The 115,343-nt window shown below is 62.6% G+C and carries 101 protein-coding genes, 1 tRNA gene and 1 riboswitch (1 of these 103 running past the window's edge); of the genes, 45 read left to right on the top strand and 57 right to left on the bottom strand.

The window, feature by feature from the left end:
• The 3 genes from topA to tldD all read right to left on the bottom strand — a co-directional run.
• A protein-coding gene (gene topA / locus DDE20_RS08095; RefSeq protein WP_116557984.1) for a type I DNA topoisomerase crosses the window boundary here: on the bottom strand, nt 1–1,797 show its 5' portion. 1,017 nt of this gene lie to the left of the window's left edge; only the first 1,797 of its 2,814 coding nucleotides appear in the window; the start codon lies at nt 1,795–1,797; its stop codon lies off the left edge, out of view.
• A gap of 190 nt (nt 1,798–1,987) precedes the next feature.
• On the bottom strand, nt 1,988–3,139 hold the full coding sequence (gene dprA / locus DDE20_RS08090; protein WP_116557983.1) for a DNA-processing protein DprA: 1,152 nt from the start codon (nt 3,137–3,139) through the stop codon (nt 1,988–1,990).
• A 190-nt stretch (nt 3,140–3,329) separates the two neighbouring features.
• Nucleotides 3,330–4,772 (bottom strand): metalloprotease TldD, encoded by a 1,443-nt coding sequence (gene tldD / locus DDE20_RS08085; protein WP_116557982.1) that lies wholly within the window; start codon nt 4,770–4,772, stop codon nt 3,330–3,332.
• 213 nt (nt 4,773–4,985) lie between these two features.
• Between tldD and coxB the strand changes: the two genes are divergently transcribed.
• The 10 genes from coxB (at nt 4,986) to DDE20_RS08035 (ending at nt 14,108) form a co-directional block, all read left to right on the top strand.
• Complete coding sequence (gene coxB / locus DDE20_RS08080; RefSeq protein WP_165814460.1) at nt 4,986–5,861, top strand: cytochrome c oxidase subunit II; 876 nt, start codon at nt 4,986–4,988, stop codon at nt 5,859–5,861.
• Nucleotides 5,862–5,925: 64 nt separating this feature from the next.
• Nucleotides 5,926–6,885 (top strand): heme o synthase, encoded by a 960-nt coding sequence (gene cyoE, locus DDE20_RS08075; RefSeq protein WP_116557981.1) that lies wholly within the window; start codon nt 5,926–5,928, stop codon nt 6,883–6,885.
• A gap of 1 nt (nt 6,886) precedes the next feature.
• Nucleotides 6,887–7,096: a hypothetical protein gene (locus DDE20_RS08070; protein WP_116557980.1), complete on the top strand. Its 210-nt coding sequence runs from the start codon at nt 6,887–6,889 to the stop codon at nt 7,094–7,096.
• Nucleotides 7,093–7,668: a cytochrome c oxidase assembly protein gene (locus DDE20_RS08065; protein WP_116557979.1), complete on the top strand. Its 576-nt coding sequence runs from the start codon at nt 7,093–7,095 to the stop codon at nt 7,666–7,668. Before DDE20_RS08070 ends, DDE20_RS08065 begins: the two co-directional genes overlap by 4 nt.
• 78 nt (nt 7,669–7,746) lie before the next feature.
• Nucleotides 7,747–8,550 (top strand): cytochrome c oxidase subunit 3, encoded by an 804-nt coding sequence (locus DDE20_RS08060; protein ID WP_116557978.1) that lies wholly within the window; start codon nt 7,747–7,749, stop codon nt 8,548–8,550.
• Nucleotides 8,551–8,724: 174 nt separating this feature from the next.
• Nucleotides 8,725–9,405, top strand: coding sequence for an SURF1 family protein (locus DDE20_RS08055; RefSeq protein ID WP_116557977.1), 681 nt, complete (start codon nt 8,725–8,727; stop codon nt 9,403–9,405).
• Nucleotides 9,406–9,415: 10 nt separating this feature from the next.
• The gene (gene thrC, locus DDE20_RS08050) at nt 9,416–10,804 is read left to right on the top strand and encodes a threonine synthase (RefSeq protein WP_116557976.1); all 1,389 of its coding nucleotides are present in this window, start codon (nt 9,416–9,418) and stop codon (nt 10,802–10,804) included.
• The gene (locus DDE20_RS08045) at nt 10,804–12,063 is read left to right on the top strand and encodes a M16 family metallopeptidase (protein ID WP_116557975.1); all 1,260 of its coding nucleotides are present in this window, start codon (nt 10,804–10,806) and stop codon (nt 12,061–12,063) included. The genes thrC and DDE20_RS08045 overlap by 1 nt, the downstream gene beginning before the upstream one ends.
• Nucleotides 12,063–12,656 (top strand): GNAT family N-acetyltransferase, encoded by a 594-nt coding sequence (locus tag DDE20_RS08040; RefSeq protein WP_116557974.1) that lies wholly within the window; start codon nt 12,063–12,065, stop codon nt 12,654–12,656. The genes DDE20_RS08045 and DDE20_RS08040 overlap by 1 nt, the downstream gene beginning before the upstream one ends.
• A gap of 36 nt (nt 12,657–12,692) precedes the next feature.
• Nucleotides 12,693–14,108 carry an FAD-binding oxidoreductase gene (locus DDE20_RS08035; protein ID WP_116557973.1) on the top strand — a complete coding sequence of 472 codons (1,416 nt, stop codon included), beginning with the start codon at nt 12,693–12,695 and terminating at the stop codon, nt 14,106–14,108.
• Between the two features lie 125 nt (nt 14,109–14,233).
• On the opposite strand, the gene DDE20_RS08030 is transcribed toward DDE20_RS08035, so the two are convergent.
• Nucleotides 14,234–14,842 (bottom strand): flavin reductase family protein, encoded by a 609-nt coding sequence (locus DDE20_RS08030; RefSeq protein WP_116557972.1) that lies wholly within the window; start codon nt 14,840–14,842, stop codon nt 14,234–14,236.
• 75 nt (nt 14,843–14,917) lie between these two features.
• Between DDE20_RS08030 and DDE20_RS08025 the strand changes: the two genes are divergently transcribed.
• On the top strand, nt 14,918–15,406 hold the full coding sequence (locus DDE20_RS08025) for a GNAT family N-acetyltransferase (protein WP_116557971.1): 489 nt from the start codon (nt 14,918–14,920) through the stop codon (nt 15,404–15,406).
• Here DDE20_RS08025 and ptsP read toward each other — a convergent pair.
• The 4 genes from ptsP to DDE20_RS08005 all read right to left on the bottom strand — a co-directional run bounded on the left by ptsP (nt 15,367) and on the right by DDE20_RS08005 (nt 20,293).
• Entirely contained in the window at nt 15,367–17,673 is a 2,307-nt protein-coding gene (gene ptsP, locus DDE20_RS08020) for a phosphoenolpyruvate--protein phosphotransferase (RefSeq protein WP_116557970.1), read from the bottom strand. The two genes, DDE20_RS08025 and ptsP, sit on opposite strands and share 40 nt — an antisense overlap.
• A 174-nt stretch (nt 17,674–17,847) precedes the next feature.
• Nucleotides 17,848–19,119 (bottom strand): aspartate kinase, encoded by a 1,272-nt coding sequence (locus tag DDE20_RS08015; RefSeq protein ID WP_116557969.1) that lies wholly within the window; start codon nt 19,117–19,119, stop codon nt 17,848–17,850.
• Between the two features lie 164 nt (nt 19,120–19,283).
• Entirely contained in the window at nt 19,284–19,757 is a 474-nt protein-coding gene (locus DDE20_RS08010; RefSeq protein WP_116557968.1) for a DUF1178 family protein, read from the bottom strand.
• Between the two features lie 62 nt (nt 19,758–19,819).
• Complete coding sequence (locus tag DDE20_RS08005; RefSeq protein ID WP_116557967.1) at nt 19,820–20,293, bottom strand: Lrp/AsnC family transcriptional regulator; 474 nt, start codon at nt 20,291–20,293, stop codon at nt 19,820–19,822.
• A gap of 114 nt (nt 20,294–20,407) precedes the next feature.
• Here DDE20_RS08005 and putA point away from each other — a divergent pair, with 114 nt between their 5' ends.
• Both putA and DDE20_RS07995 read left to right on the top strand, forming a co-directional pair.
• Nucleotides 20,408–23,833 (top strand): bifunctional proline dehydrogenase/L-glutamate gamma-semialdehyde dehydrogenase PutA, encoded by a 3,426-nt coding sequence (gene putA, locus DDE20_RS08000; RefSeq protein ID WP_116557966.1) that lies wholly within the window; start codon nt 20,408–20,410, stop codon nt 23,831–23,833.
• Nucleotides 23,834–23,864: 31 nt separating this feature from the next.
• Nucleotides 23,865–24,641, top strand: a complete 777-nt coding sequence (locus DDE20_RS07995) for a rhomboid family intramembrane serine protease (RefSeq protein ID WP_116557965.1) — start codon at nt 23,865–23,867, stop codon at nt 24,639–24,641.
• Nucleotides 24,642–24,659: 18 nt separating this feature from the next.
• Here DDE20_RS07995 and DDE20_RS07990 read toward each other — a convergent pair whose 3' ends face one another.
• Nucleotides 24,660–25,292, bottom strand: a complete 633-nt coding sequence (locus DDE20_RS07990; protein WP_116557964.1) for an NrsF family protein — start codon at nt 25,290–25,292, stop codon at nt 24,660–24,662.
• Entirely contained in the window at nt 25,289–25,837 is a 549-nt protein-coding gene (locus DDE20_RS07985) for a sigma-70 family RNA polymerase sigma factor (protein WP_240607918.1), read from the bottom strand. The genes DDE20_RS07990 and DDE20_RS07985 overlap by 4 nt, the downstream gene beginning before the upstream one ends.
• Before the next feature lie 169 nt (nt 25,838–26,006).
• Here DDE20_RS07985 and DDE20_RS07980 point away from each other — a divergent pair, with 169 nt between their 5' ends.
• From DDE20_RS07980 to DDE20_RS07965, 4 genes are all read left to right on the top strand, one after another.
• The gene (locus tag DDE20_RS07980; RefSeq protein WP_116557963.1) at nt 26,007–26,312 is read left to right on the top strand and encodes a BufA1 family periplasmic bufferin-type metallophore; all 306 of its coding nucleotides are present in this window, start codon (nt 26,007–26,009) and stop codon (nt 26,310–26,312) included.
• 86 nt (nt 26,313–26,398) lie between these two features.
• Nucleotides 26,399–27,256, top strand: coding sequence for an MNIO family bufferin maturase (bufB, locus tag DDE20_RS07975; protein ID WP_205961640.1), 858 nt, complete (start codon nt 26,399–26,401; stop codon nt 27,254–27,256).
• Complete coding sequence (locus DDE20_RS07970) at nt 27,240–27,983, top strand: HvfC/BufC N-terminal domain-containing protein (protein WP_116557962.1); 744 nt, start codon at nt 27,240–27,242, stop codon at nt 27,981–27,983. The genes bufB and DDE20_RS07970 overlap by 17 nt, the downstream gene beginning before the upstream one ends.
• On the top strand, nt 27,980–28,447 hold the full coding sequence (locus tag DDE20_RS07965; RefSeq protein ID WP_116557961.1) for a DoxX family protein: 468 nt from the start codon (nt 27,980–27,982) through the stop codon (nt 28,445–28,447). Before DDE20_RS07970 ends, DDE20_RS07965 begins: the two co-directional genes overlap by 4 nt.
• 74 nt (nt 28,448–28,521) lie before the next feature.
• On the opposite strand, the gene DDE20_RS07960 is transcribed toward DDE20_RS07965, so the two are convergent.
• Nucleotides 28,522–29,676, bottom strand: coding sequence for a M20 aminoacylase family protein (locus DDE20_RS07960; protein WP_116557960.1), 1,155 nt, complete (start codon nt 29,674–29,676; stop codon nt 28,522–28,524).
• Nucleotides 29,677–29,973: 297 nt separating this feature from the next.
• Between DDE20_RS07960 and DDE20_RS07955 the strand changes: the two genes are divergently transcribed.
• Both DDE20_RS07955 and DDE20_RS19335 read left to right on the top strand, forming a co-directional pair.
• Entirely contained in the window at nt 29,974–30,879 is a 906-nt protein-coding gene (locus DDE20_RS07955; RefSeq protein ID WP_116558341.1) for a LysR family transcriptional regulator, read from the top strand.
• 200 nt (nt 30,880–31,079) lie between these two features.
• Nucleotides 31,080–32,975, top strand: coding sequence for a Hint domain-containing protein (locus DDE20_RS19335; protein ID WP_116557959.1), 1,896 nt, complete (start codon nt 31,080–31,082; stop codon nt 32,973–32,975).
• A gap of 184 nt (nt 32,976–33,159) precedes the next feature.
• On the opposite strand, the gene DDE20_RS07945 is transcribed toward DDE20_RS19335, so the two are convergent.
• The 4 genes from DDE20_RS07945 to DDE20_RS07930 form a co-directional block, all read right to left on the bottom strand.
• Entirely contained in the window at nt 33,160–34,335 is a 1,176-nt protein-coding gene (locus DDE20_RS07945) for a cytochrome P450 (RefSeq protein WP_116557958.1), read from the bottom strand.
• An 81-nt stretch (nt 34,336–34,416) separates the two neighbouring features.
• Nucleotides 34,417–36,702 carry a TRAP transporter permease gene (locus DDE20_RS07940; protein WP_116557957.1) on the bottom strand — a complete coding sequence of 762 codons (2,286 nt, stop codon included), beginning with the start codon at nt 36,700–36,702 and terminating at the stop codon, nt 34,417–34,419.
• Between the two features lie 121 nt (nt 36,703–36,823).
• The gene (locus DDE20_RS07935; RefSeq protein ID WP_116557956.1) at nt 36,824–37,516 is read right to left on the bottom strand and encodes a nitroreductase family protein; all 693 of its coding nucleotides are present in this window, start codon (nt 37,514–37,516) and stop codon (nt 36,824–36,826) included.
• A gap of 51 nt (nt 37,517–37,567) precedes the next feature.
• Complete coding sequence (locus DDE20_RS07930; RefSeq protein WP_116557955.1) at nt 37,568–38,563, bottom strand: TAXI family TRAP transporter solute-binding subunit; 996 nt, start codon at nt 38,561–38,563, stop codon at nt 37,568–37,570.
• Between the two features lie 249 nt (nt 38,564–38,812).
• On the opposite strand from DDE20_RS07930, the gene dinB reads away from it, so the two are divergent.
• On the top strand, nt 38,813–39,940 hold the full coding sequence (dinB, locus tag DDE20_RS07925) for a DNA polymerase IV (RefSeq protein WP_240607916.1): 1,128 nt from the start codon (nt 38,813–38,815) through the stop codon (nt 39,938–39,940).
• Here dinB and DDE20_RS07920 read toward each other — a convergent pair.
• Nucleotides 39,878–40,588 carry a sugar transferase gene (locus DDE20_RS07920; RefSeq protein ID WP_338066510.1) on the bottom strand — a complete coding sequence of 237 codons (711 nt, stop codon included), beginning with the start codon at nt 40,586–40,588 and terminating at the stop codon, nt 39,878–39,880. The genes dinB and DDE20_RS07920 overlap by 63 nt on opposite strands.
• A gap of 206 nt (nt 40,589–40,794) precedes the next feature.
• On the opposite strand from DDE20_RS07920, the gene paaG reads away from it, so the two are divergent.
• The 4 genes from paaG to DDE20_RS07900 all read left to right on the top strand — a co-directional run bounded on the left by paaG (nt 40,795) and on the right by DDE20_RS07900 (nt 44,025).
• Complete coding sequence (gene paaG, locus DDE20_RS07915; protein ID WP_116557952.1) at nt 40,795–41,589, top strand: 2-(1,2-epoxy-1,2-dihydrophenyl)acetyl-CoA isomerase PaaG; 795 nt, start codon at nt 40,795–40,797, stop codon at nt 41,587–41,589.
• Nucleotides 41,586–42,023: a hydroxyphenylacetyl-CoA thioesterase PaaI gene (gene paaI, locus DDE20_RS07910; RefSeq protein WP_116557951.1), complete on the top strand. Its 438-nt coding sequence runs from the start codon at nt 41,586–41,588 to the stop codon at nt 42,021–42,023. Before paaG ends, paaI begins: the two co-directional genes overlap by 4 nt.
• A gap of 3 nt (nt 42,024–42,026) precedes the next feature.
• The gene (gene paaK / locus DDE20_RS07905; protein ID WP_116557950.1) at nt 42,027–43,337 is read left to right on the top strand and encodes a phenylacetate--CoA ligase PaaK; all 1,311 of its coding nucleotides are present in this window, start codon (nt 42,027–42,029) and stop codon (nt 43,335–43,337) included.
• A gap of 88 nt (nt 43,338–43,425) precedes the next feature.
• Nucleotides 43,426–44,025: a TetR-type transcription factor C-terminal domain-containing protein gene (locus tag DDE20_RS07900; protein WP_116557949.1), complete on the top strand. Its 600-nt coding sequence runs from the start codon at nt 43,426–43,428 to the stop codon at nt 44,023–44,025.
• 141 nt (nt 44,026–44,166) lie between these two features.
• On the opposite strand, the gene hisA is transcribed toward DDE20_RS07900, so the two are convergent.
• Nucleotides 44,167–44,889: a 1-(5-phosphoribosyl)-5-[(5-phosphoribosylamino)methylideneamino]imidazole-4-carboxamide isomerase gene (gene hisA, locus DDE20_RS07895; RefSeq protein ID WP_116557948.1), complete on the bottom strand. Its 723-nt coding sequence runs from the start codon at nt 44,887–44,889 to the stop codon at nt 44,167–44,169.
• Nucleotides 44,890–45,019: 130 nt separating this feature from the next.
• Between hisA and DDE20_RS18990 the strand changes: the two genes are divergently transcribed.
• From DDE20_RS18990 to DDE20_RS07880, 3 genes are read left to right on the top strand one after another with little or no spacing between them, the layout of a single operon-like run.
• A complete protein-coding gene (locus DDE20_RS18990) occupies nt 45,020–45,178 on the top strand; it encodes a hypothetical protein (RefSeq protein ID WP_165814458.1) in 159 nt (52 codons plus the stop codon).
• Between the two features lie 2 nt (nt 45,179–45,180).
• Entirely contained in the window at nt 45,181–45,498 is a 318-nt protein-coding gene (locus DDE20_RS07885; protein ID WP_116558340.1) for an arsenate reductase family protein, read from the top strand.
• Nucleotides 45,495–46,031, top strand: a complete 537-nt coding sequence (locus DDE20_RS07880; RefSeq protein ID WP_116557946.1) for an AAA family ATPase — start codon at nt 45,495–45,497, stop codon at nt 46,029–46,031. Before DDE20_RS07885 ends, DDE20_RS07880 begins: the two co-directional genes overlap by 4 nt.
• 69 nt (nt 46,032–46,100) lie before the next feature.
• Here DDE20_RS07880 and DDE20_RS07875 read toward each other — a convergent pair whose 3' ends face one another.
• Nucleotides 46,101–46,307 (bottom strand): cold-shock protein, encoded by a 207-nt coding sequence (locus DDE20_RS07875; RefSeq protein WP_116557945.1) that lies wholly within the window; start codon nt 46,305–46,307, stop codon nt 46,101–46,103.
• A gap of 317 nt (nt 46,308–46,624) precedes the next feature.
• On the opposite strand from DDE20_RS07875, the gene DDE20_RS07870 reads away from it, so the two are divergent.
• The gene (locus DDE20_RS07870; protein WP_116557944.1) at nt 46,625–48,001 is read left to right on the top strand and encodes a DEAD/DEAH box helicase; all 1,377 of its coding nucleotides are present in this window, start codon (nt 46,625–46,627) and stop codon (nt 47,999–48,001) included.
• Nucleotides 48,002–48,153: 152 nt separating this feature from the next.
• Here the strand turns inward: DDE20_RS07870 and DDE20_RS07865 are convergent, their stop codons facing one another.
• The 5 genes from DDE20_RS07865 to gcvT form a co-directional block, all read right to left on the bottom strand.
• A complete protein-coding gene (locus DDE20_RS07865) occupies nt 48,154–51,048 on the bottom strand; it encodes a valine--tRNA ligase (protein WP_116557943.1) in 2,895 nt (964 codons plus the stop codon).
• A 236-nt stretch (nt 51,049–51,284) separates the two neighbouring features.
• Nucleotides 51,285–54,113: an aminomethyl-transferring glycine dehydrogenase gene (gene gcvP / locus DDE20_RS07860; RefSeq protein WP_116557942.1), complete on the bottom strand. Its 2,829-nt coding sequence runs from the start codon at nt 54,111–54,113 to the stop codon at nt 51,285–51,287.
• Between the two features lie 37 nt (nt 54,114–54,150).
• Entirely contained in the window at nt 54,151–54,528 is a 378-nt protein-coding gene (locus DDE20_RS07855; protein WP_116557941.1) for a VOC family protein, read from the bottom strand.
• A 1-nt stretch (nt 54,529) separates the two neighbouring features.
• Nucleotides 54,530–54,889, bottom strand: coding sequence for a glycine cleavage system protein GcvH (gene gcvH / locus DDE20_RS07850; protein ID WP_116557940.1), 360 nt, complete (start codon nt 54,887–54,889; stop codon nt 54,530–54,532).
• Between the two features lie 10 nt (nt 54,890–54,899).
• The gene (gene gcvT / locus DDE20_RS07845) at nt 54,900–56,006 is read right to left on the bottom strand and encodes a glycine cleavage system aminomethyltransferase GcvT (RefSeq protein ID WP_116557939.1); all 1,107 of its coding nucleotides are present in this window, start codon (nt 56,004–56,006) and stop codon (nt 54,900–54,902) included.
• Between the two features lie 144 nt (nt 56,007–56,150).
• A riboswitch (glycine riboswitch) is annotated at nt 56,151–56,252 on the bottom strand.
• Between the two features lie 127 nt (nt 56,253–56,379).
• On the opposite strand from gcvT, the gene DDE20_RS07840 reads away from it, so the two are divergent.
• The gene (locus DDE20_RS07840; RefSeq protein ID WP_116557938.1) at nt 56,380–56,952 is read left to right on the top strand and encodes a gamma-glutamylcyclotransferase family protein; all 573 of its coding nucleotides are present in this window, start codon (nt 56,380–56,382) and stop codon (nt 56,950–56,952) included.
• Nucleotides 56,953–56,973: 21 nt separating this feature from the next.
• Complete coding sequence (locus DDE20_RS07835; RefSeq protein WP_116557937.1) at nt 56,974–57,768, top strand: endonuclease/exonuclease/phosphatase family protein; 795 nt, start codon at nt 56,974–56,976, stop codon at nt 57,766–57,768.
• Between the two features lie 585 nt (nt 57,769–58,353).
• Here DDE20_RS07835 and DDE20_RS07830 read toward each other — a convergent pair.
• From DDE20_RS07830 to DDE20_RS07775, 12 genes are all read right to left on the bottom strand, one after another.
• On the bottom strand, nt 58,354–59,790 hold the full coding sequence (locus DDE20_RS07830) for a Do family serine endopeptidase (RefSeq protein WP_116557936.1): 1,437 nt from the start codon (nt 59,788–59,790) through the stop codon (nt 58,354–58,356).
• Between the two features lie 203 nt (nt 59,791–59,993).
• Nucleotides 59,994–61,073 (bottom strand): HoxN/HupN/NixA family nickel/cobalt transporter, encoded by a 1,080-nt coding sequence (locus tag DDE20_RS07825; protein ID WP_116557935.1) that lies wholly within the window; start codon nt 61,071–61,073, stop codon nt 59,994–59,996.
• A gap of 25 nt (nt 61,074–61,098) precedes the next feature.
• Nucleotides 61,099–61,863 (bottom strand): urease accessory protein UreG, encoded by a 765-nt coding sequence (gene ureG, locus DDE20_RS07820; protein WP_116557934.1) that lies wholly within the window; start codon nt 61,861–61,863, stop codon nt 61,099–61,101.
• An 18-nt stretch (nt 61,864–61,881) separates the two neighbouring features.
• Entirely contained in the window at nt 61,882–62,727 is an 846-nt protein-coding gene (locus DDE20_RS07815) for an urease accessory protein UreD (protein WP_165814457.1), read from the bottom strand.
• Entirely contained in the window at nt 62,705–63,352 is a 648-nt protein-coding gene (locus DDE20_RS07810) for an urease accessory protein UreF (RefSeq protein WP_240607912.1), read from the bottom strand. Before DDE20_RS07810 ends, DDE20_RS07815 begins: the two co-directional genes overlap by 23 nt.
• A gap of 36 nt (nt 63,353–63,388) precedes the next feature.
• Nucleotides 63,389–65,098, bottom strand: coding sequence for an urease subunit alpha (locus tag DDE20_RS07805; protein ID WP_116557931.1), 1,710 nt, complete (start codon nt 65,096–65,098; stop codon nt 63,389–63,391).
• On the bottom strand, nt 65,085–65,405 hold the full coding sequence (locus DDE20_RS19125; protein WP_205961647.1) for an urease subunit beta: 321 nt from the start codon (nt 65,403–65,405) through the stop codon (nt 65,085–65,087). The genes DDE20_RS07805 and DDE20_RS19125 overlap by 14 nt, the downstream gene beginning before the upstream one ends.
• Before the next feature lie 245 nt (nt 65,406–65,650).
• Nucleotides 65,651–65,941, bottom strand: a complete 291-nt coding sequence (locus DDE20_RS07795; RefSeq protein ID WP_417587106.1) for an urease subunit gamma — start codon at nt 65,939–65,941, stop codon at nt 65,651–65,653.
• Nucleotides 65,942–66,463: 522 nt separating this feature from the next.
• Nucleotides 66,464–66,844: a carboxymuconolactone decarboxylase family protein gene (locus DDE20_RS07790; RefSeq protein ID WP_116557928.1), complete on the bottom strand. Its 381-nt coding sequence runs from the start codon at nt 66,842–66,844 to the stop codon at nt 66,464–66,466.
• A gap of 4 nt (nt 66,845–66,848) precedes the next feature.
• The gene (locus DDE20_RS07785) at nt 66,849–68,294 is read right to left on the bottom strand and encodes an aldehyde dehydrogenase family protein (RefSeq protein ID WP_116557927.1); all 1,446 of its coding nucleotides are present in this window, start codon (nt 68,292–68,294) and stop codon (nt 66,849–66,851) included.
• Between the two features lie 152 nt (nt 68,295–68,446).
• Nucleotides 68,447–69,526, bottom strand: a complete 1,080-nt coding sequence (locus DDE20_RS07780; RefSeq protein WP_116557926.1) for an aromatic ring-hydroxylating oxygenase subunit alpha — start codon at nt 69,524–69,526, stop codon at nt 68,447–68,449.
• Nucleotides 69,523–70,410: a MurR/RpiR family transcriptional regulator gene (locus DDE20_RS07775; protein ID WP_116557925.1), complete on the bottom strand. Its 888-nt coding sequence runs from the start codon at nt 70,408–70,410 to the stop codon at nt 69,523–69,525. The genes DDE20_RS07780 and DDE20_RS07775 overlap by 4 nt, the downstream gene beginning before the upstream one ends.
• A gap of 69 nt (nt 70,411–70,479) precedes the next feature.
• Between DDE20_RS07775 and DDE20_RS07770 the strand changes: the two genes are divergently transcribed.
• The 3 genes from DDE20_RS07770 to DDE20_RS07760 all read left to right on the top strand — a co-directional run bounded on the left by DDE20_RS07770 (nt 70,480) and on the right by DDE20_RS07760 (nt 75,523).
• Nucleotides 70,480–72,912 (top strand): FAD-dependent oxidoreductase, encoded by a 2,433-nt coding sequence (locus DDE20_RS07770; RefSeq protein ID WP_116557924.1) that lies wholly within the window; start codon nt 70,480–70,482, stop codon nt 72,910–72,912.
• Between the two features lie 226 nt (nt 72,913–73,138).
• The gene (locus tag DDE20_RS07765) at nt 73,139–74,242 is read left to right on the top strand and encodes a mandelate racemase/muconate lactonizing enzyme family protein (protein WP_116557923.1); all 1,104 of its coding nucleotides are present in this window, start codon (nt 73,139–73,141) and stop codon (nt 74,240–74,242) included.
• Nucleotides 74,243–74,245: 3 nt separating this feature from the next.
• Nucleotides 74,246–75,523 (top strand): aspartate aminotransferase family protein, encoded by a 1,278-nt coding sequence (locus DDE20_RS07760; RefSeq protein WP_116557922.1) that lies wholly within the window; start codon nt 74,246–74,248, stop codon nt 75,521–75,523.
• Nucleotides 75,524–75,561: 38 nt separating this feature from the next.
• Here the strand turns inward: DDE20_RS07760 and DDE20_RS07755 are convergent, their stop codons facing one another.
• Together DDE20_RS07755 and DDE20_RS07750 are read right to left on the bottom strand one after the other, a co-directional pair.
• Complete coding sequence (locus tag DDE20_RS07755; protein ID WP_116557921.1) at nt 75,562–76,653, bottom strand: aminomethyl transferase family protein; 1,092 nt, start codon at nt 76,651–76,653, stop codon at nt 75,562–75,564.
• Nucleotides 76,654–76,664: 11 nt separating this feature from the next.
• On the bottom strand, nt 76,665–78,215 hold the full coding sequence (locus DDE20_RS07750; protein ID WP_116557920.1) for a trimethylamine methyltransferase family protein: 1,551 nt from the start codon (nt 78,213–78,215) through the stop codon (nt 76,665–76,667).
• 106 nt (nt 78,216–78,321) lie between these two features.
• On the opposite strand from DDE20_RS07750, the gene DDE20_RS07745 reads away from it, so the two are divergent.
• Together DDE20_RS07745 and DDE20_RS07740 are read left to right on the top strand one after the other, a co-directional pair.
• Nucleotides 78,322–79,194, top strand: a complete 873-nt coding sequence (locus DDE20_RS07745; protein ID WP_116557919.1) for a LysR substrate-binding domain-containing protein — start codon at nt 78,322–78,324, stop codon at nt 79,192–79,194.
• Nucleotides 79,195–79,324: 130 nt separating this feature from the next.
• Nucleotides 79,325–79,414 (top strand) — tRNA-Ser (locus DDE20_RS07740).
• Nucleotides 79,415–79,643: 229 nt separating this feature from the next.
• On the opposite strand, the gene DDE20_RS07735 is transcribed toward DDE20_RS07740, so the two are convergent.
• From DDE20_RS07735 to DDE20_RS07710, 6 genes are all read right to left on the bottom strand, one after another.
• Nucleotides 79,644–81,044 (bottom strand): MmgE/PrpD family protein, encoded by a 1,401-nt coding sequence (locus tag DDE20_RS07735; RefSeq protein WP_116557918.1) that lies wholly within the window; start codon nt 81,042–81,044, stop codon nt 79,644–79,646.
• Between the two features lie 58 nt (nt 81,045–81,102).
• Entirely contained in the window at nt 81,103–82,467 is a 1,365-nt protein-coding gene (gene purB, locus DDE20_RS07730) for an adenylosuccinate lyase (RefSeq protein WP_116557917.1), read from the bottom strand.
• A 72-nt stretch (nt 82,468–82,539) separates the two neighbouring features.
• Nucleotides 82,540–83,694, bottom strand: a complete 1,155-nt coding sequence (gene metC / locus DDE20_RS07725; protein ID WP_116557916.1) for a cystathionine beta-lyase — start codon at nt 83,692–83,694, stop codon at nt 82,540–82,542.
• 37 nt (nt 83,695–83,731) lie between these two features.
• Nucleotides 83,732–85,261 carry a tripartite tricarboxylate transporter permease gene (locus tag DDE20_RS07720; protein ID WP_116557915.1) on the bottom strand — a complete coding sequence of 510 codons (1,530 nt, stop codon included), beginning with the start codon at nt 85,259–85,261 and terminating at the stop codon, nt 83,732–83,734.
• Between the two features lie 9 nt (nt 85,262–85,270).
• A complete protein-coding gene (locus tag DDE20_RS07715; protein ID WP_116557914.1) occupies nt 85,271–85,735 on the bottom strand; it encodes a tripartite tricarboxylate transporter TctB family protein in 465 nt (154 codons plus the stop codon).
• Nucleotides 85,736–85,804: 69 nt separating this feature from the next.
• Nucleotides 85,805–86,755: a Bug family tripartite tricarboxylate transporter substrate binding protein gene (locus tag DDE20_RS07710; protein ID WP_116557913.1), complete on the bottom strand. Its 951-nt coding sequence runs from the start codon at nt 86,753–86,755 to the stop codon at nt 85,805–85,807.
• 114 nt (nt 86,756–86,869) lie between these two features.
• Between DDE20_RS07710 and DDE20_RS07705 the strand changes: the two genes are divergently transcribed.
• Together DDE20_RS07705 and DDE20_RS07700 are read left to right on the top strand one after the other, a co-directional pair.
• Nucleotides 86,870–87,724, top strand: a complete 855-nt coding sequence (locus tag DDE20_RS07705) for a LysR family transcriptional regulator (RefSeq protein ID WP_240607907.1) — start codon at nt 86,870–86,872, stop codon at nt 87,722–87,724.
• A 213-nt stretch (nt 87,725–87,937) separates the two neighbouring features.
• Nucleotides 87,938–89,767, top strand: a complete 1,830-nt coding sequence (locus DDE20_RS07700) for a sensor histidine kinase (RefSeq protein WP_165814455.1) — start codon at nt 87,938–87,940, stop codon at nt 89,765–89,767.
• A 34-nt stretch (nt 89,768–89,801) separates the two neighbouring features.
• On the opposite strand, the gene DDE20_RS07695 is transcribed toward DDE20_RS07700, so the two are convergent.
• Both DDE20_RS07695 and DDE20_RS07690 read right to left on the bottom strand, forming a co-directional pair.
• On the bottom strand, nt 89,802–90,758 hold the full coding sequence (locus tag DDE20_RS07695; protein WP_133240328.1) for a response regulator: 957 nt from the start codon (nt 90,756–90,758) through the stop codon (nt 89,802–89,804).
• Between the two features lie 450 nt (nt 90,759–91,208).
• Entirely contained in the window at nt 91,209–92,444 is a 1,236-nt protein-coding gene (locus DDE20_RS07690) for a response regulator (RefSeq protein ID WP_116557910.1), read from the bottom strand.
• A gap of 308 nt (nt 92,445–92,752) precedes the next feature.
• Here DDE20_RS07690 and DDE20_RS07685 point away from each other — a divergent pair, with 308 nt between their 5' ends.
• Nucleotides 92,753–94,591: a sensor histidine kinase gene (locus tag DDE20_RS07685; protein WP_116557909.1), complete on the top strand. Its 1,839-nt coding sequence runs from the start codon at nt 92,753–92,755 to the stop codon at nt 94,589–94,591.
• Between the two features lie 122 nt (nt 94,592–94,713).
• Here DDE20_RS07685 and DDE20_RS07680 read toward each other — a convergent pair whose 3' ends face one another.
• Together DDE20_RS07680 and DDE20_RS07675 are read right to left on the bottom strand one after the other, a co-directional pair.
• Entirely contained in the window at nt 94,714–95,133 is a 420-nt protein-coding gene (locus DDE20_RS07680) for a cytochrome C-552 (protein WP_116557908.1), read from the bottom strand.
• 58 nt (nt 95,134–95,191) lie between these two features.
• Nucleotides 95,192–96,451 (bottom strand): sulfite oxidase, encoded by a 1,260-nt coding sequence (locus DDE20_RS07675; protein WP_116557907.1) that lies wholly within the window; start codon nt 96,449–96,451, stop codon nt 95,192–95,194.
• A 378-nt stretch (nt 96,452–96,829) separates the two neighbouring features.
• Between DDE20_RS07675 and DDE20_RS07670 the strand changes: the two genes are divergently transcribed.
• Together DDE20_RS07670 and DDE20_RS07665 are read left to right on the top strand one after the other, a co-directional pair.
• On the top strand, nt 96,830–98,788 hold the full coding sequence (locus DDE20_RS07670; protein ID WP_116557906.1) for a polysaccharide biosynthesis protein: 1,959 nt from the start codon (nt 96,830–96,832) through the stop codon (nt 98,786–98,788).
• 71 nt (nt 98,789–98,859) lie between these two features.
• Entirely contained in the window at nt 98,860–99,312 is a 453-nt protein-coding gene (locus DDE20_RS07665; protein WP_133240327.1) for a tellurite resistance TerB family protein, read from the top strand.
• Here DDE20_RS07665 and DDE20_RS07660 read toward each other — a convergent pair whose 3' ends face one another.
• The 7 genes from DDE20_RS07660 to DDE20_RS07630 form a co-directional block, all read right to left on the bottom strand.
• Nucleotides 99,313–99,666, bottom strand: a complete 354-nt coding sequence (locus tag DDE20_RS07660; protein WP_116557904.1) for a YigZ family protein — start codon at nt 99,664–99,666, stop codon at nt 99,313–99,315.
• 16 nt (nt 99,667–99,682) lie between these two features.
• Nucleotides 99,683–101,989, bottom strand: a complete 2,307-nt coding sequence (locus DDE20_RS07655) for a cytochrome P450/oxidoreductase (RefSeq protein WP_116557903.1) — start codon at nt 101,987–101,989, stop codon at nt 99,683–99,685.
• Nucleotides 101,990–102,104: 115 nt separating this feature from the next.
• Nucleotides 102,105–103,010 carry a UTP--glucose-1-phosphate uridylyltransferase GalU gene (galU, locus tag DDE20_RS07650; RefSeq protein WP_116557902.1) on the bottom strand — a complete coding sequence of 302 codons (906 nt, stop codon included), beginning with the start codon at nt 103,008–103,010 and terminating at the stop codon, nt 102,105–102,107.
• 127 nt (nt 103,011–103,137) lie between these two features.
• A complete protein-coding gene (locus DDE20_RS07645; protein ID WP_116557901.1) occupies nt 103,138–104,082 on the bottom strand; it encodes a Gfo/Idh/MocA family oxidoreductase in 945 nt (314 codons plus the stop codon).
• 10 nt (nt 104,083–104,092) lie between these two features.
• Complete coding sequence (locus DDE20_RS07640; protein WP_116557900.1) at nt 104,093–104,947, bottom strand: class III extradiol dioxygenase subunit beta; 855 nt, start codon at nt 104,945–104,947, stop codon at nt 104,093–104,095.
• Nucleotides 104,947–105,339 carry a protocatechuate 4,5-dioxygenase subunit alpha gene (gene ligA / locus DDE20_RS07635; protein WP_205961638.1) on the bottom strand — a complete coding sequence of 131 codons (393 nt, stop codon included), beginning with the start codon at nt 105,337–105,339 and terminating at the stop codon, nt 104,947–104,949. The genes DDE20_RS07640 and ligA overlap by 1 nt, the downstream gene beginning before the upstream one ends.
• Before the next feature lie 121 nt (nt 105,340–105,460).
• Entirely contained in the window at nt 105,461–106,717 is a 1,257-nt protein-coding gene (locus DDE20_RS07630) for a LysR family transcriptional regulator (protein ID WP_116557898.1), read from the bottom strand.
• A gap of 126 nt (nt 106,718–106,843) precedes the next feature.
• Between DDE20_RS07630 and DDE20_RS07625 the strand changes: the two genes are divergently transcribed.
• Entirely contained in the window at nt 106,844–107,743 is a 900-nt protein-coding gene (locus tag DDE20_RS07625; protein WP_240607905.1) for an amidohydrolase family protein, read from the top strand.
• 41 nt (nt 107,744–107,784) lie between these two features.
• The gene (gene pobA / locus DDE20_RS07620) at nt 107,785–108,957 is read left to right on the top strand and encodes a 4-hydroxybenzoate 3-monooxygenase (protein WP_116557897.1); all 1,173 of its coding nucleotides are present in this window, start codon (nt 107,785–107,787) and stop codon (nt 108,955–108,957) included.
• 20 nt (nt 108,958–108,977) lie between these two features.
• Here pobA and DDE20_RS07615 read toward each other — a convergent pair whose 3' ends face one another.
• Nucleotides 108,978–109,733 carry a sulfite exporter TauE/SafE family protein gene (locus DDE20_RS07615; RefSeq protein WP_240607903.1) on the bottom strand — a complete coding sequence of 252 codons (756 nt, stop codon included), beginning with the start codon at nt 109,731–109,733 and terminating at the stop codon, nt 108,978–108,980.
• Between the two features lie 197 nt (nt 109,734–109,930).
• Between DDE20_RS07615 and DDE20_RS07610 the strand changes: the two genes are divergently transcribed.
• Nucleotides 109,931–110,866, top strand: coding sequence for an AEC family transporter (locus DDE20_RS07610; protein ID WP_116557896.1), 936 nt, complete (start codon nt 109,931–109,933; stop codon nt 110,864–110,866).
• 9 nt (nt 110,867–110,875) lie between these two features.
• On the opposite strand, the gene DDE20_RS07605 is transcribed toward DDE20_RS07610, so the two are convergent.
• Complete coding sequence (locus DDE20_RS07605) at nt 110,876–112,126, bottom strand: M24 family metallopeptidase (protein ID WP_116557895.1); 1,251 nt, start codon at nt 112,124–112,126, stop codon at nt 110,876–110,878.
• The gene (locus DDE20_RS07600) at nt 112,123–112,911 is read right to left on the bottom strand and encodes a HalD/BesD family halogenase (RefSeq protein WP_116557894.1); all 789 of its coding nucleotides are present in this window, start codon (nt 112,909–112,911) and stop codon (nt 112,123–112,125) included. The genes DDE20_RS07605 and DDE20_RS07600 overlap by 4 nt, the downstream gene beginning before the upstream one ends.
• 299 nt (nt 112,912–113,210) lie before the next feature.
• On the opposite strand from DDE20_RS07600, the gene msrP reads away from it, so the two are divergent.
• Both msrP and msrQ read left to right on the top strand, forming a co-directional pair.
• Entirely contained in the window at nt 113,211–114,116 is a 906-nt protein-coding gene (gene msrP / locus DDE20_RS07595) for a protein-methionine-sulfoxide reductase catalytic subunit MsrP (protein ID WP_116557893.1), read from the top strand.
• A complete protein-coding gene (gene msrQ, locus DDE20_RS07590; protein ID WP_116557892.1) occupies nt 114,116–114,742 on the top strand; it encodes a protein-methionine-sulfoxide reductase heme-binding subunit MsrQ in 627 nt (208 codons plus the stop codon). Before msrP ends, msrQ begins: the two co-directional genes overlap by 1 nt.
• Nucleotides 114,743–115,343: the final 601 nt, after the last annotated feature.

Here is a 115,343-nt window from a genome sequence, read left to right as displayed (position 1 = left end):
GGTTTCCTCGATCGCCGCGGAGAAATCGCGCCAGAAACGGGCCAGAACGTCCTTATAGTCACGCGCGCCCGCCGAAATATCGTCAAGCTGCGTTTCCATATCGGCGGTGAAATCATATTGCAGATAGCGGCCGAAATAATTGACCAAGAAGATCGTGACCAGACGGCCCTTATCCTCGGGGATCAGGCGGTTTTTGTCTTTGCGCACATAGCCGCGATCCTGAATCGTGGTGACGATCGAGGCATAGGTCGAGGGGCGGCCAATGCCCAGTTCTTCCATCCGTTTGACCATCGTCGCCTCGGTGTAGCGCGGCGGCGGCTGGGTGAAATGCTGCTGGCCCAAGATCGCGCCATCCAGCGACAAGAGCGCTCCGGCGGCGCGTTGCAGCGCATCGCTGGTGCTCTCCACCACGCTATCGGCAGCCTCGGGCGCGGCTTTGGCAAAATCGGCGGCGAGACTGTCCTTGGCTTTGGCCAGCGCGTCGCCCTGCGCAAGCTGCGGCAGGCGGCCATCGTCTTCGCTGTCGTCGTCGCGGCCTTCTTCATAGACTTTGAGGAAGCCGTCAAACAGCATCACCTGACCATTGGCGCGCAGGCCAACTTGGCCGTCCTTGCTGCCGATCTCGGCCACTGTGCGTTCCATCCGCGCGGCTTCCATCTGGCAGGCAATCGTGCGCTTCCAGATCAGGTCATAGAGACGGCGCTGGTCGCTATCGGTCAGGCGCAGCTTTTCGGTATCCGCCGACATATCGGTCGGGCGAATACATTCGTGGGCTTCCTGTGCATTTTTGGCTTTGTTCTTATAGATCCGCGGCGAGGCGGGCACATAGTCCTTGCCGAAACGCGTCTCGATCTCGGCGCGGGCGGCCTGCACTGCTTCGGGCGCCATGTCGATGCCGTCGGTCCGCATATAGGTGATATGGCCGGCCTCATAGAGCCGCTGCGCCGCCGACATTGCCTGTTTCGCACCCATGCCGAATTTGCGGCTGGCCTCTTGCTGCAGGGTCGAGGTCATGAAGGGCGCGGTCGGGTTGCGGCTGGCGGGTTTGGCCTCGACCGATTGCACGAAGAGATCGCGCGACGAGACCGCCTGCACCGCGAGTTCGGCGGATTCGGCGGTGGGCAGGTCGAATTTCTCAAGCCGCTTGCCGCCCATAGTGGTCAGTCGCGCGTTGAACTGTGCGCCGCGCGGGGTGGTGAGACCGGCGGCGACGCTCCAGTATTCCTGCGCGCGGAAGGCCTCGATCTCCATCTCGCGCTCGACGATCAGCCGCAGCACAACGGATTGCACACGGCCCGCCGATTTTGCGCCGGGCAGTTTGCGCCAGAGCACCGGCGAGAGGTTGAAGCCCACAAGATAGTCCAGAGCGCGGCGGGCGAGATAGGCGCGCACCAGTTCCATATCGACGTCGCGCGGGTTGGCCATCGCCTCGGTAACGGCGGTTTTGGTGATTGCGTTGAACACCACGCGTTTGACCGGCGTGTCCTTTTTGATCGCTTTCGACTTCAGCAGGGCCTCGGTCAGATGCCATGAAATCGCCTCGCCCTCGCGGTCGGGGTCAGTCGCGAGGATCAGGTCGTTGTCGGCTTTGAGCGCATCGGTGATCGCGCGCAGATGCTTTTTGCTATCTGTCGCGACCTCCCATTTCATCTCGAAATCATTTTCGGTATCGACCGATCCATCCTTGGGCGGAAGGTCACGGACATGCCCGAAAGAGGCCAGAACCGTGTAGTTGTCGCCAAGATATTTGTTGATTGTTTTGGCCTTAGCCGGGGACTCGACGACTACTACTGCCATTTAAACCTCTGAATTTACACACCCTTTGGCACAAAAGCGCGCGACTTTGGGGGATTGTTGCGCGGCATAGATGGGGGCGAAGGGGGGGTGTTGTCAATCTGGAGGCTGTGCAGAAAGGCGTCAGCATTGGTCAAAAGCGGCTTTTGGGGTGCGGCAAAAGCGGCAGTTCGGCCGGTGATCAGGCGCGTGATCAGGCGCGCGACAAAAGCCCGCCGGGTTGGCGCAGGACGCGGCCATCGAGTTCGAGGAACAACAGCGCGGCGGCGACGGTGGCGCCGGGCTGGCCGAGGTCGCGCAGCAGTTGGTCCTCGGCGACCGGCGCGGGGCCGAGGCTGTCGAGGATCATCCGGTGCAGGGAGAGCGTGTCGAGAGGTTTCGCCGGTGGCCGCTGGGGGGCGTGTTGCGGGGTGTCGGACAGGTCGGCGGATGGCTGGGTGCGGGGGGCGACACTGTTTTCCAGCGCTTCGATCACATCCGCCACATCGCGCACCAGCACCGCGCCGCCGCGGATCAACTGGTTGCAACCCGCTGCGCGCGCGTCGAGCGGATGGCCGGGCACCGCCAGCACCTCGCGGCCCTGATCGAGCGCATCGCGGGCGGTGATCAGACTGCCCGATCCCTCGGCGGCCTCGATCACGATGACCGCGCGGGCGAGCCCCGAGATCAGCCGGTTGCGGCGGGGGAAATGGCGGGCCTGTGCCTGCAGCCCTATCGGTTGCTCGGAAATGCGCAGCCCCTGATCGGCGATGGCGGCGGCGAGGGGGGCGTTTTCCTGCGGATAGATCATATCGACGCCGCCCGCCATCACCGCCACGGTGCCGGATTTCAGCGAGGCGCCATGCGCGGCCGCGTCAATCCCGCGGGCGAGGCCGGACACGGTGGTGAAACCGTGAAACCCCAGCCCCTCGGCGAGTTTGCGCGCGGTGCGCAGCCCGAGGCTGGAGGCATTGCGCGCGCCGACCAAGGCCACGGCAGGCTGCTCGAGCAGGCGCAACTGGCCCATCACCCAGAGCACCGGCGGCGGATCACTGAGCGCGGCCAGTGCGGCGGGGTAATCGGGATCACCGAGACAGAGCAGATGCGCGCCTTTGGAGCGGCCGAGGGAGAGTTCGCGTTCGGCGGCCTTATGGGTGCAGGGGGTGTAATCGCTGAGCCCCGAGGCGCGCGCGATGCCGGGCAGGGCCTCGAACGCGGCGGCGGCAGAGCCATGTTCGGTGAACAACCGGAAAAACGTCGCCGGACCAACGCGGCGAGAGCGAATGAGACGGAGCCACAGCAGCCGGTCTTCTTCCGTGGTGGGTGGGGTGAAGGGTCTGGGAGAAGAAAGTTTATTCCCGTCCATGTGCGCCTCGCCTCATTCAAATTTGAGCCTGAGGCAGATAGGTTAACAGAATGTAAACAAAAGATGTTCAACCTGAGGTAATTGATGTTCAATTGAGGGTTGAGTGCGAAAAAAACCGATAAAATGCGGCCAATCTGCCGGTAAGGTGCGTGGAATCACGCACCCTACGCCCGCCGCAGGGGAATCACCCTTAGGAGACGCCGCCAATCGTCAGCCCGCCGATCAGCAGGCTGGGCTGGCCCACCCCGACCGGCACCCATTGTCCGGCCTTGCCGCAATTGCCGATACCCGGGTCCATCGCCATGTCATTGCCGATGCCGCGCACATTGTTCAGCGCGCTGGGCCCGTCACCGATCAGCGTCGCACCCTTCACCGGCTCGCCGATCTTGCCGTCGCGCACACGGTAGGCCTCGGTGCAGGAGAAGACAAATTTACCCGAGGTGATATCCACCTGCCCGCCGCCGAAACCGACCGCCCAGATGCCGTCTTTCATGCTGCGCACCAGATCGCCCGGCTCGCCATGGCCACCAAGCATATAGGTGTTGGTCATCCGTGGCATCGGCGCATGGGCATAGCTTTCGCGGCGCCCGTTGCCGGTGGGTTTGACCCCCATCAGCCGCGCGTTTTGGCGGTCCTGCATATAACCGACCAGAATGCCGTCCTCGATCAGCACATTGCGGTTCGACGCGGTGCCCTCATCGTCCACCGTCAGCGAGCCGCGCCGGTCGGGGATCGTGCCGTCATCAAGCACGGTGACACCGGGGGCGGCCACGCGCTCGCCCATCAGACCGGCAAAGGCCGAGGTCTTCTTGCGGTTGAAATCGCCCTCGAGCCCGTGGCCCACCGCCTCATGCAGCAAGATACCGGGCCAGCCGGGGCCAAGCACCACATCGAGCGATCCGGCGGGGGCGGGGGCGGCATCGAGATTGACGCAGGCGACGCGCAGCGCTTCCTTGGCGATCGGTTGCCAATGGTCGGGCTCCATCAGGCCCGAGAGGCCAATCCGCCCGCCGCCGCCGTAATGGCCCGATTCGCGGCGGCCCTCACGCTCGACAATCACCGCGATGGAGATCCGCGCCATCGGGCGGATGTCATGGGTCACCCCGCCCTCGGGGCGCAGGATCGCGACTTCTTGCAGCGAGGCGGCCAAAGAGGCGGTGACCTGCACCACCCGCGGATCAAGGCTGCGCAGATAGTCGTCGATCTGGCGCAGGGTCTCGATCTTGGCGGGGAAACTGGCGTCCGAGATCGGATCGGCATCGGTGTAAAGCTGGCGATTGGTGCCAGCGGGCGCATCGGCCAATGTGCCGCCGCCTGCGCCCACCGCCAGCCGCGCGGTGGCGGCGGCACGTTTCAGCGCGGCTTCGGTGATCTGGGTCGAATGGGCGTAGCCCGCGACATCACCGCGCACCGCGCGCAGCCCGAAACCCTCGGCGGCGTCATAGCCCGCCGAGCGGATACGCCCGTCATCCAGCACCAGTGATTCGGAGCGCCGCCGCTCGAGAAACAGCTCGCCGTCATCGGCACCGGCGACGGCCTCGCGCAGTGTGGCAAGCGCCTGATCCCGGTCGATCATCGTTTCAAACGGATTAAAAATGTCGGTCGCGACCTGCGACTTTACGGCTGCTGGCATGAAAAATCCTTTCGCTTCAGGGGCACGCGTCTATGACTTAGGTCAAAACGTGGCGATCTGAAGCATGGGTTTGGCTTGTTCTGCCGAAGCTAATATGATTTTAGAAGAGAGGGAAACCGCCGATTTGTGTTTGCGCCTCCTGATGCAGGTCGCTTGGACGGTAATTTCGGCGGAAAGAATGACGGGCGAAGCGCCGCGTAAGAACGGGAACACATGATGCATCTTTTCAAGGACCACACACGTTTTGCTGCCGGTTTCGGTGGTGCGATGCTGTCGATTGTGGCGGCGGGTCAGGCGCTGGCACAGGATCTGCCGTTTCTGGGCGAGCCCCATAACGGCGGGCTGAATTTCCAGACACCGGCGACCTCGATCATGGCCGAGACCCAGTGGATCGACAATTTCGTGCTCTATATCATCGGCGCGATCACGCTGCTGGTCTGCGTGCTGCTGGCCTGGGTGATCATTTTCCACAACCGCCGCGCCAATCCGGTGCCCGCGCGCTTCTCGCATAACGCGCCGATCGAGATCGCCTGGACCATTCTGCCGATCTTCATTCTGATCGCCATCGGCTCGTTCACCGTGCCGGCGCTGTTCCGCTCGCAGGTCATGCCCGAGGCGGATGTGACGATCAAAGTCACCGGCTACCAGTGGTATTGGGGCTATGAATATGTCGACCATAACGTCGAATTCGCCAGCTACATGCTCGAGCGCGACGAATTGGCCGAGTTCGGCTATGAAGACCGCCATTACCTTCTGGCGACGGATTCGCAGGTTGTGGTTCCGGTTGGCCAGAATGTGGTGATGCAGGTGACTGGTGCGGATGTGATCCACTCGTGGACGATCCCCGCATTCGGCGTCAAGCAGGACGCGGTGCCGGGCCGTCTGGCGCAGCTGTGGTTCAATGTTGACGAGCCGGGCATCTATTTCGGCCAGTGTTCGGAGCTTTGCGGGCAGGCCCACTCGTTCATGCCGATTGTGGTCCGCGCAGTGCCGCAAGAGGACTATATCGCATGGCTGGAAGAGCAGGGCGCCGAGAATATGGCGGCATATACCGGCGAGGCTGCCATCGAGCTGGCGGCGAACGACTAAGACAGAATGACTGGCCGCGCCTCCGGCAAGATGGGGGCGCGGTCATTGAGTCCCAGAGGGTAAAATGAGCGACATTCAAGCCGACATTGCAGGGCAGACGACGACCGGCGAGGCCGGATTCGGCGATTATGTCCAGCTGCTCAAGCCGCGGGTGATGTCGCTGGTGGTGTTCACCGGATTGGTCGGCCTGTTGGTCGCGCCGGTGTCGCTGCATCCGATCGAAGCGCTGGCGGCGGTGATCTTTATCGCGCTGGGCGCCGGCGGATCAGGCGCGCTCAATATGTGGTGGGACGCCGATATCGACCGGGTGATGAGCCGCACGCAAAAGCGTCCGATCCCCGCGGGCAAAGTCACCGAGGGTGAGGCGCTGGCGATTGGCGTGGCGCTGTCGGGGATCTCGGTGGTGATGCTGGGGCTGGCGACGAACTGGCTGGCGGCGGGGCTTCTGGCCTTCACGATCTTTTTCTACGCCGTGGTCTATTCGATGTGGCTCAAGCGTTCGACGCCGCAGAATATCGTCATCGGTGGCGCCTCGGGGGCGTTTCCGCCGATGGTCGGCTGGGCCGCAGCCATGGGCAGCGTCAGCATCGAGGCGGCGCTGATGTTCATGGTGATCTTCATGTGGACGCCGCCGCATTTCTGGGCGCTGGCACTGTTCATGAAGGGCGATTACCACGATGCGCAGGTGCCGATGCTGACCGTGACCCACGGGCGCCGCACCACCCGCACGCATATTCTGGTCTATACCGTGGCCTTGGTGCCCTTTGCGCTGGCCGCTGCTTTCACCTCGATTGGCGGGCCGATCTATCTGGCGGTGGCACTGGTCCTGAACCTGTTGTTCCTGATCGGCGCATGGCGCATCTGGCGCCGCGCGGAACCTGCTGCCGAGGCCGATAAATACCACGTCGAGCGGCGCTTTTTCCGGCTGTCGCTGATCTATCTGTTCGGCCATTTCGCGGCCTTCCTGATCGAGGCCACCGCGCCCGCAGGGGCCTTGGCGGCCGCCATTGGTTGGGGGTTTTGAGATGGCAATCCATCAGGATCACGAGTTGCACACCCGTCGCTGGAGCCGCAATCTGGGCGTTGGCCTGACGCTGGCCGCCTTTATCGCGCTGGTCTTCGGGCTGACGGTGGTCAAAGTGCAGAACGGTTCGCTCATGCAGGGCGCCGATCACACCTACCGCAGCGAGATTGATCCCGCGAACCAAATGCCGGTGGCGGAGCCAGAGCAATGATCAACAGGTGGCGCAACCTGAGCGGCACGACCCGCACCGCCGTCGGCGCGGTGGCGGTGGTGCTGTTCATGGCCGGGATGGGCTGGGCGGCGGTGCCGCTTTACGATCTGTTCTGCCGCGTCACCGGCTATGGCGGCACCACGCAGACCGCTGGCGCGGGCTCGGAGGAGATCCTTGAGCAGACCGTGCGCGTCCGTTTCGACGCCTCGATCGAGCGCGGCTTTGCCTGGGAGTTCAAACCCGTCGAGCGGACCATGGAGTTGCGCATCGGCGAGACCGGTATCGCGTTCTACGAGGCCTATAATCCGACCGATGAAGTGATCGCCGGCACCGCCAGCTACAATGTCGCGCCCTATTCGGCGGGCAGTTATTTCATCAAGATCGACTGTTTTTGCTTCACCTACCAGGTGTTGCAGCCGGGCGAGCGGGTGTTGATGCCGGTGACCTTCTATGTCGACCCCGAGGTGGTGGACGACGTCGAAGCGGCCAGCATGCACACGATCACCCTGTCCTATACCTTCCATCCGACCGATTTGCCGGAACAACAGGCGGCGATGGTCGAGACAAACTAAACGGCTTCCGGTAGAACGGGGGCAAAGCTAGAAAGCCGCAACAGCGGTTCGAAACGGGAAAACCTGAGGGAACACACCATGGCGCACGAAAAGAACCATGATTACCACATCCTGCCACCATCGGTCTGGCCATTCGTCGGCGGGGTTTCGGCCTTCGTGATGATGGTCGGCGCGATCATGTGGATGCACGAATCCGGTCCGTGGATCTTCTTTATGGGTCTGATCGGCGTGTTCTACGTGATGTATGCCTGGTGGTCCGATGTGGTGGTCGAAAGCCATTCAGGCGATCACACGCCGGTGGTCTCGATCGGGCTGCGCTATGGCTATATCCTGTTCATCGTCTCCGAGGTGATGTTCTTCTCGGCGTGGTTCTGGAGCTTCTTCAAACACGCGCTCTATCCGATGGGACCGATGAGCCCGATCATCGACGGCGTGTTCCCGCCCGCCGGTGTCGAGACCTTCAACCCCTGGCACCTGCCGTTGATCAACACGCTGATCCTGCTGCTCTCGGGCTGTGCTGCGACCTGGGCGCATCACGCGCTGGTGCACAATGAAAGCCGCAAGGACGTGCAGCACGGGCTGATCCTCGCGGTGATCCTTGGCGGGCTGTTCACCCTGCTGCAGGCCTATGAATACAGCCATGCGGGCTTTGGCTTTGCCGGCAATATCTATGGCGCGAACTTCTTCATGCTGACCGGTTTCCACGGCTTCCACGTCTTGGTCGGCACGATCTTCCTGTTCATCTGCTATATGCGCGCCCGCTCCGGGCATTTCACCGCCGAGCGTCACGTCGGCGTCGAAGCGGCGGTCTGGTATTGGCACTTTGTGGATGTGGTCTGGCTGTTTGTGTTCGCCGCGATCTACGTCTGGGGCCAAGGCTAACCCACGGGATCACCGCAGATCTATGAGATCAGGCGCGGGGGGCATTTGGCCCCCCGTTGCAGTTTTGAGACCCGCAGCCCTGCGTGACAGGGCGCGTCTTGCCATGGCGTTGCCGGAGGCATATCTGGGCCGGGACCACCATAGAACCGGCGCCACAGGATTGGACCTTGCCTTATGCTAAAGCGGATGATCGGGCCGGTGCTATTCGGGATCATCGGGGTGGCGATCCTGCTTTCCTTGGGGAATTGGCAGGTCGCGCGGCTGGAATGGAAAGCCGCCATCATCGCCAATATCGAAGCCCGCATTCATGCCGACCCCGTGGCGGTGCCCGAGGCGCCTGACCGCGAGGCCGACCGCTATCTGCCGGTCGAGGCTGCGGGGCGCTATACCGGCGAAGCGGTGCATGTGCTCTCGAGCCAGCGCGAGCGCGGCACCGGCAGCCGTGTGATCGCGGTGCTCGAGACCGAGACGGGGCGGCGCCTGCTGGTCGATCGCGGGTTCATCTCGGATGCGGCGCGTCTGCAAGAGGAATTGGCGGCGCCGCAGGCCGAGGTTACTGGCAACCTGCTTTGGCCGCTGGATTCCGACAGTTTCACCCCCGCGCCCGATCTGGACCGTGATCTGTGGTTCTCGCGCGATGCCGATCCGATTGCGGAGTATCTGGATACCGAGGCGATTATGATCATCGCGCGGGAGGATGCGCCGCGGGTGCAGGGGCTCGTGCCGGTGCCGATCACCACCGCCGGGATCAAAAACGATCATTTCGGCTATGCCGTCACGTGGTTTTCGCTGGCCTTTGTCTGGGCGGTGATGACAGTCATTCTTGTTTGGCGTATCAGGCAACAGACGGCCTGAGGATATCCCTATGAAATACATCTCCACCCGTGGCGCGGCCCCTGAATTGAGCTTTGAACAGGCGATGCTGACCGGGCTAGCCCGCGACGGCGGCCTGTATCTGCCCGAGAGCGTGCCCAGCCTGAGCCATGCGCAGATTGCCGCGATGGCAGGGCAAAGCTATGAAGAGATCGCCTTTACGGTGATGAAGCCGTTTATCGGCGACACTTTCACCGATGCCGAGTTCAAGACCCTGATCGCGCAGGCTTACGCCGGTTTCGGGCATGATGCGCGCGCGCCGCTCAAACAACTGGCGCCCAATCATTTCCTGCTGGAATTGTTCCACGGCCCGACCCTGGCGTTCAAAGACTTTGCCATGCAGTTGATCGGGCAGTTGTTCCAAGCCTCCTTGGGACGCTCGGGCGAGCGGGTGACGATTGTCGGTGCGACCTCGGGCGACACCGGTTCAGCGGCGATCGAGGCGTTTCGGGGCCTGAGCAATGTCGATGTCTTCATCCTGTTTCCGCATGGCCGTGTGTCCGAGGTGCAGCGCCGCCAGATGACCACCGCGGCGGACGCCAATGTGCATGCGCTGGCGGTGGACGGGGATTTTGACACCTGTCAGGGCCTCTTGAAGGATATGTTCAACGATTTCGAGTTCCGCGACCGGGTGCGGTTGGCGGGAGTGAATTCGATCAACTGGGCGCGGGTGTTGGCGCAGGTGGTCTATTATTTCTCCTCGGCGGTCAGCCTTGGTGCGCCACACCGCAAGGTCAGCTTCACCGTGCCGACCGGCAATTTCGGCGATATCTTCGCGGGCTATATCGCGCGGCAGATGGGCTTGCCGATTGAAAAGCTGGTGATCGCCACCAACCAGAACGACATTCTGCACCGCTGCTTGACCACCGGCGTCTATCAGACCGACAAGGTGCATCCCTCGATCAGCCCGTCGATGGATATTCAGGTCTCGTCGAATTTCGAGCGCGCGCTGTTTGATGCCTATGGGCGCGAGGGCGCGGCGGTGGCGCAGGTGATGGATGAGTTGAAATCCACCGGGGCCTTTACCGTCAGCCAAGGCGCTTTGCAGGCGCTGCGTGAAGTGTTTACTTCCGGTCGCGTGTCCGAGGCGGAAACCTCGGCGAGCATCAAGACCACGCTGGCGCAATCCGCCGAGCTATTGTGCCCGCATTCCGCTGTTGGCACCGCTGTCGCCGTCGATCACCTTGGCGCGACGCCGATGATCACGCTGGCCACCGCGCATCCGGCAAAATTCCCCGATGCCGTCGAGGCTGCCACCGGCATACGTCCGGCGCTGCCGCCACGGATGGCAGATCTATTTGAGCGCGAAGAGCGCGTCACCCGCATGACCGGCGACCTTGCCGCCTTGCAAGCGCTGATCCTAGAGCGAACGGGGGCCTGATGCAGCAGATCACAACTCTGGACAACGGGTTTCGTATTGTCACCGAGCCGATGCCGGGGCTGGCCTCGGCGGCGGTCGGCGTCTGGGTCACCGCCGGTGCGCGCCATGAGCGCAGCGAGCAAAACGGCATCGCGCATTTCCTCGAACATATGGCATTCAAAGGCACCGCCAAACGCACGTCTTTGCAAATTGCCGAGGAAATCGAGGATGTTGGCGGCTATATCAACGCCTATACCAGCCGCGAGATGACTGCTTATTACGCCCGAGTTCTCGAGGCCGATGTGCCGCTGGCGATGGATGTGATCGCCGATATCGTGCTCAATCCGGCGTTTGATGCGCGCGAGATCGAGGTTGAGCGGCATGTGATCCTGCAAGAGATCGGGCAGGCGCTCGATACCCCCGACGATGTGATTTTCGACTGGCTGCAAGAGGCCTCCTATCCCGATCAGGCACTGGGGCGGCCGATCCTTGGCCCTGCCGAGCGGATCGCCAATTACGGTGCCGAGGATCTGCGCGGTTTTGTGGCGGGGCACTACGGGCCGGGGCAGATGATCCTGGCGGCCTCGGGCGCGGTGCATCACGACCGGATCGTGCGGTTGGCCGAGGCGCTGTTCGGCGATCTGCCTGCGGTCGAGATGCCGCTGGCGGAACCCGCGCGCTTTGCCTGCAATGAGCGGCGCGAGATTAAGACCCTCGAGCAGGCGCATTTCGCGCTGTCACTGGAGGGGCCGGGCTACCGCGACGCCGATCTGTTCACTGCGCAGATTTATTCTTCTGTGATGGGTGGCGGCATGTCTTCGCGGCTGTTCCAGAAGCTGCGCGAAGAGCGCGGGCTGTGTTACACGACCTTTGCGCAGGCCGGCGCTCATGAGGACACCGGCGCGCTGACCATCTATGCCGGCACCGGCGGGCGCGATCTGGCTGATCTGGCGATGCTGACGATTGATGAGTTGCGCCGCTCGACGCAAGATATGTCCGAGGCCGAAGTCGCCCGCGCCCGCACCCAAATGAAGGCGGGGCTGTTGATGGGGCTGGAAAGCCCCTCGAGCCGCGCCGAGCGTCTGGCGCGGCTGCTGGCGGTTTGGGGCAGGGTGCCAAGCCTGTCGGAGACCATCGAGAAGATCGACGCGGTTGATCTGGATGCGATCCGTGCATTTGCCGAGAAAACCGCCGCTTCGGGCCGGTTGAGCATGGCGCTTTATGGGCCGGTGGCGGATGCGCCGCCCTTGGAGGCGTTGCGCGAGAGGCTTGTCGCCTGATGCTGGGCCTTGTCCGCGCGCGGCGGCGGTTCCGGCTGGAAACCGAGCGTATGGTGTTGCGGCTGCCCGAACATGGCGATTACCGGCAATGGGCCTCATTGCGTGAGGCCAGCGCCGGGTTCCTGACCAAATGGGAACCGACCTGGTCGCCCGATCACCTGACCCGCCGCAGCTTTAGCGCGCGTGTGCAATGGGCAGCGCGGCTGCAGGCGCAGGGCACCGGATTGCCGGTGTTTCTGACCCGGCGCAGCGACGGGTTGCTGCTGGGCGCGATCACGCTGGAGAATATCCGCGGCGGTCCGGCGCAGGTCGGCACCATCGGCTATTGGATCGGCCAGCCCTTTGCGCGGCAGGGCTATATGCGCGAGGCGATCCATGGCTTGGTGAGCTATGCCTTCACCACGCTGGACCTGAGCCGCATTGAGGCCGCTTGCCTGCCCGAGAATGTCGCCTCGCGCAGCGTGCTGGAGAAATCCGGTTTCAAATACGAGGGTATCGCGCAGAGCTATTTGCAGATCAACGGGCGCTGGCGCAATCATGTGCTTTACGCCAATCTGCGCAGCGACCGGCGGGGGCGGACGAATGTCGGTTAATCGGCGGTTAGGCTTAACGTAAAGGAGCGGCGCGGCATGGCGTTGAACCCCGCAGGCCCGGAATTTCTGGCGCATCTGGCCGAGCAATTGCCCGATGCGGCACTGCGTGCGCCCGAGGAGCGTGACCTGAGTGAGCCGCGCGGGCGCTACTTTGGGCAGGCAGCGGCGGTGGCCTGTCCGCGCACGCCTGAAGAGGTGGCGGTGATCCTGCGCGCGGCACAGGCGGCACAGGTGGGCGTGGTGCCTTATGGCGGCGGCACTGGATTGGTTGGCGGGCAGGTGATGACTGAGGGGCCGCTGCCACTGTTGATTTCGTCCGAGCGGATGACCGGCCTGCGCGCGGTGGAGCCTGCGGGCAATGTGATGATCGCCGAAGCGGGCTGTATTCTGGCCGATGTGCAGGCCGCCGCTGAAGGCGTCGGGCGGTTGTTTCCGGTCTCGCTGGGCTCTGAGGGTTCGGCGCGGATCGGTGGGCTGTTGGCGACCAATGCAGGCGGCACCGGTGTGCTGCGCTGGGGCAATATGCGCGAGCAGGTGCTGGGGCTGGAGGTGGTGCTGGCCGACGGGCGGGTGATCCATGGGCTCAAGCGGCTGCGCAAGGACAATCTCGGCTATGACCTGCGGCATCTGTTTGTCGGGTCGGAGGGCACGCTGGGCTTTATCAGTGCCGCCAGCCTGCGCATGGTCAGCCGTCCGGCACGCTCGGGCGCGGCGATGCTGGTGGTGCCCTCGCCCGCCGCCGCGCTTGAGTTGCTGGCACTGGCGCAGGCACGGCTGGGCGAAGGCGTCTCGGGGTTCGAGTTGATCGGCGGCATGGGGCTGCGGTTTCTGGCCGAAAAATTGCCGGATGTGCGCCAACCCTTCGACGTGCCGCCCGAATGGGTGGTCTTGGTCGATCTGGGCTTGCCGGCGGGATTGAGCCCCGAAGGTGAATTAGAGACGCTGTTTGAAGAGGCCGCCGAGGCCGGTCTGGCGCTCGACGGGGTGATCGCGCAGAACGAAGCGCAACGGGCGCAATTCTGGGCGCTGCGCGAAGCGATACCGGAAGCCAACCGGCTGATTGGCTCGGTCTCGAGCCATGATGTGTCGCTGCCGCTGGAGGCCCTGCCCGCCTTCATCGAAGCGGCACTGGCGGCGGTGGCGCGGTTGGGCGGGTTTCGGGTCAATTGCTTTGGCCATCTGGGCGACGGCAACCTGCATTTCAACGTTTTCGCGCCCGAGGGCGAAACGCGGGCCGCCTATGACGGACAACGCCGACAGGTGATGGATACGGTGCACGAAGAGGTGGCCAAGCTCGGTGGCTCGGTCAGCGCCGAACACGGGGTCGGGCGGCTTAAAACTGCGGATCTGGAGCGCTACGGTGATCCGGTCTCGCTGGCGGTGATGCGCGGGCTGAAGGGGTTGCTCGATCCCGTGGGCATTCTGAACCCCGGTGCGGTGTTGCAGACATAGGCGCGCGCGCGGCGCTCCCGCCCGCCATCCCGCTTGCGCGCGCGCCAGCGCTTAATCGGCTGGCGGCGGCGTGTGGCGGTGCGGTGGAATGAGTATTTTAGGCAAGATGAAACCGGGACTTACGGTTAGGTTTGACCGGGGCGATTGAGGGTGAAGGGCTCGGTGACATAGGCGTAGTCGTGATAGCCCAAACGCCCGAGTGGGGTGAAGGTTTCATAGGCGAAACGGCCGTCGATCAGGCAGGCGTCATCGATATAGATGCCGGTGACCTCGCCGATCACCATGGAATTGTCACGGCCCAGAAGCGGCACAATCTGGGTCACGCGGCATTCCAGCGCCGCCGGTGCCGCGGCCACCCGCGAACAGGGGATCGAGGTGCATTCGGCGCGTTCAAGCCCGGCATGGGTGAATTCATCCACCTCACGCGGGAGTGGTTCGGCGCTGGCATTCATCGCGTCGATCAGCGCGCGAGAGACAATATTGATGCAGAATACGCCGGTCTCGCGGATGATCGAGACGCTGTCCTTGCCGCCCTCGCGGTCGGATTTCGCGCCGGTATTGGTGAACATCACCTGCGGCGGCGTATAGGCGACGGCGTTGAAAAAGGAATAGGGTGCGAGGTTCTCACGGCCCTCGCTGTCGCGGGTCGAGACCCAGGCGATCGGGCGCGGGGTGATCAGCGCGTTGAACGGATTATGCGGCAGCCCGTGGCCATCTGCAGGGCGGTAGAACATTAGCTCTCCTATGGTTTGATCTTGGATTTATCGCATGCTAGGGGCGAGTCCAGCGATTTATGGCCGGAGGCGCAGGTGGATCTGGCGCAAGAACAAGCTGACGACCACTGGGAGGTCGAGGCGCTTTACGATTTGTGCTTTGCGCCCGGGCGCACCGCGCTCTCGTCCTACCGGCTGCGCGAGGCGGTGGCACCGGTGGCGGGGCTCTGTCTGGTGATGCGCGACCGCAGTGGCGCGGTGGTCGGTGCGATCCGGCAATGGCCGGTGCTGGTCGGCGGCGACCCTTGCCTGTTGCTCGGGCCGGTGGCGGTGCATCCGACGCGGCAAGGCGAAGGGCTGGCGCAGATGTTGATCCGCGAATCGGTGGATGCGGCGCGGGCCTTGGGCTGGGAGCGCGTGTTGCTGGTGGGCGATGCCTCTTATTACCAGCGGTTCGGTTTTACCCGGCTGGATCATGTGGTGATGCCGCCGCCGACCAACCCCGAGCGGGTCTTGGGCTATGCGCTGCAACCCGGTGCTTGGGATCAGGTGTCGGGCGAGGTCACGCCGTTCAATGCGGGCTGAAACTGCGAGCGGTCCAGAGGCGGCAGGCTGCGCACATAGGAGACCAGCTGCGGGCGCACGGAATCGAGCCCCTGCTGCTTGGCGTCTTCGATAATCTGCGCCACTTCGGAGAGATCGGCGCGCAGAATCAGCTCTTTGACCGGCCCGATGGTGGCGGGGCGGATCGAGAGCGCGCGCATCCCCGCACCGGCAAGCGCCAGCGCGTCAATCGGACGCCCCGCATCCTCACCGCAGAAGGACAGGCGGGTGCCGGCCTCGGCGCAGCGTTCGATGATCTTTTGAATGAAGGTCAAAAAGCTGACCGAAAGCCCGTCATAGCGCCGCCGCACCAGCTCGTTCTCGCGGTCGGCGGCAAAGAAGAACTGCTTGAGGTCATTGCCGCCGATGGAGATGAAATCCGCCAGTTGAAAGAAGGCATCCGGCGCATAGACGAGGCTCGGGGTTTCCAGCATCGCGCCGACTTCCAGCGATTTCGGCAGCGGATGGCCGAGCCGCGCCTCGCGCTCGATCTCGCGCAGGAGGATATCGCGGGCGCTGATGAATTCGCCCATCTCGGCAATCAGCGGGAACATCACCGTCAGTGGCCCGCCATTGGCGGCGCGGATCAGCGCTTGCAATTGCATCCGCATCACGCCGGGCTTGTCGAGCCCGACGCGGATCGCCCGCCAGCCCATCGCCGGGTTCGGCTCTTCGGGGCGGTTCATATAGGGCATGACCTTATCCGAGCCGATATCGAGCGTGCGGAATGCCACCCGGCGGTCGCCAGCGGCATCGAGCACGCGGGCGTAGAGTGCGGCCAGTTCCGAGCGCCGAGGCATTGAGTTGCGCAAGAGGAACTGCAATTCGGTGCGGAACAGGCCGACGCCCTCGGCACCCGAGCCTTCGAGCGAGGGGAGATCGGCCATAATGCCGGCGTTCATATGCAGCGCCACCTGTGCGCCGCAGCGGGCAATCGCCGGTTTGTCGCGCAGCGCCGCATAGCGTTCGGCGGCGCGGGTCTGCATGATGATCTTGTCGCGAAACGCCGCCGCGACGCTGTCATCGGGGCGCAGATGCACCACGCCCTCGTCGCCGTCGACGATGATCGTGTCGCCGTTCAGCGCCTCGATGGTGATGCGGTCGCAATGCACCACCAGTGGGATCGCCAGCGCCCGCGCGACAATCGCCGCATGCGAGCCGACCGAGCCTTCTTCGAGCACCACGCCCTTGAGGCGGTTGCCGTATTCCAGAAGTTCTCCGGGGCCGATATTGCGCGCCACAAGAATTGGCCGGTCGGGCATCATCGCACCGGTGTCGCGGCCCTGTCCGGTCAGGATGCGCAGCAGGCGGTTGGCCAGATCGTCGAGATCATAGAGCCGTTCGCGCAGATAGGGATCGGGCACCTGTTGCAAGCGTGCGCGGGTCATCGACTGGTCTTTTTCGACCGCGGCCTCGGCGGAGAGGCCGCTTTCAATGCCTTGCTCCATCCGCCGCAGCCAGCCGCGCGAATTGGCAAACATTTGGTAAGCCTCGAGAATTTCGCGGTGCTCTTTGTCGGCATCGGCGGCCATACGCAGCAGGTCGCCGACCGAGCCGCGCAATTCGGTCACCGCCTCGCGCAGCCGCTCAAGCTCGGCGTCGGGATCGTCATTGACGAAATTGGTGATCACCACCCGCGGCTCATGCAGCCAGACATTGCCCTCGGCGGTGCCCTCTTGCCCCGAGCCGCCGCGCAGCATCACCGGATGCTCGTGCGGGCCGGAAATCGCGCTGCCATTGCCGTTGAACGCGCCCAGTTCGGTCATCTCGGCGAGCACCATCGCGACCACATCCAGCGCATAGATTTCATCGTCGGAATAGGCGCGGGCATTGCGAGATTGCACCACCAAGACGCCGAGTTTCTCGCCCAGACGCTGCACCGGCACGCCCAGAAAGCTGGAGAAACACTCTTCGCCGGTCTCGGCCATAAAGCGGAAACCGGGTTCGGAGGGGGCGTCGGCGGTATTGACCACCTGACCGCTGCGCGCGACGCGGCCAACCAGACCCTCGCCCAGCCGCAGGCGGGTGTTGTGCACGGCTTCGGGGTTCAACCCTTGGGTGGCGCATAACTCCAGCGTCTCGCTGTCGCGAAACAGGTATATCGAGCAGACCTCGGCATGCATCGATTCGGCGATCAAAGTGGTGATCTGGTCGAGCCGTTCCTGACCCTGCCCATGCTCGGCCAAAGTGTCCCGCAACCGGCGCAGGAGTTTGCGGCTTTCGCTTTCGCTGTCGCTACGATCTGGCATCAGGGCGTGCGTCCTCACGTGCTATCAAGGCAGGGCGGGCCAACAGTAAACCAACTCAGCTTATAAGGGAAACGGCAAGGCGGCCATATATCGGCGCTAGGCACGCAAGGGGCCGCAGTGCTTTTGGCGCGGGCAGCGCGCAAGAGCACTGCCCGTTTGCGCGCCAGCCCGTGTTTAAACGTCGTCGGCGGGGGCGCCCAGATCGAATTCATCATGCAGGGTTTGTACCGCGAGTTCGATATATTTGCGGTCGATCAGCACCGAGATCTTGATCTCGGAGGTCGAGATCACCTTGATGTTGACGCCCTCGGCGGCCAGCGCACGGAACATCTTGGCGGCAACGCCGGTGTGGCTGCGCATGCCGATGCCGACCACCGAAACCTTCGAGACATCCGCATCAACGATCAGGTTTTCATAGTTGATCGAGCCAGCGGCCTTGGCGTTCTCCATCGCTTTGCGGGCGCGGTTGATCTGGTCGATCGGGCAGGAAAAGGTCATATCGGTGACCGCGCCCGGATGGACCTCGTCATAGTCTTTTTCGCTGATGTTCTGGACGATCATATCGACGTTGACACCGGCATCGGCCAAGGGGCCGAAGATTGCGGCGGCAATGCCGGGCCGGTCCTCGACGGTAACGAGGGTGACCTTGGCTTCGTCACGCGAAAAGGCGATGCCCGAGACGACTTTAGATTCCATGATTTCCTCCTCGTCACAGACCATAGTGCCGGACGTTTCATCGGTTTCGTCAAACGACGAGAGCACCCGCAGCCGCACCCCGTAGCGCATCGCCAGCTCGACCGAGCGGGTTTGCAGCACTTTGGCGCCAAGGCTGGCGAGTTCAAGCATTTCTTCGTAGCTGATCTTATCCAGCTTGCGGGCTTTGGCGGTGATCCGCGGGTCGGTGGTATAGACCCCGTCCACATCGGTGTAGATATCGCAGCGCTCGGCCTCGAAAGCGGCGGCAAAAGCGACCGCGGTGGTGTCCGAGCCGCCGCGGCCCAGCGTGGTGATGCGGCCCTCGGGGCTGACGCCCTGAAAGCCCGCGACCACGGCGACGCGGAAGCCTTCGGCGAATTTCGCCTCGATATTGTCGCGCGGGATCGACACGAACCGCGCCGCCGAATGCGCCGAGGTGGTGTTGATCGGCACTTGCCAGCCCTGCCAGCTGCGCGCCGAGACGCCCATTTCCTGCAGCCGCAGCGCCATCAATCCGGCGGTGACATTCTCGCCCGAGGCGACCACCGCGTCATATTCGCGCGCGTCATAGATATCGGAGGTGTCATTGACCCAGCCGATCAATTCATTGGTTTTGCCCGACATGGCCGAGACAATGACGATGACATTATAGCCGCGCTCGACCTCGCGCGAGATTTTCTCGGCGACATTCGCGATGCGCTCGAGGTTGGCGACGGAGGTGCCGCCGAATTTCATCACCAAAGTAGGCATTCCAGCCCCCGCAAAAACCTGCCCCGCACCCGATGTGCGGCGCGGCTTCTCTTACGCGCGGCAGGCGCGGCGCGCAAGAGTTTGCAGCATTACAAGGCGGATAGGCGCTGCAGACCGGCGGTTCTGCGACAGCAGGTCGCGTGTGGGGCGCGGTTCGGCGGGGGTCAGTTGGTCTTTGAGCGCGGAATGAACGGCAGCGGCAGCACCGGCACCCCGTCATCGACCAGCGCCTTGGCCTCGTCGATCCGCGCCTCGCCCCAGATCGGCCGCTCGGGCGCGTCGCCCAGATGCATGGCGCGGGCTTCCGAGACGAAGTTATTGCCGACATAATCCGAGTTTGCCTCGACCTTGCGGCGCAGCGCGGCCAGCTTCGCCTCACGCGGGGTGCTCAGCGCGCCTTCGGTGGCGGTGCGCGCGGCAGCATCCGCGCTGCCCTTTGCGGGCGGGGCGGCAGGGGTGGTCTTGGGGGCTTTGGTCGCGGTCACGGCGGGCGCCATCAAGGTTTTCTCCACCTCGACACTGCCGCACTCGACGCAGCTGACATGCCCCGCCTTGCGCAGCGTGTCATAGGCCGACGCCGAGGCGAACCAGCTTTCAAATCTGTGGTCTTTTTCGCATTTCAGCGCGTATCGGATCATATCAACGCCCCGTATTTCCTGACCTTATAGATAGTGCATGGCGCGGGCGGCGCAAGGGTGGGTCAGCCGGTGGCGCTGGTGCCGCCGCTTTCCTTGACCGATTCCATCGCCACATGGGTCGAGGTCGATGAGACATGCGGCAGGCGCGAGATTTGCTCGGCGAGGATCTGGCGGTAATTGTGGATATTGGCGCTGCGCACCTTCAGCAGGTAGTCGAATGCACCGGCAATCAGATGGCATTCCTCGATCTCGGGCGTGGCATGCACCGCCTCGGCAAAGGCGCGCAGGGCGCTCTCGCGGGTGTCATTGAGCCGCACTTCGACGAACACCACATGGCCCAGCCCCAACCGCTGATGATCCAAGAGCGCCTGATAGCCGGTGATATAGCCGTCACGCTCCAGCCGTTTGAGCCGTGCCTGTGTCGGCGATTTTGACAGGCTGATGCGGCTGGCCAGTTCGGTGACGCTGATCCGCCCGTCCTGTCGCATGATGCCCAGAATCGCCAGATCAAAGCTGTCCAAGTCGTCGCAGTTCATCGTCCTGTCACCAATGCATTAATAGGGCATTTTATCTGCCGTTCAGGGGTAATCGGGAAACAACGCGGGTGCAACGGGTGTATTGTCAGGAAAATTGCGTTTTTGGGTGAATTTATGCGCACTGATCCTCTGAACTTTCCAATCCCTGCCGCCGAAGCGGATATTGTCACCGATTTGATCGCGCAATCCGCGTTGGATGAGGCGACGCGCGCGGCCATCGTCGCGCGTGGCACGGCGCTGGTCAAGGCGATCCGTAGCGGCGCCAAACCCGGTTTGATGGAGGTGTTTCTGGCCGAATACGGGCTGTCCACCGATGAAGGCGTGGCGCTGATGTGTTTGGCCGAAGCGCTGCTCAGGGTGCCGGATGCCAGCACCGTCGATGCGCTGATCGAGGATAAGATTTCGCCCTCGGATTGGGGCACCCATCTGGGGCGCTCGTCGTCGTCCTTGGTCAATGCCTCGACATGGGCGTTGATGCTGACCGGCCGCGTTTTGGATGAGGGCGAACCGGGGGTGGCCGGCCATCTGCGTGCCGCCGTGAAACGCTTGGGCGAGCCGGTGATCCGCACCGCCGTGGGCCGCGCGATGAAGGAAATGGGGCGCCAGTTCGTGCTGGGCGAGACCATCCAGTCGGCGATGAAACGCGGCGCAGGCATGGAGGCGCGCGGCTATACCTATTCCTATGATATGCTGGGCGAAGCGGCGCGCACCGATGCGGATGCGCTGCGCTATCAGGCCGCCTATGCCGCCGCGATCGAGGCGATCGGGACGAATTGCACCAGCGACGATCTGCGCAAAAATCCGGGGATTTCGGTGAAGCTTTCGGCGCTGCATCCGCGCTACGAGGAGGGCCAGCGCGAGCGGGTGATGCGCGAATTGGTGCCGCGGGTCGGCAAGCTGGCGCGGCTGGCGGCGCGTCACGGTATGGGCTTCAATATCGACGCCGAGGAACAAGACCGCCTCGCGCTGTCGCGCGACGTGATTGCCGAGGTGCTCTCGGACCCCGCGCTTGAGGGTTGGGACGGGTTCGGTGTTGTGGTGCAGGCCTACGGTCCGCGCGCGGGAGCGATGATCGACTGGCTGGCGGCGACGGCCGAGCGGCTTGATCGCCGCCTGATGGTGCGGCTGGTCAAGGGCGCCTATTGGGACACCGAGATCAAACGCGCGCAGGTTTTCGGGCTTGACGGGTTTCCGGTGTTCAGCGCCAAAACCGCCACCGACATCAGCTATATCGCCAATGCCCGCAAGCTGTTGGGCCTGACTGATCGGCTCTATCCGCAGTTCGCCACCCATAACGCGCATACCGTTGCGGCGGTGCTGGAAATGGCGGCGGGGCTGGACCGCGACAGCTATGAGTTCCAGCGGCTGCACGGGATGGGCGAGGCGCTGCATGATATCGTGCTGAAATCCGAGGGCACGCATTGCCGGATTTACGCGCCGGTAGGGGCGCATCGCGACTTGCTGGCCTATCTGGTGCGGCGCTTGCTGGAAAACGGGGCGAATTCCTCCTTTGTGAACCAGATTGTCGATGAAGAGGTGCCCGCCGAAGAGGTTGCCGCCTGTCCCTTCGCTGCGCATCAGCCTTTTGCGCTGCCGAAAGGGCCGGAATTGTTCCTGCCCGAGCGGCGGAATTCGGTGGGGCATGACCTGATGGCTCGCGGGGATTTCGCGCGTATCGATGCCGCGCGCGGGGCATTTGTGGGCCAAGAGTTCAGCGCCGCGCCGCGTCTGGCGGTGCCAGTGCAAAGCGATGAGGTTGTGCCGGTGATGAACCCCGCGCGGTCTGAGGAGCGTGTCGGGCAGGTCACGCTGGCCAGTGCCGCCGATGTCGACGCCGCATTGGGCGCGGCCCGTGTATGGGACGCAAGCGCCGAGGAGCGCGCCGCGATCCTCAACCGCGCCGCCGATGCCTATGAGGCGAACGCAGGCGAATTCTATGCGATTCTGGCGCGGGAGGCCGGTAAGAGCATGCCCGATTGCGAGGGCGAATTGCGCGAGGCGGTGGATTTCCTGCGCTATTACGCGGCGCGGATCACCACAGATATGACACCGCGCGGGCGGCTGGTCTGTATCTCGCCGTGGAACTTTCCGCTGGCGATTTTCACCGGCCAGATCGCCGGCGCCTTGGCCGCGGGCAATGCGGTGCTGGCCAAACCCGCCGAGCAAACGCCATTGGTCGCCGATCTTGCCACCCGTCTGATGCTGGAAGCGGGGGTGCCGTCCCATGCGCTGCAACTCCTGCCCGGCGACGGGGCGGTGGTCGGCGCGGCGCTGACCCGTGATCCGCGCGTTGACGGCGTGGTCTTCACCGGCTCGACCGAGACCGCGCAGATCATCCGCAGATCCATGGCCGAACATCTCGACCCCGGCGCGCCGTTGATCGCCGAGACCGGCGGGCTCAACGCGATGATCGTCGACAGCACCGCGCTGCCCGAACAGGTGGTGCGCGATGTCGTCGCCAGTGCGTTCCAATCGGCGGGGCAAAGGTGCTCGGCGCTGCGGTGCCTTTATGTGCAAGAGGATGTGGCCGATCACTTGCTACAGATGCTCTACGGGGCGATGGATGCGCTGGAGATCGGCGATCCGTGGCTGGTCTCGACAGATGTCGGGCCGGTGATCGACGCCGAGGCCGCTGGCGGTATCCGCAGTTATGTCAGCAAGGCGCGGCGCGAGCGGCGGGTGCTGCATGAGTTGCGCGCGCCCGATCAAGGGCATTTCATCGCGCCGGTGGCGATCAAGGTCAGCGGTATCGAGGAGCTGGAGCGCGAGGTCTTCGGGCCGGTGCTGCATATCGCGCGGTTCAAGGCGCGGGATCTGCCCAAGGTGATGGCGGCGATCAACGCGCGCGGCTACGGGCTGACCTTCGGGCTGCACACCCGCATTGACGACCGCGTGCAAGAGATCGTCGAGACCATGCGCGTCGGCAATACCTATGTGAACCGCAACCAGATCGGCGCGGTGGTTGGCAGCCAGCCGTTTGGCGGCGAGGCGCTGTCCGGCACCGGCCCGAAAGCGGGCGGGCCGGAATATGTGGCGCGGCTGGCGATGCCGGTGGCGGCGCCCGAGGTGGCTGCCGTGGATCAACCCGCCGCCAATCTGGACGCGGTGCAACAGGCGCTGAATGCCCCGCACCGCGACGCCGCGCTTACCACCCGCGATATGCCCGGGCCGACCGGCGAATCAAACCGCTTGAGCCTGCATCCGCGCGGGCCAGTGCTGTGCCTTGGACCGGGGCCTGAGGCCGAGGCTTCGCAGGTGGCGGCGATCCGCGCTTTCGGCGGTGTTGCGGTGACTGCAGGCGGTGCAGTGCCAGCGGACTGGCTTACCACCGCGAGCGGCCTCAGCGGCGTGCTCTGGTGGGGCGAGGCCGCGCAGGCGCGCGCATATGCGCAGGCTCTGGCGGTGCGTTCGGGGCCGATCCTGCCCCTGATCACCACGCATCCCGATGCCGCTCATGCGCTGACCGAGCGCCATGTCTGCGTGGATACCACCGCCTCGGGGGGCAACGCGCAATTGCTGGCCGAGGTATCTGGCGCTTGACGCAGGGCTGCAGATCGCGGAAGTCAGGCAGATGCTACCGATCCGCGATCGCAATCCCTCGGGCCATACGCCCTATGTCACCTATGCGCTCATTGCGCTGAATGTCGCGGTGTTTCTGGCCTATTGGCCAGCGGGCACCGGCGCCAGCATTGACGAGGTGTTTCGCACTTGGGGGATGGTGCCCGCGCGGCTGACATCGGGCGAGGGGCTGTATACGCCGCTGACCTCGGTGTTTGTGCACGGTGGTTGGTTTCATATCGGCCTCAACATGCTGTTTCTGCGCATTTTCGGCGACAACCTCGAGGCCGAGATGGGGCATCTGAAGTTCCTCGGTTTCTACCTGCTGTGCGGGGTGCTGGCGGCACTGATGCAATATGTCTCGGCGCTGCACAGCGAGGTGCCGGTGGCCGGCGCCTCGGGCGCGGTGGCGGGGGTTATGGGCGGGTATTTCCTGATGTTCCCGCGCGCAAGGGTCGAGGTCGGGTTCTACCTCGTCGTGGCCTTTCGCATCATCGCGATGCCTGCGTGGTTGCTCTTGAGCCTGTGGTTCGCGCTGCAGGTCTGGGGCGGGATGTCGACGCCTGCATCGTCCTCCTCGGTGGCCTTCTGGGCGCATATCGGCGGGTTTCTGGCCGGTGTGCTGCTGAGCGTGCGGATGTGGCGGATGCGCGGCGGGCGGATGTTCTGGCACCGGTTCCACGGGCTGCCGCCGCATCCAACGGCGGAATATGCCGTGCCGGTGGTGCGCCGCCGTGGCGCGAGGCTGCCGCCGCCGCAAGCACGCGGGTTGTTTCGTAGCAAGGACTGACGCGGGCGCGCGTGGTGCTTACCAGCGCAAGATTCGGGGCGCGAGCAACCCGCCGATCACCGCCACGATCACCATATTTGCGCCGTAAGCGGGCAGGCAAAACAGCAGCGAATCCTCGGGGCAATGCAGCGAATAGGCGGCCGAGCCAATCGCTCCGGCCAGAGCGCCCGCAGCGATTCCGGCGTGGCGCGGATGGGCGGGCGCGCCCGAGGCCATCGCCCAAAAGATCGCCGCCAAGGGCAAAGCCGACAAGAGCGGGATCGACAGGAAACAGATCAACAGCGAGGGCGTATCCAGCGCCGCGATCAGCCCCGACAGGCCGACCGTTGCCAACACCGCGCCGAGGACCGCGGCACTGATCGCCAGCATTGCGCCAAGCACTAGCCATTGAACCCGCGCCCGCGATTCGGGGCGCATTACACCGAGCCCGAGCCAGAGTGTCACCAGCCCGAACAGCGACGGCACGATGGTTTTCAGCGCCGCGGGCGAGGCCATGATCTGCGCCAGATCGGGGCGCACCTGCCAGACCATGACCAGCGCTAGCAGCGTCAACACCGCCGCCGGTGGCAGGGCGCGCAGCATCCGCTGCCCCGGCGTGGTCTGCGGGGCGGTGTCGGCGGCCAGAACGGCGATCAGATCCTCGGTTCTCATTCGATCATCCTTTCCCGCAGGTTTGCGAGAGATTTCAGCGCCCTGTGCAGGGCAACGCGCACCGCCCCCTCACTCATACCCAGACGGGCGCCAGTGTCTGCGGCGCTCTCGCCGTCGATGCCAATCGCGCGCACGATCTGCGCGGCGCGCGGGTCCAACTCATTGATCACGCGGTCCATATCTCGTGCCGCCAGCGGGTCGGGTCCGGGCGGAGCCGCCAGAACCTCGAGGAAATCATCGACCGGCAGGTCGATGCGTTTGCCCCGCGCGCGAAACGCGTCGATCACCTTGTGACGGGTCACCGCATAGAGCCAAGGCCGCAGCGGTGCATCCTCGCGCCATGTCTGTCGTTTGAGATGAATCGTCAAGAGCACCTCTTGCACCACATCCTCGCAACCCTCGGGTCCGAGCCCGCTGCCACGTGCCCGCACTATGCCGCGCACCACTGGCGTGATCGCCTGCAAAAGCTGCGCATAGGGGCGCTGCTCGCCCCGGTTTGCTGCGCGCATCAGCTCTTCCCAGCTTGGCTCATCTGGCGTGGTCACGCAGTCTCCTTACGGGTCATTTGCAAGTGTTGTTACATCGCCTGTCCCAAACATCACGGAAAAACCGGCGGATGTCACGCCTGCGTGAACCGCGTAACGCAGCGCGGCGTCCCCGCGTCCTGTCAGTCAGGCCCGCAACACCGCAGGCTTCAACAGGAGAGAGAGACCCATGGACAATTCGACCAAACTTCTTGCCGCTTCGGTGGCTGCCGCTTTGACCCTCGCCGGAGGCGCGGTGCAGGCCGAGGAACACGCCGATATGGAGCGCTGCTTTGGCGTCTCGATGGCGGGTGAGAACGATTGCGCCGCCGGACCGGGCACCACCTGTGCGGGCACCTCGACGATGGATTATCAGGGCAACGCCTGGACGCTTGTTCCGGCGGGCACCTGCAACTCGATCGAGATGCCGGCGATGGAGGACGGCACGATGCGCGACGGCTCCTATGTCAGCATGAACCGCGACCTGCCGGCCTGAGCCGCGCGTCTTTGGGGGCGGGCGAGCGTGCCTGCCCCCGTTTTCGAGCCTTTCCGCAATGATTTTGCCCGCCGCCGGAGGACCCTATGCTGTTGATCCCGACTTCGCTGCCCGCCCGTTCCGGCCTTGGCTTCAAGCCCGAGCATTACCCGCAGATCCTCGCCAGCCCCGAGGCCACCGGTTTCTATGAGGTCCACGCCGAGAATTACATGGGCGCGGGCGGGGCGCCGCATGCGATGCTGGAGCGGTTACGCGCCGACTATCCGATCTCGCTGCACGGGGTTGGCCTGTCCATTGGTGGCGCGGGCGCGTTGGACCGCGATCATCTGGCCCGTTTGCGGGTCTTGATCGAGTGCTATCAACCGGCGAGTTTTTCCGAGCATCTGGCGTGGTCCTCGCATGGGGCAGCTTGGCTCAATGACCTACTGCCGCTGCCCTATACCGATGAGACGCTGGCGGTGATTTGCGCCCATATCGAACAGACCCAAGAGGCGCTGGGCCGACGCATGTTGCTGGAGAACCCCGCGACCTATGTCACTTTTGAGGATAGCACTTGGGGTGAGGTCGATTTCCTGCGCGAGATCGCGCGGCGCAGCGGTTGCGGGCTGCTCTTGGACGTCAACAACGTCTTTGTCAGCGCCACCAACCACCGGTTTGATCCGCGCGCCTATCTGGCCGAGTTCCCGCTGGAACTGGTCGGCGAGATCCATCTTGCGGGGCATGACAGCGAGGAACTGCCGGACGGTCCCTTATTGATCGACAGCCACGCGCGCCCCGTCGCTGATCCGGTCTGGACGCTATTCGCCGAGGTGATCGCGCGCGCCGGTCCGCTGCCTGCGCTGGTGGAATGGGATAATGATATTCCCGAATTCGCGGTGCTACAGGCCGAGGCTGCGCGCGCCGATGGGATCTTGAAAGGCGCGCGTGATGACTGCGCTGCTTGATTCTCACGCGGCGATGCAGGCACGATTTCACAACGCGCTTTGGACCACGGCCACGCCGGACGGGCTGGCGCAGGCGGATGCGGTAGAGCGGCGGTTTCTGGTCTACCGCAACAACGTGCAGCACGGGCTGTGCAGCGCCCTGTCGCAGCGGTTTGCGGTGGTCGAGCGGTTGGTCGGGGCAGCGTTTTTCACTGCGATGGGGCGGGCATTTGCCGCCAGTCATCCGCCGCAAACGCCGGTTCTGATCGACTGGGGCGCGGAGTTCGCAGGGTTTATCGAGGGGTTCCCGCCTGCCGCCGGTCTGCCCTATCTGGGCGATGTGGCGCGGCTGGAATGGGCGCGCGGGCTTGCCTATCACGCGGCGGATGCGCCCGTCGCCGATCCGGCGGCGCTGACGCGCGGTGATCCCTCGGGGCTGCGGCTGACACTGGCGCCCTCGGTGGCGGCCTTTGGCAGCGCCTGGCCGGTGGTCAGCATCTGGACCAACAACCAGCCCGGCGCCGAGGCGCAGCCACTGCCCACGGGCGCCGAATTTGCCCTGATCGCGCGTTTGCCGGCGTTTGAGGTGCCGGTGATTCCGCTGGAGGCCGCAGATTGCGCGGTGCTGCGCGAGTTGCACGCGGGGCGGAGTCTCGGCGCGGCCGCAGGGCACGGAGACCCGACACGGATACTGGCGCTATTGCTGAAACACGGGCTGATCACCGCTATCACAGGAGAGACCCTATGACCGACTCCAGTTTAACCCCAGCCGCCCTCGGGCTGCGCGGAAGAGTGCAGGCGTTGAATGCGCTGATCGGGCGGCTGGTGCCCAAGGATCTGGTCGGGCTGGCGGCGCGGGTGTTCGTGGCTTGGGTGTTTTTCCTATCCGGCCAGACCAAGGTCGAGGGCTTTGCGATTGCGGATTCGACATGGTTCCTGTTCGAGCATGAATACGCGCTGCCGATCATCCCCTCGGCGCTGGCCGCGGTGATGGCGACGATTGCCGAACATGTGTTTTCGGTGCTGCTGATCGTGGGGCTGTTCACCCGCCTCTCGGCGCTGGCGCTTTTGGGGATGACGCTGGTGATCCAGATTTTCGTCTATCCGAACGCTTGGGTCACCCACGGGCTGTGGGCGGCAAGCTTTCTGGTGCTGCTGGCCTATGGGCCGGGGCGGCTGTCGCTGGATCGGTTGTTAGGGCTGGAGCGGTGACGTCGCTCTGATCCTCCCGCAAGACGTGGAATGCGCCGCAGGCAAAGGCTCTGCGGCGCGATCATTTTGTCGCGTTAAGCGCCGCCGCGGGTCTCGACCATCCGCGCCATCAGTGCCGCGCCCAATGGCAAGAGCGCGTCATCGAGCACAAAGCCCGGATTGTGCAGCGGCACCGAGCCGCTATGGCCGATGGTGCAATGCGCGCCGCGCACGACCTGCAGCATATCGGCAAAATCCTCGGAGCCCATCACCTGACTGTCGTGCAAAAACGCATCCTCGCCGACGAGACCCTGCGCCGCCTCATAGAGCGCCTGCGACATTTCGGGATCATTTTCCAGCACGTCGAACACATTGCGCATTGCTAGCGAAATCTCGACCCCGTAGCTGCGCGCCATGCCGTCGCAAAGATCCTGCATGCGCTGGGTGACCATCTCGGCCTGATCGCGGTCGAAATAGCGCACCGTGCCGGCCAGCGTGGCGACCTCGGGCAGCACGTTATAGGCCGAGCCCGCGTGCATCTGGGTGACCGAGAGCACCACTTTCTCATGGGCCGGCACATTGCGCGCGACGATGGATTGCAATTGCTGCACCAGCGCCGAGGCGATCACGATGCTGTCGATGCCGTTATGCGGCGTGGCGGCGTGGCAGCCTTTGGCGGTGATCTCGATATCAAAGAAATTCGCCCCCGCCATCGCCTTGCCCGGGCGCACGCCGATTTTTCCGGGTTCGGTGTAGGGCGAATTGTGCAGCCCGTAGATTTCATCGCAAGGGAAGCGCTCGAACAGCCCTTCGGCGATCATCGCGCGGGCGCCGCCCAAGCCTTCTTCGGCCGGCTGGAAGATGAACACCGCGGTGCCAGCAAAATCGCGGGTCTCGGCGAGATAGCGGGCGGTGCCCAGAAGGATCGCGGTATGCGCGTCGTGGCCGCAGGCATGCATCACGCCGGGGGTTTTCGAGGCATAGGGCAGGTTGGTTTGCTCATCGATCGGCAGCGCATCCATATCGGCGCGCAGCCCGATGGTGCGGCCCGGGCGGTTGCCCTTGAGCACGCCGACCACGCCGGTCTTGCCGATGCCGGTGGTCACCTCGATGCCAAAGTCGCGCAGGTGCTGGGCGACGATGCCGGAGGTGCGGACCTCCTCGAAGCCGAGTTCGGGATGTTGGTGCAGATCGCGGCGGATGGCGGTCAGATCATCGGCGAAATCGCGCAGGCGCTGGGGAATGGTCATGGGAACCTCTGGTTAGTGTCGCGTCAACTTGCCCGAGAAGCGCGGCGGGTTGCAAGCCGGTCCTCGGTTGCGCTGGGCGGTAGGGAGTTGCGCTGACACGGGTGCGGGCGCAGGGCCCACGCCCGCGTCAGCCCCGGCGATCCTGCGGATCGCACACGCCATGGCCTGCGGCCAAGCCGATGGGGCGCTGCCCCAACATGCCCCGCGGGGCGGTGCATTCCCCCGGGATATTTAAGGCATAAAGTTGCTGGCGGCGGGGGCGGCGAGGGCGGTATGATCGCGCAAACGGGGGGATTTGTGGCTTATTTGGAGAGCATCAAGGTTTTCGTGCGGGTGGTGGAGCTGGGCTCGATCACCTCGGGCGGGCGGGATCTGCGGTTAACGCCAGCGGTGGCCTCGAAGCGGATCAAGGAGCTGGAGGCGCGGCTGGGCACGCGGTTGTTGAACCGCACCACGCGCAAACTGGTGCCGACCGAGGCCGGACGGATGTTCTATGATCAGGCGCGGCGGGTGATTTCGACATTGGAGGATGCCGAAGCCTCGCTGGCAGGGATCGCCAGCAATCCGCGCGGCACCCTTCGGGTCACCGCGCCTTTGGGCATCGGGCGGCGTTTGGTGGCGCCTTTGGTGCCCGAATATTGCGAGGCTTTCGCCCATGTCGATGTGCGTTTGCGGCTGTCCGATCGCCGCGTCGATCTGTTCGAGGAGGAGCTGGATGTGGCGTTTTTTCTGGGCACGCCGCGGGATTCCAACCTCAAGCAGCGCAAGGTCGCGGATGTGCCGCGGGTGCTCTGTGCCACCCCGGAATATCTGGAGCGACACGGGCCGGTGAGCAATCCGCGGGATTTAATGGAACCCGCCCATCATTGCCTATTGCTGCGATTCCCGCGCTCGCCGGATTATTTCTGGATGCTGGAAACCGAAGACGGGCCGCGTAAAATCGTCGCCAATGGCCGGTTTGATGCCGATGAAGGGGATGTGCTGCTCAATTGGGCGCTGGATGGTAAGGGCATTGCCAATGTCCCGCGCTTCGAGGTCAAAGGCGCCCTGAAGAACGGCGAACTGGTTGAAATCCTGCCGGAAACGCCGCCGCTGCCCTCTGTCTTGACTTGCCTCTACCCGCATCGCAAGCTGCAAGATCCAAAGGTGCAAGGGTTTATCGACTTTATGATTCCGCGGTGCCGGGCCGCAATGGACGCGTAAAGAGTTTGAACACCCTGTTTCCACCCGCCCAACAATTGACGTTTTTCGGACTGATTTACTGCATAAACTCCCGATATTCCTGCTTGTCAGTGGAATGAGCCCGAGTGCAGCGCCGATGCGCAATCCCCCTTAATATATGCGCCCGCTCGGAATGTAGATTGGACCAGGCCCTCTGCGGGTGAGTTATCGAGGAAAAGACTATGAGTGACCTATCTCTGAACACCCTGACATTGTCCCCGGGCGGCCCGACCGCAGCGGGTGAAACGCTGACCTTCAATGGCGCAGGCAGCCCGGGCGGCGGGATCGATTCCAGCTCGGACAGCTATGAGACGACCACCGCGACGCCGGATGTTCTGGCGGTGGGCGATACGGTGGCGGTCAATGGCGCGCCGCTGAGTGTCACCGAGATCACCACCTATGCGACCACGGTGCATTACGACAATGGCGCCTCGACGGCGACGGGTGTGCCCTTTGCCATTGTCACCCTGAGCGATGGCTCGAAGGTCGGCATGTTCATGGATGGTGCCGCGAGCTATGGCGATACCTCGGCGGTGGTGCTGGAGAGTGTCAGCGGCGCAGGCCCGCTGGACGAGAGCGATATGGCGGCGACCAGCGCCGGTGAGGCGATCCCTGACGGGGTGGTAGATGGCACCGATGGGAATGACAGTATTGAATCGGGCTATACCGATGCGCAGGGCGATGAAGCCGATAATTCCGGCAGCCGGATTGATGCGCATAGCGGTGATGACACCGTTCGCGGCGGGCGCGGCGATGACACGATCGACGGCGGCGCGGGCAATGACTTCCTGTTCGGGAATGATGGCGACGATTCGATCATGGGCGGCGAGGGTCACGACTCGATCTGGGGCAATGACGGCAACGACTCGCTTTATGGCAATGCGGGTGATGACAAGCTGATCGGCGGCGCCGGTGATGATCTGCTGGTCGGCGGCGAGGGCGATGACACACTCTACGGCGATGCGATTGACGGTGACCTTGGCGGACGCGCGCCCGGTGATGCGGCAGAGCCAGGCTTTGGCAATGACACGCTGGTGCTCGATGGCGGCAATGATCTGGCTTACGGCGGCTCGGGCGATGATGTGTTTCAGGTCTTCGACGGTTTTGGCAATCACGAGATTGTCGGCGGCGAGACCGGCGAGACCGCGGGCGATACGCTTGATGGCTCGGCGATCACCGAGGATGTGCAGGTCATCTATACCGGCGACGAAGAAGGCACGATGTCGAATGAGGGTTCGACCGCCAGTTTCGAGGAAATCGAGCGGCTGGATCTGGGCTCGGGTGATGACCGTGTCGAGATTGTCACCACGACCACTGGCACGGTGAATGGGTCGGACGGGTTTGACACGCTGGTCTTGCCCGAGCCCGCGCCCGGTGATCCGGCTCCGGCGGTGACGGTGACCCATTCGACCGACAATGGCGATGGCACCACGACCTACACCGGCTATGTGAACTTCCCCGATGGCTCGCGGATGGATTTCGAGAATTTCGAGGAAATCATCTGCTTTACCCCGGGCACAATGATCGACACTTTGCGCGGCAAACGCGCGGTCGAGGATCTTGCGCCGGGCGACAAGGTGCTGACCCGCGACAACGGCTATCAGCCGCTGGCTTGGGTTGGGCGGCGTGATTTGGCGGCGGCGGAACTGGCGACCTGCCCGCAGGCGGCGCCGATCCGCATCGCTGCGGGCGCTTTGGGCGCCGGTCTGCCCGAGCAGGACCTCCGCGTCTCGCCGCGCCACCGGATGCTGGTGACCGGCGCACGGGCGGAGCTGATGTTCGGTGAGCGTGAGGTTCTGGTGACGGCGGCGGATCTCTTGGCACTGCCGGAGGTGACGCAAGAGGCGCCTGAGGCGGTCAGCTATATCCATGTGATGTGCGAGCGCCATGAGATCATCCGCGCCGAGGGTAGCTGGAGCGAGAGCTTCCAACCCAGCGAGGCAGTGCTCAATGCGCTGGATACGCAGACGCGGGCGGAATTGCTCGGGCTGTTCCCAGAGCTGGCGGCGGGCACGGGTTTTGCCGCGGCGCGTCCGGTGCTCAATGGGTCTGAGGCGCGAGAGCTGTTTGTCGCTTAAGCGTTTGTAGCGAGTGCGATCTTTGGCAATGGGCCACCCTTAGGGTGGTCCATTTGCGTTGAAGGGGGCGGTTTGCGCGGGGCATCGAGCCCCGTGCAAACCGGCGGGGCCCGCCCCGCGCGCGGCCAAGGGGGTTTTCCACCCCCTTGGGATCCCCCGAGGATATTTAGGGCATAAAGTGGGGTTAGGGGGCGTCCCATTGGACGTGGATCGACAGCGGGCCGCGGAAGGCCCAGCCGCCGAACACCGCTGCATGGTCGGGGTCGAGGCGCAGCCGGGGGAGGCGGGCGAAGGCCATCGGCAGGGCGACCTCGGCGATCAAGGCGCGGGCGGCCCAGGCGCCGGCGCAGAAATGCGGGCCGGCGCCGAAGGGGATGGATTTGCTGCGGTTCTGAGTGAGGTCGAAACGCTCGGGATCGGCGAAACAGGCCGGGTCGCGGTTGGCGGCGCCGAACATCAGGAACGCCATATCGCCGGGCTCGAGCGTGGTGCCGTGCAGCGTAAAGGGCTGCGCGATGCGGCGCGGGGACATGCCGATGGGCGAGATCCAGCGGGCGTATTCCTCAAAACCGTCGCGCCATGTGGCATGGCCGGTCTGGATGGCATTGAGGGCCTCGGGATGGGTGAGCAGCGCCCAGATCGTGCCGGCGATGGCGTCGCGCGGTTCATTCTGCCCGCCCGAGATTGCCAGTTTGATATTCGCCCGAACTTGCGCGTCCTCCAATCCGGCGCGGCGCTGCACCGAAAGGAGCGAAGCGTCGGGACGCGCGTCAATCTCGGCGATGCGGGCGTCGATATGGCGGTCAATTGAGGCGGTGCAGGCGTGGCAATGCGCCTCGACCTGCGGATCGCCCGCGTAATTGGCGCAGCCGTCGATCATGCCTTGCGATACGCGGTCCATCTCGGCGGCGCTCATGTTGGTCAGGCCGGTGATCGCCTTGAGCGCCTCGGCGGCGAGCGGCAGGGCGTAATCGCTGACCAGATCGGCGCGGCCCTGCGGCGCGAGGGCGTCGAGGATGCTTGTGGCGGCGGCTTGGAATTGCGCCAGCCAGATGTCGCGCACGGTGCGTGGCGAGGTGCTGGGGAAAATCGCTGCGCGCTCGGCCTGATGCGCCGCGCCGTCCTTGCGCATCATGTTTTGCCCCATCAGGCGGGTCATCAGACCCTCGGGCTGCTCGGAGGAGAACACCGCGGTGTTCTTTTCGCAGGTCCAAATGTCACCGCGCCGCGTCAGCAGCGTGGCATTGAGTTGCGGCACGTAAGCGACGGGGGCAGAGGCGCGCAGATGCGCCAGCGTCGGGTAGGGATCGTGCCAGAAGGCCTCGCGGTCGATGTCTATGACGGGGGCGTTGGTGACCATGCAAAACCTCGGGGGCAACCTTGGGCGGGTCTGTGAAAAGACCGCCCCGAAGGGCGGCCTTTGAGTGTTTGGCGAATGGTTTTAGTCAGCGCCGCGGACGTCGAAACCGGCATCGGCGGGCGGCTGGAACAGCTTTTGCACGAAGTAGATCGCGACGACTGCCACCAGACCGATCGCATCGGTGGTCCAGCTGCCCGCGATCATGAACAGCGCCGCGACCACCAGCGCCGCGCGGATGAACCACGCCGCGCGACTGCCGATGAACCAGCCCTGCACACCGGCCGAAAGCAGGAACACGCCGATCAGCGCGGTGATCGTGGCGCGGATGATTTCAAACCATGTGCCGTCCATCAGGATCGCGCTGTTGTAAAAGAACATGAACGGCACGACGAAGGCCGAGATGCCGATCTTGAAAGAGGCGACCGAAGTCTCCATCGGGTTGGCGCCCGATATCCCCGCCGCCGCGTAACTGGCCAGCGCCACCGGCGGGGTGATCGCCGAGACCACCGCGAAGTAGAACACGAAGAAATGCGCGGTCAGGGGCGGAATGCCGAGGTTCACCAGACCCGGCGCGACCACCGAGGCGGCAACCGCATAGGCCGCCGTGGTCGGCATGCCCATCCCCAGAAGGATCGCGATACACATGGCGAAGAACAGCGCCAAGAGCTGCGAGGCTTCGGCAATGCCCAGGAGCATCGAGGAAAACCGCGCGCCAACGCCGGTCAGCGAGATCACACCGACGATGATACCGGCACAGGCGCAGACCGCGATGATCTGGATCGACATGATGCCTGCGAGCTCGAAGGCTTTGAGGATCGAGGCGATATTCATCCGGTGCGGCGTGAGCCAGCTGACCACCACCGCGGCGACGGTGGCGAGAGTGCCCGCGCGGATCACCGAATAGCCCATGAACAGGGCCGCAATCAGGATGATAATCGGGATGAACAGATAGACCTGCCGCAGCATTTTCTTGAGCACGGGAAGCTCGTCATCGCGCATCCCGCGCATGCCGAGTTTGGCGGCCTCAAGATCAACCATAAAGTAGATCGAGGCGAAATAGAGCACCGCCGGAATGATCGCGGCAATCGCGATGTCGGTATAGGGAATGCCGGTGATCTCGGCCATGATGAAGGCGCCCGCGCCCATGATCGGCGGCATGATCTGCCCGCCGGTCGAGGCTGCGGCCTCAATCGCGCCGGCGGTCTTCTTGTGGTAGCCGACCTTTTTCATCAGCGGGATGGTCAGCGAACCGGTCGCCACCACATTGCCCGCCGAAGTGCCGTTGATCATTCCCATTAGACCGGAGGCAAAGATCGCCACTTTTGCCGGCCCACCGCGCGCGCGTCCGGCGGCGGCGAAGGCGAAGTTGACAAAGTAATCGCCGACTTTCGACGCCTGCAGGAAGGCGGCAAAGATGATGAACAGGATGATATAGGTCGAGGACACCGCCGTGGTCGGCCCCAAGATACCGGCGTCGGTATAGACAAAGCCAAAGAACCGCTTCCAGTCATAGGGGGTTTGCACCGCCAGAATGCCGGGCAGCAGATGCGCGGTGAAGGTATAGACCAGAAACACGCCGGTGATGATCACCAGAGCCAGACCTGCCACACGGCGGGTGAGTTCCAAGATCAGCGCGGTGCCCGCAGTAGCGGCGAAGGCAACGCCAATCGGCACGAAGGAGGTGCCGACCGAGTTGCGCGCGGCGGTGGAATAGATCGGGATCAGATAGAGCGCGACCAAGACCGCGCAGAGCGCCAGCACGACATCGGAGGTGGCAAAGCCCTTGCGCGGGGCATTCTCGAACCAGCCGAGCGCAATCGCGCCGCCGGTGGCGATCAACAGCGGAATGCCGAACCAAGTGATCTCGCGCTGGTAAATTTCAGTGCCGGGGAAGGCGGCCCAAGTGGCCAGCCCGCTCATCTGCGGCAAGTCGCCCGAGTTCACCAAGAGGATGAAGCTGACCACCGTCCAGAGCGCAATCGCCACCGGAATCAGCAGCAGATATCCGGCCTTGCTCAGCAGCGGGGTGGCGGGCGCATCCTCGTCGCGAAACAAGCGCGCGGCAAACAGCAAAAACCCCAGCGCCAACGCGCCCGAGATATGGACGATGCGGAAATTCCACGTCTCCATGGGGAATTGCGGCAGATAGGGCAGGTTGACGCCGGTCCAGCTGCGGATCGAGACGCCATTGAGCGCCAGCATGTGGAAAGCGGCATAGAGCGTGGCGAAGGTGGCGATGAAGATCAGCGGCCCGCCGGCAAACAGGCGGCGGTTGCGCTCGACGGGTTCTTCGTCGACGCCTTGGGCCAACACCGGGCCGTCAATCAGCGGATCGGCCTCGGCCGTAATCTTGGTTGAGTCAGTCATTCGGTGTCCCCCGAAAAGCGGTGCAACCCTCGCGAAGATTCGGTCGGGTCGAAAATGGGGCGGCGGTGGTCTTGAAGCCACCCGTCCTAAGCGCCTGTCAGCGCGCCCCGCGTAATGGTGTTTAATCCCTGATGCTGAGAATCTGGTCCAGGGGTTTCTTGATCTTGGCCACGCGTGGAATGGTCGCATCCTCGGCAGGATGGCCGACCGCAAGGATCATCACCGGCTTTTCCGAAGCCGGGCGGTCCAGCGCCGCGTTGAGGAATTTCATCGGATTGGGCGTATGGGTCAACACCGAGAGACCGGCGTTATGCAGCGCCCAGATCAGAAAGCCGGTGGCGATGCCAACGCTTTCGGGCACGTAGTAATTCTTGAACCGCGTGCCGTCATCGAATTCGCCCCAGCGCTGGGCAAAGACCACGATCAGCCATGGCGCGATATCGAGATGCGGTTTGTCTTCATTGGTGCCGATCGGCTCCAGCGCCTTGAGCCATTCATCACCCGCGCCGCCCTCGTAGAACTTGCGTTCCTCTTCCTCGGAGGCGAGGCGGATCTGGTGCTTGAGCGCAGGGTTCGAGATTGCCACGAAATGCCACGGCTGGTGATTCGCCCCCGAAGGCGCGGTGCCTGCCGCCAGCACGCAGGTTTCGATAATCTCGCGCGGGACCGGCGTGTCGGCAAAGTCGCGCACCGAATGGCGGGTGCGCAGGCTGGCCAGAGCCGCCTGTGCCGCGGCCAATGCCTCGGCGTCACTCAGATTGGCGCGGTCGGGGAGTTCGAGCGCCTCGAAGGCAATATGGGAGCGGGAAAACATACAGAGCCTTGTTGAAAAGGGCGGGCCGCCAAGGGCCCGCCCGATCCATGATTACATATCGCCGTGGATCATGTCAGCGGGAATTTCCGCGCCGGCATGTTCGGTGAACCACTGGGCCGCGCCCGGGTGCCACATCATCACGCCGTTCTTGTCCCAATTGTCCGGCGTGGTCGATTGCGCCGCGCGGTGGATGCTGACCATACGGTCGTTGTCCGACATCACGGTGTCGACCACTGCATAGACAAAGCTGGCGGGCAGGTCGCAATTGGCAATCGCGAAGTTCCACATCGACACCGAGCGCGCATCGGCTTCGAGCGTGCTATAGGTATTGGCGGGGATGTTGAACTCGGAGACCGGGAAGGCCGCCATGATCTGCGCCTGCTCTTCTGCGGTGAACTCGATGATATTCACATCGGTTTGCACCTCAAGCTGCGAGACCGCCGGAATCGGGATGCCCGCGGCAAAGGCGATCAGGTCCAGCAGACCATCCTGCAACTGGCCGCCAAGGTCGGTCCAGCCGCCGTTGCGACGCTCGAAGTTGACGCCCAGCTCTTCCATCATGCGCGGAAAATAGGTGTCCGAGGTCGAGCCCGCCGGGCCAAAGCCGATGCGCGCGCCGTCCGGGATATCCGCGACCGAAGCGATCCCCGAAGAGGAAAGCGCGGTGACGCTGAACGGGGTTTGATACATCGGGAACATCGCGCAGGCGTTGGTCATCTGCAGACCCGGTGCGATCGGGTTGGTGCCGGCCAGCGATTCCGCCGCAGGACCCATGGTGGTCATGCCGAACTGGGCTTCGCCGGTGTGCACCAGCGCCATGTTCTGCATGGGGCCGCCGGTGACTTCGCCGCCGCCGGTCAGGCCGAGTTCATCGGCCACAAGGTTGGCCCAGCCCGAGCCATAGGCGAAATAGGTGCCGCCCTGCGATGCGGTGCCGACGGTGAAGCTTTCGGGCCAGCCGGTGCGGTCCTCATGGCCGTCGGCAAAGGCGACGCCAGCGGTCAGCGCGGTGGTCAGCGCAAAAGCAGTGAGTTTGGTCATGGTCATAGGGGTCAATCCTCCAGTTGATCATTTTTTGTTATGGCAGCCGAATCAGGGCTGACGCCCCTATTCGCGGCCCGGGTGGGCCTTGCTTCCAGCAGTTGACCCAATCCCGCGCCATTGTGCAAGCGTGACGCCAATGGAGGGGCAGCGCGGGGATGTATTGGCGGTGTATTGAGGGTGCGGGGGCTGTGCGCGGGGTAATGTTCTGCTATTGTCCCAAATATTCCCTATTGTTTGGACCCGTCGCACCCCGTGAGCAAAGCCGCGCCCCCAGCCAATCCCCGATCTGATCCCGCATCCGATCCTGCAGCCATCCGCAAGATCATCCATGTCGATATGGATGCCTTCTATGCCTCGGTCGAACAGCGCGACAATCCCGAGTTGCGCGGCAAGCCGGTGGCGGTGGGCGGGGCCGGTCCGCGCGGTGTGGTGGCGGCGGCCAGCTATGAGGCGCGCGAATTCGGCGTGCGCTCGGCGATGCCCTCGGTGACCGCGCGGCGCAAATGCGAGGCGCTGATTTTCGTGCCGCCAAGGTTCGATGTCTACCGTGAGGTCTCGGGGCAAATCCGTGCGATTTTCGCCGAACATACCGATCTGATCGAGCCTCTGTCGCTGGATGAGGCCTATCTTGACGTGACGGTGAACCACCAGAATATCCCCGCCGCCACTGAATTGGCGCAACAGGTGCGCGCGCGGATCAAGGAGGTCACCGGCCTCAATGCCTCGGCGGGGATTTCCTATTGCAAGTTTCTGGCGAAACTGGCGTCGGATCTGAACAAGCCCAACGGGCAGGCGGTGATCCGCCCCGAGCAGGGCGCCGAGTTCGTCGCCGCGTTGCCGGTGGGCAAGTTCCATGGTGTCGGCCCCGCGACGGCGGCGAAAATGCAGCGGCTGGGCATCCATACCGGCGCCGATCTGCGGGCACTGCCACTGGCCTTCCTTCAAGAGCATTTCGGCAAATCCGGCGGCTGGTATCACCGGATTTCGCGCGGCATCGACACGCGGCCCGTGCAGCCACACCGGCAGCGCAAGTCGATTGGCTCGGAGGATACCTTTCTCAATGATATCAATGAACTTGAGCCCGCACGTCTGGAGGTGGTGAAACTGGCGGAGCGGGTTTGGGGGCATTTGCAGGCGAAAAAGATGAACGCCCGCAGTCTGACCCTCAAGGTCAAATACGCCGATTTCCAGCAGATCACCCGCAGCCGCACCCTCTCGGTGCCCTTTGCTGATCTCGCCGAGATCGAGGAGCTGGCTTTTGCCCTTTTTGAGCCATTATTTCCCACCGCCAAGGGCATCAGGCTGATCGGCGTCACCCTATCGACGCTGGGCGATCCCGAAAGCGCGCCGGAAGCCTCGACGCAATTGACGCTGTGGTGATGCGCGGCGTTTGGGAAACAAGGTGCGGCGCACGATCCCCAGATCAAGCCAGAGGCTGCGGTTGCGCTGATAAATCAGGTCGATATGCGCTTTGCGCGGCACGCATGCACGGCAGTAAAGCGCCTCGGTCTCCTCGGCGGTGCTGACACGGGCCAGCAGCATTTCCTCATGGCGCCCATAGGCCACGGTGGCAAGGCCGGTCAGACCGGGGCGGGTTTGCAGCACTTGGGCGTAGATCTCGGGATATTTCTCGACATAGCGGCGATCTGGCGGGCGCGGGCCAACCACCGAGATATCGCCGCGCCAGAGGTTCCAAAGCTGCGGCAGTTCATCCAGACGCCGCCGTCGTAACCAGCCGCCAAAACGGGTGATCCGGTGTTGTTTATCGGTGCCCGACACGCCCCAGTCATCGGGGTCAGGGCGCATGCTGCGGAATTTCCACAGGGTGAAGCTGTTGCGCGGGGTCCTCATCCGTTCTGCGCCATAAAACACCGGGCGCCCCTCGGTAATCAGCATCACCAGCGCAAAGACCCCGATCAATGGCACCACAAAAGGGGTGATCATCGCCGCGGTCCAAAGATCAAAAGCGCGCTTCCATAGGGGCAATGGAGGCGCGCGCAGCTGGAGGATCTGAGCAGGGGTTCGCACCCGTCCTGCAACCGGGAGGCTCGCGATGTGAGAACTGGCATCTGGCGGTGTCATCAGGATCGCTCGCCTCAAGGGTCAGCACGCTCAGGTTGCCATTCATAATGATTGCAACCTATACGTGTGGCAAGGGTCTTGTGCCAATATTCGTTGACTGACCGGTCAGCCTATGGAATCGTGAAATCCGTATTCTCCAGCCGGTGGACCCGATGAGCGATTCTGACAGCATATTGCTAACTTTGTCTGAAGGCGTGTTGGAGATCACCTTGAACCGGCCCGAGCGGTTGAATGCGTTCAATGACGAGATGCATCTGGCCCTGCGCGCCGCGTTTCAGCGCGCCCATGACGAGGCCGAGGTTCGCTGCGTGCTGCTCACCGGTGCCGGTCGCGGGTTTTGCGCGGGGCAGGATCTGGGCGACCGCGATCCGCGCAAAATGGACGGCCCGCCGGATCTGGGCCACACGCTCGAGACGTTTTATAACCCGACCCTGCGGTTGATCCGCGCGCTGGAAAAGCCGGTGATCGCGGCGGTCAACGGGGTGGCAGCGGGGGCCGGGGCGAATATCGCGCTGGCTTGTGACATTGTGTTTGCGGCGAAATCCGCGCGGTTTATTCAGGCATTCTCGAAGATCGGCCTGTCACCTGACGCGGGCGGCTCTTGGTCGCTCTCGCGCCTATTGGGCGAGGCGCGCGCCAAGGGGCTGGCGCTGACCGCCGAACCTTTGGGCGCGGAACAGGCCGAGGCATGGGGGCTGATCTGGAAGGCGGTCGAGGACGCGGAGCTGATGGCCGTGGCGCGGGCGCAGGCGGCGACATTCGCCAGCGGCCCGACGCGGGGGCTGGGATTGACCAAAATGTCGATCCAGGCGGCGGCGACCAACAGTTTTGACGCGCAACTGGATGTCGAGCGCGACAACCAGAGGATTGCCGGACGCTCTGAGGATTACGCCGAAGGGGTGATCGCCTTCTTTGACAAGCGCACGCCGGAGTTCAAAGGCAAATGACCCCGCAAGAGCTTGCCAATGCCAGCAGCCAAGCGATGTGGGACGGCGACAGCGCAAGCCAGCACCTGGGCATGAGCCTCTCGGATGTGGCGCCGGGGCGCGCGGTGATGACCATGCAGGTGCGCCCCGAGATGACCAACGGCCACAAGACCTGCCACGGCGGCTATATTTTCACCCTTGCCGATAGCGCTTTTGCCTTTGCCTGCAACACCTACAACCAGCGCACCGTGGCGCAGATGGCCAGTGTCAGTTTCCTCGCGCCTGCCTTTGCCGGTGACATATTGACCGCCAGCGCGCGCGAGCAATGGCGAAAGGGGCGCGGCGGGATTTATGATGTGCGGGTTGCCAACCAGAACGGCGAGATCATCGCCGAATTCCGTGGCCATTCGCGCACCGTCAAAGGCACCCATCTGCCCCCAGCCCAATCGGAGTGACTCATGGACGATCTTTCCCCACGGCCCGGTGATCTTGATCCGATTGAAACCGCCTCGCGCGACGAGATTGCGGCGCTGCAATTCCACCGGATGAAACGCTCATTGCGCCATGCCTATGCGAATTCGCCGTTCTACAAGCAGCGCTTTGACGAGCACGGGGTGACGCCGGATGATCTGATGACGCTGGCGGATCTGGCGAAGTTTCCCTTCACCACCAAGGCCGACCTGCGCGACACCTATCCGTTTGGCATGTTTGCCGTGCCGCAGCGCGATCTGGTGCGGGTGCATGGCTCGTCAGGGACCACCGGTAAGCCGACCGTGGTCGGCTATACGAAGCATGATATTGATGTCTGGGCCGATGTCATGGCGCGCTCGATCCGCGCCTCGGGTGGGCGGCCCGGCGATATGCTGCACAACGCCTATGGCTACGGGCTGTTCACCGGCGGGCTGGGCGCGCATTACGGGGCCGAGCGGCTGGGTTGCACGGTGGTGCCGATCTCGGGCGGGATGACCGAACGGCAGGTGACGCTGATTGATGATTTCAAACCGCGGATCATCATGGTGACACCAAGCTATATGCTCTCGGTTCTCGATGAGTATAACCGCCGCGGGCTTGATCCGCGGGCCAGTTCGCTGAAAGTGGGGATTTTCGGCGCCGAACCTTGGACCAATGCGATGCGCCGCGAGATCGAAGAGGCGTTTGATATGCACGCGGTGGATATCTATGGGCTGTCCGAGATCATGGGGCCGGGCGTGGCCAATGAATGCGTCGAAACCAAAGACGGGCTGCATATCTGGGAGGATCACTTCTATCCCGAGATCATCGACCCCGAAACCGGCGCGGTGTTGCCTGACGGCGAATTGGGCGAGCTGGTGTTTACCACGCTGACCAAAGAGGGGCTGCCGATGGTGCGCTACCGCACCCGCGACCTGACGCGCCTGCTGCCCGGCACCGCGCGCAGCATGCGGCGGATGGAGAAGATCACCGGCCGCTCGGATGATATGATCATCCTGCGCGGGGTGAATGTGTTTCCGACCCAGATCGAGGAGCAGATCCTCAAATGCGCCGGTCTCGCGCCGCATTTCCAGATCGAACTGCTGAACACCGGCCGGATGGACAGTATGTGCGTGCATGTCGAAGCCACGATGGCCGCCGCCGAGAGCGCTGCGCGTGAGGCCTCGGCAAAAGAACTGGCGCATCACATCAAATCGGTGGTCGGGGTCTCGACCAAGATCACCGTGCATGACCCCGGCGGCGCCGCGCGCTCGGAGGGTAAGGCCAAGCGAGTGGTGGACAACCGCACAAAGCTTTAACCCACTTTATGCCCTAAATATCCTGGGGGTGAGCAGCTTGGCTGCGAGGGGGCAAGGCCCCCTGCCTCATGAGACCGGAGATCCTGCTATGGCCCGCACCCGCGCCGCTGATTTCGAAGACAAACAGCGCGCCATCTTGCAAAACGCCGCGCGTGTTCTGGCTGAACAGGGGATGGACAAAGCCTCGATGGCGCAGATCGCGGCGCAGGCGGGCGTGTCAAAAGCGCTGCTTTATCACTATTACGCCAGCAAGGACGCGCTGATTTTCGATATTATCCGCAGTCATCTGGAGGATCTGGTGATGGCGGTAGAGGGGGCGGATGATCCGGCGCTTGAGCCTCGCGCCCGGCTGCGCGTATTGGTCGGCGCGGTGCTGGAGAATTACCGTGGTGCGGATGACACCCATAAGGTGCAATTGAACGGCACCGCCACCCTGCCCGAGGCTCTGCGCGCCGAACTTCTGGCGATTGAACGGCGCATTGTGCGCTGTTTTAGCCGTATCATTCCCTTGCTGCGCCCGGATCTGGAACCGCGTCTGGTGATGCCGGTCACCATGTCCATATTCGGGATGATGAACTGGGTCTATATGTGGTTCAAAGACGGCGGGCCGGTCACCCGTGAAGACTATGCGGAACTGGCAACGACGCTGGTATTGGATGGTTTGGGCGGGGTGTCGTCGGCGTCATGAGGCCCTGACGGGGTGTTGCTGGGGCGGGCCTCGGGGGCATCGAACCCCCTCGTCCAGTGCGGGTTGCCACCCTGCACCCGCCCAAAGGGGCGCACGCGCCCCCTTGGAACCCCCGTGGATATTTTTGGACAGATGATTGGGTCAGGCTTTGAGGGTTTTGAGCGCCTCGGCCAGATCGAGCTTGCCGTCATAGAGCGCACGGCCCGAAATCGCACCATTCAGGGGCGCGCCGCAATCGCGCAGGGCGATCAGATCCTCAAGCGAAGATACCCCGCCCGAGGCGATCACCGGAATGCTGGTAGCGCGGGCCAGTGCGGCGGTGGTTTCGACATTCGGGCCCTGCATGGCGCCGTCGCGGTCGATATCGGTGTAGATGATTGCGGCGACACCGGCGTCCTCGAAGGCTTTGGCGAGATCGGTCATTTCAACCTCGGTGTCCTCGGCCCAACCTTTGGTCGCCACGCGGCCATTGCGCGCGTCGATGCCGACCGCGACTTGGCCGGGGAAAGCGCGGGCGGCGTCTTTGACCAGCTGCGGGTTTTCCACCGCAACGGTGCCAAGGATCACCCGGCGCAGGCCCTTGTCGAGCCAGGCCTCGATCGTCGCCATATCGCGGATGCCGCCACCCAATTGGCAGGGGATACTGACCGCAGCGAGGATCGCCTCGACCGCCGCGGCATTGACCGGCGCGCCGGCAAAAGCGCCGTTCAGATCAACCAGATGCAGCCATTCGGCACCTTGATCGGCAAAGGCGCTTGCCTGTGCAGCGGGGTTGTCACTGAACACCGTGGCCTGTTCCATCTCGCCTTTGTAGAGGCGGACGCAATTGCCGTCCTTGAGGTCGATGGCGGGATAGAGGATCATAGCGGGCTCCTGTCTGGTTGCGCGCGGTTTAGCCTGCGGGCTGCGGGGATGCAAATGCGCGATTGCGCGATTGCGCGCGGCGGGCGCGGGGAGGCGGGGTGTGAGGATCAGGCGGATCATCGGGCCTTGCGTGGCCGTTGCGTTGCTTGCGGTGGTGCTGTGGGGCGATGTGATTGCCGGTGTTCTGGCAGGTTACCGCGGCTGGGTCGCGCTGGCGGTCTGGGGATTGATTTTGGTGGCTGCGCTGGCGGTCATCGCAGTGTGGATAGAGGAGCAAAAGAAGAGATGACGATCGAGATTTGGGGGCTGCGCAATTGCGACACCTGCCGCAAGGCGTTGAAGGCTTTGCCGGGGGCGGTGCTGCGGGATGTGCGCCAAGAGCCGTTGAACGCGGCCGAGATTGGCGGGTTGCTGGCGGCGTTTCCCGAAAAGGCGCTGAATAAGGCGTCGGCGACATGGCGCGGGTTGTCCGAAGAGGAGCGCGCGCGGGCGCCCGGGGATCTGTTGGTCGCGTATCCGGCATTGATGAAACGGCCGGTGATCCATGCGGGTGGCGAGATGCATCTGGGCTGGACGCCTGCGGTGCGCGCGGCGCTGGGGGTGGAGTGACAGGGACACGCCTGACGATCATTTCGGGCTGTTCGGGCGGCGGGAAATCGACCCTGTTGCTTGCGCTGGCAGCGCGCGGCTATGCCACCGTTGAGGAACCCGGGCGGCGGATTGTTGCGGAGGAACTGGCCGGCGAGGGGCGTGCTTTGCCTTGGGTTAATCCGCAGGGATTTGCGCGGCGGGCGTTTGATCTGGCGCTGGCTGATCTTACTGCGGTGGAAGACGCCAATGAATGGGTGTTCTTTGATCGCGGTCTGGGCGATGCGATGGCCGCCTTGCAGCATTGCGGGGCGGAGGTGCCGGATGGCGCCGAAGCGCTGGCCATATTTGATCCGCTGGTGTTCATGGCCCCGCCTTGGCCGGAGATCTATCAGCAGGATGCGGCGCGGCGGCACGGGTTTGCGGCGGCGGTTGCGGAATACGAGCGGCTCTGCACATTTTATCCGGCGCAGGGGTTCACTGTGATCACATTGCCCAAAGCGCCAGTGGCAGAGCGAGTCGAAGCGATCTTGGCGCAGAACGCCGCAGATTAAAAAACCCCACCGGCGGTCCGGCGGGGTTCAAATCTGTCAGATGCACCGCAGGGCGCGATCAGCCTGTGATCACAGCAGTTTCAGCTCGCTGGCCGAGGCGCGGCCATCGCGGCCCGACTGCAGGTCGAATTCAATCTTCTGGTTGTCCTGCAGGCCGGTCAGACCCGCACGCTCGACCGCGGAAATGTGGACGAACACGTCCTTGCCACCGCCATCGGGTGCGATGAAGCCGTAGCCTTTGGTGGAGTTGAACCATTTTACGGTGCCGGTGGCCATATCCGTATCCTCTTCTCTAATTACCCTCTGGCGAGATTGCCGTTGGGGCCGTGCAGCCAAATCTAGGTCGTGCGGGCTGCCTTAAAGAGGCGGGCGGACGCAGAATAGTCGGTTGTCACAAGGGAATACTGCCATGATTCGGAAAAATATCAAGCAAAAGCTGCCAATCAACGCAACGTAACCGCGCGGAGGCTTGACTTCCCCCGAAATTGCGCGCATTGGCGTCAACTTGGTCCGCTGTGCGATTTTGCCCGGGCCCTGACATGGACCGCCAATTCCGAGCCGTACATGTCTCACTGTCTCCCGAAAGGACATGTATGACCGATTTTTCGATGCTTGGATTGATTCCAAGCCTTCCCCGCGCGCTCGAACGCATGGGGCTCACCGCACCGACACCGATTCAGGCGCGCTCGATTCCCGCCGTGATGGAAGGCCGCGACCTGCTTGGACTGGCGCAGACCGGCACCGGCAAGACCCTCGCCTTTGGCCTGCCGATTGTGCATGCGCTGGATGACGCGGGCAAACCCGATCCGAAAACCGCCCGCGCGTTGATCCTTGCGCCGACCCGTGAACTGGTGAACCAGATCGCGGATTCGCTGACCACCTTGACCAACGGCTTGCAAACCAGCGTTGTGAAAGTGGTGGGCGGTGCCTCGCTGAACCGGCAGTCCGACCGGCTGGCACGCGGCTGCGATATTCTGGTGGCGACGCCGGGGCGGCTGATTGACTTGCTTGAGCGCCGCGCGGTGACCTTGAACCAAGTGCGGATGCTGGTGCTTGACGAGGCCGACCAGATGCTCGACCTCGGCTTCGTGCACGCGCTGCGCAAAATCTCGCGCTACCTGCCCGAAGAGCGGCAAACGCTGCTGTTCTCGGCAACGATGTCGTCGCAGATGAACGAGATCGCCGAAACCTTCCTGAACCACCCGGTCAAGGTGCAGGTCTCGCCCTCGGGCAAGGCCGCCGATAAGGTCGAGCAAGCGGTGCATTATGTGGCGCAGGGCGATAAGCCCAAGCTCTTGGAAAGCTATCTGCGCGAGCATCCCGAGGAATTGGCGCTGGTATTCTCGCGCACCAAACACGGGGCCGAGAAGCTTTCGCGTCTGCTGGCCTCCTGGGGCTTTGAAGTGGCTTCGATCCACGGCAACAAGAGCCAAGGCCAGCGTGAGCGCGCGTTGGCGGCCTTCCGCAGTGGCGAGACCAAGGTTCTGGTGGCCACCGATGTGGCGGCGCGGGGGCTGGATATTCCGCTGGTGCGCCATGTCTATAACCTTGATCTGCCGAATGTGCCGGAAAACTACATCCACCGGATCGGCCGCACGGCGCGTGCGGGTCGTGACGGGCGCGCGGTGGCGTTTTGCGCCCCTGCCGAGGTTGGTGATCTGCGTGCCATTGAGACCTTGTTGCGCCAGAAGATCGAAGTGATCGGTGGCGAGGAATGGCCGCGCGCGATGGCCGAAGAGGCCCGTGCCGAGGCTCGCAAACAAACCGGTGGGCGCGGACGTCCGGCGTCGCGCAAAGGCGCGGTGACGGCGAAATCGGGCAAGCCCGGCGGTGGCGGCAAAGCCAAGAAAGCGGGGCTGCATCCGGCCTATGCCGAGGAATTCGGCGGCAACAAGCAGCGCCGCCGTGGCCCCGGTGGCGGGGCGGGTGGCCAGCGGCGCAAAGCCGGTGGTGGCCGTCGCGACGGGTGACACCTGCGTAAGGTGAGTATTTTCAGCAAGATGAAGACGCAGGGAGGGGGAACCTTTCCTGCGTTTTTCTTTTGGCGATGGGTCGTTGGCATGAAAAAAGGCTCCCGATGCGAGGTCGGGAGCCTTGGGGATCTGCGCTGGGTTGCGGCGGCTTAGGCCATCGCTTCCAGTTTGGCGATGGCGTCGCCAAGGCGGGCGGCCTCGTCTTCTTTCTCGGCCAGCTGCGCGCGGGTGTCGGCGACCACCTCGTCACCGGCTTTGGCGGTGAAATTGGGATTGTTGAGCCGCCCCTTCAGGCTGCCCATTTCCTTGGTCAATTTCTCCATCGCCTTGCCCAGCCGCGCGGTTTCGGCCTCGATGTCGATGACGCCGTCGAGCGGCAGCGCGTAGCTGGCGCCCTCGACCGCGACGGTGAGCGCGCCTTTGGGCAGCGCGGGCGCTTCGGTCAGCCCGTCGATCCGCGCGAGGCGTTCGATCATCGTTTGGTTGTTGGCAAAAGCGGATTTCGCCGCGGCGTTCTGGTTGAGCGCCAGCATCGGCAGTTTCAGTCCCGCCGGCACGCGCATTTGCTGGCGTGACGAGCGCACCGCTTCGATCAGATGGATCACCCAGTTGATCTCGCGGTCGGCCTCGGCGTCGATGATCTCTTCGCCGTAGCTGGGCCATTCGGCGTGCACCAGCATTGTGTCGCGGGTGCCGGTGACCTCCCAGAGTTCCTCGGTGATGAAGGGCATGATCGGGTGCAGCATGATCAGGCATTGATCCAGCACCCAGCGCATGGTGGCGCGGGTTTCATCGGCCGCGTCACCGTCGAACATCGGCTTGGAGAATTCGACATACCAGTCGCAGACCTTGCCCCAGACAAAGGCATAAAGCGTCTGCGCGGCGTCGTTGAAGCGGTAGGCGGCGAGCGCCTCATCCACCGCGATGCGGGTGCGGGCGGTGGCGCCGATGATCCAGCGGTTGAGCGTCGCCTCAGGGGTTGGCACGCCATTGACCGGCGCCCCCTCGAAGACGCCGTTCATCTCGGCGAAACGGGCGGCGTTCCACAGTTTGGTGGTGAAATTGCGGTAGCCGGTGATCCGCTGGGTGTCCATTTTCAACACGCCACCCAGCGAGGCCATCGCGGCATTGGTAAAGCGCAGCGCATCGGTGCCGAATTCGTCGATGATCTCCAAGGGATCAACGACATTGCCCAAGGATTTCGACATTTTCTTGCCCTTGGCGTCGCGCACAAGGCCGTGCAGATAGACGGTGTGGAAGGGGATTTCCCCGACCACGGCAAGCTGCATCATCATCATGCGGGCGACCCAGAAGAACAGGATGTCTTGGCCGGTGACGAGCACGTCGGTGGGGAAGTATTTCTGCAACTCGGGGGTTTGCTCGGGCCAGCCCAGCGTGCCGATGGGCCAGAGGCCGGAGGAAAACCATGTGTCGAGGACGTCGGGGTCGCGGCGCAGGGTCTTGCCGGGGGCTTGCTCCTGTGCTTCGGCCTCGCTCGCGGCGCAATACTGCTTGCCCTCTTCATCATACCAAACCGGAATCTGATGCCCCCACCAGAGTTGGCGCGAGATGCACCAGGGCTCGATGTTTTCCAGCCAGTGGTAGTAGGTTTTCTCACCCGACTCCGGCATGATCTTGACCGTGCCGTCACGCACCACATCGAGCGCGGGGCCGACGATTTTCTCGGCGTCGACAAACCATTGGTCGGTCAGGAAGGGCTCGATGACGACTTTCGAGCGGTCGCCGAAGGGCTGCATGATCTTCTTGTTTTCGACCAGCGGTTTGAGTTCCAGATGCTCGGCATTGGTTTCGGGGTCGATGGATTTCGTCAACACAGTGACCGCCAGCGCCTCGGTGTTGATCGCCTCGATCACCGCTTTGCGGGCGTCGAACCGGTCGAGGCCGCGCAGCTCTTCGGGGACGAGGTTGATGGTGGTCACATCGACGGATTTCGGATCGGTGCGGCCCTCGGCAATTGCCTTGGCGATCTGCGCGCTGTCTTCATAGCTGAGGCCATCCGTGCGCATCCGCGCCTTGGTGTCCATCAGGTTATAGAGCGGGATATTGTTGCGCTGGGCAACCGCGTAGTCGTTGAAATCATGCGCGCCGGTGATCTTCACCGCACCCGAGCCGAAGTCGGGATCGGGGTATTCATCGGTGATGATCGGGATCAACCGGCGGTGTTCTTTCGGGCCGACGGGGATTTCGCAAAGCATGCCGACAATGGGCTTGTAGCGTTCATCATCGGGGTGCACCGCAACCGCGCCGTCGCCGAGCATGGTCTCGGGGCGGGTGGTGGCGATCGAAATGTAATTGCGGGTCTCGCGCAGGGTGACATTGCCGTCCTCGTCGCGCTCGACATATTCATAGCTGGCACCCCCGGCGAGCGGGTACTTGAAGTGCCACATATGGCCGTCGACCTCGGTATTCTCGACCTCGAGATCGGAGATTGCGGTCTCGAAATGCGGATCCCAATTGACCAGCCGCTGGCCACGGTAGATCAGGCCCTTGTTGTAGAGATCGACGAAAACCTTGATCACCGCGTCGTGGAAATTGCCTTCTTCACCGGCAGGGGCCGAGGGAGCGCCGGACATGGTGAAGGCGTTGCGGTCCCAATCCAAGGAGCAGCCCAGACGCTGCAACTGGCCGATGATCGTATCGCCCGATTGCGCCTTCCACTCCCAGATTTTCGCGGTGAAATCCTCGCGGGTCATATCGCGGCGTTTTGGATTGGCGGGGTCTTTGGCCAACTCGCGCTCGACCACCATCTGGGTTGCGATACCGGCGTGGTCCTGCCCCGGCTGCCAGAGCGTGTCAAAGCCGCGCATCCGGTGCCAGCGCACGAGGATATCCTGCAGGGTGTTGTTGAACGCATGGCCCATATGCAGGCTACCGGTGACATTCGGCGGCGGGATCATGATGCTGAAGCTGCGGGTCTCGGCGTTACCCACATGTTTGCCGGCGCGGAAGGCTCCGGTTTCCTGCCAGGCGGCGGCAATGCGGGCCTCGGCTTCGGCGGCGTTGAAAGTCTTATCCATGCTCATGCGGTGATCCTCGGCGGCGTATAGGGCGGCGGTTCTGGCAGCGTATCGGGGGCAAATAGCGAGAATTCGCCTTTGCCGCTGTTTAGCCAAGCTGCGGGCAAGAGGGAAGGGGGCGATGCATGCTGCGACCCATGCAAGAAGGGGGCGTTGCCCCCTCGCAGCTTTGCTGCTCACCCCCAGGATATTTATGGACAGATGAGGGGCGCCGGGTTTTGGTGCGGCGCCCCTGCTGTGGGTTAGGCGTAATCCGACATTGGCGGGCAGACGCAGGAGAGGTTACGGTCGCCCCAGACGTTGTCGACACGGCCCACCGGCGGCCAGTATTTGTCGACCCGGAATGAGCCCGGCGGGAAGCAACCCTGTTCGCGGCTATAGGCGCGATTCCAATCGGCGACGAGGTCTTCGACCGTGTGGGGCGCGTGGCGCAGCGGGCTGTCCTCGGCGCTGATCTCACCCGCTTCAACCGCTTTGATTTCCTCGCGGATGGTCAAGAGCGCGGTGATGAAACGGTCGATCTCGGCCTTGGTCTCGGATTCTGTGGGTTCGACCATCAGCGTGCCGGGGACAGGGAAGCTCATCGTCGGTGCGTGAAAGCCGCAGTCCATCAGGCGTTTGGCGATATCGTCGACGGTGACGCCAGACTCGGCAAAGGGGCGGGTGTCGAGGATGCACTCATGCGCCACGCGGCCACGGTTGCCGATGAACAGCACCTGATAGGCGCCGCGCAGGCGTGAGGCGATATAGTTGGCGTTTAGGATCGCCACGCGGGTCGCCTGCGTCAGCCCCTCGCCGCCCATCATCAGGCAATAGGCCCATGAGATCAGCAAGATCGACGCCGAACCGTAGGGCGCCGCCGAGACCGGACCCTCGGAGCCGCCGGTTTCGGGGTGGCCGGGCAGGAAGGGCGCGAGATGCGCGCCGACGCCGATTGGCCCCATGCCCGGCCCGCCGCCGCCATGCGGGATGGCGAAGGTCTTGTGCAGGTTCAGGTGGCTGACGTCGCCACCGATCTCACCGGGTTTCACCAGCCCGACCATGGCGTTCATATTGGCGCCGTCGATATAGACCTGACCGCCGAACTCGTGGGTGATCTTGCAGACCTCGCGCACGGTTTCTTCGAACACGCCGTGGGTCGAGGGGTAGGTGATCATACAAGCGGCGAGGCGGTCACCGGCGGTGGCGGCTTTGTCGCGGAAATCTTCGACGTCGATATCACCGTTGGGCGCGGATTTCACCGCCACCACCTTGAGCCCGGCCATCTGCGCCGAGGCCGGATTGGTGCCATGCGCCGACATCGGGATCAGGCAGATGTCACGGGCCTCATCGCCGCGCGACTTGTGGTAGGCTTTGATCGTCAGAAGCCCCGCATATTCGCCCTGCGCGCCGGAGTTGGGCTGCATCGACATTGCGTCATAGCCGGTCAACTCGCAGAGTTTCGCGCTGAGGTCTTCGAGCATCTCGGCATAGCCCGCCGCCTGCTCGGGCGGGCAGAAGGGATGCAGCGTGGCGAATTTGGGCCAAGAGATCGGCATCATCTCGGCGGCGGCGTTCAGCTTCATTGTGCAGGAACCGAGCGGGATCATCGCCCGGTCGAGGGCCAGATCGCGGTCGGAGAGGCGGCGCATATAGCGCATCATCTCGGATTCGGCGCGGTTCATATGAAAGATCGGATGCGTCAGATAGGCGCTTTCCCGCGCTAGGTCCGAAGCGAAACCGCGCTGGGCACGGTGCGGCGGCACGCCGGTGATGCCAAAGGCGGCCAGCACGCGCTGGAGCACGGATTCGTCGCAGGTTTCATCCAGCGAGATACCGACATGGCGGGTGCCGACCTTGCGAAAGTTCAGCCCCTGATGGCGCGCGGCGGCCATGATACCGGCCTGCCCGACACCGACCTCGACGGTGATCGTGTCGAAGAAATCGGTGATCTCGACCTTGGCACCGGCGGCTTTGAGCGCCCGTGCGAGGCGTTCGGTCATCGAATGCACGCGCTCGGCAATCGCGCGCAGCCCCTGCGGGCCGTGGAACACCGCATACATCGAGGCCATCACCGCCAAGAGTGCCTGCGCGGTGCAGACGTTCGAGGTGGCTTTCTCGCGGCGGATATGCTGCTCGCGGGTTTGCAGCGCGAGGCGGTAGGCCTGATTGCCGCGCGAGTCGATCGAGACCCCGACAATCCGCCCCGGCATCTGGCGTTTGTGCTGGTCGGCGCAAGACATAAAGCCCGCGTGCGGGCCGCCGTAGCCCAAGGGCACGCCGAAGCGCTGGGCCGAGCCAACCGCGATATCGGCGCCCATCGCGCCGGGCTCTTTGATCATGCAGAGCGCCAGCAGGTCGGTGGCCATGATCGCCAGCGCCTTATGCTCGTGCAGCGCGGTGATCGTGTCGGTGAAATCATGGATCTCGCCGTAGGTGCCGGGATATTGGAACAGCGCGCCGAACACTTGACTGGGATCGAGATCCTCGGGTTTGCCGATGATGATCTCGATGCCCATCGGCTCGGCGCGGGTTTTAACCACGGCGATATTCTGCGGGTGGCAGTTCTCGTCGATGAAAAACCCGTTCGCCTTGGATTTCGAAATCCGCTGCGCCATCGCCATTGCCTCTGCGCAGGCGGTGGATTCGTCCAACAGCGAGGCATTGGCCATTGGCAGGCCGGTCAGATCGGCGACCATGGTCTGGAAGTTCAACAGCGCCTCAAGCCGCCCCTGCGCGATCTCGGGCTGATAGGGCGTATAGGCGGTATACCACGCCGGATTTTCCAGAATATTGCGCTGGATCGTTGGCGGGGTGATGGTGCCGTAATAGCCTTGGCCGATCAGCGAGGTCATCACCGTGTTTTTATCGGCCACCTCACGCATTTTCGCCAGCAACTCACCCTCGGAGAGTGGCCCCCATGACAACGGGCGGTCCTGCCGGATCGAGGGCGGCACGGTCTCGTCAATCAGCGCATCAAGGCTCTCGGCGCCGACGGCCTGCAGCATCTCGGACATCTCGGCGGGCGAGGGGCCGATGTGGCGGCGGTTGGCGAAGTCATAAGGGTTATAATCGGTCGGTGTGAAATGCATGACAGCCTCTGGTTATATGGGGCGATGCGACATGGCGTCAGGCATCGGAGGGATCGGAGGTGTGATCGGAATGCGCGGCAACATTGATCAGATTGCCGTCTGGGTCGCGCAGAAAGAAGCGGCGGATGCCCCAAGCCTCGGTGACCGGCCCGTAGACCGGCGCATGGCCCAGAGCGCGCAGATTTTGCAGCGCCGCGTCGAGGTCATCGACAAGGATCGACGCGGCGGGCAGGGGCGTGTCCGACCCGCCCTGCGTGGCCAGTTGCAGCCGCGCGCTGGCTTGGGCCGGACCGCCTAGAAAGGTGATCCAGCCCATATCGTGCACCACGTCCAAGCCGAAGACCTGCTGATAGAACAGCGCCAGCGCGGCGGGGTCGCGGGCCGGAAGATTGGGCACGATGGACCGGACGGCCATGTCAGCTGATGAAGTCTTTATATTCATCCTCGGTCATGAATTCGTCGAGCGCGCCCATATCGTCGATCTTCATTTTGAAGAACCACGCGTCGCCGGTGGCATCGGCGTTGACCAGACTGGGGTTGTCGATCAGCGCGTCATTGACCTCGACGATCTCGCCATCCAGCGGGGCCAGAATATCCGAGGCCGCTTTGACCGATTCGATCACGCAGATTTCGTCACCGCGCGCGACTTGGGTTTCCAGCTCGGGCAGTTCGACAAAGACCACATCGCCGAGTTGTTCGGCGGCGTGTTCCGAGATGCCGACCACCACAAGGTCGCCGTCAATGCGCAGCCATTCGTGTTCTTCGGTATATTTCATAGTTGGGGCCTCATTTACGATAAGTGGAAGGACGGAAAGGCATCGGGGTGATCTGCACCGGCAGACGTTTGCCGCGCACTTCGCCCCAGATTTGGGTGCCGGCGGTGGCCAGCTGGGGCGGCACATAGCCCATCGAGATCGGCATGCCAACGCTGGGGCCAAAGCCGCCAGAGGTGACGGCGCCGATGGGATCGGCATCGGCCTCATGAGCAAACAGCGGCGTGCCGTCGCGCATCGGCGCGCGGGATTCGGGGCGCAAGCCAACGCGTTTGCGACTGGCGCCATTGGCCAATTCATCAAGGATGCGCGCGGCACCGGGGAAGCCGCCTTCGCGGTCGCCACCGGTGCGGCGCACCTTCGGGATCGCCCAGTTCAGACCGGCCTCAATGGGCGTGATCTCGGGGCCGATGTCATTGCCGTAAAGGCACAGCCCCGCCTCAAGCCGCAGCGAGTCGCGGGCACCGAGGCCGATCGGCATGACCTCGTCCATTTCCAGCAGCAGGCGGGTGAACTCCTCGGCGCGCAGCTCGGGGATCGAGACCTCGAACCCGTCTTCGCCGGTATAGCCCGAGCGCGAAATCCACAATTCCGCCCCGTTCCATTCGGCGCTGACGAAATCCATGAACTTCAGATCCGTGACCGAGGACACCAGTCGCGCCAGTGCTTCCTCGGCCTGCGGGCCTTGCAGGGCGATCAAGGCGCGGTCGGTGACCGGCTCGACGCCTGAGAGATGCTTTTGCAGATGGGCGATATCGGCGTCTTTGCAAGCGGCATTGACCACCAACAGCAAGTGATCGCCGCGATTGGCGACCATGAAATCATCCAGAATGCCGCCGCCCTCATTGGTGAACATCGCGTAGCGCTGGCGACCGGGTTTGAGGCCGACCACATCCACCGGCACCAGCGTTTCCAGCGCCTCGGCCGCGCCCTCACCGCGCAGGATCACCTGCCCCATATGCGAGACGTCGAACAGCCCCGCCTTGCTGCGTGTGTGCTGGTGTTCGCCCATCACGCCCATCGGATATTGCACCGGCATTTCATAGCCCGCGAAAGGCACCAGTTTGGCGCCCATCTCGCGATGCAGATCGTAAAGTGGCGTTCGTTTAAGGTCTGTCATGTGACCCTCCCCTTAGTGGTCGGCAGGCCGACGCAAAGCACCGCCGCGAATGCGACAATTCGGTGCCCCCTCTGTCCCTGCCCTTGCGGGCGCCTGAGATCGTTATCCCTTCGGCGGGCGCTGGGCGCCACTCTCCAGAGTCTTTGCTCGAACACGGTCCTTGGTGCCTGAGAGTTTACCGGGGCGGTTGCTCCTTCGGCACTGCGCGTGGCTTTGGGCTGGCGCAGATTCTCCCATGTTCAACGCCAAATGGATAACAGGCCGCGCGGCGAAAAGGCAAGTCCCCTGCGGGCCGCCTGTGTGGCCTTGCGGTTTTGCGCAGGTTTCGGCAGGACAGAGGCAGTCCCACAGCGCAGGCAAATGAAGGCGCAACATGCAAAGCAGCGACCCGTTCTTTTTCGGCTACGGTTCCTTGGTGAACCGCGACACCCATAGCTATGCCACGGCGCATCGCGCGCGGCTCAAAGGCTGGCGGCGGGCGTGGCGGCATACGCAGGGGCGTATGGTGCCGTTTCTGACCGGCGTGCCCTGCGCGGGCTCCGAGATTGACGGGCTGGTGGCCTTGGTTCCGGGCGCGGATTGGGCGGCGCTGGATCTGCGCGAAGAGGGCTATCTGCGGCATGTGATTGACGCAGGTCTGCAGGCCGAAGCGCCGCATCCGGTGGCGGCGCAGATCTACGCGGTGCCGCCCGAGAGCATGGTCTACCCGCAAGAGCGTGCGCCGATCCTGCTCAGCTATCTTGATGTGGTCACTCAAGGCTATCTGCGCGAATTCGGCGAGGCCGGAGCGCTGGCGTTTTTCGCCACCACCGATGGTTGGGACACGCCGCTGCGTGATGACCGCGCCGACCCGCTCTATCCGCGTCACCAGCGGTTGAGCGCCAGCGAACGCGGTTTTGTCGACGATCAATTGCAGGCGCTGGGTGCGGTGGTGCGGCGCGGTTAACGGCGAACGCGGGGGCGGGTGATGCATATACTTTGTCTGAACGGCTGGGGCGGCAAACTGCATGATCAACTGCTGCCCTATTTGCACAGCGCCGCGCCGGATATCCTGTGTCTTCAGGAGGTTGTGCATACGCCTGACACCCAATCAGACTGGCTGACCTACCGCGACGGCGACCACATCTTGCCGCAGCGCGCGCGGCTCTATGACGAGGTCCGCGCGGCGCTGCCTGATCATTGGGCGATGTTCTGTCCGGCAGCGCAGGGCGAGCTTTGGGACGGCGACACACCGGTGCTCTCGCAATGGGGTCTGGCGACGTTGGTCAGCCCGGCGCTGACGGTGATCGGGCAGGTGCAGGGCTTCGTGCATAAGGACTTCTCACCGCAGGGCTACGGGGCGCATCCGCGCTCGCGCATGGCGCATGGGGTGCGGGTCTATGACCACCGCGCCGAGCGGGTGGTCAATGTGCTGCATATGCACGGGCTGCGCGATCTGGCGGGCAAACACGACACGCCCGAGCGCCGCGCGCAGGCAGAGCGGTTTGCGCAGATGGCAAGCGGGTTGGCCGGGGCCGGTGAGGCGCTGGTGCTCTGCGGGGATTTCAACGTCGGGCGGGGTAGCGAAACGCTGGATATCCTGCGGGCGCTGGGCCTGCGCGAGTTGGTCACCGAACACGGCTATGCGGGGACGCGCACGCATCACTACCGCAAGCCCGAGCGCTTTGCGGATTACATGCTGGTTAACCGCCCGGTGGTGAAGTTCGAGGTGATCGAGCGCCCCGCGGTCTCGGATCACTGCGCGCTGTCATTGGTGCTTTAGCGGCCTTTTGGTGCGAATGAGGCGATAAGCTCCATTCCACTGTCAGGCCCTGCGGGCACCTCCGGGTCGCGCCCGACCCTCCCCATGGGAGGGCGCACAGGCGATGCCCTTCACAGCGCACCCCAGATCAATGCTTTTAAGCGCCTCGCGCCGTGGAACCCGAGCACGCGCCCACCCAGGGTCGGGCGCGGCCCTTTGCGCTTGGTTGCGAGCGTTGAGAGCCGTTGGGTTGCAAAGGCCGAAATTCATCCGCGCAACATCGTTCTACTGTTGGGCCCGGGGGCACCCCGGGGCGCGCCCGACCCTCCCCACGGGAGGGCGCAATGGTGATGCTCGTTATTGCTCATCCGACGTAGATGCTTTGAAGGGCAACGCATGGCAGCGAGGACAGTGCGCCCACCCAGGGTCAGGCGCGGCCCTTTGCGCTTGGTTTCGGGCGGTGAGAGCCGTGAGGGTCCAAAACTGAAATTCACCCGTGCAACTCTGTTCCACTGTCAGGCGCGATCCTTTGATCTGCTAGGTGAACGGCCCAAATCAAAAAGGCCGGAGCGATGCTCCGGCCTTTTGTCGTTATCCCTGAGGGTGTTACTCGATCGCCAGCGCCACGAACCGCGGGTCACCGCTGGAGCGCACCATCAGCAGCAGCGTGCGGCGTCCGGCATCGCGGGCGGCTTGCAGTTGCGCCTCGACATCCTCGACCGAGGCGACCGGTTCCTGCCCCGCTTCGGTGATCACGTCACCAGCGCGCACGCCCTTGCTCTCGGCATCCGAGCCAGTCTCGACACTGCGCACCAGAACCCCGGTCAAGCCAGCGGCCAGCCCCATGTCGTTGCGCATCTGGTCAGTCAACTCTGTCAGGTTCATGCCCAGCACGAGTTCCGGCGCTTCCGGCGCCTGGCTGGAGGCGGTCAACTGGTCTTCGTCGCGCTGTCCCAAAGTGACAAACAGCGTCTCTTCACCGCCGTCACGGAACACCACAACCTCGACCTCGCGGCCAATACCGGCATCGGCCACACGGCGCACCAGATCGCGGGTGTCGGCGACATTGCCGCCGTCAAAGCGGGTGATCACATCGCCCGACTGCATGCCAGCGACGCGCGACGGGCCGTCCATCACCTCGGTGACCAGAGCGCCGCGCGCCTCGGCCAGCGCCAGCGAATCCGCGACATCCTCGGTCACATCCTGAATGCGCACACCCAGCCAGCCGCGACGGGTCTCGCCGTATTCCTGCAGCTGGAACACCACCCGCTCGACCACATGCGAGGACATCGCAAAGCCGATCCCGATCGAGCCGCCGGTGGGCGAGAGGATCGCGGTGTTCACGCCGACGACCTCACCGTCCATATTGAACAGCGGCCCGCCCGAGTTGCCGCGGTTGATCGCCGCGTCGGTCTGGATGTAATCATCGTAATTGCCCTGCAGCGCGCGGCCACGGGCCGAGATGATCCCTGCCGAGACCGAGAAGCCTTGCCCCAGCGGGTTGCCGACTGCCAGCACCCAATCGCCAACGCGGGCTACCTCGCTATCGCCGAACTCAACGAAGGGCAGCGAGGTATCGGTTTCAACTTTCAGTAGGGCGATATCGGTGGCCGGATCGGTGCCGATCAGGGTCGCGTCAAAGCGCTCGCCGCCGAAGAACTCGATCTCGATTTCATCAGCGCCTTCAATCACGTGATTGTTGGTGACGATATAGCCGTCGGCCGAGATCACAAAGCCCGAGCCGAGCGCCTGACTTTGCCGCGGGCGCGGTTGGCGCTGGCCGTCACGGTTGAAGAAGTCCTCAAAGAAATCCTCGAAGGGCGCGCCATCGGGCAGCCGCGGACGATTCGGATCCATCTGCGTGGCGACGGTGGTCGAAGTGGTGATATTGACCACCGCGGGGCTGACCTCTTCGGCGAGATCGGCAAAGCTGACGGGCCGGTTTTGCGCCATGGCCGGCAGCGCCAGAGCGACAACAAAGAGCACCAAAGCAAAGGTCTGCAGCCAGCGCAATGCCATCCCGTTCTGGGCGGGCCGTGCCATGGCAATGGTCCTTGATGAGCCAGAGTGTTGTAGGGTCATGGGATATCTTCCTTGCACAGAATTCGGTGCCGGACGGCAGGGTCCGGCGATGACTTGGAATGTAGGTGGAAACTCGGGCAGTGCAAACACTGATCGGGTTTTTCAAGCGAAGGTGAAGATCCGTGAGCCTGCAGCGCGCGGCAGGTGACCGCGCGCGGGTTGGCCTAGGGGCTGGCGTCGCCATCGCCAAAGCGCGTCTCGAGCCGCGCGAGTTTCCAATAGCCGACCGCGGCGAGCCATGTCAGCACCAGCACCCCGACGATCAGATAGCCCAGATTTTCAAACTCCAGCCCCGCGATCCAGCCAAGCGCGCCGCCCTCGCTGCCCAACAGCTGCGCGGTCAGTGACAACAGACCGAGGCCGCCGACCAGAAAGGCTACGGCGACCGAGATCAAGGTGATGATAAAGTTGTAATAAATCCGCCGCAGCGGCGCCGCATAGGCCCAGGCATAGGCGCGCTGCATCACCACCCCGTTAAGCGTGTCGACCAAGGTGATGCCGGCGGTGAACAGGATCGGCAGCACCAGCACCACATACCACGGCGCGGTCAGGGCGGCGGTGCCGCCGATGGCAAACAGTGCGATGGTGGTGGCGGTGTCAAAACCAAGGCCAAAGAGCACGCCGACCGGAAACATCTTCCACGGGGCATCCACGCGGCGCGAGATCGGGCCAAGAAGCCGCGCCAGCAGACCGCGTTTGGCCAAAGCGTCGTCAATGCGGTCGGTGTCGGGCGCGCGCCCCTGCCGCATACCGCGAAAGATTTTCCAGATCGCCGCCAGCGAGGTCAGATTGATCAACCCGATGAGCACCAGAAAGAGGCTCGAGACCGTCAGCCCCCAGATCCCCGCGGCGGTGGTGAAGCTCGAGCCTTCGACCGACAACTCGCGCGCCAGCACGCTGAGACCTGCCGCCAGCAGTGCGACGGTCACGATCACCACCGAGGAATGGCCGAGGGCGAACCAGAAGCCGACAGAGACCGGACGCCCGCCGTCGCCCATCAGTTTGCGGGTTACATTGTCGATGGCGGCGATATGGTCGGGGTCGAACCCGTGACGCAGCCCGAGGGTGAAGGCGGTGATCGCAAGACCAGTGCTGAACACGCCGCCGCCGGGCAGCAGGTAATTGCCCGGCAGAACCACGCCGAAAAACAGCCCCCAACCGGCGGCCAGAAGGGCAATTATCACCGCGCCCATCGCGATCAACGGGCGCGCAAGCTGCGGCCACGCGGAGTTTCTATGGTGCATGATCTTGCCCTTCCTGCGGTTAACTTCAGTCGTGCGAATGCGTGTATCCGTGGCTATGGGAATGCCCGTGGCTATGACCGTGGCTGTGCGTATGTCCGTCGCCCTCGCCATGGTGATGGGGCGCCATCGGGCCGGGATCGACGGGAATATGGCCGCCCGCGGCATAGGTCTTGTGCATCTCGCGCACCCAAGCGCAGAGCTGTTCCACCGTCTCGGGACGTTTGCGCGACAGGGCCAATACCGGCCCACCTTTGCGGGCGCTTGTGGCATCGGCAACCATGCGGTCGACATCGACATCGACATGCTCGCCAAGGTCGATCTTGTTGATCACCAAGAGATCGGCGCCGCTGATACCCGGTCCGCCTTTGCGCGCCACATCACCACCGCCCGCCACATCAAGCACAAAGATCTGCGCATCAACCAAAGCGGGCGAGAAGGTTGCGGTCAGATTGTCGCCGCCGCTTTCCACCAGCACGATATCGAGCGGGGCAAAATCGCGCTCCATATCCTCGACCGCGATCAGGTTCATCGTCACATCATCGCGGATCGCGGTATGCGGGCAAGAGCCGGTTTCCACCGCGCGGATACGCTCGGCGGGCAACACACCGGCGGATTTCAGGAATCGCGCGTCCTCGTCGGTGTAGATGTCGTTGGTGATCACGCCCAAGGCGAATTCATCGCGCAACTGGCGGCAGATCGCAGCGATCACCGAGCTTTTGCCGGTGCCGACGGGGCCGGCGACGCCAAGGCGCAGGGCGCGGGTTTCGTTGTGGCTGGGGTGGTCATGCATCGGTTTTGGTCCTTCGTATCAAATCGCCCATGGCGGGCCGAGATATTGTAAGCCTTGGGTTAACAGGTTGCGCAATTCGAGGCTGTCGGGGGCCACCGCCGCAATCGCCACGCCGGGACCGGCGAGGGGGGTGAGCACCGCCTGCGGGTGGTAAGGCTGGGCTTGCGGAGGGGCGTCCTGCCACGCGGGATCAACCGCGATCACCGAGCCGGTTGCACGCGCCGCGCCCAGCACCGCTGCGCCGTCAAACCCGGCTGCCTTGGGGCCGAATTCGAGCTGTTGATCATAGAGCGGCGCGCCATCGCGGGTGATGCGCAAGCGGCTGGTGAAATCGCCGGGCGTCTCGCCGTGGCGGCCAAGGATCATCTCTTCACGCAGGATCATCCGCGCGCTGGGCGCCAGTGAAATGCGCACTTCGTGGTGGTGGTTGCAGTGCTGCGCCGCGATGATCGGCTCGGCCCACCAGACCAAGGTCGCGCCCGCCTCGACGGTGATATTGATCGCAAACCTCGAGCGCGCGCCGCTAATCCCGGGCAAGAGCAAAAGCGCCGAAGCCTCGGTCAACACCATCGTGCTGCCGGCGCCGACATGGACATCGAAACGGTAGCCATCGCCGCCCAATGGGCCTGCGGTGCCCGCCGCCAGCATCACCCGCGCGACGCCGGGATCGCGGTGGGTCAGCGGCTCGGGGCCCTTCGGGTTGCTTTTGCGCAGCACCAAGGGCCCGTCCGAGCGCAGGTTGCCGATCTGGCTGCTGTGCCCATTGGCGGCCAACTCGCTACTCACCGAGGCATGGGCGAACATCGCGCCGATTGCCCGTGCAAGACCGCGGGGCGAGGGATCAGGAAGCAAAGAGTCGCGCATCCGCCCTCCTGTGGTGTTCGGCGGCGATATCGGCCAGCGGCGCGCTGGGCGCGGGCAGATCGGCGGGGTCGGCATCGGCGGTCTCGGCGGCGCGGCGGGCCAGATCATCCAGCGGTCCGGTGGCGCGGGCGAGGATCGCGTGCACCTCGAAGGGATCGACGCGCATCAGCTTGGCGGCGGCGGCGGCACCTGCGTTATTGTCGTGCAGGATCGCCAGCGCCGCGTCTTGCGGGCCAAGCCCCAGAACCGAGGCCGCGACCCCCATCACCAAAGGCTGGTGCGGCGCGCGGCCCAGAGCCGAGAAATAGCGGTGCGGATGAATGCTGCCCATCGCGCGCTGCAATTGCCGCCCCAGATCGCGCGAGACCTTGCGCAACTCGGGCGAGGGGATGCGGGCGTCGAATTCGGCTTCGAGTTCGGGCAGCGCGGCGAGGTCATCGCGGCTGGCGCGTGCGCAAGCCGCGGCGGCAAAGGCGGCGGCGACCAGCCCCGCGGTTTGCGCGCGGCCAGTTAGAAACGCCTCGAGATCGGCCATATTGCGCACCCGTCCCGCGATCACCGCGGGTTCCAGCCCGCCGGAATGGGCATAGCCACCGGCGGGCAGACGTCCGTCCGCGAGCAGCAACAGCGCTGCCTGTCGGCCCAGATCAACCTGTCCCATTCAGAACAGGAAGTAGCGCTGCGCCATCGGCACTTCGTCGGCGGGTTCGTGATCGGCAATCTCGCCGTCGATCTTCACCGAATAGGTGTTGGGATCGACCTCGATACGGGGCAGGGCGGTGTTTTCGGGCATATCCTCTTTGCCGCGTCCACGGGTGTTCTCGATGGCGACAAACCGGCGGCTGGTGTTGATCCGCCCGGGCAGCCCGTCGTCAATCGCCACCTGCGAGACAAAGGCCACGCTGCTGGCCCCTGCGGCGGGGGAATGGACGTTGAACCCGGTGCGCTGCATCACCGGCTGCGGCGTCGGGATCGAGGCATTGGGATCGCCCAGAGCTGCCGTCGCCACCATGCCACCGGTGAATACCGTATGCGGGCGGACGCCAAAGAGCGAGGGTTGCCACATCACGATATCGGCCTTTTTGCCCACCGCAATCGAGCCGATCTCGCGCTCGAGCCCATGCGCCACCGCCGGACAGATGGTGTATTTCGCCACATAGCGCCGCGCGCGGTTATTGTCGGCGCGGTCATCGCCCTTGGCCGAGCCGCGCAGCTTTTTCATCTGGTGCGCGGTCTGCCAAGTGCGCAGCACGGTCTCGCCGATCCGCCCCATCGCCTGCGCATCCGAGGACATGATCGAGATCGCGCCGAGATCATGCAGGATATCCTCGGCGGCAATCGTGCCGGCGCGCACGCGGCTTTCGGCAAAGGCCAGATCGTTGGGCACCTGCGGGTTCAGGTGGTGCGCGACCATCACCATGTCGAGATGCTCGGCGACGGTGTTGCGGGTGAAGGGCCGTGTCGGGTTGGTCGAGGCGGGCAGCACATTGCGCTCACCGGCAATCGAGATGATATCGGGCGCATGACCACCGCCCGCACCCTCGGTATGGAAGGCGTGGAAGGTGCGGCCATTGACCGCGCGCAACAGATCCTCAACGAAACCGGCCTCATTGAGCGTGTCCGAATGGATCGCCACCTGCACGCCGGAGTCTTCGGCCACCGAGAGGCAGGCGTCGATCACCGCCGGCGTCGCGCCCCAGTCCTCATGGACCTTGAAACCGCCGACGCCGCCGCGCAACTGCTCCCACATCGCCTCTTTGGACATGGTGTTGCCGCGGCCCAGAAACAGCACATTGACCGGCCATGGATCGAAGCCTTCAAGCATCCGCTCCATCCACCATGAGCCGGGCGTGGCCAGCGTCGCCTTGGAGCCTTCGGTCGGGCCGGTGCCGCCGCCGGTGACTGTGGTGATGCCGGAGGCGAGCGCGATCTGCATCATCTGCGGGCCGACGAAATGCACATGGGTATCAATCGCACCGGCGGTGGCAATCAGCCCGTTACCGGCCATGATCTCGGTCGAGGGGCCGATCACCAGCGCCGGATCAATACCGTCCATCGTGTCAGGGTTGCCGGATTTGCCGATGCCGACAATGCGCCCGTCGCGGATGCCGATATCGGCCTTGATGATGCCCCAGTGATCAAGGATCACCGCGCCGGTGATCACCAGATCGGGGGTGCCTTGGGCGCGGGTCTGCCCCGATTGTCCCATAGATTCACGGATCGATTTGCCGCCGCCAAAGACCGATTCATCGCCGCCGCCCGAGAGATCCTCTTCGACTTCGATGGTCAGGCAGGTGTCGGCAAGGCGGATGCGGTCGCCCTTGGTCGGCCCGTAAGAGGCCACATATTCGCGGCGATCAATTCTTTGCATTGTCCAACTCCCCTTTGCACAGCCCGCGCAGCCCCAAAACGATGCGTTTGCCCCTGATCGGCACGAGGCTGACTTCGGCCACCGCGCCCGGCTCGAAGCGTTCCGCCCCGCCCGAAAGCACCGCCAGCCGCTTGCCCCATGCCGCCTCGCGGTCGAACTCCAGCGCGGCGTTCACTTCGGCGAAATGGAAATGCGAGCCGATCTGGATCGGCCGGTCCGAGGTGTTGGACACCCGCAAAGTGGTGACCTCTAGTCCCTCATTGATGATCACATCGCCCTCGCCATAGAGGATCTCGCCGGGGATCATCGGTGCGGCATTGATATCGAGTGGTTCTTTCGACTGGCGGCGTGGCGCCTGCCGCGCGCCGCCACCGGCGCGGCGCGGGGTGCTGGGCGCGCTGAAGCCAGAGGATTTGGTCTGTCCGGGCGATTCCGAGCTGGTCTGGTCATAATCGCGGCCCGGATCATCGGTCTCATGGCGCGGGATATCGTCTTCGAAACTGTCCTTGATCGATTGCGACAGCAGTTCGGCAAAAGGGTTCAGCTTGCGGGTCATCTGATCGGCTCCATCACTGTCACAAGTTTGGTTCCGTCGGGGAATGTGGCCTCGACCTGAATCTGGGCGATCATCTCGGGGACGCCCTCCATCACATCGTCGCGGGTCAGAACATTGCGGCCCCATTCCATCAGATCGGTCACGGTTTCGCCGTCGCGCGCGCCTTCGAGCAGAAATGACGTCAGCAGCGCGGTCGCCTCGGGAAGGTTGAGCTTAAGCCCTCGCTCCTTGCGTTCCAGAGCGAGCTTTCCGGCCGTGTAGACCATGAGCCGCTCCTGTTCATGCATGCTGAATAACATCAATGCCCTCCGTAGATTATGACCGACGATATCGCGGTAGCTTTACAGAGCGATGGCGCAATGTCATCAATTCGATGCAGGTTCCGCGTGGATATGCGGTTGAATTTACGGTGATGTTGCGACGGGTTGATTTACGGCCCGGCGCTACAGGTGCACGGGCTGCCGGTGCCCGAATCGAGCGCTAACGGTCATGTTGGTTGCGGGTTGGGCAGGGAGGTGCCGCGCTGCGGCGTCAGAGTGGGGTATCGGGCGCACGTCGCCCCGCGGCCCGCCGCGCTCTGGTGAGCAGTTGGCGCGGGCGAGAGTGCGACGGGGGCAGGGGCTTCGTCACAGCTTCAACGCTCCGATCGGTGCGTGTCATCACCGCTTGGCCTATGGAATTTAGAGCGGACCGAGTGCGAAGGGTGCGGCGGCGTGAGCTTTGGCCTCAGCCAAACTCTGCGCCCAGCCGCAATCCGGCGCCTCAGCGCGTTGTGTCAATGTCTCAAAAGGCGCGTGGTTCAGGGCGGGTTAAGGTGCCTCGAGAACCTTGCGGGCCACGCGGAAACACTCGAGCGCTTGCGGGACGCCGCAATAGATGCCGATGACGTGGATAATTGCGCGGATTTCATCCTGAGTGACGCCGTTGTTGATCGCGCCGCGGCAATGGATTTCCCATTCGTGCATCTTGCCCAAGGCGCCGATCATCGACAGGTTCATCATCGAGCGGGTCTTGGCGTCGATCACATCATCGCCCCAGCCAAAGCCCCAACACCACGCCGTCATCGCTTCTTGAAACGGGCGGGTAAACTCATCTGCCGCGGCGAGGTTCTTTTCGACATATTCCGCGCCCAGCGTCGATTTGCGTTGCTCCAGCCCCTTGAGGAACAGGTCTTCATCAAATGCGCTCATCTTTTCAGCCCCTTAGTCTGATTGCGACGTTTTTGGTCTGCACGTAGTTCCACAGCGCCTCGCGGCCCTTTTCGCGACCATAGCCTGATTTGCCATAGCCGCCGAAGGGCGTTTCGACCCCGCCGGCATACCATTCGTTGACAAACACCTGCCCCGCGCGCAGCCGCCGTGCGGCGCTGGTGGCGCGGTCCAGATTGCGGGTGAAGACGCCGCCGACCAGCCCGTAGGGTGTCCCGTTGGCGATGCGAATGGCCTCTTCATCGGTGGAAAACCTCAGAACCGACAGCACCGGTCCAAAGACCTCTTCATTGGCGATGGTCATATCGGGGGTGACACCGCTGACGATGGTGGGTTCAAGAAATGCCCCCGCTCGGTTCAACTTGTGACCGCCGGTGGCCACATGGGCCCCCTGCGCTTGCGCGTCACTGACCATTCGGGCGGCGCGGTCGCGTTGGGGTTCGGAGACCATCGCGCCCATGGTGGGGCCGAACTCCGGCTGTTCGATACCGGGTTTCACCGTCAGCGATTGCGCCACGCCGACCATGCGCTCGACCAGCGCGTCATGCAGGCTCTCATGGACGATCACCCGGCTCATCGCCGAGCAAACTTGACCTGCGTTAAAGTAGATCCCCCAGCGAACATCGGTCTCGAAGGCGTCGAGATCGGCGTCATCATGGACAATCGCGGCGGATTTGCCGCCAAGCTCCAACACGCAGGGCACCACATTTAGGGCCGCGGCGCTGGCAATCGCCACCCCTGTCGGCACCGATCCGGTGAAGACGATCTGGTTGACATGCGGGTGCGCCGAGAGCGCGGCGCCGGCCTCATGGCCCCAGCCGCAGAGGATATTCACTGCCCCTGCGGGAAATCCGGCGGCCTCGGCGGCGCTGGCAAACCAGGCGATGCTCAGCGGGGTAAGTTCGGGGGATTTGATCACACAGGTGTTGCCCGTGGCCAGCGCTGCCGAGAGCGAGCGGGCGGTCATCTCGACCGGATAATTCCACGGAATGATCTGCGCCGAGACGCCGAAGGGCTCATAGAGGGTGAAATCGAAATAGTCTTTACCAAGCGGGATCGAGCGGCCCTCAACCGTCTCGGCCTGATTGCCGTAGTATTCGAAATACCGCGCGGCGCCTTCCACCTCGATGCGAGCCTCCCAGAGCGGCTTGCCCTGTTCCAAGGTCAAAACCGGCGCAATCTGGTCGATATGCTCCAGCAGATAGCGGCCCATCGCCTGCACCATCCGCCCGCGCTCGACCGGGCGCAGGTCCGATAGGGCGCCTGAGTGATGCAGGCGGGTGGCGGCCATCACCGCGCGGTCCACATCGCCTGCATCCGCAAGCGCCTGTTCGGCCAGTTTTTCACCGGCTCCGGGGTTGATGATATCCACCCGCCCCGCGCCGCCATCGACCCAAGCGCCGTCAATATAGTTTTGCCAATAGGTTTTCATGCAGGTCTAGTCCGAGGTTAGAGAGGATTGTCATACGGTGTCTCGCGTTGATGGGCGCGGCCCAAATATCAGCCGAGACAGGATATCGGTGCAATCGCGGGGTCAAGGCCGTCGGCCGTCCAAGCGGCGAGGGGCGTCCCAGCCTCGCGCAGTCACCCATCAATCGCCTCGCGCATCCAAGCCTGCAGATGCATCACCGGATGCTCCGAGTTCACCCCGCCGCAAGGGTCCACCACCAATGGGCCCGGCCTGTAGCCGCGAGACCTAAGGCCGCGTTGGACGCTCTCGACCAGCCGGATGTCTTCGGCAACTGTGGTTTGGCGGTCCTGCACTGCCAGCTGGCGGATTTTCTCGTCATCGATCCCGTCAACCGAATACCAACCGCGCCACACCACCACATGATCGGCATCAACCGCGCGCCAGTGGTAGGTGTTCAGCACATTGCCCGGATAGACCTGAAACGAGAACATCGGCCAGAGGAACCAGCTAGAATACTCGTATTGATGGGCAAAGCCGGAATTCACACGATAGGTCATGCGCTCGAGGCTTTGGCATTCGGTGGTGTGGCGCAAGCATTTGCCCTGTGGCTGGATGTCATAGGTCTCGGGTTTGACCACGCCGCTGGAAAAGGTCGAATGGTTCAACGCGCAATGGTAGCATTCCGAGTAATTCTCGACCGAGACCTTCCAGTTGCAGTTTTCGGGGATATCCACCCATTCTAACGGTTTCAGTTTGGCCCAATTGGGCACCCATTCCTCAAGTTCGGCGCGGGCGTTGGGAAACCATTCCTCCATCGGTGCGGCCTCGGGGTCGAGGTTGACGAAGACAAAGCCGAGGAACTCTTCGGCGCGCACTTCGTTGAGGCAGATGGTTGATTTATCGAAGCCTTCGACGGCGTTGATATTGGGGGCCGCGCGCAACTCGCCGCTCAGTTCGTAGGTCCAGGCGTGATAGGGGCAGACCACCACGCGGGTGGTGCCGGTGCCGCTGACCAATTGATGCGCGCGGTGCTGGCAGACGTTGTAAAAGACGCGGATCTTGTCGTCGCGCCCACGGATCGCAAACAGGCTTTCTCCGGCGATTTCAAAGGTTGAATAGTCGCCGGTCTTGGCCAGTTCCGAGGCGTGACAACCAAATTGCCACGTCTGCGCCAAAAGCCCCGCAGTTTCCAGTTTGAACACCTGCGGGTCGGTGTAATACCGCGCGGCCAAGGATCTGATGGGTTCGGTCATTTGTCCTCCGCATAGTAAAGGCCAAGCTGGTGGCGGCGTTTGTGGAACGTCTCGACCCGCTGGGGGATTTCATCGCTGGCGACCGCAATCACGAAAGACAAAAGCGTTTCCAGCAGCGCGATGATGCCGACCGATGACGGAAAGAACTGCGGCGTGTCGACGGAGACGACAAACCCGTGATCGGCCATGCGAATGATCGGGCTGGCGGGGCTGTCGGAGAGGGCGACGATGGTCAGGCCCTGTTCCTTTGCGATCGACACCGCCTCGACAACTTCCGAGCGGTAGGGTTTGCAGGTGATGGCGATCAGGATGTCTTGATCATCCGCCCAAGCGAGGTCATCCACCGGTGTCGATCCAGAGCGGGGGATCGCGTGAAATTCGGTCATGCCGGTGGAGGCCAGATAGGTGAAATTGCGCGCGACCGAGTTGTTCACCCCGACGCCCAGCGTAAACACCCGCCGCGCTTTCCAGATGGCATCGGCGGCGGTCTTCAGGTCCTCCGTCGAGATCGCGGCGAATGTGTCCTCGATATTGGACATCACATCGCGCACCATATCGGCGTAAAGCCCGCCAAGATCGCCCGATTTGGAAATGTCCTGCAGCCAGCGCGCGCGGTCCGGGAAATCCGCCGCACCACTGCGAATCGCGTCGCGGAACGGTGCGCGGAAATCCTCATAGCCCTCGAACCCCACCTGCCGTGCCATGCGCACCACGGTGTTGGGCTTCACCTTTGCCGCCAGCGCGATTTCGCGCACCGTGGACACCCCCACATCGCGGGGGTTTTCCAGCACATAGGTGGCCGCTTTGCGCGCCTCGGGGGTGAGGTCCGACAGCTCATCGGCAAGACGGTCCAGAATCGTTTTTGATACATTTGTCGCATTCATGATTGACGATGGTATATTTGTCCTCTTAGCCTGTCGAGAGGAAATACAACTCATGTAAAGGATCATCCCGTGGCCTCTGAATTTCCAACCACAGCGCGTGTTGTTATCGTCGGGGGCGGCGTGATGGGCGTGGGTCTTGCCTATCATCTGGGCCATGAGGGCTGGGGCGCTGACACGGTTTTGCTGGAAAAAGCAGAGCTCACCTCCGGCAGCACTTGGCACGCCGCCGGACAGATCACCCATTCGACCTCGAGCTATGGCTTGGGCAAATGCGTCGATTACAACATCGGCCTGTATTCCGGCGCGCTTGAGGCGGAAACCGGCCAGCCCGTGTCATGGCACGGCTGCGGCTCGTTCCGGCTGGCCTATACGCAAGACGAGATGGATTGGCTGCGGCACACGCTGTCGGTCGGGCGCGCGCTGGGCTTCAACATCGAACTGGTCGGCCCGGATCGGGTCGCTGCACTGCACCCGTTCTACAATCTCGACGGCGTATTGGGCGCGCTGCACACGCCCGATGACGGCCATGTGGATCCGACCAATGTAACGATGGCAATGGCCGCGGGCGCGCGACAAAAAGGCGTCAGGATCATCCGGCAATGCCGCGCCACCAACATCACGCAACTGCCCTCAGGTGAGTGGCAGGTCGAGACCGACAAGGGCACGATTCTTTGCGAACATGTGGTTAACGCGGGCGGCACCTATGCGCGGCAAATGGGGGAATGGTCGGGGCTGCAACTGCCGATGACCTCGATGACCCACCATTACTTTGTCACCGAGCCCGTTCCCGAATTCGCGGCGCTGGACACGGAACTGCCGGTCATTCGCGACGACAAAAAAGTCTCCGGCTACATCCGCATGGAGCAAAAGCGCGGGCTGATCGGGATTTATGAAAAAGAGAACCCGAACTCGGTCTGGCACGATCATTGCCCGTGGGAGTATGAAAACTGGCTGTTCGACGCCGATTACGACCGCGTCATGCCCTATCTTGAGGAAAGCCTGAACCGCATGCCGATCTTTGCGGAGCTCGGCATCCAGCGCGAGGTCCACGGCGCAATCTCGCATCCGCCGGATGGCAACCCGCTGATCGGTCCGGCGCCGGGCGTGCGCAATTACTGGTGCTGCTGCGGCACGCAGATCGGCATTGGCTGGGGTCCGGGGCTGACACGCGAGCTGGCGCGCTGGATGGTGCATGGGGCGGCGGATATTTCCATGCGCGACTATGACCCTCGCCGCTTTGGCAGCTATGCCACCAAGGGTTGGCAGGTGGTCAAAGCCGAGGAAGACTATTGCCTGCGCCATGAAATCCCCTTCCCGCATTTCAACCGATTGGCCGGGCGGCCCGTCAAACCCTCGCCGTTGCATGAGTTGCTGAAATCCAAAGGCGCGGTTCATGAAGAGGTATACGGGTTTGAACGCCCCCGCTTTTTCGCCCGTGGCATCGCGCAAGAGGATCACTATTCCTTCAACCGCACACCCGTCGATGATCTGGTCGCCGCCGAAGTGAAAGCGGTGCGCGAGGCGGTCGGCATCGTCGATGTCACCGCGTTCACCAAGGTTCTGGTCGAGGGGCCGGATGCTTTTGCGCTGCTGGATCGTCTGACCGCCAACCGTATGCCGCAGAAGGTCGGCTCGATCAAGCTGACCCATATGCTCAACCGCGCCGGGCGGATCGAGTTGGAAACGACCATTGTGCGAATGGCCGAGGATGCGTTTTATCTCGTGTGTGCGGCCTTCTTTGAACAGCGCCTGCTCGACCATCTCAACCAGCACCGCGCAGGCGAGGAGGTCGCGATCACCGCCCTGTCCTCGGACTGGTCGGCGCTGGCGATAAACGGGCCAAAGGCGCGCGACGTGCTCGCCGCCTGCACCGAGGCTGATCTGTCCAACGCCGGCTTCCGCTGGCTGTCTGCGCAGCAGATCACCGTGGCGGGCCATGACATCTGGGCGCTGCGCATGTCCTACGCCGGTGAATTGGGATGGGAGTTCCATATGCCAAACAGCGCCTGTCTGGACGTCTATAACGCGCTCTGGGCGGCGGGCGAAGCATTGGGCATCACGGACTACGGGTCCTTCGCGATGAATGCGATGCGGATGGAAAAGGGCTTCAAAGGCGCAGGCGAGTTGACCAACGAAGTCACCTTGGCCGAGGCCGATGTGCTGCGCTTTGCCCGCACCGACAAGGAGTATCTGGGCCGTGATGAAACGCTCAATTCCGACTTGCGGTGGGTCTGCGCCTATCTGGAAATCGAGCCGGACGGCAAGGCGGATGGCCACGGCGGCGAGGCGGTGATGTTGGAGGGCGAGGTCGTCGGTGCAACTGCATCGGTGGCATTCGGGCCGAGCGTCGGGAAAATACTGGCCTTTGCCTATATCAAACCCGAGGCCGCCAAGCCTGACACGGCGCTTGAGGTGGTGATCCACGGCGCGCCGCGCCGCGCCCGCGTGCTCGGCGAACCCGCCTATGACCCGCAAAGCCTGAAGCCGAGGGTGGATGCATGATTTTGCCAGATAGGCTGAACGCCCCAGGCAGCTTGGCGCGGGGTGACCATGAGCAAATGTCATTGCGGCATGCATGGCCTTGCCCGACGCCTGCCGTGGATGCGCTCTCGATCCGCCATGGCACCCGCGGCGCGCTCAGCGGGCCCGCGCGGCTGCACATGCGCCTAAACACCGCGCCGGGTCTTCATCCCGAGGCAAAGGCGCCGGACAATCCGGGGGCCTGTCGATGAAGGTCAATCGCATCACCCTGTGGTCCGTCGATCTGACCAGCCATGACACCTACTATATGGCCGAAGGCAAAACCTGCGACACGGTCAAAACCCACGTGCTGTGTCTGGACACCGATACCGGCCTGAAAGGCTGGGGCGAGGTGTGCCCGATCCCACATTACCTGCCCGCCTTTGCCGATGGTGTGCCAAGCGCACTTCAGGACATGGCGCCCGAAATCCTTGGCACCACGCCATTGGGGATTGATGCGCCGATGCGCAAACTGGACGGGTTTTTGCAAGGGCATCTGCACGCGAAATCCATCGTCGATATGGCGCTTTGGGATCTCTATGGAAAGGTCACAGGGCTGCCCCTCTATGCCCTGTTGGGCGGGCGCAGCTGCCGTGACATGCCGCTCTATCATTCGATCACCTGCATCGCGCCAGAGGACATGGCGCGGATCGCCAAAGAGGCTTATGCCACTGGCATTCGCCAGTTTCAGGTCAAGCTGGGTGCCGATGCCGATTGGCAGGCAGACGCCGAACGCCTGATCCGCGTGCGCGAGGCGGTGGGCTACGGGCCATTGGTTTACGGCGATTGGAATTGCGGTGCCACAAAGCTGCAGGCCACCCGCACCGGTCGCGCGGTGGCGGATCGTGACATCATGCTGGAACAACCCTGCAAGTCGCTCGAAGACTGCGCGGCGGTCAGGCAAGCAACCGGATTGCCGATGAAGATTGACGAAAGCGCCTATGATCTCGCGTCCCTGATGCGCGCCGCCGAGTTGGGCGTGCTGGATGCTGTGGCGCTCAAGCTGTCCAAGTTCGGCGGCCTGTCAGCGATGCGACGCGCGCGGGACCTGGCCCTGCATCTGGGCGCGGAAATCTGCGCGGAATGCACATGGGGATCGGATATTGTCACCGCCGCCGCGCTGCATTTCGCCGCCTCAACGCCGCAGGCGGCATTGCTCAACACCTGTGATCTGTCGTCCTATGTCTCGCCAAGGATCGCGCCGGATTGCCCCACCCGCAAGATGGGCCGCATCGCCCCGCCCGAGGGCGCGGGGCTGGGCGTGACACCTGACATGGATATTCTCGGCCCGCCTATTCTAGAACTGGATTAAGACATGCAGAAACTGACCTCTCAATCCGAATGGATCGCCCGCGCGCAGGCGGTTTTGCCCGCCGGTGGCTTTGGCAATTTCGACCCCGATATCATCATTGCGCGTGGCGAGGGCAGCCGCGTCTGGGATGAAGACGGGCAGGAATATATCGACTATCTGATCGGCTCCGGCCCGATGCTTTTGGGGCATGGCCACCCCGAGGTCATCGAGGCCGTTCTCGAACAGCTTCCCAAGGGCATGACGTTTTTTGCCAATAACGCCAAAGGGATTGCACTGGCCGAGGCGATCGTCGAGGCCGTGCCCTGCTGCGAGCAGGTCCGGTTTGTCGCGTCCGGCGGCGAGGCCGATATGTATGCCATCCGCCTCGCCCGCGCCTATACCGGCCGCACCAAGATCCTGAAGTTCGAGGGCGGCTATCACGGGATGAGCGCCGAAGCGCAGATGAGCCTCGCGCCCGCAACCCGCGTGAATTTTCCGCAAGCGGTGCCGGACAGCGCGGGCATTCCCCAAAGCGTCGCCGATCAGATGCTGATCGCGCCCTATAATGATCTGGCGGCGGTCGAGGCGCTGCTGGCCGAGCATGATGACATCGCCGCGATCATTGCCGAGCCTTTGCAACGGATCATCGCGCCCGAACCCGGCTATCTGCAAGGGCTGCGCGATCTGTGTGACCGATACCATGTGTTGCTGATCTTTGACGAGATCGTAACCGGCTTTCGTCTGGCTTACGGCGGCGCGCAGGAGCGCTACGGCGTGACCCCCGACATCTGCACATTGGGCAAAATCATCGGCGGCGGCTTTCCTCTGGCAGCCCTTGGGGCGAGCGCCGAAATCATGCGGCATTTTGACAAATCCGTGGTCGGCGCTGACAAATGGCTGATGCAGCTTGGCACGCTGTCTGGAAACCCGGTGGCGGCGGCGGCGGGGCTCAAGACGATGGAAGTGCTGCGCCGCGATGGGAGCTATGACAGGCTGCGTGCTATCGGTAGAACCCTGCAAGACATGCAAACATCCGCCCTGTCAGACGCCGGAATCGCGCATCAGATTTGCGGCGATGAAACGCTTTTCGACATTGTTTTCACGCAATCCCCCTGTCGCGATTACCGAAGCGCGCGTCACGACGACCCGCAACGCAACGCGCTTTACAACAGGGTGCTGCGCGCCAATGGCGTGTTCAAATCGCCGGGCAAGCTTTACCCGTCTTTGGCCGTCACCAATGACGATCTGGACCAAACCAAAGCCGCCGTTCTGGCCGCCGTTCAGGCGATCAGCGCGGGGTAAATCGCGCCTCGCTGCAATGCAGGCACGATACGCGGCAATCAAGCATGTGTGCGTGATTTCTGGGGGTCGTAGATCGGGCTTTGAACCACGGTTGCGGTGGTGGTGATCCCACCGCCGTTCAGGTCCAGAATACTGCCCAGCGCAATATCCGGTTTGATATGCGCCAAGGCCAAGGACTTGCCCAGCCGGTGCGAGTAACACGGGCTGTTGACCACCCCGACCTCGACCCCGTCCATTGACAGCACCTCGCCCCCCGCGACCATATCCGCGTGATCAATGTCCAGACAAACGTTGGCCACAGCGGGCGCGCCCTTGGCCGCAAGCACCGCAGATTTGCCGCGAAACGCGCCTTTGCTCTTGCCGATAGTAAAGCCAAGACCAACCTCCCACGGGGTGTTGTCCTCGCTCATGTCATAGCCGTAAAACAACAGCCCCGCCTCGATCCGCAGCTTGTCGAGCGCGGTGAACGAACAAGGCATGACACCGGCCTGCACCAGCCGATCCCAAATCTCGCCGATCACCCTGCCATCGGCAAAAATCTCGTAGCCGCGTTCGCCGGAATAGCCGGTGCGCGATATCCGGCAGGGATGACCGAAGAGCCGCGTGGCCGCATGGTCAAAATAGGCCAGCCTCGCCAGATCCATATCGCAATGGGCGTTCAGAATATCCAGCGCCGCCGGACCCTGCACCGACAGATCGTGCAAATCATCGGTAAACTCTACCGAGACATCGCGGCCTTGTGCCGAGGCCTCAAGCAGTGCCATCGTATCGCCCGACCCGTGTACGATCATCCATTCATCGCCGCCGTTGTTCGACACGATCGCGTCGTCGGCGATGCCGCCCTGCTCGGTCAACACGCATGTATATGTGGCCTTGCCGGGCACGAGTTTGGTCATGTCGCGGGTGGTCAGATGATCGAGAACCGCCTGCGCCTCGGGGCCGCGCACAAAGACCTTCTTGAGCGGCGACATATCGAACATCCCCGCGCGCTCACGCACCGCATCATGTTCGTCATTGGGGGCGCTGTCATAGCTCCATGCGGTGCCCATCCCGTTCCAGTCTTCCAGCCCCGATCCAAGGGCAATGTGGCGCGACGCAAGCGCCGAGCTGCGGCTGAGGTCTTCGGTCATATCTGCTCCTTCTAATACCATTCATCGGGCATCGAGGCTTTGCGCTCGGCCACGAAAGCGGTCAGGGCGCTATGGATTGCCTCATCCATGGCGGGTTGCTGGTAATCGGCCAGCATCTTTTGCCACAGGGCGGTGGCGCGGTGATCGGCGGTCTTGGCGCCGTTCTCCTGCCAGGTCTCGAACGCGCCGCCCTCGGGTACTGCGGGGGCGAAATTGGCCGTCGTGTAATGGCGCAAAGTATGCGCGGTCGAGAGAAAATTCTGGCCGGGTCCGGTTTCCAGATAGGCATCACGGCCAAAGGCCTCCTCCTCGGTGCCAAAGCCCTGCAACAGCTTTAGCATCGCGCCGCAATGATCGAGATCGAGCACGAATTTCTCATAAGACATCACCAGCCCACCCTCGAGCCAGCCCGCCGCGTGCCACACCTGATGCGCCCCCGACAGCAGCGTGGACCACATGGCACCGGCGCTGTCCTGCATCGCTTGCGCATCGGGGGCATTCGACGCGGTGATCTGCCCGCCGCCTGCACGCACCGGAACCCCCAGACGGCGGCCCAATTGCGCGATCGCCATGGTGGTCATATTCGCCTCGGGCGATCCAAAGGTCAGCGCGCCCGAGCGCAGGTTCATCGTTGAATGGAAGCTGCCGAACACCACCGGGCAGCCCTTGCGCACAAGCTGCGTCAGGGCGATGCCGACCATCGCTTCGGCCAGAGTTTGCGCGGCAACCGCCGCCGGTGACAAAGGCCCCATGGCGCCGGCAAAAATCGCCGGCGAGACGCAGACGCATTGATTGGCTGCCGCATAGACCCGCAGTGCCCCCGACATCGTGTGATCGTAAACCAGCGGCGAGTTGACGTTGATATTCGCCTGCATCACCGCATGCCTGCTCATGAAACCGGCGCCAAACACCAGCCGCGCCATCTCGATACTGTCCTGCGCGCGCTCCACCGCGGTGACGCTCCCCATAAACGGCTTGTCCGACAGCGTCAGATGGGCCAGCACCATATCCAGATGGCGTTTGTTGACCGCAATATCCGTCGGCTCCACCACCGTTCCGCCCGAATGGTGCAGGTTCGGCGCCGCATAGGTGAGTTTTACGAAGTTGTGGAAATCCTCAAGGGTCGCATAGCGCCGCCCGCGCTCGAGATCCGACACGAAGGGCGAACCATAGCCCGGCATCAGCACCACATCATCGCCGCCAAGGGTGACGGTGTTCTTGGGATTGCGCGCATGCAGCCGGAACTGTCGCGGCGCAGTCGCACAGAGCGCGCGCACAAGCCCCGGCTCGAACCTGACCCGTGTGCCCTCGACCTGCGCACCCGCCGCCGCAAACAGATCTAGCGCGGTCTGGTCATCGTGAAACTCGATGCCGATGTTGTGCAGGATCCAGTCCGCCTGATCCTCGATCCGGCGCAGGGCCGCGTCATCAAGCATCGCATATGCGGGGATCTTGCGCCGGTGGTAGATCGGGCTTTCAAACGGTGCATTATGGCGCGCCAATCGTCCCCGCCGCGTGTTGTGTCGCTTGGTAATATGCGTTGAAGCGTCAAGATTTTCCAACCCAATACCTCCTCAATTTCCCCGTAACGGCACTATTGGCTAGGAATTCATCACTGGATATCGAAATTTTCTTGTCTCAGCGTTCAAGAAAATTATACGCTCACTCATGCCTATTAAGTTCCGCCATCATGACGGGTTGCGCCTGTTCGTGGAAATCGCTCAATACCCGAGCTTTTCCGACGCGGCGGCGGCATTGAACATGACCAAAGGCGCGATCAGCTATCAGATCAAGACGCTCGAAGACGACCTGCGGCTGACGCTGTTCCAGCGCAGTTCCCGTGGCGTCACTTTGACCGAAAGCGGCAGCCAGTTGCTGGCCATCGGCCAGCGCCATTTCCACAGCATCGAACGCGCGCTGATCGCGCTTAAGGGCATGAGCACGCAAAGCCTGACGGTGGGTGTATCGACCTATTTCGCGGCGCGCTGGCTGTCGCCCTTGCTGATGTCCTTCCTCGAAACCCATAGCGACATCCAGTTGCGCATCCAGCCGATGATCAAACTCTTTGATCTGGAAAGACAAGGGATCGATATTGCGATCCGCTGGGGAAACGGCGACTGGACTGATGCCGAGATCACCCCGTTCATGCCGATGCCGGCGTTTCCAGTGGGCAACCGCGCCGCCGCCGAGGCGGTCAGGACGCAGGGGATCGAACAGGCGTTCGCGTCATTCACTCTGTTGCGCGATCATGATGACAGCAACGCATGGTCGGATTGGTTCGACGCGACCAATCTGCCGCGCCAGACCCGCCGCGATACGCTGATCATCCCCGATCCCAACGTCCGCGTTCAGGCGGTGATCGACGGTCAGGGGGTGGCGTTGATGGACGATCTGAGCCAAAGCGAGATCAGCGAGGAAAAACTGTTCCGGCTGTCGGATCAGGATCTCTCGACCTACGGGTATTTTCTGGCCGTTCCGCGCAGCAAATCCCCCAGCGCCGCCCTTGATGCCTTCGTTGACTGGATCCGGCTGCAGCAATGAGAGGCCATTCAAGCGAGGGCGTTTGTGGCGCGAGCGGCGGACATATGTATATCAAACATATGTCGCGCAGGGCCAAAAAAGCACAATTTTCGCCTTGTTTCTCGGATGCTACCTGTCTAAACGGGTCAGCGGAGACGTGGCCGAGTGGTCGAAGGCGCTCCCCTGCTAAGGGAGTAGGCCCGGAAGGGTCTCGTGGGTTCGAATCCCATCGTCTCCGCCACTTTCATGGCATTGAGCAAAAGAGTCTTGGGATTGCCCCGCTCTGCCGCGCGTGGTTTTCTGATACACTGCTGCTGATTGTCGCGCGAATCCGGCGTTCGCTTGGGTTGCTTGCGGGCGGGGTGCGCGCAGTCGCATAGTGTGTGACGCGGGGCGGTTTTGGTGGTGGTTGCTGCCGTGCAGGCATAAAAACAAGGGCCAACCCGGATGGATTGACCCTTTTGGCGTCTTTACCGCGTTGCGACGCTGGCGAGTTCGCGCTGGAGGTCGGCGAGGCCGTTGTCGCTGTCGAGGGACATCACCGCGCCCACCAGTGCGTCGGCGGTTGCGGCGGGCATCAGGTTGGCGGTGCAGCTTTTGAACTTCTGCGCGACCTCATCCGAGGTCAGCGGCGCGTCGGGGTTGCCGCGGTTGATCGCCACGCGTTTCTCGATCACCTGCCCGTCGGTCAGGGTGATCCGCAGATGGCCGGGGAAGTATTTCGGGAAGCCGGTGGTGCCTTTTTCGGCGTTCTCATAGGTGGTCTTGCGCGCCAGTTCCAAGAGGTCGGGGCGCTGGATCTGGTCGGCGGTGAAGGAGGCTTGCTCGACCTTGCCGTCGATCAACCCGCAGGCGACCAGATAGGGCAGGCTGAATTTCGCCCCGTAAGCATTGGCGGGGGTGTATTTCGACTCGATGGGATCGCAGACGAAACCGGCGGCGACCTCGTCGATGATCGCGTGGATATTGGCGATGTCTTCGGGCTTGATGCCGTCTGCGCGCAGCTCAATCGCGCAGTCCACCGCGCCATGGGCGAAATGGCAGCAGGGGTAGGGTTTGATCGAAACATTCTCGGTCTCCCAGCGGCTGCCGAGATCGGCGCTAACCAGTGCAGGGTCGGAAAGGTCCGGCAATCCGTGGGTGTTGAAGACGCTCTTGCGACCCTCAAAGATCGTCTCGGGGCCGGTGGCTCCGGCGCGGGCCAGATGCGCGGTGATGATCGCGTTCTGCGCCGCCCAGCCGACGTGATAGCCCTTGGACGACGAGGAATTCACCAAGAATTCGGTCACACCAGAGGCTTGCGAGCCGCAAAGGCCCAGAGCGTGTTGCATCTGCTCTGGCGTTAGCCCCAGCAGTTTGCCAGCGGCGGCGGTGGCGCCGAAGGCGCCGGCGATGGCGGTCGAATGGAAGCCGCGGTTGTGGAACGAATTGCCCGAGGCAATGCCGACCCGCGCCGCCACTTCCCATCCGGCGACAAAGGCGGTGAGAATGTCACGGCCAGAGGCGCCGATCTCTTCGCCCAGGGCCAGAACCAAGGGCGTCAGGATGGCGCTGCCGTGGACGATCGAGGCGGTGTGGGTGTCGTCGAAATCCAGCACATGGCAGGCAACGCCGTTGACCAGCGCCGCATAGGGTGCTGCCAGCGTTGCCGTGCTGCCGAGCACCGGACGCTCGCCCGCGCTGCCGGGAATGGCTTGCACCCCCGCCAGCGCGATTTTGAAGTTCGGGTGCAAGCTGCCCGAGAGGCCGACACCTAAGGTGTCGGTGATCAACTGCTTGGCCCGCGTGATGGTCGAGGCCGGAATCGCGTCATACTCGAGCGCGGTAACAAAGGACGCCAAAACGGCAGAATGGGTTGCGGATTGGGTCATTTTATCTTCCTTTTCAAGACCAACAGAGGCGGTGTGCCATCAGCAGGGCAGGACCGCGTTAGGCGATCCGGCCACCGGCTTTGACGTCCGAGACCAACTGGTCAACGATATTGGGCGAGTCGCCCACATAGGTGGTCGCGTCCAGCAGGGTGTCAAGCTCGGCCTCGGTCAGGGCGCCGCTGATCGCTTTGTTTGCGGCCAGTGCCTCCTTGAAGGTAATACCACCCTCGATGCCTTTCATCGCCGCGTGATAGACTTCTTCATGTGCGGTCTGTTTGCCCAGCTTGTCGGCCAGTGCGAACATCACCCGCTCGGCCAGTGCGTAGCCTTTGAGCAGGTCGAGATTGGCCAGCATGCTGGTTTTCTTGACTTCCAGCCCGCCCAGAACAAAGTTCAAATTGGCGGTGACCACCGAGAGCATCAGGCAGATTTCGGGAATGATCTTCCATTCCATCTTCCAGATCGCACCGTCGCGCTCGTGCTCGTGTTTGGTGATGTCCGACATCATATTGATGTTGGATTTCAGCGTGTTGCTGACCGTGACGGAATTCTCGGTGACCGCCGGATTGCGCTTGTGCGGCATGGTGGAGGAGCCGACCTGACCCTCACCGAAGGGCTCGGCGATCTCGTCAAATTCGTTATGGGTGAGCAGCAGCAGCTGGTTGCCGATCTTGTTCAGGGTGGCGTTGATGCCGCCCATCACCGCGCCGAATTCATACATCCGGTCACGTGCCGGCTGCCACGAGATATTCGGCGTGCCGAGGCCGAGGCGCTCGTTCACGGCTTTCTCCATCGCGTCGGCTTTCGGGCCAAACGAGGCTTTGGTGCCGACCGCGCCGACGATCGAGCCGACGAACACGCGGGCGTCCATCTCGTCGAGGCGCTGCAGGTGACGGTCGATTTCCGACAGCCAGATCGCGGTTTTGAAGCCGAAGGTGACCGGGATTGCCTGCAGCGACAGGGTGCGGCCCATCATCGGGGTGTTGCGGTGCTCGACGCTCAGGTTGAGCAGGTAGCCCGCCATTTCCTCAAGGTCGCGGCGCAGGATCGCGGTGGCGTCCTTCATTTGCAGGATCAAGCCGGTGTCGATGATATCCTGCGTGGTGACGCCAAAGTGGACGTATTCGCCCGCGTCGCCCTCGCAGGCGTGCTCGAGCCCGCGCACCACTGGCACCAGCGGGTGTTTGGTGATCGCCAGATGATGCAGGACATAGTCCATATCGATCTGGTCGAACTGCGACTTGGCGGCGATTTCCTTGGCGGCTTCGGCGGGGATCATGCCCAGATCGGCCTGCACGAGGGCGAGTGCGGCCTCAACGTCGAGCCAGCGCTGGATGCGGGCCTCGTCGTTGAACACATTGCGCATTTCCTCGGTCGACCAGGAGTTTTTCAAAAGAATGGAATCAAAAACGCTCGTACCCATGGGGATGTCTCTTTCTGACTATGCGTGAATTGGGGGCGCGCGGCGCCTATTCGGTGCGGCGCGCGGTGAAGCTCAGCCGGTGGCGGCGTCGAAAGACGCCTGCATATCGGCGATCAGATCGTCGATATGCTCTAGGCCGGCATGGAAACGGACCATCTGGCCGCTCCGTGTGGTATTGGGGAACTGGCGCCCTGCCTCGGGGTTCGAGGGCATCGCGAGGCTTTCATAGCCGCCCCAGGAACTGCCGATGGCAAAGAGGCTCAGCCGGTCAACAAAGCCCTCGGCGTCGAACCCTTCGGTGAAGAACACGCTGAACAGGCCGTTGCAGCCCATCGCGTCGCGCTTCCAGATCTCGCCGCCGGCGTGGCCGGGCAGGCCGGGATGCACCACCGAAGCAACTTCGGGGCGATCCGCCAGCCATTTGGCCAGCGCGAGGCCGTTTTCCTCATGGCGTTCCAACCGCAAACCCAGCGTGCGAATGCCGCGCAGGCAGTTATAGGCGTCATCGGGGCCGATGGTCTGACCGGTCATATGGGTGTGTTTGCGCAGGGCGGCGGTGGCGCGGCCTTTGACCGCAACCGCGCCCATCATAACATCGGCATGGCCGCCCAGATATTTGGTGCCCGCCACAACCGAGACATCGCAGCCCAGATCAAGCGGGCGATAGAGCCAGCCCGAACCGTAGGTGTTATCGGCAATGACCAGCAGATCGCGCGCGTGGGCATCGGCGCAGAGCGCGGGCAGGTCCATCACCTCATAGGTCTGCGAGGCGGGGGATTCGACCATCACCGCCTTGGTGTTGGGCTTGGCATAGGCGCCCAGATCGGTGGTGTCCCACGGGAAGTAATCCACCGTCACGCCAAGCCGCGTCAGCACCGTGTCGCAATAGGTGCGGGTGGCGGGAAAGATCGTGTCGACGACCAGCAGGTGATCACCGGCGCCAAGGAAAGGCGCGAGCGCACCGGCCACCGCCGCGACGCCACTGGGGAACAGAAAACACGCCTCGCCGCCCTCCAGATCGCTGATCGCGGCGGCCAGCGCATGCGCGGTGGTGGTGCCGCGCCGCCCGTAAGAGAGCACCGCGTCGTCGCTTTCGCGCGCCAGCTTGGTGCCCTTATACGAGGCCACCGTGTCATGCAGGATCGTCGAGGCCCGCATCACCGGCGGATTGGCCGGGCCGGGTGTGGGCATGCGCCCGTAATGCATGAGTTTGGTTTCACGCTTCATGAAATGCACCTCCTTAAAGGGCGAAAGATCGATCGGGTCAGGCGGCTTTTTTCGGCAGGAAGTTCAGCACCACCGGCACGATCCACAAGAGGGCCGAGACAAAGATCATCCCGGCGCTGATCGGGTGGTTGATCGGGTCGATAAAGACCAGCCAGTCACCGCGCGAAATCAGCAGCGAGTTGTTCAGCGAGGACTCCAGTTGCGGCCCCAGCACCAAACCGAGGATCGCCGGTCCCAAGGGGATTTTCGTCATCCGCATGACAAAGGCCACCAGACCCGCGACCAGCGCCACCCACATGTTGAAGGTATTGGCCCCGTCCGAATAGGCGCCGATAAAGCACAGCATCGCGATCACCCCGACCAGCACCTCTTTGGGGATCGAGAAGATCGACTTCGAGACGCTGCGGATCACCAAGAAGGCGACCGGCCACATTAGGAGGTTGGCGACGAGGAAAGCGACGATAATCATCCAGGCGATATTGCCGTGTTGCGAGAACAACAGCGGGCCGGGCACCATGCCGTGCAGCGCCAGTGCGCCGATGAATAGGGCCGAGGTCGAGTTGCCCGGGATGCCCAGCGACAACAGCGGCACCATCGAGGAGGCGGTCACCGCGTTGTTGGCGGATTCCGGCGCGGCGACACCCTCGGGGACGCCTTCGCCCCAGGCTTCCTCGCCGGGTTTGCCGGCATATAGGCGGCGGAAGCGGCGGGCGGCGTTGTCATAGGCGAGGAAAATCGCCATCAGCATCCCCGCACCGGGCAGCATACCGATCACATTGCCGATTGCGGCACCGCTCAGCCAGACCGGCCAGAGGCGGCGCATCAGCGCGCGCGGCAGCAACAGCGAGCCGATCTCGGGCAGTTTGCTCAGCGGTTTGTTGTCTTTGCGGTCGCGGAAAATATCGACCATCAGATCCAAGAGCGCGGCGACCCCGAACAGGCCAACGAGCAGCGGCACAAAGGGGATGCCCTCGATCATGTTGATATTGCCGAACGTATAGCGCGGAAAGCCGGTGACGGGGCTAAAGCCGATGGTCGCCACGGTCAGGCCAATGATCGCCGCAATCGCGCCTTTGATCACATTGCCGCGCAGCAGGCCGACGACGCTGGACAGGCCGAGGATCGCCAGCGCGAAATTCTCGACATAGCCAAAACGCAGCGCCACCGAGGCCAGCGAGGGGGCGAAGAACAGCAGCACAATCGAGCTGATGATGCCGCCGATCACCGAGGAGGTGATGGCGATTGAGAGCGCGCGACCGGCCATGCCTTTGCGGGCCATGGCGTTGCCGTCTTCGGCGGTCAGCAGCGATGAGGCAGTGCCGGGCACTTTGATCACAATGGCGGGGATCGCGCCGCCGGTGGCCGCCGCGCAATAGACGCCGACCATCAGCGCCAGCGCCTGATCCGGCGGCATGGCAAAGGAAAACGGAATGAACACCGCGAAGGCGATATTGTCATTGATGCCGGGGATCGAGCCGACGATCATGCCGGCGAACAGGCCAGTGACCAGCATGAACAACACCATCGGTGTCGCAAGTGTCTGAAAACCTAGAAGGATTGCATCCATATTCGTAACTCACATAAGCCAGGGTGCGATAGTTGTAGGCAGGCGCACGCCCAGCCCGACGATAAACGCGAGATAGCTGACACCGGTGATGATCGCGGCAATCAGCGCGACCTTGCCAAAGCCGCGCACACCGCAGACGGTCATGAATACGGCCTGCATCACAAAGGTCGGCAGGATGTAGCCCAGCCCATAGGTCAGCGCGACGATCCATGCGATCAGCGTCAGCGAGGCGATCAGCGCGACCGGACTGGCGATGGCGAAATTGGCGATCTCGGCTTTCGGGCGGCGGCTTTTGACCACCAGCAAGGCGCCGAGCACGATCACCGCCGTAGATAGGGCGATGGGATAATTGCGCGACATCGCGTCAAAGCCGCTGGCCATCCAAGCGGCGATGCCACCAAGTATAACCAATGCAAGCCCCAGCCAGAAATCGCTATGGGGCCGAACGAATGGAGTTCCCGATCTTGCGGACATTGGTCTTTGCTCCTTGGCGGGTGGAATAGCAAAAGCCTGCCCGCCACAAAGGACGGGCAGGCATAGGGTTTACTGGCCGAGACCGGCTTCTTCGATGATCGCGCCGGTGCGGGTCGCGTAGTCGCTGATCACCGCTTGGAACGCATCCGCGTCGCGGAACACCGGCACAAAGCCAGCATTGGTCATGCGCTCACGGTAGGCTTCGTCTTCATAGACCGACTGCATCAGGTTCGACAGCGTGGCGACGACATCATCAGGGGTGCCAGCAGGCACGGCCCAGCCGCGGAAAGTGGCGAAGATCGGGATGTCGATGCCGGCTTCCTGGAAGGTCGGGACATCGGGGAAGTCGGGGTTGCGCTCTTCTTGCGCAATCGCCAGCAGACGCACGCCGCCAGCCTGGGCTTGGGCCATTGCCTCACCCATCGGCCAGAGCGCGCCATCCGCATGGCCACCAACCACCGCCTGAACCTGCGCGCCAAAGCCGCTGGTCGGGATGTAGTTGAAGGTCATATCGGTGACCCGCTCGATTGCCAGACCCGAGAGGTGGTGCGAGGTGCCGATACCGGCGACGACGATGCTCAACGGCTCTGCGGTGGCGGCGTCGATGAAGTCCTGCGCGGTCTCGAAGGGCGAATCCATCGGCACGGCGATGACTTCGGGATCGAGGTTATACAGGGCGACCGGACGGAAGTCGTCGATCGAATAGGTCGCGCCCTTCATCAGCGGGTTGGTCACCACCGAGCTGGTCATCGCGAGGATCGAATAGCCATCAGGGGCGGCCATCGACACCGAGGTCTGCCCGACGATACCGCCGCCGCCGCCACGGTTCACCACCACCAGCTCGCCACCCTCAAGGATCGAGTTGGCGGTTTCAGCGATAATACGCGAGGTCGTGTCAACCGATCCGCCGGGGGCGAAGGGCACAACCAGATCAATATCGCGCTGCGGATAATCGTCGGCCAGCGCCGGCATCGCCAGCGCGCTCAGACCAAGTGCAGCAACAAGTGCAAGGTTCTTCATCTCATACTCCCTTATGAAAAAACTCATCTGGCGAACTTAATGTGTGCCAATCCATTTGTAACTTCGATAATTTTTCACTATTCATAAGAAAATGTGATCGAATGGGAGCGCTTCGTGAAACCCGATATGCCGCTATCACTGTCGCAGCTACGCACCCTGATCGCGATTGACGAAGAGGGGAGTTTTGGCGGTGCCGCGCTCAAGCTCCAGCGCACGCAACCGGCAATTTCCCAGCAAATGAAGAACCTTGAGCAGGTCCTGGGCACGCCGCTATTCGTCACCAAAGGGCGCCGTCGCGAGTTGACCGAGGCGGGCAAAACCCTGCTGCGCCACAGCCACGAAATCCTGTCCCTGTGCCATCAGGCGATGTCAGCCTCGGGCAGCAGCCACAACACCGGCGTGATCCGCTTGGGCGCACCGATGGAGATTGCCAACGATGTCTTGCCGCGCATCCTCAAGGCATTTTCCCTGCGCTGGCCACGTGTGCGAATCGCTTTGGCGATCGAGCGCAGCGGCGTTTTGATGAAGATGCTCGAAGAGGGCACGCTGGATCTGACGCTGAGCACATGGCGTTCGGGCGGCAGCGAGGGGCGGCGCGCCAGTCTGATGTCAGTGCATTGGATCGCCGGTAAGAACTGGCAGCACAATCCCAACGAGCCGCTGCCCTTGGTGCTGACCGATGCGCCCAGCATGTTCCGCCGCATCGCCCTGACCGCGCTGGATCTGAACGGCTGGACCTATTTCGAGAAATTCACCTCACGCACCCCGTCGGGCGTGCGCTTTGGCATCGAGGCGGGACTGGGGATCACCGCCCGCACCAAAAGCGCCTTTCGCTCGGATGTCGAAATCCTTGATACGAAACTGGGCCTGCCGTCATTGCCGCAGGTGTCCTATTATCTGCACCGCGCGCTGAACAAAACCGGACCCGAGATCGATGATCTTTACGAGACGATCATGGACAATGGCTAAGCTTTGACCTTTCGCTGATCAATAATTTCGAGTTATATGTTATGTTTGCGCTAGCAGTAATGTTTGCGCTAGCGGAAAAACGGTGTTTCACACGCGCAACAGGGCTTCATCCAAGGTCAGGTTTATGGCACTATGCCGCCGTGACCGAAAATGGGTCATGCGTAACACACCAGCCGAAAATATAGTGACAGTCATGTCGGTATGGAGATTTTAGTGAATACTCATAATACGATTGACGCCGACACCTCGTCGCGCACCGGTAATCTCCTGCTTTTACCACAAATGATCGTCGATACCGCTGGCTGGATTGTCTTTGCCAACCACCCCGCGGATACGTTGTTCGGCTATGACGCAGATGCGCTCAACGGGCGCAATGTGACGGATATCCTGTCAATCAACTCGGTCGATGATCTGGTGGCCGGTGCGTCGCAAAGCCACGACACAATGGTCGTCGAGGGTGTCACCGGACGCTCGGCCGGTGGCGAAGCGATTGCGCTGACCGTGCAGATTTCGACCTGTGCGCTCGAGGGCCGCGCCTCGCGTTACGTCGTGATCCTGCAAGAAGCGGTGGCGGCCTCCAGCGCCGAAGCCGCCTTTCGCGCCGATTATCAAAGGTTGAGCAATGCGATCAAGGGCGCGGAAATCGCCACTTGGGAATACGACCGAACGACTGGCAAAATCTCGGTCTGCGATATCTGGCGCGAGGTCTTGCAGATCAGCAGCCATGATAGCGATTTGATCCAGAAAGAATGGGTTGCGCGCATGCATCCCGAGGACGGGATCGAACTTAACGCGGGACTTCAACGGCTTCTGAACGGCGAGATTGAGCGTTTCGAAGACGAATACCGCTTTCGCTCGAAGAGCCGGACCGAATGGATCTGGGTGCACAGCGATCTGGCGGTTGCCGGACGCGACCTTGAGGGCAATGTCACCCGCGTGAGCGGCGCGATGATGGATGTGACCAAGCGCAGGGAAACCGAGGAGGCGCTGCGCCGCAGTGTCGAACAGTTCCGCTCGACCTTCGACAGCGCTGCGGTCGGCATGGCGATCCTCGGCGCCGAGGGCGAATTTATCGAGGTGAATCCCCGATTGAGCGAAATGCTGGGTTTCACCACCGAAGAATTGTTGGCTTCGAGCATTCGCAAAATCACCCATCCCGACGATTTGAAAGCCGATCTTGAGCGTTTGCAGCGTTTCGAGACTAGCAAATTGAACACGTTCCAGTTCGACAAACGGTTTGTCCGTGCCGATGGCAGCGTCATGTGGGCGATACTGAGCGTCGCCAAGGTCAGGGATGATGACGGTGCTTTCGATCACTATATTGGCCAGCTCATCGATGTCACCAGCCAGCACCAGCAGCAGCAGTTAAAAGGCGAGTTTATCTCGACCATTAACCACGAATTGCGCACGCCTTTGACCTCGATCATCGGCTCGTTGATGCTGCTGACCTCGATGGATACCGAGGCGCTGTCCGAGGATGCAAAGCGCTTGCTCTATATCGCTAAAAAGAATGGCGACCGGATGCATGAGCTGATCAATGACGTGCTCGATTTCGAGAAATTCTCGGGCGGGCATATGCATATGCATTTGTCGAGCCAGCGGATTTCGGCTTTGGTCGAGGATGCGATCTCGGCCAACCTAGGCGCGGCGCATACTTACGGTGTCGATTTCGAGCTATTCGCACCGGCCCGCGCCGCGACCTGTCTGGTCGATCCGCAACGCTTTCAGCAGGTGATGACCAACCTGTTGTCGAACGCCGCGAAATTCGCCAATCAGGCCAGCACCATTGAAGTGCGGGTCGAAGAGAAGGGCAGCGATGTCTGCGTGTCGGTGACGAATTTCGGCGAACCGATCCCGGAAGCCTTCCGCGACCGTATTTTCGAGCCTTTCGCGCAGGCGAATTCGACCTCGACCCGCGAGCGTGGCGGCACTGGTCTGGGGCTGGCGATTGCCAAGCAGATTGTCGAGCAGACCGGCGGGAAAATCGGGTTTCAAACCACCGAAGACGGGAAAACCACCTTCTGGTTCACTCTGCCGCGATGAATAGCGAATTGTCTGGGAAAATCAGCCTGCGCATCTAGCGCAGTTTCACCGGCCGCAGGTCTGCCAACCGTTTCTCGGCGCGGCTTTCGGCACGGCCCAAGGCGCGCTGAAAGGACTTCCACACCCCCTGCGTGCGGCTTGGCACCGGCTTGATCGGATTGCCCAGCGACACCTCAAGCTCCATCGGCCCGCCGTCATCAAAGCTCAACCGTTTGGCGTCCAGATATTCCTGAATTTCCAGTTCCGCCGCGATCGAGGGCTCCAGATCCGGGCGGTGCATGACGATCAGAAACCGTCCGGCACCGGCATAGGCCATCATATAGCCGTAGGGTTTGAACACCGCGCTGATCGCTTCGGCAACGGCGGTGAGGGCGGCGAGGAAGCAGGCCGAGGTGGCGCGGCTTTGCAGCCGGTCAAAGCCGGTGATGATCGCGGCCAGAACCTGAGTGCGCGCTTTCTCGGACTGGGACACCTGCTTGAGATAGTTGCCCAATGCGGTTTGGCTGACCACATTCTCGACGCTGTCGATCGTAACCTCATCGACCAGCCCGCTTTCGGCACTCTCGGCCTGGCTCACCTTTTTGCTGCGGTGCGAGACGTCATAGGCGCGGCGGGCGTCGATCAATTCCTTGGCGATCCGCAACCGTGCGCCGACCTCGGAGATATCGAAAGGCTTGCCGATGTAATCCGTGGCGCCGGCCTGAAAGGCGCGGTCGATGTAATCCTTCTCGCTCATCGCGGTCAGCATGATGATCGGGGTTTTGCTGTAGCGCTCGATCTGGCGGATGCGGCTGCAAAGTTCGATACCGTCCATGCCGGGCATGCTGATATCGAGCAGGAAACAGTCGAATCCGGCATCGTCGCTTTGCAACAAAGACAGAGCCCTCTCGCCGGAATGCGCGGTGACAACCTCCGGGAAATCGAAGCGCGCCACGGTCATCGTAAGAATTTCTAGGATGAACGCGTCATCGTCGACGGCAAGAATCTTCATTGGAACCTCAAAGGCATCGTAGCGTGAGTAAAAGCATTTGGTGAAAACTGAAAACAACCGGCGCAAAAAATACAATCGGAACGGATTAGCCGATGCGCATGCGATTGACTCGTAAGTTGCATGATTCGAGCCTATTTTGGCTTCGCACGAGGCACAAGTTCTTTTCCGCGAATAGAGTGTCTCGCTAGGGAATACTTGCGAGATGTGGCTTTGGTTGCGTGAATACCTGTCACATAACTGTGTTTTGGCGCAAAATCGAGCGCGGCTTTGTCGCAGGCTGGGCGGAGATTGTGCAGGGCTGCCACCTTGGATGCGGTCTGAAATATCCGGCGGCAGGGCGGGATTGCAGATTAGCGCCGCGCGTGGGCGCGAGAGTTTGATCTGCGGGCCGCCTCAATTCGGGCGTTGGCGCCTGTATCTGGTGGGACGGGGGATGCGAGTTTAGCAGGGTCATCTTGCCGCCACCTGGCGGTTGCGCGCGGCGCGCCCGTCCTGTTTTTCCAGCGCGCGGGTCTGTGCCAAGGCGGTGATCAACTCGACGGTGGCAGCGGCGCGGGCGGTTTTTGTCCCGTGCAAGTCTATCGGTCCGGCCACCGAAAGAGTGACCAAGGGATCACCGCTGCGCAGTTGCGATGGTGCGTTGCAGGCGAGCCAGCGGCAGAAATCCGCCTCGATCATCGCGACCGAGAAGGGCTTTACCAGCGTTGTCGCGATCACCAGGCTCGCGGTCTCGGTATAGGCCATGACGCTGCGATCCGCGCCGAAGTAACCGATCGCCAAGGCCGCCAGATCTTCGAGCATCGCGGTCAGGGTCTCGGCGGGCATCCCCTCGAAGAGGTTGCGGCTTTGGTCGAATTCGATAGCGAGGATCTGGACCTCGGGCAGGGCTTCGCGGGGCAGGGCGGTCAGGTAATTGAGCAAGGCGCTCTCGCTGACCAGCCCGTGAATGTCGCGCAGCAAGAGGCTGGCAGGGGGGGGCGCGCTCTGGCCGGTTGCCGCGTGTTGGTGCGGGGAATGGGAAAGCGGGGCGATGGGCCGTGGTGTTTCGGCATGCGGAGCAGTCAGGCGCGGCAGCTCCATACGCTGGCGGCGCACCATCTCTTGCGCGGCCTGCAGGCGCTGGCGCAGGTCGTCAATCTCGAAGGGTTTGGTGGCGTAATCCGAGGCTCCGGCGCGGTAGGCATTGCCCATGTGATGCGCATCGCGCCGCGCGGTCAGCATGATCACCGGCGTGTGTTGGTAGCGCGCCATGCGGCGCAGGCGGCGGCACAATTCGACACCGTCCATACCGGGCATGGTGATATCAACCAGCAGGCAATCGAAATGCGTTGCCGGATCTTCCAGCATCGCCAGAGCCGCCTCGCCGGAATCTGCGGCGGCGGTGTTGGTATATCCGGCCTGAGCGGCGATTTGCGGGATCAGTTCCAGAATGAAAGGGTCGTCATCGACAGCCAGAATGCGCATCTCAGCGGCCTCGAGCGGTTTCGCGGTGGTGGGTCGCGGTGGGTTCCCATGGGCCGAGCGCCTGCTTCGCGTGGGTCTGAACGCAGCAATGCCAGCCATCGCCAGCAGTCCTGCCGCGACATAGCTGGCCAGCGCCAGTGGCAATCCGGCGCCCGCAAGCATCGCAACCGCTGCTGCCAAAAGGCCCGCAGCGGCAGCGGCGAGAAGATAGGCAGCGATCAAAGCACGCCCTCCGACAGTATGAAAAGCCCGCAATACAGCCTTGGGTTGTGGGTGCGATTGATAATAGGTGGTTTTCGCCGCGTAATACGAATTTACCCCCTTTTTCTATCGCAAAGCCTCGGTTAGGTGGTGCGAATCTGGCTCAACCGTGTGGCGAAATTATGACGTCGGCAGATATGCGCCGAAGCAGTCGCGCAGGGGCTTGCAAGGGGTGTTTTTGGGCCCTCTGCAGGGTTACGTCTCAGGTAAAGTTTAATTTATTCCATGCGATTGCAGACAAAATGCGATGAAGTGAAAGCGCCAATCGAATGACCGATACACCGATCCTGGATGCGTTCGAACATATGCGCTTGCCGCTGCTCATCGTCGGGCCGCGTGGCACCATCCGCCGCGCCAATGAGGCGGCCAATGAGTTGTTCGCCTGCCATGATACGGGGCTTCCGGGTCGCAAGATCACCGAACTGCTGCCGGTCGCCTCGATTGACGAATTGCACGCCTATATCGAACCGCCCGCCTGCGAGGCGGTGATCAAGCAGATGGTGGCGCAGACCTGCTGTGGCGCGACAGTGCCCTTGGTCGTTCACATGACCGCATGGACCGACCCGAGCGGCGATCTGAACCATACGCTGGCACTGCGCGATATCTCCGATGAGGTGCAGGCCGATCTGGTCTCGCAGGCGGAATTACTGCGCGCCAATAGTGCGATCACCGGCGCGCGGATCGGGGTGTTCGAGTATAACGCGGTCGATGATACGGTGATTGTTTCGGATGTCTGGCGCGAGTTGCTGGGGCTTGAGCGTGACGATACGCAGGATCTGCAGTTGCGCTGGCGTGCACGGGTGCATCCCGATGATCTGGCGGCGGCGCTGCGACCGGTTGATCTCTGCCTGAGCGGTGCTGCCGCGCGCGCCTCGTCCGAGCATCGCTATCATTCAGGCGACGGCGGGCAATGGCGCTGGTTCCGGTCCGATATCTCGGTGGCAAAACGCGACGCCAAGGGCGCGGTGACACGGGTGGTCGGGGCGCTGACCGATATCACCGAGCGCAAGGCCATCGAGAATGACCTGCGCAAAAGCGAAGAGCGGTTCAAATCCGCCTTTGACAGCGCCACCACCGGCAAGGCGATTGTCGGGTTGGACGGGCGCTGGCTGCGGATCAATCCGGCGATCAGTGCGATGCTGGGCTATACCGAGGAGGAAATCCTCTCGACCAATTTTCAGGCGTTGACCCATCCCGATGATCTGGATGTCGATCTCGACAATCTCAAAAGACTCACCGCCGGTGAAATCGAGAATTACCAAATCGAGAAGCGCTATCTGCGCCGTGATGGTGAGGTCGTCTGGGGGTTGCTCAGCGTTGTGGCGATCAAGGATTCCGAGGGCCGCCCCGAGCAATACCTGTCGCAAATCGTGGATATCACCGAACAGCGCCGTCTGACCGAGCTTAAAAGCGAATTTGTAGCCACCGTTAGCCATGAATTGCGCACGCCGTTAACCTCGGTGCTTGGGGCGCTATCGCTATTGTCCTTCATGGATTCCGAGCCGCTGTCAGATGAGGCGCAACGTCTGCTATATATCGCGCAGGAAAATGGCAAGCGCCTGCATACGCTGGTGAATGATATTCTAGACTTCGAGAAATTCTCGGTTGGTCGGGTCCATTTCGCCTTTTCGCAGCATAAGGTTCAGCGGTTGGTCGAAGAAGCAATTATGACCAATATGAACTCGGCTGATAAATATAACGTCCGGTTCAATTCGATTGGCGAGGACCGCGAGGCGCTTTGCTATGTCGATGCGCGCCGCTTTCAGCAAGTGATGACCAATCTATTGGAAAACGCCGCCAAATTTGCCGCCGAGGGCAGTGAGGTTGATGTCAGGATCGAGCCGCAGCCCACGGAGATCCGCATCTCGGTGACCAATTCGGGCGATGCAATTCCGAGCGAGTTCCGTGACAAGATTTTCAAACCCTTCTCGCAGGCGGAATCCTCGACCACGCGCGAGCGTGGCGGCACCGGGCTGGGGTTGAATATCACCAAACAGATTGTCGAGAAATCCGGCGGTCGCATCGGCTTTGACAGCGGCAAGGACGGGAAGACGACCTTCTGGTTCACCGTTCCGCGCAAAGAGCCAAGCGCGATGCTTCAAGACTAGGCCTCAAGGGGCAGGGGCGCCGATAGCCGGATAAGGCTCCCGCCCTCAAATGCAGATGTGGCCCGGCGTCAGAGTTGCGATATCGCAAGTCGGGACGCCGGGCCTTGTGCTTGTGGCGCTGATCAGCGCTCGGACGAGAAATGCGTCTTGAGATAGGTGAGAATCTCGTCACGGATCTCGTCTTCGGGCTCATACATGCCCTGATCTTCGATCATCCATGTCCACAGATAATCCCAACGCTCATCAGTCAGGCGTTGCTGCAGGATGATCGCCGTCGAGTGACAGGCGACGCATTGGTAAAAGGTCTCCTCAACGCCTTCCGCATCGGGGAGATTGCCGAAATCGGGATTGGGCAGCACCTCGGCGCTGGCGCTCTCGGGCGTTGCAGAATCCGTTGTGGCGGGCTGCATCGGGGTGAGGGGCATCAGCGGATTGGGCGCCGCCCGCATCGGGTCATAAGCCACCTGCGCCGAAGCAGCGGTGACCAAACAGGCCAGCGAGACGCCGAGTGCGCCGCGCAGAATATGGGATGTCGCGAACATAGCGAGTCTTTCTAATATTGATAGGAACCGGGCCAAAGACCCGGTTCCAGCGCGAGGATCAGGTCGCAATCAACGCGATGCGGTGCTGCATGTTGTTGCCATAGCCACGCGGGTTCCAACCCGGCACGACCGGCGGCTGTGCTTCACCGGTCATATCGGTGGCGCGCGCCCAGACCTCGTAATATCCGGCCTCGGGCAGGGTCACATTCGCGCGGAACCGCTGCCATGCGAATTTATTGACCGCAGGCTCCAACTCGGCGGGAATCCAGGTGGCGCCAAAGTCGATCGACACATCAACCGAGGCGATATCGCCGCTGCCCGACCATGCATGGCCGCGCACTTCGGTGGCGGCACCGGCAGGGGCCTGGGTGCCCGACTGCGGGAAGGTGATCAGCGATTTGACCGGCATATCGGTCATGATCACCATATCCTCTTCCGGCACTTCGGTGCCCGGAGCCACCGGATAGGCGGGCATGCGGTAGGAATAGCCGGTCATCTTGGCGCCATCATGGACCTGATCACGCACCCAGATGCGGGTCAGGAACTTTTGCGAGGTCGAGCCGGGGTAGCCCGGGTTGATCACCCGCAGCGGGAACCCATGCACCGCCGGAATCGGCTCGCCGTTCATTTCCCAAGCGATCATGCCGCCTTCTGCCAGTGCCTTTTCAATGGGCACCCCGCGCGAGATTGCATCACGCTCGGGATCGCCCGAGAGATGCGGATCGTTGCTGTAATGGGCGGTGTAAACGGCGGTGTCCTTGATGCCGGCGGCGTTCAGAACATCGCTCAGACGCACGCCGGTCCACTCCGCGCAGCCAACCGCGCCGGTGGTCCATTGGTTGCCCGAGGCGCCGGGGTTGAAATACGCGCGGCCGTTGCCACCGCATTCGATGACCAAGCGACGGGTGATCACCTCGAAATTGTTCTTCAGGTCATCCAGCGTCAGCACCAGCGGCGTCTCGACTTCGCCGTCAATGGTCAGCGTCCAGCCCTCGGCATCCATATTCAGCGCGGTATCCGGCACACCACCGTTGTTGCGGACAAAGAAACGCTCATAGGGGGTGACTTCATCATCCAGCAGATGCGCCGGAGTTTCGGCGTTCAGAGGGCGGTCGCCAAGCAGAATCAAGTCGGGTTTACCGGCCATGATGTCTTCTTCATTCATTCCCTGAGCAAAGGCTTTCAGGTTCTCTGCGAAGGGAATATTCATCCCGACATATGCGCCTAACGCTCCAAGAGCGGTGGTTTTAAGGAACGACCGGCGCGCAGGTTTCTCCGCGATTTCAATATCGGTTTCCGGTGTGATTGAGTCGGTCATGGCGACAATACCTCTCTTTTGCTGGCAGCGAGCGTGGCGCGCTAAATATACATCTCAATCATATCAAATCGCCCCGAGAGAGGCCATATGGTCCGCGCGTTTGCTGCGCATAATTTCGGCGCTTGGGCTGAGTCGCGCGTAGGGCTAGGCGCGCGGGTTTTGCCATATGCGACGGATGCGCAACCTGAGATTGAGCTTAGTGCCTGAGCTGCACGATGACCCCTTGGCACAAACCGGCAACACATCCCAATGCACGGGCGATATGGGAGTATTCTCGCTTGGCACATCCAGAAACCGGCTAACTTGAGTTGTTCCCGATATCCCCCTGCGGTAGTTTACGGCGCGGCGTTATCGCTACCTGCGGACCAGGATTTTTCCATGCGTAATTTTTCAGAATCACTTTCATCGCTGAGCCGACGATCCAAGATTTCCCTGCAGATCGGGCTCGATATGACCTCGATTGCACTGTCGTTTATGGCTGCAATGCTGTTCCGGCTCGAAAGCCTGTTCTTCCTCGGCAGGTCCGAGGTCTGGCTGACACTGCTGGTCACGGTTGTGGCGACGCTGGTCACCTTGCAGATCAGCGGGCTCTACCGCGCGTTGGTGCGCTATTTGACCAGCAGGATTTTAGCGACGGTGGCCAAAGGGGCGGTGGTTGCCGGTGTCGTGCTCTATGCGGCGGGGCTTTATTTCGGCGCGAATTTACCGCGCTCGGTGCCGATTATTTTCGGGATGTTCGTGTTCATCTCGGTCGGCGGGCTGCGCTTTGTCGTGCGCTATTATTTCCGGCGCCCATTGCGCGGCGGCAAGCAGCCGGTGCTGGTCTACGGGGCAGGCGAGGCCGGTTTGCAACTGCTCAATGCGCTGGTTCATGGCCGCGAATATGCGCCGGTGGGGCTGGTCGATGACAATCCCAACCTGCAGGGGATGGCGGTGGGCGGGCTCAGGGTGTTCCCGCCCGGCCAACTGCCGCGATTGGTTGAACAGACCGGCGCGCAGGTGGTGCTCTTGGCGATCCCCAGCATTGGCCGCGCGCGCCGCCGCGAGATTGTCTCACAGATGGCCGAGCTGCAGTTGGAGATCAAAACCATCCCCGGCATGGCCGATATCATCTCGGGGAAAGCAAAGATTTCCGAGTTGCGCGTGGTCTCTGCCGAGGATCTCTTGGGCCGCGATCCGGTGGCGCCGGACGCTGAACTGATCCGCGAGAATATTGAGGGCAAGGTGGTGATGGTCTCGGGCGCGGGCGGCTCGATCGGCAGCGAATTATGCCGCCAGATCATCACCCAGAAGCCCGAGGCGCTGATCCTTTATGACGTATCGGAATACGCACTCTATGCCACTGGATTGGAACTGACCGAGACCGCAACGCGGATGAAATACAAGCTGCGGATCGTGCCGATTCTGGGCTCGGTGCAGCAGGTGCGCAGACTCGAGAAGACGATCAAATCCTTCGACGTGCAGACGATCTACCACGCGGCGGCCTATAAGCATGTGCCCTTGGTCGAGGAAAATGTCATCGAGGGCATTCGCAACAATGTCTTCGGCACGCAGGCGATTGCGGCGGCGGCGCGCAAGGCCGGTGTCGAAAGCTTCATCATGATTTCGACCGACAAGGCGGTGCGCCCGACCAACGTGATGGGCGCCTCGAAACGCCTGGCCGAGTTGATTTGCCAAGCCTATGCGCAAGAGCCCGGCGGAACCGTGTTTTCCATGGTGCGCTTTGGCAATGTTCTGGGCTCCTCGGGCTCGGTGATCCCGCGGTTTCGGGCACAGATCGAGGCCGGTGGGCCGATCACCGTGACCCATAAGGACATCAACCGCTATTTCATGACCATCCCCGAAGCCGCGCAATTGGTGATTCAGGCGGGGGCGATGGGCAAGGGCGGCGATGTCTTCATTCTGGACATGGGCGAGCCGGTCAAGATTTTGGACCTCGCAATGAGCATGGTGCGCTTGCACGGGTTGACACCCTATATCGCTGAACATCCCGACCAGATCGCGCCCGAGAAGGGCGATATTCCGGTCTGCGTGACCGGGCTGCGCAAGGGCGAGAAGCTGTATGAAGAGCTATTGATCGGCAACGACCCTTCGCCAACCCGCCACCCGCGGATCATGACCGCCAATGAGGTCTCGCTGCCGATGGCGGAGCTGACCGCGGTGCTCGAGCGCCTGTTTGCCGCTTGCGAACGCTTTGACGTGCCCGCGATCCTTGGCATCCTGCACGAATTGCCGCTCGATTACGTGCCGACCAGCGACGTGATCTCGGACCTATTGTGGGGCGAGGCGGGGGCCATTCTCACGCAACCGCAGGCGGTGGGTGACGTGCTCGGCTGAAGCGCAAAATCCCCTATCACGTGCCGGTGTTCGCGGTTGTGCAGGTCGGGTTTTGCCCACATATTACAACGATGATAGATGCGCTCAAATCCCTGTTCCGCCCGCAAGCCACCGCCCGCGCCGAGGTGCCGCAAGACGTTGCGGTCGCGGCTTTGCTGATCGAAGCGGCCCGCGCCGATGGGGTCTATGACGCCGCCGAAAAACAGGCGGTCAAACGGCTGCTGCGTGATATGTTTGATCTGGGTGACGCACAAGTGGACGCGCTGCATGATCAAGCCGCCGAGGCCCAGCAAGGCGCTGCCGATATGGTGCGCTTCACACGGGTGGTCAAAATGGCGCTCGAGGAGCACGAGCGCATCGCGATTATCGAGGCGCTCTGGCGCGTTGTGCTGGTCGATCACATCCGTGATCCGCATGAAAACGCCCTGATGCGCCACCTTGCGCCGCTGATTGCGGTCAGTGATTATGACAGCGCGGAAGCGCGGCGGCGGGTGCTGGCCGAGAGCGGCGAGTCTGACAGCTAATCAGCCGCGCAACTCCGCCAGATAAAGCCGCACCGCCTCTTGCACATGGCGAAACCGGTCGCCGCCCAAATGTTTGCCGCCATACCAGCGCGTCACCACGACGATATGGTCCTGCAGTTCTTCGCGTTCGAGCATCCGCAGGATCACCATACCCGCGCCGCTTTCGCCATCATCGGCTTTGACCGGACCGTCTGCGGTGATCAGCCCCCAGGTGTTATGCGTTGCTTTGGCGAATTTCTTGTTGCGCTTCAATTCCTTGATGAAAGCCGCCGCATCCTGTTCCGTGGCACAGGGCCCGCCCGAAACCGCATAGCGTGAGCCGCGATCACTGATGATATTCTCTAGGATCAACATGCAAATACGCGCGTCCTTATAGCGCCAGTTTCAGCCGCGCACCGTCCTTTGCGCGCGAGCAGCAGGACATCATGCGGGTATTCTCGGCCCGTTCCGCGCGGGTCAACACGCGGTCGCGGTGGTCAATCTCGCCCTCGATCACACCAACCTCACAACTGCCGCAGAGCCCCTCGCGGCAATCATTGGCCACATCAATTCCGGCGGCATGAAGACGGTCCAAGAGGGTCTCACCCGCGCCGACCTGTAGTGTGAGGCCCGAATCGCACAGCTCCACCTCAAAAGGCGTTTCCTCGGCGGCGTTCAGGCCGGCGATACCGGTCGAGAAATGCTCGAAATGTAGCGTGCCCTCGGGGTGGCCCGCGGTCAGATCCTCCAGCGCCGAGATCAACCGGTCCGGCCCGCAGGCATAAATCTGCCCGCCTTCGGCCAGATCGGCGACGATCCGGGCCAGATCGGCGCGGCGATTGTCTGCGCTGCTATAGAGCGTCAGCGCCGTGCCGTGATCCGCCTGCAAACGGTCCAGAAAGGCCATCGTTTCACGCGAGCGTCCGGCGTAATGCAGCGCGTAGGGGCGCCCCTGCGCTTTTAACGTGTCGGCCATCGCAAGGATCGGCGTGATGCCAATGCCACCGGCGATCAGCACGTAGGAACTGGCGTGTTCGTCGAGCCGGAACAGATTGCTCGGCCCGCGCAGCCGCAGCGGCAGACCCGCGCGCGCCACCGCATGGATATGCGCCGAGCCGCCGCGCCCCGCATCCTCGTGCAAGACCGCCAACCGATAGCCGCCATCGGCGCTGTGCCCGCAGATCGAATATTTGCGATCAAAACCGCCGATGCATAGCTCCACATGCGCGCCGGCGCTCCACGCGGGCAGGCTGCGGCCATCGGCGCCGTGGATGGTCAGGCCGAGCACCTTTTCCGCCTCATGACGCACCGCCGAGATCACCACGCGGCGGGTGATCTCTTTGCGCGAGGGGGCGCCGACGGGGAAATGCAAATGCTGGTCGCGCAACTGCGGTATACGGCGCTCGGGGTTTTGCGCCGGATCCCACTCCACCCAAAGCGCGTCCGGCCCGCGAAACGAAGTGTTCGGCAAATAGGTGAAGTCCTGCTCGGACAGCCGCAAATGAGGGAGGCGGCGGGTCAGTTCCTCAAGGAAAATCCGCATCTCCATCCGGCCGATATTCTTGCCCATACACTGATGGCTGCCGTAACCAAATGTCAGATGCTCCTGCGCATCGGCGCGGTAGATGTCGAAGGCGTCACCCGCCTCGAACTGCCGCTCGTCACGGTTGCCCGAGGCCTGCACAATCAACAGCTTCGCGCCTTCGGGCAGATCAACACCGCCCAGATGCGCGGGCGCCGTGGTCTCGCGCCGCCATGCCACGATGGAGCCGGCATAGCGCAGGCATTCTTCAACCGCGTTCGGGATCAAAGAGGGATCGGCGCAGATATCTTCCCAAGCCTGCGGGTGTTCGAGCAGCGTTTTCACCATATTGGCCGAGGCCAGCGAGGTTGTTTCATGCGCCGCGACAATGATCGCCATCATCATCGAATGCACATAGCTGTCGGTCACCACCTCAGGGATCTCGGCGTTCATGCGGATCGTGTGATGCATCCACCCGGTGCCGTCTTTCTGCGCGCGCATCTTCTCGATGACCTCGCCGGCGTATTGCCAGAACCTGCCGACACCATGCGCCACGTCGATTTGCTGTTCGGGCGTCGGCTTGCCCCAAGTGTTCACCGCATGGGCGACCGAAAAGCTTTTCAGCGTTTCGATCTCGTCCTCGGGCACGCCCAGAAAATGCAGCGCGACATTGAGCGGCACCTCATAGAGCATTTCGGCGACCAGATCAGCGCGGCCCTTGTCGATGAAGGCGTCCATCTTCTCGCGGGTCAGGCGGCGGACCATCTCTTGATTGGGCTCAAGGTTCTGCGGCAGGAAATGATCGAGCAGCGCGCGGCGGCGTTCCATATGCGCGGGTTCGTCTTCATTGACCAATGTGCGGTTGAGCGCGAAGCCGTAGCCTTGCAGGATCTCCATCGCCTCGGGTGTCGAGGGGGTGATTTTCTCGAGCACATTGCGCGGCGAATACAGGATGTTATCGCGGAACACGGCCTTGATATCATCGTAGCGCGTGACCACCCAATAGCCCAGCTTCGGCGCGTAAAACACCGGCTCTTGATCACGCGACCAGCGCAGCGCCTCGGCGGGATCCACCTGATAAGCGCCGGTGAAGGGATCAAACGCCTCGGCCTGCGCGGAAAACGGGCAGCCCGCTGCCGCCGCGTGTGACTGAGGAGGCTGGGAGGTCGTTGTCATGGCAAATCCCGCTGAAATCGGCGTGTCTGGCGCCAAGTTAACACGGATTAACCGGGAAATGACAACGGTGCGTAGGCTGATCTGCCCATTCAGCGGCCCCGAAGGGCGCAGGCCGTTAGGCGATTTTGTGGTTTGCGCTGTCCGCCAAGGCCAACCGGTCGCGCATCAGCTCGACAAAGCGGTCGCGGTATTCGTCATGGTCCATCGCGTGATCGACAATCGCCTCGAGGTAGCCGAATTTCGACCCGCAATCATAGCGCCGCGCAGTCATCGGCAGGGCTTTGACCCTTCCCTGCATCGCCATTTGGTCAATCGCATCGGCCAGTTGAATTTCGCCGCCCGCACCGGGGCCGAGTTTGCGCAGACGCTCAAAGATATCCGCCTCAAACACATAGCGGCCCATTGAGGCCAGCCGTGAAGGCGCGTTTTCGGCGTTTGGTTTCTCGATCAGCCCGTTGACTAAAGTCGTGCCGTCAGGTTGCGGCGCACCGGGGCGCACGATGCCGTATTTCGAGACGTCCTCTTGAGCGACCTCGGTAACGCAAAGATAGGTGCCGGGCGCGCGGGCATAGGCGGCGACAAGCTCTGCGGTGGGCAGTGAGGGGCCCTTCATCAGGTCATCGGCCAAGAGCACCGCAAAGGGCGCGTCACCGATCACCGGCGCGGCGCAGAGCACGGCGTCGCCCAACCCCTTCGGCTCGGGCTGGCGGATAAAGATACAGTTCACACCGGCGGGCACGATATTGCGCACCATATCGCGCACATCGTCTTTGCCGCGCGCCGAAAGCTGCATTTCCAACTCGAGGTTCACATCGAAATGGTCACCAATCGCCCGTTTCGCGCGACCGGTGATAAAGACCAGATCGGTGATCCCCGCCGCAATCGCCTCTTCAACCGCGTATTGCACAATCGGTTTGTCGATAATCGGCAGCAATTCTTTGGGCATCGCCTTGGTTGCGGGCAAAAACCGCGTGCCAAGGCCGGCCACCGGAAACACGGCTTTCTTGATCGTCTGGGTCATGGAATGTGGTACTCGTGCTACAGTGCCTTTACCCAGTCAATCGCATGCGAGATGGGAAGGCAAGCCGAGGCGCGGACGCTCAGGCGTCACCGCGCGGGTGACGCCCTTTGCTGATCGGCGGCGTGTATCAGGTGAAACATTGCTCGATCCGGTCCAGCGTTTCCATCGCCGCCATCACCTCATGCACCGATCCATTGGGGGTGCGACCCTCCTGAATGGCGCTGATAAACTCGCGGTCGATCAATTCGATGCCGTTATTCGACACCGCAACATCCGACAGGTCGATGGGGTTATCATTGCCGTCAAACAGATCATCATAGCGGGCAATATAGGTGCCCTTGTCGCAGATGTAGCGAAAGAAGGTGCCCAGCGGCCCGTCGTTGTTAAAGCTCAGCGACAGGGTGCAGAGCGCACCCGATGGCGTTTTCATCCCGATCGACATATCCATCGCGATGCCCAGCTCGGGGTGATGCGGGCCCTCAAGGCCGAAACACTCGGATGCGGTCTCGCCGGTCTGGTATTGGAACAGATCGACGGTGTGGCAGGCGTGATGCCAGAGCAGGTGATCAGTCCATGAGCGCGGCTCGCCCTTGGCGTTCATATTCGAGCGGCGGAAGAAATAGGTCTGCACATCCATCTGCTGGATTTTCAGCTCACCGGCCTTGATCTTGTTATGGATCCACTGGTGCGAGGGGTTGAAGCGGCGCACCTGTCCGGCCATCGCCAAAACGCCGGTTTCCTTTTGCACGCGGCAAATCTCGGCGCTATCGGCGAGACTGTCGGCCATCGGGATCTCGATCAACACCGGCTTGCCCGCGCGCATACAGGCAATCGCCTGTTCAGCATGCAGCTGTGTCGGCGTTGCCAGAATCACCGCGTCCACATCCTCGCGCGAAAGACATTCCGCCAGATCGGTGGTGGCATGGGGGATGCCACGTTCGGTGGCCAGAGCATCGATTTTTGCGCGTGTCGGCCCCATCACCGAGGTGACGCTGACGCCGTCAATCGCCGCGAGCGCGTCCAGATGCTTGATCCCGAAGGCGCCGTAAGCGCCGGCTACACAAATCCGCATGGGGTTTCCTTTAGATGTCTTTGTTTTCAAGGATGATATGGCCGACCGCGGTGTTTGACGCGGGCACGTGATAATGTCGGTGGACTTCGGTCACCTCGTCATCGAGAGCGCCGCGCATCACGTGCCACATCACCATTTCAACGCCCTCCGAGCCCGCTTCGCGCAGGTAATCCACATGCGGCATCTGGCTGAGGCCGACTGGGTCTTGGGTCAGCTTGTCCAGAAACATCTTGTCGAACTCGGGGTTGATCAGACCGGCGCGTTTATATTGCAACTGGTGGCTCATGCCGCCGGTGCCAAAAATCATCACGTTCAGATCCTCGGGGAAGCTTTCAACCGCGCGGCGCACGGCCTTGCCCAATTGGTAGCAGCGGTTGCCGGTCGGTGCGGGGTATTGCACGACATTGACCGCCAGCGGGATCACCAGACAGGGCCATTCGCCGTCCGCTGGGATCTCGCCGAACATCACCGAGAGCGGCACGGTCAGCCCGTGATCGACCTCCATCTCGTTCATGATCGTCATGTCGAATTCATCGAGGATCAGCGATTGCGCGATATGGCTGGCCAGTTTCTGGTGGTTGCGCACAATCGGCACCGGACGCGGACCCCAGCCTTCATCGGCGGGGGTGAAAGTGGCGGCGGCACCCAGTGCGAAAGTCGGGATGCAGGAGGCATCAAAGGCGGTGCAATGGTCGTTATAGACCAAAAAGATCACGTCGGGCTTTTTCTCGGCGATCCATTTGCGCGAGAATTCAAAGCCTTTGAACACCGGCTGCCAATAGGGCTGTTCAGTGATGCCGGTGTCCATCGCGACGCCGATTGCGGGCACATGGCTGCAGCCAACCCCTGCTGTGATGCGCGCCATTAGTCTTCTCCCCATTCGGATTTATAGCGGTTCCCCTCGATCGAGCGGCCACCCTTCAGCATCATATCGCGGTAGTCATCAACGCCCATGCCGGTCATCAACCCCGCCAAATTTTGAAAGTTGATCCCGTCATTCGCCGCCAGTTTCGAGGTGTAGTAAATATTGCCACCCAGCTCGAGCAGCAGGTTCCAGTCCCGTGCCACCACCGCCGCGCGCTGGGCCTCGGTCATCGGGTATTTGTCCAGATAGGCGGCTTCATCGGCGTTGAACGCGTCGCGGTTCTTTTGCAGCCTGAGCGAGATGCAGAACTGGTTGAGATGATACCCTTCGCGCGAGCGGTCAGCGTCGAACACAAAGGTGCCGGGGATGTCTTCGTAATCTTTTTGTGTCATCACTCTTCCTGTCCTATGCGCCTTTTCTGGGCCGTGCCTGCGCCGGATCAACTTGCGGCAACGATAGAGATTTTGCGCCCGAAATGGCCAATTGAATAGCCCCTGCCACCATTGGAAAAAGCTATTGCGCGGGCGGGGCGTCCGGCATCCTGTGGCCCAAAGCCTTCCCGAAGCGGCGCAATTCCTGCATGAATATCGCCTGCGTCTCGGTCGGGCGCCACTGTGTGCGATAGGTCAAACCTATAGCGCGCTGATCGTTGGTCAAGATGATGTCGAGGGGCGTGATCAGACCGGCGGCTTCCTCGACCTTGATCTGGTGGCGCGAAACGATGGAAATATAGGGCCCCTGCGCCAAAATTCCGCGCATCATCACCAAGGAGGACGAGACCACCCGCACCGGTGTGCGCTCGCGTTCGGCAATGCGCAGAGTGTCATATAGATAGCGTCCAGCAGGAGTTTGGCGTGGTGGGGCGACCCATGGATAGGCCAGCGTGTCCTCCAGCGTCAGACCGCTGCGCCCCGCCAGCGGATGGTCGGGATGGGCGACAATCGCCAGCCGGTCGTCAAACAGCGGCTCTTGGGTGATGTCATCGGCAGGGGGCGGCATGCGCAGAGCGCCGATCAGACAGTCCAGATCGCCTTCGCGGAGGTTGCGCAGCAAGCCATCATAGGCGCCATCGACCACCCGCAATTGCACGCCCTGGGTCTGAGAAATCAGCGCATGGGCGGCCTGCGGCACAATCGAGGTGCGCGCCAGAGGCAGCGAGCCCAGATTGAAGGTGCCTTGGTCGTTGCCCAGTTCTTTGCCAATTTCCTCAATACCTTGGCGGATCTCTGCCAGTGCCAGTTTGGCGCCAGCGGCAAGCGCCTGCGCGGCGGCGGTCAATTCAACGCCCGAGGCGGTGGCCTTAAAGAAGGCGACGCCGGCGATATCCTCGAGGCTGCGCGCGGCGCGGTGGACGGTGGGTTGCGAGAGGCCAAGTTCGCGTGCGGCAACGGTGAAACTGCCGGTATTGGCGACCGCAATCAGAGTGCGCAACTGCGCCGAGGTCACCAGCCGGTCATAGACCCGCACCGCCCATTTGCGCGCCGCTTTGCCCTCGCGCCCAAAGCGCAGCGAGGCGCGCGCACCGGCGTGAAGATGGGCCAAAGCGGCCTCGACACGACGCACAAACAGCGCACCGCAGGGTGTCGTGGTGAACTTTCGGTCGCGGCGCAGCAGCAGCGCAGTGCCGATATCGGCCTCAAGCCGTCCGATCGCCTGCGTCGCTGCGGGTTGCGAGAGTGAACAGAGTTCCGCCGCCTCCGAGACCGAGCCGGTGGCCACCGTTTCCACAAAAACCCGCATATGCCGGATATTCGGCAGGCCCCTATTCATCGCGCACCCTTATAGTAAAAACTTATTCTAAGTCCCTAGATCGAAATAGGCAATTCCCGCCCCGTCGCGCATGATGCAGACTGACGAGGGGCGCATCCCTATCGGGGCGCGGCACAGGGGGATTGGATGTCAGAGCAACCGCAGCGCATGGACCCGGATTGGCTGGTCGTGCATCCGAACCCGAAGGCGCCGGAGTTTAAACTGCCCGCCGGTGCCGTGGATGCGCATTGCCATGTCTTTGGCCCCAGCGCCGATTTCCCCTATGCGCCCGAGCGTAAATACACGCCCAAGGATCAGGGCAAAGATAAGCTGTTCGCGCTGCGCGACCATCTGGGGTTTGCGCGCAATGTGATCGTGCAGGCAACCTGCCACGGCAAAGACAACCGCGCTGTGATGGACGCCTGCCGCACCGCGGGCGATCTGGCGCGCGGCATTGCCAGCGTTGGCGCCGAGGTGACTGAGGCCGAACTGGCCGAGATGCACGCGGCCGGCATTCGCGGCGTGCGCTTCAACTTCGTCAAACGACTGGTCGAGGCAACGTCGCCCGAGGTCTTCCAGAGCATCGCGCAGAAAATCCAGCCCTTCGGCTGGTCGACGGTGGTCTATTTCGAGGCCGCCGATCTGGAGCGTCTGGTGCCATTTCTGACCACTCTGCCCGGCATCATCGTGGTTGATCACATGGGCCGTCCAGATATTTGCAAAGGCGTGGATCACCCAGATTTCCAGCGGTTTATCACGCTGATGGCGGATAACCCGAACATCTGGACCAAAGTGACTTGCCCCGAGCGGCTGTCGCTCACTGGCCCGCCCTATGCGGATGTGATCCCCTTCGCCCGCAGCATCGTCGAGCGATTTCCCGACCGTGTGCTTTGGGGCACCGATTGGCCGCATCCGAATATGAAATCCCATATGCCCGACGATGGCGAATTGGTCGATTTCATCCCCCAGATCGCGCCCACCGCCGAGCAACAGCGCAAGCTTCTGGTCGACAATCCGATGCGGCTTTACTGGCCGGAAAGCACCTGAGCGATGGCGCTTTTGCCATTCAACAGCAACCGGAGGGCGCTATGAAAACTCAAGTCTGTATCATCGGCGGTGGCCCCTCGGGATTGCTTTTGTCGCAGCTTTTGCACCTCAAGGGGATCGATACGATCCTTCTGGAAAAACACAGCCGCGAATATGTGCTGGGACGGATTCGCGCGGGCGTGTTGGAACACGGGTTTACCGAGTTGATGCGCGAGGCTGAATGCGGCGACCGCATGGATGCCGAGGGCGAGTTGCACGACGGGTTCGAGATTGTCGATAACGGCATTCAGCACCGCGTTGACCTGCATAAATACACTGGCGCCTCGGTGATGGTTTACGGCCAGACCGAAGTGACCCGCGATCTTTATGAGGCGCGCGACCGGATGCAGGGCAAGGTGATCCACAATGTCGAGGATGTGACGCTGCATAACCTCAAGGCCACGACACCACCCTATGTCACTTACCGCGATCGCAGCGGGGCGCAGCGCATTGATTGTGATTTCGTTATCGGCGCCGACGGGTTTCACGGCCCCAGCCGCAAGGCGATCCCCCGCGAGGTGCTGCGCGAGTTTGAAAAGGTCTATCCCTTCGGCTGGCTCGGTGTGCTCAGCCGCACCAAACCGGTGAATCCTGAGCTGATCTATGCCCGCAATGACCGCGGTTTTGCGCTGTGTTCGATGCGCAGTCAGGTGCTCAGCCGCTACTATATACAGGTGCCGCTGAGCGATAAGGCCGAGGATTGGTCGGACGCAGCGTTCTGGGCGGAACTCAAGGCGCGCCTGCCACAGGAGGTGGCAGCGCGGCTCGAGGCCGGCCCCTCAATCGAGAAATCCATCGCACCCTTGCGGTCTTTCGTTGCCGAACCGATGCGCTACGGCAATCTGTTTCTGGCGGGTGACGCCGCGCATATCGTGCCGCCGACCGGCGCGCGCGGGCTGAACTCGGCGGGTTCGGATATCCACTATCTCTATCACGGGCTGATCAACCATTATCTGAACGGCGATGATACGGGGCTTGAGGAGTATTCCGCCAAAGCGCTGGCGCGGGTCTGGAAGGCGCAGCGGTTCAGTTGGTGGATGACCTCGCTGCTGCACAGTTTCCCCGACACCTCGGAGTATGACCGGCATCTGCAATCCACCGAGATGGAGTATCTGTTCAGCTCTGACGCGGCGCAGGCCTCACTGGCCGAGAATTATGTCGGACTGCCGTTCTGAGCGCAGGCAGAGGGCAGGGCTCACAACAGCGCCCGCGCCCCCGACCAGATCAGCCGCGCCGCGATCAGCACCAGCAGCGCGTTGAGCGCCCATTGAAATCGCGCATCGCTCATCCGGTTGAGCACCAGCCGCCCGCCCAGCGTGCCGAGGAAACCGGCAAGGATCATCGCCGCGCAGAACAGCGCCCAATCGGCAAAGGCAAAGCCCAAGACCCCGAAGGCCAGCGATTTGAGCGCATGTTGCAAGACCATCAGGCTGGCTTGGGTGGCGACATAGCCGTGCCGCGCCAATCCCAGCGACCGCGTATAGGTGGCGACCAGTGGTCCGGTCGAGCCAAAGAACATCGTCAGGAATGTGGTCAGCCCGCCGGTCACCACCGGCCAACGCTTCATCCATGCCGGCGGATGCGAGACCACCGACCAGATCACAAACGCCCCGATGCCGATCTGCACCAAAGCGCCGGGTATATTGACCGCCAATGCCGAGCCGAGTGCGACCCCGACCAAAGCACCGATCCCGAACCACAGGAGCGCGGGCAGATGCAGATGCCGGATCATCAGCGCCGCCCGCCCCGCGTTCGAGCCCAGTTGCACCACGCCGTGCACCGGTATCAACACCATCGGTGGCATCAGGCTGGCCATCACCGCCAGCAGCATCACGCCGCCACCGATGCCGAAAGCAATGGTAATGAACGACCCCGCGAAACTGGCGAGCAGCAAAGCCAGCATCACCGGCAGGCTCAATTCTTGGGGCAGGAAATCGGCCAGAAGTTCCACGAGGCCTCCAATCAGTCTAGGGGTGGGATAGGCATGGATGCGCCGCGATTGCAGGGGCTGTTTAGGCGCAAGGAGAGCGGCTTTCAATCGGGGCGCTCTTGCTCCGGTTTATCCATCCCGCGATACTTGCGGCCCCGCATCGTTAGTCGTCCCGCCATTCCCGCGGCCATCTCCGCAATCCGCCGAAGGAAGCGCGCATGATCGACATTCTGCTGACCACCCTGCCGATCTATCTGCTGGTTCTGACCGGTTTTGCCGCGGTGCGGGTCAAATACGTCGAGGCCGAGCATATCGGCGCCTTAAGCCAGTTTGTGTTCAGGCTTTGCCTGCCCGCTTTGGTTTTTGCCGCCGTGGTCCTGCCGCGCTCGGAGGGGGATCTGAATATCGCCTTCATCGCCGCCTATGCCGGTGGCTCGATGCTGGTGATGTTTCTGGGCTATGCGGCGCTGCGCCTGATGATGCGGCAACCGGTGCAGGATTCTTGGATCCTGGCGATGGGCATGTCGAATTCGAACAGCGCCTATCTGGGGTTTCCGATTGCCAGCCTGTTTTTCGGCCCCGATGCGGCGATTGTCTTTGCGATGACGATGATCATCGAGAACACCCTGACCCTGCCGTTTGCGCTGATCGCGGCCAGTGCGGCCGAGGGCGCGCGGGAGGATTTGCGCGCGCAGATTGGTAAGATCTTGCGGATGATCTTTCAAAACCCGCTGACCATTGCAGTTATGGCGGGGCTGCTGGTGCGGCTATTGGGTGTGCCGTTATTTGTGCCATTACAAGAGTCGATCCGTTTGATCGGCAGCATCACCGCGCCGCTTGCGCTGTTGTTGATCGGCGGGCTCGTGGCAACGATGCCGCTTAGCGGTCATTGGCGCCGCGCCGGAGCGGTGATGCTGGGCAAGCTGGTGCTGCATCCGCTGGTGGTCGCGGCGATGCTGTTTCTGGTGCCCGGCGTGCCGCCGGCATTGATCCCGATGGGCATCCTGTTTGCCGCCGTGCCGATGATGACGGTCTACCCGATCCTTGCCGCGCCTTACGGGTTGAGCAATGTCAGCTCCACCGCGCTTTTGGTCTGCACCGTGGTCTCGGCACTCAGTGTCAGCCTCGTGCTCAGGCTGTTGATCGGAGTCTAGCGGCGCGGCTCACACATCCTCCCACGGGAAACTGTCGAGCCGTTCATGCCCCGTCTCGGTGACCAGCACCTGCGTTTCCAGCTTGATCGACTCCGAGCCCGCCTCACCGATCAGCGATTCAATACAGATCACCATACCCGGCTCAAACCTGCCGCCCATCGCGCGGTGGTCGAAATCGACATGCAGCGGGATCACTGGCCATTCATCGGCCATGCCCACGCCATGCGCCGCGAGGGAATAGCGGTAATTCACATGCTGTGCCGGTATCTGCCAGCTTTTGGCGTTGAACTCGGCGAACTCCATTCCGGGTTGCAGCAACTCTATATTATGATTGATCTGCTCGAGCGCGGTGGCATAGAGCCGCTTTTGCAGGTCAGTCATCGGCGTATAGCCGCAGGTCCAACTGCGCGAGAGATCGGCGCAATAGCCGTAGGGGCCGATCATATCGGTGTCGAAACTGATCATCTCGCCCATCTGCACCACGCGATCACCGCATTCCTTATACCACGGGTTGGTGTTCGGCCCTGCGGTCAGCAGTTTCGTCTCCAGCCAATCGCCACCCGAACGCGCGTTCTCGAAGTGCAGATGCGCCCATAACTCGCGCTCGGTCGCGCCGGGGTGAGAGTGTTCATAGATCCGCGCCATCCCCGCCTCGCAAACGCGGATCGTCCAGCGCATCAGCTCCAGCTCATCGGCGGATTTGATCGACCGCGCCAGTTCGGCGATCTCGGTGCCGTCCTCGACCCGCAGCCCGCGCGACTCCAGCCCCTCAATGGCGGGTTTGTCCAGCTTGTCCGCCGCGATCCGCCGGTTGCCGCCGCCATGTTCCTGCACCAGATCCGCGATCTCGGCGGCCCAATCCTCGATAAACAACTGCGCCTTGTCGCCGCGCGCCATGAACATATAGGGGATCGCGGTGCGCACCTCATCTATGCCGGGCAAGCCGTCATTCAGATGCTCGCAGCTTTTGAACTCGAACATGATCGCCGGACCCGTGGCGAAAATCAGCGCATAGCGCATCGGATTATGCGAGGTCCAAACCTGCATATTCGAGCAATCAAACGCATAGCGGATGTTCACCGGATCATAGAGCAAAAGCGCCCCGATATCGCGCGCCATCAGTTGCTGCCGCAGCCGCCCGAGCCGGTAGAGCCGCGCGCGGGTCAACACCTCATCGGCAATCGGCGAGATCAATGGCCGGTCCGCGCCCTCGGCATTGAGATAGGTGGCCTTGCGGTCGTCTTTGAAAGCGCCCTTCATCCTGCGCGCCCGTAGAAACCCAGACGCTCTTGCTCGGTAAACGCGACGCCGGGGCGGTCATAGAAGGAGAACACCGAGATCACCCGCGCGCGATCACCGCGCACATTGCCAACACGGTGCGGTGTGTTCTTGCCGCGAAACACATTCAACGTGCCGGGCGTGACATCGAGACTGCGCACCTCGGGGTCCTCGCCACGCAACAGCCGCGCGACACCTTCGTAATTGGGATCCGTCTCGCTGCGCAGATCGGTGCGATAGATGAATTCGCCGCCTTGCTCGGGCGCTTGCAGTAAAAGCGTGGTGGTGAACTCGGAGCGGTCGAAATGCCAGTTCAACGCCTGCCCCTCGCGGTAGGACATCGTGTTCACCCCCGACAGCGGGTCATCCATCGGGAAGAGCGCGGGCATTTCCATGGTTGCGGCGAGAAACTGCGCGAAGGGCGCCCAGTGATAGAGCCGCACCATCGGCGTCTCTTGCAACTGGTCCTCGCAGAGCGTGTTGTTAGAGGTCTGGAAACGGGTCAGCGCGGGATGATCCTCGGGCAGTTCGGGGATCGACTTGAGGAAATAGATATTGTGCTCGCGCTCATGGCGAAAACTTTCGCTCTCGAACTTCGCCCCCAGCATCTGCGCCGCCGCCTGCGCGACGTCGGAATTCATAAAGCCCGGCAGATTGAACATCCCGTCGCGCGCCAGATCCGCTTGGCAACGGGTGACCAGCGCCTGCCATTCGGGGCTATCCGGGCGATCCAGCGGATAGGCGGTCAGATCAAGCATGTCGCGCATTATATACCTCCCCAATGTCGGTTGCTGTGCCCGCAGTCTGGCGTCGGCGGCGGGCAAAGCAAGAGGTCAAGATTTTGCCCACCCCATAGAAAACCTTATGCTGGCATCAGGGCATAAGGTCTGCGGGGCAGGGGGGCGTTTGGGCGCCGGTCAATCACGGTTAGTTTACGCTGAAATCCCGTGCTCACACCTATGTGCGCGAAACTAATGTGGTTTAGGCTACGTAAAGACCTGCAAGCGCATAAATGTAACGGGGGCTTTCCCGAGAGACCGCGCATCCACGCCGGAAGGAGACTTGCATGGCACACCGCTGGAAAAATGATCTGACACCTAATGAGGTGACGCCGAAGGGGCTGTGGCTCAACCGCCGTGCAATGATGGCCGGTCTGGGCGCCGCCGCGGTGACCGGCGCGATGCCGGCCAGCCGTGCCTCGGCGCAGGCGCTCGAGCCGAACACGCTGGAAGAGATCAGCAGCTATAACAACTTTTATGAGTTCGGCTGGAACAAGACCGACCCCGCCGACCACGCCCATGCGATGGTCACCAGCCCATGGTCGATCAGTATCGACGGCATGGTCGACCGCCCCGGCACCTATACGCTCGAGCAACTTCTTGAGGGTCTGGATATAGAAGAACGCATCTACCGCTTCCGCTGTGTCGAGGCCTGGTCAATGGTGGTGCCGTGGAACGGTGTCGAACTGGCGGATGTCTTGGCCAAGGCAGGTGTGCAATCCTCGGCGCGCTTTGTCGCCTTTGAAACCACCGTGCAGCCTGATGTGATGCCCGGGGTGCGCGGTCGCATCATTCCCTTCCCTTATGTCGAGGGGCTGAGGCTGGATGAAGCGCAGCATCCGCTGACCATGTTGGCCACCGGAATTTATGGCGACCCGATGCCGAAACAGAATGGCGCGCCGATCCGTCTGGTGGTGCCGTGGAAATACGGGTTCAAATCGATCAAGTCGATTGTCCGCATCACCCTGACCGACGAACAGCCGCCAACCACATGGAACCGGCTGAACGCACGCGAATACGGGTTTTACTCCAATGTGAACCCGACCGTCGATCACCCGCGCTGGTCGCAGGCCTCTGAACGCAAGATCGGCGGCGGTCTCTTTGCGCGCCGGCAGGATACGCTGATGTTTAACGGCTATGAGGATCAGGTCGCCAGCCTCTATGCGGGTATGGACCTGCGGGAAGACTATTGATGCCGGTCTCACAGCAATCACTGTCCCGCTCGATCAACGCGACGCTGCGCCGGGTGCCCGCTTGGCCGATCTATATCATCGGCGCGGCATGGGCGGGCTGGCTGTTCTATCTTGGCCTGACCGGCGGGCTGGGGCCGGAGCCGATCAACGCGCTCGAGCGCCGCTATGGTGAGGTCGCCTTGCAGCTTCTGGTCGCTGGCCTCTTTGTGACACCGCTGCGCACATGGACCGGCGTCAATCTGGTGAAATTCCGCCGCGCGCTGGGCCTGACCGCCTTCTTCTATGTCTTGGCGCATTTTCTGGTCTGGGCGGTGCTCGATCTGCGCAGCCTCGCGCGGATCGGCGAAGAGATCGTCAAACGCCCCTATATCACCATCGGCTTTGCCGCCTTCCTGTTGCTGATCCCCTTGGCGCTGACCTCGAACAACATCTCGATCAAACGTCTGGGGGCGGCGACATGGCGCAAATTGCACCGGCTGACCTATCCGGCGGTGCTCTTGGGGGCGATACATTACATATGGCTGGTCAAAGGCTATCCGATCGAGCCCTTTATCTATGCAGCGGTGATTGTCGGCCTGCTGCTGGTCCGCCTGCGTTGGACACGGTTACGCAGCGCCACGGCATGAGGCGAGACGGGCACCCCCAGCGGGTGCCCGTTTTCATTTCGGCGCCGCGAGTCGCAATCGCGGGTGATGATTCCCACCCGATTCCCCGAATCCCCCGACTCGGCGCGATTCTGCACCCGAGTCGCCGCGAGTCGGGTGTGATTCTGCCCGACTCGCGCGAACGATTCGGGGTAAACCTGTCCAGATGGTCAGGAAGTTGCGGACCCGCACCTGTCCGCGAAACTTTCTGATCTGGCCGCAACTTACCCCTTTGGGCACCGCGCGCGGCAAAGCCAACAAAACAAGGGAAAGACAAAGAAAGATGAAGAAATCACGCTTTTCTGGTTTTTCCCTCTTGCGAGTTTTTGGCGTGGGGCCTAGATACTGCCTCACCAAGACGAAGACGACGCGGCGCCGGAGACGGGACGCAGAGACGGAAGCGAGGGGCGGGTCGGAAACGGTCTGGTTGGATGCAGGGACGGCAGGGCGGCCTAAGAGTTTAGGCGGTGCTGCGGATTTTGTGTCTGGTGCTTTTTGAAAATTGAAATTTTGAAGGGATATGTGGGCGGTTTGGTTCATACGATGGATCGGACGTTTGCATATCAGTCTCTTAGTCTTCGGA

This window comes from Pararhodobacter oceanensis, assembly GCF_003076755.1.
Classification (GTDB): domain Bacteria; phylum Pseudomonadota; class Alphaproteobacteria; order Rhodobacterales; family Rhodobacteraceae; genus Pararhodobacter; species Pararhodobacter oceanensis.
The sequence above is the reverse complement of the archived record's forward strand: the minus strand, read 5'-3'. Positions and strand labels throughout refer to the sequence as shown.

Bases quoted from the DNA above. Each gene is read 5' to 3' on its own strand.
- dprA (WP_116557983.1), bottom strand. From the start codon at position 3,139: ATGGACGGGAATAAACTTTCTTCTCCCAGACCCTTCACCCCACCCACC.
- tldD (WP_116557982.1), bottom strand. From the start codon at position 4,772: ATGCCAGCAGCCGTAAAGTCGCAGGTCGCGACCGACATTTTTAATCCG.
- coxB (WP_165814460.1), top strand. From the start codon at position 4,986: ATGATGCATCTTTTCAAGGACCACACACGTTTTGCTGCCGGTTTCGGT.
- cyoE (WP_116557981.1), top strand. From the start codon at position 5,926: ATGAGCGACATTCAAGCCGACATTGCAGGGCAGACGACGACCGGCGAG.
- DDE20_RS08070 (WP_116557980.1), top strand. From the start codon at position 6,887: ATGGCAATCCATCAGGATCACGAGTTGCACACCCGTCGCTGGAGCCGC.
- DDE20_RS08065 (WP_116557979.1), top strand. From the start codon at position 7,093: ATGATCAACAGGTGGCGCAACCTGAGCGGCACGACCCGCACCGCCGTC.
- DDE20_RS08060 (WP_116557978.1), top strand. From the start codon at position 7,747: ATGGCGCACGAAAAGAACCATGATTACCACATCCTGCCACCATCGGTC.
- DDE20_RS08055 (WP_116557977.1), top strand. From the start codon at position 8,725: ATGCTAAAGCGGATGATCGGGCCGGTGCTATTCGGGATCATCGGGGTG.
- thrC (WP_116557976.1), top strand. From the start codon at position 9,416: ATGAAATACATCTCCACCCGTGGCGCGGCCCCTGAATTGAGCTTTGAA.
- DDE20_RS08045 (WP_116557975.1), top strand. From the start codon at position 10,804: ATGCAGCAGATCACAACTCTGGACAACGGGTTTCGTATTGTCACCGAG.
- DDE20_RS08040 (WP_116557974.1), top strand. From the start codon at position 12,063: ATGCTGGGCCTTGTCCGCGCGCGGCGGCGGTTCCGGCTGGAAACCGAG.
- DDE20_RS08035 (WP_116557973.1), top strand. From the start codon at position 12,693: ATGGCGTTGAACCCCGCAGGCCCGGAATTTCTGGCGCATCTGGCCGAG.
- DDE20_RS08030 (WP_116557972.1), bottom strand. From the start codon at position 14,842: ATGTTCTACCGCCCTGCAGATGGCCACGGGCTGCCGCATAATCCGTTC.
- ptsP (WP_116557970.1), bottom strand. From the start codon at position 17,673: ATGCCAGATCGTAGCGACAGCGAAAGCGAAAGCCGCAAACTCCTGCGC.
- DDE20_RS08015 (WP_116557969.1), bottom strand. From the start codon at position 19,119: ATGCCTACTTTGGTGATGAAATTCGGCGGCACCTCCGTCGCCAACCTC.
- DDE20_RS08010 (WP_116557968.1), bottom strand. From the start codon at position 19,757: ATGATCCGATACGCGCTGAAATGCGAAAAAGACCACAGATTTGAAAGC.
- DDE20_RS08005 (WP_116557967.1), bottom strand. From the start codon at position 20,293: ATGAACTGCGACGACTTGGACAGCTTTGATCTGGCGATTCTGGGCATC.
- putA (WP_116557966.1), top strand. From the start codon at position 20,408: ATGCGCACTGATCCTCTGAACTTTCCAATCCCTGCCGCCGAAGCGGAT.
- DDE20_RS07995 (WP_116557965.1), top strand. From the start codon at position 23,865: ATGCTACCGATCCGCGATCGCAATCCCTCGGGCCATACGCCCTATGTC.
- DDE20_RS07990 (WP_116557964.1), bottom strand. From the start codon at position 25,292: ATGAGAACCGAGGATCTGATCGCCGTTCTGGCCGCCGACACCGCCCCG.
- DDE20_RS07980 (WP_116557963.1), top strand. From the start codon at position 26,007: ATGGACAATTCGACCAAACTTCTTGCCGCTTCGGTGGCTGCCGCTTTG.
- bufB (WP_205961640.1), top strand. From the start codon at position 26,399: ATGCTGTTGATCCCGACTTCGCTGCCCGCCCGTTCCGGCCTTGGCTTC.
- DDE20_RS07970 (WP_116557962.1), top strand. From the start codon at position 27,240: ATGACTGCGCTGCTTGATTCTCACGCGGCGATGCAGGCACGATTTCAC.
- DDE20_RS07965 (WP_116557961.1), top strand. From the start codon at position 27,980: ATGACCGACTCCAGTTTAACCCCAGCCGCCCTCGGGCTGCGCGGAAGA.
- DDE20_RS07960 (WP_116557960.1), bottom strand. From the start codon at position 29,676: ATGACCATTCCCCAGCGCCTGCGCGATTTCGCCGATGATCTGACCGCC.
- DDE20_RS19335 (WP_116557959.1), top strand. From the start codon at position 31,080: ATGAGTGACCTATCTCTGAACACCCTGACATTGTCCCCGGGCGGCCCG.
- DDE20_RS07945 (WP_116557958.1), bottom strand. From the start codon at position 34,335: ATGGTCACCAACGCCCCCGTCATAGACATCGACCGCGAGGCCTTCTGG.
- DDE20_RS07940 (WP_116557957.1), bottom strand. From the start codon at position 36,702: ATGACTGACTCAACCAAGATTACGGCCGAGGCCGATCCGCTGATTGAC.
- DDE20_RS07935 (WP_116557956.1), bottom strand. From the start codon at position 37,516: ATGTTTTCCCGCTCCCATATTGCCTTCGAGGCGCTCGAACTCCCCGAC.
- DDE20_RS07930 (WP_116557955.1), bottom strand. From the start codon at position 38,563: ATGACCATGACCAAACTCACTGCTTTTGCGCTGACCACCGCGCTGACC.
- paaG (WP_116557952.1), top strand. From the start codon at position 40,795: ATGAGCGATTCTGACAGCATATTGCTAACTTTGTCTGAAGGCGTGTTG.
- paaI (WP_116557951.1), top strand. From the start codon at position 41,586: ATGACCCCGCAAGAGCTTGCCAATGCCAGCAGCCAAGCGATGTGGGAC.
- paaK (WP_116557950.1), top strand. From the start codon at position 42,027: ATGGACGATCTTTCCCCACGGCCCGGTGATCTTGATCCGATTGAAACC.
- DDE20_RS07900 (WP_116557949.1), top strand. From the start codon at position 43,426: ATGGCCCGCACCCGCGCCGCTGATTTCGAAGACAAACAGCGCGCCATC.
- hisA (WP_116557948.1), bottom strand. From the start codon at position 44,889: ATGATCCTCTATCCCGCCATCGACCTCAAGGACGGCAATTGCGTCCGC.
- DDE20_RS07875 (WP_116557945.1), bottom strand. From the start codon at position 46,307: ATGGCCACCGGCACCGTAAAATGGTTCAACTCCACCAAAGGCTACGGC.
- DDE20_RS07870 (WP_116557944.1), top strand. From the start codon at position 46,625: ATGACCGATTTTTCGATGCTTGGATTGATTCCAAGCCTTCCCCGCGCG.
- DDE20_RS07865 (WP_116557943.1), bottom strand. From the start codon at position 51,048: ATGAGCATGGATAAGACTTTCAACGCCGCCGAAGCCGAGGCCCGCATT.
- gcvP (WP_116557942.1), bottom strand. From the start codon at position 54,113: ATGCATTTCACACCGACCGATTATAACCCTTATGACTTCGCCAACCGC.
- DDE20_RS07855 (WP_116557941.1), bottom strand. From the start codon at position 54,528: ATGGCCGTCCGGTCCATCGTGCCCAATCTTCCGGCCCGCGACCCCGCC.
- gcvH (WP_116557940.1), bottom strand. From the start codon at position 54,889: ATGAAATATACCGAAGAACACGAATGGCTGCGCATTGACGGCGACCTT.
- gcvT (WP_116557939.1), bottom strand. From the start codon at position 56,006: ATGACAGACCTTAAACGAACGCCACTTTACGATCTGCATCGCGAGATG.
- DDE20_RS07840 (WP_116557938.1), top strand. From the start codon at position 56,380: ATGCAAAGCAGCGACCCGTTCTTTTTCGGCTACGGTTCCTTGGTGAAC.
- DDE20_RS07835 (WP_116557937.1), top strand. From the start codon at position 56,974: ATGCATATACTTTGTCTGAACGGCTGGGGCGGCAAACTGCATGATCAA.
- DDE20_RS07830 (WP_116557936.1), bottom strand. From the start codon at position 59,790: ATGGCACGGCCCGCCCAGAACGGGATGGCATTGCGCTGGCTGCAGACC.
- DDE20_RS07825 (WP_116557935.1), bottom strand. From the start codon at position 61,073: ATGCACCATAGAAACTCCGCGTGGCCGCAGCTTGCGCGCCCGTTGATC.
- ureG (WP_116557934.1), bottom strand. From the start codon at position 61,863: ATGCATGACCACCCCAGCCACAACGAAACCCGCGCCCTGCGCCTTGGC.
- DDE20_RS07815 (WP_165814457.1), bottom strand. From the start codon at position 62,727: ATGCGCGACTCTTTGCTTCCTGATCCCTCGCCCCGCGGTCTTGCACGG.
- DDE20_RS07805 (WP_116557931.1), bottom strand. From the start codon at position 65,098: ATGCAAAGAATTGATCGCCGCGAATATGTGGCCTCTTACGGGCCGACC.
- DDE20_RS19125 (WP_205961647.1), bottom strand. From the start codon at position 65,405: ATGATCCCCGGCGAGATCCTCTATGGCGAGGGCGATGTGATCATCAAT.
- DDE20_RS07795 (WP_417587106.1), bottom strand. From the start codon at position 65,941: ATGCATGAACAGGAGCGGCTCATGGTCTACACGGCCGGAAAGCTCGCT.
- DDE20_RS07790 (WP_116557928.1), bottom strand. From the start codon at position 66,844: ATGAGCGCATTTGATGAAGACCTGTTCCTCAAGGGGCTGGAGCAACGC.
- DDE20_RS07785 (WP_116557927.1), bottom strand. From the start codon at position 68,294: ATGAAAACCTATTGGCAAAACTATATTGACGGCGCTTGGGTCGATGGC.
- DDE20_RS07780 (WP_116557926.1), bottom strand. From the start codon at position 69,526: ATGACCGAACCCATCAGATCCTTGGCCGCGCGGTATTACACCGACCCG.
- DDE20_RS07775 (WP_116557925.1), bottom strand. From the start codon at position 70,410: ATGAATGCGACAAATGTATCAAAAACGATTCTGGACCGTCTTGCCGAT.
- DDE20_RS07765 (WP_116557923.1), top strand. From the start codon at position 73,139: ATGAAGGTCAATCGCATCACCCTGTGGTCCGTCGATCTGACCAGCCAT.
- DDE20_RS07760 (WP_116557922.1), top strand. From the start codon at position 74,246: ATGCAGAAACTGACCTCTCAATCCGAATGGATCGCCCGCGCGCAGGCG.
- DDE20_RS07755 (WP_116557921.1), bottom strand. From the start codon at position 76,653: ATGACCGAAGACCTCAGCCGCAGCTCGGCGCTTGCGTCGCGCCACATT.
- DDE20_RS07745 (WP_116557919.1), top strand. From the start codon at position 78,322: ATGCCTATTAAGTTCCGCCATCATGACGGGTTGCGCCTGTTCGTGGAA.
- DDE20_RS07735 (WP_116557918.1), bottom strand. From the start codon at position 81,044: ATGACCCAATCCGCAACCCATTCTGCCGTTTTGGCGTCCTTTGTTACC.
- purB (WP_116557917.1), bottom strand. From the start codon at position 82,467: ATGGGTACGAGCGTTTTTGATTCCATTCTTTTGAAAAACTCCTGGTCG.
- metC (WP_116557916.1), bottom strand. From the start codon at position 83,694: ATGAAGCGTGAAACCAAACTCATGCATTACGGGCGCATGCCCACACCC.
- DDE20_RS07720 (WP_116557915.1), bottom strand. From the start codon at position 85,261: ATGGATGCAATCCTTCTAGGTTTTCAGACACTTGCGACACCGATGGTG.
- DDE20_RS07715 (WP_116557914.1), bottom strand. From the start codon at position 85,735: ATGTCCGCAAGATCGGGAACTCCATTCGTTCGGCCCCATAGCGATTTC.
- DDE20_RS07710 (WP_116557913.1), bottom strand. From the start codon at position 86,755: ATGAAGAACCTTGCACTTGTTGCTGCACTTGGTCTGAGCGCGCTGGCG.
- DDE20_RS07695 (WP_133240328.1), bottom strand. From the start codon at position 90,758: ATGAAGATTCTTGCCGTCGACGATGACGCGTTCATCCTAGAAATTCTT.
- DDE20_RS07685 (WP_116557909.1), top strand. From the start codon at position 92,753: ATGACCGATACACCGATCCTGGATGCGTTCGAACATATGCGCTTGCCG.
- DDE20_RS07680 (WP_116557908.1), bottom strand. From the start codon at position 95,133: ATGTTCGCGACATCCCATATTCTGCGCGGCGCACTCGGCGTCTCGCTG.
- DDE20_RS07675 (WP_116557907.1), bottom strand. From the start codon at position 96,451: ATGACCGACTCAATCACACCGGAAACCGATATTGAAATCGCGGAGAAA.
- DDE20_RS07670 (WP_116557906.1), top strand. From the start codon at position 96,830: ATGCGTAATTTTTCAGAATCACTTTCATCGCTGAGCCGACGATCCAAG.
- DDE20_RS07665 (WP_133240327.1), top strand. From the start codon at position 98,860: ATGATAGATGCGCTCAAATCCCTGTTCCGCCCGCAAGCCACCGCCCGC.
- DDE20_RS07660 (WP_116557904.1), bottom strand. From the start codon at position 99,666: ATGTTGATCCTAGAGAATATCATCAGTGATCGCGGCTCACGCTATGCG.
- DDE20_RS07655 (WP_116557903.1), bottom strand. From the start codon at position 101,989: ATGACAACGACCTCCCAGCCTCCTCAGTCACACGCGGCGGCAGCGGGC.
- galU (WP_116557902.1), bottom strand. From the start codon at position 103,010: ATGACCCAGACGATCAAGAAAGCCGTGTTTCCGGTGGCCGGCCTTGGC.
- DDE20_RS07645 (WP_116557901.1), bottom strand. From the start codon at position 104,082: ATGCGGATTTGTGTAGCCGGCGCTTACGGCGCCTTCGGGATCAAGCAT.
- DDE20_RS07640 (WP_116557900.1), bottom strand. From the start codon at position 104,947: ATGGCGCGCATCACAGCAGGGGTTGGCTGCAGCCATGTGCCCGCAATC.
- ligA (WP_205961638.1), bottom strand. From the start codon at position 105,339: ATGACACAAAAAGATTACGAAGACATCCCCGGCACCTTTGTGTTCGAC.
- DDE20_RS07630 (WP_116557898.1), bottom strand. From the start codon at position 106,717: ATGAATAGGGGCCTGCCGAATATCCGGCATATGCGGGTTTTTGTGGAA.
- DDE20_RS07625 (WP_240607905.1), top strand. From the start codon at position 106,844: ATGTCAGAGCAACCGCAGCGCATGGACCCGGATTGGCTGGTCGTGCAT.
- pobA (WP_116557897.1), top strand. From the start codon at position 107,785: ATGAAAACTCAAGTCTGTATCATCGGCGGTGGCCCCTCGGGATTGCTT.
- DDE20_RS07610 (WP_116557896.1), top strand. From the start codon at position 109,931: ATGATCGACATTCTGCTGACCACCCTGCCGATCTATCTGCTGGTTCTG.
- DDE20_RS07605 (WP_116557895.1), bottom strand. From the start codon at position 112,126: ATGAAGGGCGCTTTCAAAGACGACCGCAAGGCCACCTATCTCAATGCC.
- DDE20_RS07600 (WP_116557894.1), bottom strand. From the start codon at position 112,911: ATGCGCGACATGCTTGATCTGACCGCCTATCCGCTGGATCGCCCGGAT.
- msrP (WP_116557893.1), top strand. From the start codon at position 113,211: ATGGCACACCGCTGGAAAAATGATCTGACACCTAATGAGGTGACGCCG.
- msrQ (WP_116557892.1), top strand. From the start codon at position 114,116: ATGCCGGTCTCACAGCAATCACTGTCCCGCTCGATCAACGCGACGCTG.